This is a genomic window from Betaproteobacteria bacterium, from assembly GCA_016720925.1.
Lineage (GTDB): Bacteria > Pseudomonadota > Gammaproteobacteria > Burkholderiales > Usitatibacteraceae > UKL13-2.
Map to the genome: position 1 here is coordinate 57672 of JADKJR010000007.1, position 115343 is coordinate 173014.

At 58.4% G+C, this 115343-nt stretch carries 99 protein-coding genes and 5 pseudogenes (2 of these 104 cut by a window edge); 66 read left to right on the forward strand and 38 right to left on the reverse strand.

Features of this window, described 5'->3' with window-relative positions; translation table 11 throughout:
- From IPP88_12050 to IPP88_12110, 13 genes are all read left to right on the forward strand, one after another.
- Positions 1-1771 carry the 3' portion of a glycoside hydrolase family 3 C-terminal domain-containing protein gene (locus tag IPP88_12050; GenBank protein ID MBL0123422.1) on the forward strand. 797 nt of this gene lie to the left of the window's left edge, so 1771 of the gene's 2568 nt are visible here — the last part of the coding sequence; its start codon lies off the left edge, out of view; the stop codon is at positions 1769-1771.
- A gap of 175 nt (positions 1772-1946) precedes the next feature.
- The gene (locus IPP88_12055) at positions 1947-2957 is read left to right on the forward strand and encodes a LacI family DNA-binding transcriptional regulator (GenBank protein ID MBL0123423.1); all 1011 of its coding nucleotides are present in this window, start codon (positions 1947-1949) and stop codon (positions 2955-2957) included.
- Between the two features lie 145 nt (positions 2958-3102).
- Positions 3103-3255: a hypothetical protein gene (locus tag IPP88_12060; protein MBL0123424.1), complete on the forward strand. Its 153-nt coding sequence runs from the start codon at positions 3103-3105 to the stop codon at positions 3253-3255.
- Positions 3245-4669 (forward strand): beta-glucosidase, encoded by a 1425-nt coding sequence (locus IPP88_12065; protein ID MBL0123425.1) that lies wholly within the window; start codon positions 3245-3247, stop codon positions 4667-4669. The genes IPP88_12060 and IPP88_12065 overlap by 11 nt, the downstream gene beginning before the upstream one ends.
- 125 nt (positions 4670-4794) lie before the next feature.
- The gene (locus IPP88_12070) at positions 4795-6033 is read left to right on the forward strand and encodes a carbohydrate ABC transporter substrate-binding protein (protein MBL0123426.1); all 1239 of its coding nucleotides are present in this window, start codon (positions 4795-4797) and stop codon (positions 6031-6033) included.
- Between the two features lie 198 nt (positions 6034-6231).
- Positions 6232-7068: a sugar ABC transporter permease gene (locus IPP88_12075; protein ID MBL0123427.1), complete on the forward strand. Its 837-nt coding sequence runs from the start codon at positions 6232-6234 to the stop codon at positions 7066-7068.
- Positions 7065-7955 (forward strand): carbohydrate ABC transporter permease, encoded by an 891-nt coding sequence (locus IPP88_12080; protein MBL0123428.1) that lies wholly within the window; start codon positions 7065-7067, stop codon positions 7953-7955. Before IPP88_12075 ends, IPP88_12080 begins: the two co-directional genes overlap by 4 nt.
- Before the next feature lie 9 nt (positions 7956-7964).
- Entirely contained in the window at positions 7965-9038 is a 1074-nt protein-coding gene (locus IPP88_12085) for an ABC transporter ATP-binding protein (GenBank protein ID MBL0123429.1), read from the forward strand.
- A 78-nt stretch (positions 9039-9116) separates the two neighbouring features.
- Positions 9117-10628 carry a tryptophan 7-halogenase gene (locus IPP88_12090; protein ID MBL0123430.1) on the forward strand — a complete coding sequence of 504 codons (1512 nt, stop codon included), beginning with the start codon at positions 9117-9119 and terminating at the stop codon, positions 10626-10628.
- A 29-nt stretch (positions 10629-10657) separates the two neighbouring features.
- Positions 10658-11509 carry an endonuclease/exonuclease/phosphatase family protein gene (locus tag IPP88_12095; GenBank protein MBL0123431.1) on the forward strand — a complete coding sequence of 284 codons (852 nt, stop codon included), beginning with the start codon at positions 10658-10660 and terminating at the stop codon, positions 11507-11509.
- Positions 11510-11543: 34 nt separating this feature from the next.
- A complete protein-coding gene (locus IPP88_12100) occupies positions 11544-13016 on the forward strand; it encodes a glycosyl hydrolase (GenBank protein MBL0123432.1) in 1473 nt (490 codons plus the stop codon).
- Positions 13013-13963 carry a hypothetical protein gene (locus IPP88_12105; protein MBL0123433.1) on the forward strand — a complete coding sequence of 317 codons (951 nt, stop codon included), beginning with the start codon at positions 13013-13015 and terminating at the stop codon, positions 13961-13963. The genes IPP88_12100 and IPP88_12105 overlap by 4 nt, the downstream gene beginning before the upstream one ends.
- Before the next feature lie 2 nt (positions 13964-13965).
- Positions 13966-14988, forward strand: coding sequence for a hypothetical protein (locus tag IPP88_12110; protein MBL0123434.1), 1023 nt, complete (start codon positions 13966-13968; stop codon positions 14986-14988).
- Positions 14989-15260: 272 nt separating this feature from the next.
- Here the strand turns inward: IPP88_12110 and IPP88_12115 are convergent, their stop codons facing one another.
- On the reverse strand, positions 15261-18986 hold the full coding sequence (locus IPP88_12115; GenBank protein ID MBL0123435.1) for a fibronectin type III domain-containing protein: 3726 nt from the start codon (positions 18984-18986) through the stop codon (positions 15261-15263).
- Between the two features lie 162 nt (positions 18987-19148).
- Between IPP88_12115 and IPP88_12120 the strand changes: the two genes are divergently transcribed.
- From IPP88_12120 to IPP88_12135, 4 genes are all read left to right on the forward strand, one after another.
- The gene (locus tag IPP88_12120) at positions 19149-22427 is read left to right on the forward strand and encodes a PAS domain S-box protein (GenBank protein ID MBL0123436.1); all 3279 of its coding nucleotides are present in this window, start codon (positions 19149-19151) and stop codon (positions 22425-22427) included.
- 129 nt (positions 22428-22556) lie between these two features.
- Positions 22557-22880: a response regulator gene (locus tag IPP88_12125; protein ID MBL0123437.1), complete on the forward strand. Its 324-nt coding sequence runs from the start codon at positions 22557-22559 to the stop codon at positions 22878-22880.
- Between the two features lie 150 nt (positions 22881-23030).
- Positions 23031-23585, forward strand: a complete 555-nt coding sequence (locus IPP88_12130) for a c-type cytochrome (GenBank protein ID MBL0123438.1) — start codon at positions 23031-23033, stop codon at positions 23583-23585.
- Positions 23586-23857: 272 nt separating this feature from the next.
- Positions 23858-25717 carry a caspase family protein gene (locus tag IPP88_12135; protein ID MBL0123439.1) on the forward strand — a complete coding sequence of 620 codons (1860 nt, stop codon included), beginning with the start codon at positions 23858-23860 and terminating at the stop codon, positions 25715-25717.
- Between the two features lie 258 nt (positions 25718-25975).
- On the opposite strand, the pseudogene IPP88_12140 reads toward IPP88_12135, so the two are convergent.
- The 4 genes and pseudogenes from IPP88_12140 to IPP88_12155 form a co-directional block, all read right to left on the reverse strand.
- A pseudogene (locus tag IPP88_12140) lies at positions 25976-29336 on the reverse strand (transglutaminase family protein).
- Between the two features lie 58 nt (positions 29337-29394).
- A complete protein-coding gene (locus IPP88_12145) occupies positions 29395-30129 on the reverse strand; it encodes a peptidase (protein ID MBL0123440.1) in 735 nt (244 codons plus the stop codon).
- 1 nt (position 30130) lies between these two features.
- The gene (locus IPP88_12150) at positions 30131-31138 is read right to left on the reverse strand and encodes an alpha-E domain-containing protein (GenBank protein MBL0123441.1); all 1008 of its coding nucleotides are present in this window, start codon (positions 31136-31138) and stop codon (positions 30131-30133) included.
- 2 nt (positions 31139-31140) lie between these two features.
- A pseudogene (locus IPP88_12155) lies at positions 31141-32556 on the reverse strand (circularly permuted type 2 ATP-grasp protein).
- Between the two features lie 120 nt (positions 32557-32676).
- On the opposite strand from IPP88_12155, the gene IPP88_12160 reads away from it, so the two are divergent.
- From IPP88_12160 to sixA, 4 genes are all read left to right on the forward strand, one after another.
- The gene (locus IPP88_12160; protein MBL0123442.1) at positions 32677-34845 is read left to right on the forward strand and encodes a bifunctional (p)ppGpp synthetase/guanosine-3',5'-bis(diphosphate) 3'-pyrophosphohydrolase; all 2169 of its coding nucleotides are present in this window, start codon (positions 32677-32679) and stop codon (positions 34843-34845) included.
- A gap of 115 nt (positions 34846-34960) precedes the next feature.
- Entirely contained in the window at positions 34961-36334 is a 1374-nt protein-coding gene (locus tag IPP88_12165; GenBank protein ID MBL0123443.1) for a CoA transferase, read from the forward strand.
- A gap of 52 nt (positions 36335-36386) precedes the next feature.
- On the forward strand, positions 36387-37313 hold the full coding sequence (locus IPP88_12170; protein MBL0123444.1) for a DMT family transporter: 927 nt from the start codon (positions 36387-36389) through the stop codon (positions 37311-37313).
- Between the two features lie 34 nt (positions 37314-37347).
- Positions 37348-37815, forward strand: coding sequence for a phosphohistidine phosphatase SixA (gene sixA / locus IPP88_12175; GenBank protein ID MBL0123445.1), 468 nt, complete (start codon positions 37348-37350; stop codon positions 37813-37815).
- 13 nt (positions 37816-37828) lie between these two features.
- On the opposite strand, the gene ppx is transcribed toward sixA, so the two are convergent.
- Positions 37829-39316 carry an exopolyphosphatase gene (gene ppx, locus IPP88_12180; protein ID MBL0123446.1) on the reverse strand — a complete coding sequence of 496 codons (1488 nt, stop codon included), beginning with the start codon at positions 39314-39316 and terminating at the stop codon, positions 37829-37831.
- A gap of 136 nt (positions 39317-39452) precedes the next feature.
- On the opposite strand from ppx, the gene ppk1 reads away from it, so the two are divergent.
- On the forward strand, positions 39453-41675 hold the full coding sequence (gene ppk1 / locus IPP88_12185) for a polyphosphate kinase 1 (GenBank protein ID MBL0123447.1): 2223 nt from the start codon (positions 39453-39455) through the stop codon (positions 41673-41675).
- Between the two features lie 51 nt (positions 41676-41726).
- Here ppk1 and IPP88_12190 read toward each other — a convergent pair whose 3' ends face one another.
- Positions 41727-42521 (reverse strand): outer membrane protein assembly factor BamD, encoded by a 795-nt coding sequence (locus IPP88_12190; GenBank protein MBL0123448.1) that lies wholly within the window; start codon positions 42519-42521, stop codon positions 41727-41729.
- A 9-nt stretch (positions 42522-42530) separates the two neighbouring features.
- On the opposite strand from IPP88_12190, the gene rluD reads away from it, so the two are divergent.
- The 5 genes from rluD to phbB (IPP88_12215) all read left to right on the forward strand — a co-directional run bounded on the left by rluD (position 42531) and on the right by phbB (IPP88_12215) (position 48107).
- Complete coding sequence (gene rluD, locus IPP88_12195; protein MBL0123449.1) at positions 42531-43553, forward strand: 23S rRNA pseudouridine(1911/1915/1917) synthase RluD; 1023 nt, start codon at positions 42531-42533, stop codon at positions 43551-43553.
- Positions 43554-43563: 10 nt separating this feature from the next.
- On the forward strand, positions 43564-44328 hold the full coding sequence (pgeF, locus tag IPP88_12200) for a peptidoglycan editing factor PgeF (protein MBL0123450.1): 765 nt from the start codon (positions 43564-43566) through the stop codon (positions 44326-44328).
- A 155-nt stretch (positions 44329-44483) separates the two neighbouring features.
- The gene (locus tag IPP88_12205; protein MBL0123451.1) at positions 44484-45314 is read left to right on the forward strand and encodes a ZIP family metal transporter; all 831 of its coding nucleotides are present in this window, start codon (positions 44484-44486) and stop codon (positions 45312-45314) included.
- A 184-nt stretch (positions 45315-45498) separates the two neighbouring features.
- On the forward strand, positions 45499-47223 hold the full coding sequence (phaC, locus tag IPP88_12210; protein MBL0123452.1) for a class I poly(R)-hydroxyalkanoic acid synthase: 1725 nt from the start codon (positions 45499-45501) through the stop codon (positions 47221-47223).
- A gap of 140 nt (positions 47224-47363) precedes the next feature.
- Complete coding sequence (phbB, locus tag IPP88_12215) at positions 47364-48107, forward strand: acetoacetyl-CoA reductase (GenBank protein ID MBL0123453.1); 744 nt, start codon at positions 47364-47366, stop codon at positions 48105-48107.
- Positions 48108-48234: 127 nt separating this feature from the next.
- Here the strand turns inward: phbB (IPP88_12215) and phbB (IPP88_12220) are convergent, their stop codons facing one another.
- A complete protein-coding gene (gene phbB / locus IPP88_12220) occupies positions 48235-48984 on the reverse strand; it encodes an acetoacetyl-CoA reductase (protein MBL0123454.1) in 750 nt (249 codons plus the stop codon).
- A gap of 122 nt (positions 48985-49106) precedes the next feature.
- Positions 49107-49658 (reverse strand): phasin family protein, encoded by a 552-nt coding sequence (locus tag IPP88_12225; GenBank protein ID MBL0123455.1) that lies wholly within the window; start codon positions 49656-49658, stop codon positions 49107-49109.
- A gap of 324 nt (positions 49659-49982) precedes the next feature.
- Between IPP88_12225 and phaR the strand changes: the two genes are divergently transcribed.
- The 7 genes from phaR to IPP88_12260 all read left to right on the forward strand — a co-directional run bounded on the left by phaR (position 49983) and on the right by IPP88_12260 (position 55003).
- Complete coding sequence (gene phaR / locus IPP88_12230; protein ID MBL0123456.1) at positions 49983-50648, forward strand: polyhydroxyalkanoate synthesis repressor PhaR; 666 nt, start codon at positions 49983-49985, stop codon at positions 50646-50648.
- Between the two features lie 9 nt (positions 50649-50657).
- On the forward strand, positions 50658-52085 hold the full coding sequence (rimO, locus tag IPP88_12235) for a 30S ribosomal protein S12 methylthiotransferase RimO (protein ID MBL0123457.1): 1428 nt from the start codon (positions 50658-50660) through the stop codon (positions 52083-52085).
- 295 nt (positions 52086-52380) lie between these two features.
- Positions 52381-52611: a hypothetical protein gene (locus IPP88_12240; GenBank protein ID MBL0123458.1), complete on the forward strand. Its 231-nt coding sequence runs from the start codon at positions 52381-52383 to the stop codon at positions 52609-52611.
- Positions 52612-52975: 364 nt separating this feature from the next.
- Positions 52976-53431: a response regulator transcription factor gene (locus IPP88_12245; GenBank protein MBL0123459.1), complete on the forward strand. Its 456-nt coding sequence runs from the start codon at positions 52976-52978 to the stop codon at positions 53429-53431.
- A 158-nt stretch (positions 53432-53589) separates the two neighbouring features.
- On the forward strand, positions 53590-54132 hold the full coding sequence (locus tag IPP88_12250) for a DUF4199 domain-containing protein (protein MBL0123460.1): 543 nt from the start codon (positions 53590-53592) through the stop codon (positions 54130-54132).
- 69 nt (positions 54133-54201) lie between these two features.
- Positions 54202-54573, forward strand: coding sequence for a VOC family protein (locus IPP88_12255; protein MBL0123461.1), 372 nt, complete (start codon positions 54202-54204; stop codon positions 54571-54573).
- Between the two features lie 49 nt (positions 54574-54622).
- A complete protein-coding gene (locus IPP88_12260; GenBank protein ID MBL0123462.1) occupies positions 54623-55003 on the forward strand; it encodes a VOC family protein in 381 nt (126 codons plus the stop codon).
- 117 nt (positions 55004-55120) lie between these two features.
- Here IPP88_12260 and IPP88_12265 read toward each other — a convergent pair whose 3' ends face one another.
- The 7 genes from IPP88_12265 to IPP88_12295 form a co-directional block, all read right to left on the reverse strand.
- Entirely contained in the window at positions 55121-56467 is a 1347-nt protein-coding gene (locus IPP88_12265; GenBank protein MBL0123463.1) for a Gfo/Idh/MocA family oxidoreductase, read from the reverse strand.
- Between the two features lie 75 nt (positions 56468-56542).
- On the reverse strand, positions 56543-56941 hold the full coding sequence (locus IPP88_12270; protein MBL0123464.1) for a glycine zipper 2TM domain-containing protein: 399 nt from the start codon (positions 56939-56941) through the stop codon (positions 56543-56545).
- Positions 56942-57033: 92 nt separating this feature from the next.
- The gene (lysS, locus tag IPP88_12275; GenBank protein MBL0123465.1) at positions 57034-58587 is read right to left on the reverse strand and encodes a lysine--tRNA ligase; all 1554 of its coding nucleotides are present in this window, start codon (positions 58585-58587) and stop codon (positions 57034-57036) included.
- 35 nt (positions 58588-58622) lie between these two features.
- Positions 58623-59042, reverse strand: coding sequence for a hypothetical protein (locus IPP88_12280; GenBank protein ID MBL0123466.1), 420 nt, complete (start codon positions 59040-59042; stop codon positions 58623-58625).
- A 17-nt stretch (positions 59043-59059) separates the two neighbouring features.
- Positions 59060-60164 (reverse strand): peptide chain release factor 2 gene (prfB, locus tag IPP88_12285; protein ID MBL0123467.1). Its coding sequence is split into 2 segments (ribosomal slippage): positions 59060-60082 and positions 60084-60164, totalling 1104 coding nucleotides; the frame shifts between segments, so codons are not numbered across the junction.
- 51 nt (positions 60165-60215) lie between these two features.
- Positions 60216-61901: a single-stranded-DNA-specific exonuclease RecJ gene (gene recJ, locus IPP88_12290; GenBank protein ID MBL0123468.1), complete on the reverse strand. Its 1686-nt coding sequence runs from the start codon at positions 61899-61901 to the stop codon at positions 60216-60218.
- 99 nt (positions 61902-62000) lie between these two features.
- Positions 62001-62909, reverse strand: coding sequence for a hypothetical protein (locus IPP88_12295; GenBank protein MBL0123469.1), 909 nt, complete (start codon positions 62907-62909; stop codon positions 62001-62003).
- Between the two features lie 50 nt (positions 62910-62959).
- On the opposite strand from IPP88_12295, the gene IPP88_12300 reads away from it, so the two are divergent.
- The 3 genes from IPP88_12300 to IPP88_12310 all read left to right on the forward strand — a co-directional run bounded on the left by IPP88_12300 (position 62960) and on the right by IPP88_12310 (position 66050).
- The gene (locus IPP88_12300; protein MBL0123470.1) at positions 62960-64216 is read left to right on the forward strand and encodes a lipoprotein-releasing ABC transporter permease subunit; all 1257 of its coding nucleotides are present in this window, start codon (positions 62960-62962) and stop codon (positions 64214-64216) included.
- Positions 64216-64890, forward strand: coding sequence for a lipoprotein-releasing ABC transporter ATP-binding protein LolD (lolD, locus tag IPP88_12305; GenBank protein MBL0123471.1), 675 nt, complete (start codon positions 64216-64218; stop codon positions 64888-64890). Before IPP88_12300 ends, lolD begins: the two co-directional genes overlap by 1 nt.
- Positions 64891-65114: 224 nt before the next feature.
- Entirely contained in the window at positions 65115-66050 is a 936-nt protein-coding gene (locus IPP88_12310) for a DUF808 domain-containing protein (protein MBL0123472.1), read from the forward strand.
- On the opposite strand, the gene IPP88_12315 is transcribed toward IPP88_12310, so the two are convergent.
- From IPP88_12315 to IPP88_12325, 3 genes are read right to left on the reverse strand one after another with little or no spacing between them, the layout of a single operon-like run.
- Positions 66031-66366: an MGMT family protein gene (locus tag IPP88_12315; protein ID MBL0123473.1), complete on the reverse strand. Its 336-nt coding sequence runs from the start codon at positions 66364-66366 to the stop codon at positions 66031-66033. The genes IPP88_12310 and IPP88_12315 overlap by 20 nt on opposite strands.
- Entirely contained in the window at positions 66366-66983 is a 618-nt protein-coding gene (locus IPP88_12320; GenBank protein ID MBL0123474.1) for a DNA-3-methyladenine glycosylase 2 family protein, read from the reverse strand. The genes IPP88_12315 and IPP88_12320 overlap by 1 nt, the downstream gene beginning before the upstream one ends.
- A complete protein-coding gene (locus tag IPP88_12325; GenBank protein ID MBL0123475.1) occupies positions 66980-67540 on the reverse strand; it encodes a DUF2062 domain-containing protein in 561 nt (186 codons plus the stop codon). The genes IPP88_12320 and IPP88_12325 overlap by 4 nt, the downstream gene beginning before the upstream one ends.
- A gap of 188 nt (positions 67541-67728) precedes the next feature.
- On the opposite strand from IPP88_12325, the gene IPP88_12330 reads away from it, so the two are divergent.
- From IPP88_12330 to lpdA, 9 genes and pseudogenes are all read left to right on the forward strand, one after another.
- The gene (locus IPP88_12330) at positions 67729-67992 is read left to right on the forward strand and encodes a DUF4131 domain-containing protein (GenBank protein MBL0123476.1); all 264 of its coding nucleotides are present in this window, start codon (positions 67729-67731) and stop codon (positions 67990-67992) included.
- 110 nt (positions 67993-68102) lie between these two features.
- Positions 68103-70043: a DNA internalization-related competence protein ComEC/Rec2 gene (locus IPP88_12335; protein ID MBL0123477.1), complete on the forward strand. Its 1941-nt coding sequence runs from the start codon at positions 68103-68105 to the stop codon at positions 70041-70043.
- Between the two features lie 81 nt (positions 70044-70124).
- The gene (locus IPP88_12340; GenBank protein MBL0123478.1) at positions 70125-71093 is read left to right on the forward strand and encodes a tripartite tricarboxylate transporter substrate binding protein; all 969 of its coding nucleotides are present in this window, start codon (positions 70125-70127) and stop codon (positions 71091-71093) included.
- Between the two features lie 74 nt (positions 71094-71167).
- On the forward strand, positions 71168-72220 hold the full coding sequence (gene rsmH / locus IPP88_12345; protein ID MBL0123479.1) for a 16S rRNA (cytosine(1402)-N(4))-methyltransferase RsmH: 1053 nt from the start codon (positions 71168-71170) through the stop codon (positions 72218-72220).
- A gap of 273 nt (positions 72221-72493) precedes the next feature.
- Positions 72494-73502, forward strand: a pseudogene (locus tag IPP88_12350) (3-methyl-2-oxobutanoate dehydrogenase (2-methylpropanoyl-transferring) subunit alpha).
- A gap of 4 nt (positions 73503-73506) precedes the next feature.
- Entirely contained in the window at positions 73507-74520 is a 1014-nt protein-coding gene (locus IPP88_12355; GenBank protein ID MBL0123480.1) for an alpha-ketoacid dehydrogenase subunit beta, read from the forward strand.
- Positions 74520-74897, forward strand: a complete 378-nt coding sequence (locus IPP88_12360) for a hypothetical protein (GenBank protein ID MBL0123481.1) — start codon at positions 74520-74522, stop codon at positions 74895-74897. The genes IPP88_12355 and IPP88_12360 overlap by 1 nt, the downstream gene beginning before the upstream one ends.
- A complete protein-coding gene (locus tag IPP88_12365; protein ID MBL0123482.1) occupies positions 74848-75819 on the forward strand; it encodes a 2-oxo acid dehydrogenase subunit E2 in 972 nt (323 codons plus the stop codon). The genes IPP88_12360 and IPP88_12365 overlap by 50 nt, the downstream gene beginning before the upstream one ends.
- Positions 75820-75821: 2 nt before the next feature.
- Entirely contained in the window at positions 75822-77231 is a 1410-nt protein-coding gene (gene lpdA, locus IPP88_12370) for a dihydrolipoyl dehydrogenase (protein ID MBL0123483.1), read from the forward strand.
- A 19-nt stretch (positions 77232-77250) separates the two neighbouring features.
- Here lpdA and IPP88_12375 read toward each other — a convergent pair whose 3' ends face one another.
- Complete coding sequence (locus IPP88_12375; protein MBL0123484.1) at positions 77251-77796, reverse strand: carboxymuconolactone decarboxylase family protein; 546 nt, start codon at positions 77794-77796, stop codon at positions 77251-77253.
- Positions 77797-77906: 110 nt separating this feature from the next.
- Here IPP88_12375 and IPP88_12380 point away from each other — a divergent pair, with 110 nt between their 5' ends.
- Positions 77907-78356, forward strand: a complete 450-nt coding sequence (locus tag IPP88_12380) for a CopD family protein (protein MBL0123485.1) — start codon at positions 77907-77909, stop codon at positions 78354-78356.
- A gap of 103 nt (positions 78357-78459) precedes the next feature.
- Here the strand turns inward: IPP88_12380 and IPP88_12385 are convergent, their stop codons facing one another.
- The 3 genes from IPP88_12385 to IPP88_12395 form a co-directional block, all read right to left on the reverse strand.
- Positions 78460-80709 carry a patatin-like phospholipase family protein gene (locus IPP88_12385; GenBank protein MBL0123486.1) on the reverse strand — a complete coding sequence of 750 codons (2250 nt, stop codon included), beginning with the start codon at positions 80707-80709 and terminating at the stop codon, positions 78460-78462.
- 119 nt (positions 80710-80828) lie between these two features.
- Positions 80829-82151: a malonyl-CoA decarboxylase family protein gene (locus tag IPP88_12390; protein ID MBL0123487.1), complete on the reverse strand. Its 1323-nt coding sequence runs from the start codon at positions 82149-82151 to the stop codon at positions 80829-80831.
- A gap of 34 nt (positions 82152-82185) precedes the next feature.
- Positions 82186-84219 (reverse strand): site-specific recombinase, encoded by a 2034-nt coding sequence (locus IPP88_12395; protein MBL0123488.1) that lies wholly within the window; start codon positions 84217-84219, stop codon positions 82186-82188.
- Positions 84220-84396: 177 nt separating this feature from the next.
- Here IPP88_12395 and IPP88_12400 point away from each other — a divergent pair, with 177 nt between their 5' ends.
- From IPP88_12400 to IPP88_12420, 5 genes are all read left to right on the forward strand, one after another.
- Positions 84397-85305 (forward strand): hypothetical protein, encoded by a 909-nt coding sequence (locus IPP88_12400; GenBank protein ID MBL0123489.1) that lies wholly within the window; start codon positions 84397-84399, stop codon positions 85303-85305.
- Positions 85250-85624: a hypothetical protein gene (locus IPP88_12405; protein ID MBL0123490.1), complete on the forward strand. Its 375-nt coding sequence runs from the start codon at positions 85250-85252 to the stop codon at positions 85622-85624. The genes IPP88_12400 and IPP88_12405 overlap by 56 nt, the downstream gene beginning before the upstream one ends.
- A gap of 22 nt (positions 85625-85646) precedes the next feature.
- On the forward strand, positions 85647-87200 hold the full coding sequence (locus tag IPP88_12410) for a malonyl-CoA synthase (protein ID MBL0123491.1): 1554 nt from the start codon (positions 85647-85649) through the stop codon (positions 87198-87200).
- 190 nt (positions 87201-87390) lie between these two features.
- Positions 87391-87858: a DUF1178 family protein gene (locus tag IPP88_12415; GenBank protein MBL0123492.1), complete on the forward strand. Its 468-nt coding sequence runs from the start codon at positions 87391-87393 to the stop codon at positions 87856-87858.
- A gap of 69 nt (positions 87859-87927) precedes the next feature.
- Complete coding sequence (locus IPP88_12420; GenBank protein ID MBL0123493.1) at positions 87928-88902, forward strand: NADPH:quinone oxidoreductase family protein; 975 nt, start codon at positions 87928-87930, stop codon at positions 88900-88902.
- 29 nt (positions 88903-88931) lie between these two features.
- On the opposite strand, the gene IPP88_12425 is transcribed toward IPP88_12420, so the two are convergent.
- The 5 genes from IPP88_12425 to IPP88_12445 form a co-directional block, all read right to left on the reverse strand.
- Complete coding sequence (locus tag IPP88_12425) at positions 88932-90155, reverse strand: MFS transporter (protein ID MBL0123494.1); 1224 nt, start codon at positions 90153-90155, stop codon at positions 88932-88934.
- Positions 90156-90159: 4 nt separating this feature from the next.
- Positions 90160-90597 (reverse strand): hotdog fold thioesterase, encoded by a 438-nt coding sequence (locus IPP88_12430; protein MBL0123495.1) that lies wholly within the window; start codon positions 90595-90597, stop codon positions 90160-90162.
- Between the two features lie 20 nt (positions 90598-90617).
- Positions 90618-91814, reverse strand: a complete 1197-nt coding sequence (locus IPP88_12435) for an acyl-CoA dehydrogenase (protein ID MBL0123496.1) — start codon at positions 91812-91814, stop codon at positions 90618-90620.
- 269 nt (positions 91815-92083) lie between these two features.
- Positions 92084-92272 carry a DUF2892 domain-containing protein gene (locus tag IPP88_12440; protein ID MBL0123497.1) on the reverse strand — a complete coding sequence of 63 codons (189 nt, stop codon included), beginning with the start codon at positions 92270-92272 and terminating at the stop codon, positions 92084-92086.
- 35 nt (positions 92273-92307) lie between these two features.
- On the reverse strand, positions 92308-92706 hold the full coding sequence (locus tag IPP88_12445; protein ID MBL0123498.1) for a helix-turn-helix transcriptional regulator: 399 nt from the start codon (positions 92704-92706) through the stop codon (positions 92308-92310).
- Positions 92707-92854: 148 nt separating this feature from the next.
- On the opposite strand from IPP88_12445, the gene IPP88_12450 reads away from it, so the two are divergent.
- The 7 genes and pseudogenes from IPP88_12450 (at position 92855) to IPP88_12480 (ending at position 101345) form a co-directional block, all read left to right on the forward strand.
- Positions 92855-93892, forward strand: coding sequence for an efflux RND transporter periplasmic adaptor subunit (locus tag IPP88_12450; protein ID MBL0123499.1), 1038 nt, complete (start codon positions 92855-92857; stop codon positions 93890-93892).
- Positions 93893-93903: 11 nt separating this feature from the next.
- Positions 93904-97129, forward strand: a pseudogene (locus IPP88_12455) (efflux RND transporter permease subunit).
- On the forward strand, positions 97126-97335 hold the full coding sequence (locus IPP88_12460) for a DUF2892 domain-containing protein (protein ID MBL0123500.1): 210 nt from the start codon (positions 97126-97128) through the stop codon (positions 97333-97335). The pseudogene IPP88_12455 and the gene IPP88_12460 overlap by 4 nt, the downstream one beginning before the upstream one ends.
- Before the next feature lie 50 nt (positions 97336-97385).
- On the forward strand, positions 97386-97781 hold the full coding sequence (gene trxA, locus IPP88_12465) for a thioredoxin (protein MBL0123501.1): 396 nt from the start codon (positions 97386-97388) through the stop codon (positions 97779-97781).
- A gap of 60 nt (positions 97782-97841) precedes the next feature.
- Positions 97842-98225: a DUF302 domain-containing protein gene (locus tag IPP88_12470; GenBank protein MBL0123502.1), complete on the forward strand. Its 384-nt coding sequence runs from the start codon at positions 97842-97844 to the stop codon at positions 98223-98225.
- A 130-nt stretch (positions 98226-98355) separates the two neighbouring features.
- Entirely contained in the window at positions 98356-100398 is a 2043-nt protein-coding gene (locus tag IPP88_12475) for a S9 family peptidase (GenBank protein MBL0123503.1), read from the forward strand.
- 557 nt (positions 100399-100955) lie between these two features.
- Positions 100956-101345, forward strand: coding sequence for a diguanylate cyclase (locus IPP88_12480; GenBank protein MBL0123504.1), 390 nt, complete (start codon positions 100956-100958; stop codon positions 101343-101345).
- 95 nt (positions 101346-101440) lie between these two features.
- On the opposite strand, the gene pap is transcribed toward IPP88_12480, so the two are convergent.
- Positions 101441-102916 carry a polyphosphate:AMP phosphotransferase gene (gene pap / locus IPP88_12485; protein ID MBL0123505.1) on the reverse strand — a complete coding sequence of 492 codons (1476 nt, stop codon included), beginning with the start codon at positions 102914-102916 and terminating at the stop codon, positions 101441-101443.
- 262 nt (positions 102917-103178) lie between these two features.
- Between pap and IPP88_12490 the strand changes: the two genes are divergently transcribed.
- The 6 genes and pseudogenes from IPP88_12490 (at position 103179) to IPP88_12515 (ending at position 105899) form a co-directional block, all read left to right on the forward strand.
- A complete protein-coding gene (locus tag IPP88_12490) occupies positions 103179-103589 on the forward strand; it encodes a hypothetical protein (protein ID MBL0123506.1) in 411 nt (136 codons plus the stop codon).
- Between the two features lie 73 nt (positions 103590-103662).
- Positions 103663-104004 carry an acyltransferase gene (locus tag IPP88_12495; GenBank protein MBL0123507.1) on the forward strand — a complete coding sequence of 114 codons (342 nt, stop codon included), beginning with the start codon at positions 103663-103665 and terminating at the stop codon, positions 104002-104004.
- Positions 104005-104033: 29 nt separating this feature from the next.
- A complete protein-coding gene (locus IPP88_12500) occupies positions 104034-104234 on the forward strand; it encodes a hypothetical protein (protein MBL0123508.1) in 201 nt (66 codons plus the stop codon).
- Between the two features lie 9 nt (positions 104235-104243).
- Positions 104244-104879 carry a hypothetical protein gene (locus tag IPP88_12505; GenBank protein MBL0123509.1) on the forward strand — a complete coding sequence of 212 codons (636 nt, stop codon included), beginning with the start codon at positions 104244-104246 and terminating at the stop codon, positions 104877-104879.
- A gap of 72 nt (positions 104880-104951) precedes the next feature.
- On the forward strand, positions 104952-105368 hold the full coding sequence (locus IPP88_12510; GenBank protein ID MBL0123510.1) for a histidine phosphatase family protein: 417 nt from the start codon (positions 104952-104954) through the stop codon (positions 105366-105368).
- A gap of 22 nt (positions 105369-105390) precedes the next feature.
- Positions 105391-105899 (forward strand): annotated as a pseudogene (locus IPP88_12515) (GNAT family N-acetyltransferase).
- A gap of 1137 nt (positions 105900-107036) precedes the next feature.
- Here the strand turns inward: IPP88_12515 and IPP88_12520 are convergent.
- The gene (locus IPP88_12520; GenBank protein ID MBL0123511.1) at positions 107037-107366 is read right to left on the reverse strand and encodes a DUF418 domain-containing protein; all 330 of its coding nucleotides are present in this window, start codon (positions 107364-107366) and stop codon (positions 107037-107039) included.
- A gap of 148 nt (positions 107367-107514) precedes the next feature.
- Between IPP88_12520 and IPP88_12525 the strand changes: the two genes are divergently transcribed.
- Complete coding sequence (locus IPP88_12525) at positions 107515-107715, forward strand: hypothetical protein (GenBank protein MBL0123512.1); 201 nt, start codon at positions 107515-107517, stop codon at positions 107713-107715.
- A gap of 524 nt (positions 107716-108239) precedes the next feature.
- Here the strand turns inward: IPP88_12525 and IPP88_12530 are convergent.
- The 8 genes from IPP88_12530 to IPP88_12565 form a co-directional block, all read right to left on the reverse strand.
- On the reverse strand, positions 108240-108683 hold the full coding sequence (locus tag IPP88_12530; GenBank protein MBL0123513.1) for a DUF3429 domain-containing protein: 444 nt from the start codon (positions 108681-108683) through the stop codon (positions 108240-108242).
- Positions 108684-108797: 114 nt separating this feature from the next.
- Positions 108798-110762 (reverse strand): hypothetical protein, encoded by a 1965-nt coding sequence (locus IPP88_12535; GenBank protein MBL0123514.1) that lies wholly within the window; start codon positions 110760-110762, stop codon positions 108798-108800.
- 112 nt (positions 110763-110874) lie between these two features.
- The gene (locus IPP88_12540; GenBank protein ID MBL0123515.1) at positions 110875-111789 is read right to left on the reverse strand and encodes a hypothetical protein; all 915 of its coding nucleotides are present in this window, start codon (positions 111787-111789) and stop codon (positions 110875-110877) included.
- A gap of 28 nt (positions 111790-111817) precedes the next feature.
- Positions 111818-112354: a hypothetical protein gene (locus tag IPP88_12545; protein ID MBL0123516.1), complete on the reverse strand. Its 537-nt coding sequence runs from the start codon at positions 112352-112354 to the stop codon at positions 111818-111820.
- Positions 112351-112986: a hypothetical protein gene (locus IPP88_12550; GenBank protein ID MBL0123517.1), complete on the reverse strand. Its 636-nt coding sequence runs from the start codon at positions 112984-112986 to the stop codon at positions 112351-112353. The genes IPP88_12545 and IPP88_12550 overlap by 4 nt, the downstream gene beginning before the upstream one ends.
- Before the next feature lie 74 nt (positions 112987-113060).
- The gene (locus tag IPP88_12555; protein MBL0123518.1) at positions 113061-113702 is read right to left on the reverse strand and encodes a hypothetical protein; all 642 of its coding nucleotides are present in this window, start codon (positions 113700-113702) and stop codon (positions 113061-113063) included.
- A gap of 419 nt (positions 113703-114121) precedes the next feature.
- The gene (locus IPP88_12560) at positions 114122-114568 is read right to left on the reverse strand and encodes a disulfide bond formation protein B (protein ID MBL0123519.1); all 447 of its coding nucleotides are present in this window, start codon (positions 114566-114568) and stop codon (positions 114122-114124) included.
- 72 nt (positions 114569-114640) lie between these two features.
- A protein-coding gene (locus tag IPP88_12565; GenBank protein ID MBL0123520.1) for an NAD-glutamate dehydrogenase crosses the window boundary here: on the reverse strand, positions 114641-115343 show its final stretch. 4139 nt of this gene lie beyond the right edge of the window; 703 of the gene's 4842 nt are visible here — the last part of the coding sequence; its start codon lies off the right edge, out of view; it ends in the stop codon at positions 114641-114643.

Genomic DNA, 115343 nt, shown 5'->3' on the forward strand with positions numbered 1-115343 from the left:
AAAAATGATCAACGTCCATGGAATGGGCTACTACGGCGCGTTGTCGGCGGGGGCTCAGACGGTGATGGCCTCGTTTCATAGCTGGACCGATGCGGCATCCGGCATTGACCATGGAAAGATGCACGGCAGCAAGTTGCTCTTGACGGAAGTCTTGAAACACAAAATCGGATTCGACGGATTCGTTGTTTCCGACTGGAACGGGATCGCGCAAGTGCCTGGTTGCTCGGACGCCCAATGCCCGCAAGCGATCAATGCTGGCATTGACATGGTAATGGTGCCTGACGACTGGCGTAACTTCATCGCGAAAACGATTGCGCAAGTGCAAAGTGGTGAGATTCCGATGGCACGAATCGATGATGCCGTGACCCGCATTTTGCGCGTCAAGATGCGCGCGGGACTATTTGATCTCCGGCCCTCGAAAGGGAAGTTCGCCGGGCAGGCCGATGCGATCGTGTCAAGGGCACTGGCAAGACGCGCTGTGCAAAAGTCACTGGTGCTACTGAAGAATAACCATAGCGTGTTGCCGTTAAAGGCAAACCAAAAAATTCTGGTTGTCGGCAAGGGCGCCGATAGTCTGCAGGATCAAACGGGCGGCTGGTCACTGACCTGGCAGGGTACTGAAAATTCGAATGCTGATTTTCCATCTGGCGATTCGATCCTCGCGGGTATTCGCGAACAGGCGGGCCTGAAAAATGTGGTCTTCAGCGAATCCGCGGTGGGCGTCAATCCCCGCGAATTTGATGTCGTGATTGCCGTTGTCGGAGAGACGCCCTATGCGGAAGGAAAAGGAGATATTCCGCCGACAGAATCGCTGCGCCACAGTAGTCGATACCCCGAGGATCTGGCGGTATTGAAGGCGGTCCATGGGAAAGGCAAGCCGGTGATTACGGTACTGTTGTCCGGCCGCGTCGTGTATGCCAATGACCTGCTGAATGCGTCGGACGCCTTGGTGGCCGCATGGCTGCCGGGCACAGAAGGCAAGGGCGTTACCGATGTGCTCTTTCGAAACAAAGCGGGCCGGGTCAACCTGGACTTCCATGGTCGTCTCCCTTTCGCGTGGCCCAAGAATGAATGTCCTGCCGCGGCCGGATCGCTTGTCATGGGCGATGCTCATCTGTTCAAGCGAGGATATGGCCTGACATATCGAAACAAGAATACTGTCGGCGTATTGCCGATCAATGAAGGGCCGGGTTGCACGGAGCCCGGTGGCATGCAGATTTTCGGCCGGTCACTGCATTCCGCTGCCTCGCTATTTGTAACCAGCGTAACGGGAACGTCGTTCGATACGCAGGTAAGCAAGGAAGTCGTTGGCACACTAATCCTTCCCCCCGCCAATCCCGCCGTCCGGGTTGAAACCACCCAGATAAACACTCAACAAGATGCCCGGAAAGTAACTTGGCTAAGCGCAGCGCGATTTCTTGCCCGCTCGACGGACAAGATAAACCTGCAGTCCTATGCTTCCCGGGGTGGCGCGCTCAAGTTTGAAGTTGTGGTGCTTCAATCGCCAGAGCGGCCGGTGTCCATGTCAATCGGATGTGGATTGAATTGCGAGGGCAAGATTGACACCACTGAGTTGTTCAAGGGAGCCTTCGGCAAGGGCAAGCAAGTCGTGAAAATTCCGTTGTCCTGCTTCGCTGCGTACGGCGCGGATCTGTCAAAAGTTGATGTGCCATTTAGTGTGTTGACGGATGGGCCGTGGTCGGCGGCATTTACCAACATTGAGATTGTTGCTGACGCAGGCAAGGATGTGGACGCGATGATATGTCGTTGAAACCTTGAGGCCTTGAGACGACAAGTTAATTGGACGCGAAGACTTCGGTAAGACGCTACGGCAAAAAAGGGCCGAATTCGTGGAGATCGATTTCGGGGATTTTGGGCTTGCAGGCATTGTTCTCTATAATTTCCTCTTCCCGTACACTCAACCGTCAACTCTTGGATAGGGCGCTGTGGCGACAATAAAAGATGTGGCCCGTTTGGCGGGTGTGGGACTTGGTACGGCGTCGCGTGTCGTTAGCGGCAAAGGCGCGGTTTCCAAAGCGACAGCGGAGCGAGTCCGGAAAGCCATCGAAACCCTGGAATTTCGGCCGTCACACGCGGCGCGCTCCCTGTTGACTGGTTCAACGCAAATGATCGGGGTATACATTCCGCTTCTCAAGGGAACCTTCTATACACCGATACTGCAGGTCATTGACACGGAGCTGCGCGCAAACGGGCAGCACATGGTCGTTGCATTTGGAACCGGCGTCGGAGACGCGCGCCGTCAGGCGATCGAAGGCATCGAATTTTTGCTTGAAAGAGGCTGTGATGGCCTGATCGTCATGAGCAATGCGTTACATGAGCAGGACATCGCGGCATTAGGCCCCAAACAGGCGAAGCTCGTCATTTTGAATCACTACTACCGGAGCATTCGCGATCAGTGCTTTTCCGCAGACCATAAGCAGGGGGGAAAGCTTGCCGCGAAGACGCTGCTTGACTTGAAGCACAGAAAATTTGCAATCATTGCCGGCCCCTCGACGTCGCCTGATAACGTTGCACGCATTGCGGGCTTTTTGGGAGAACTCGAACGTTGCGGTGTTGACCCCGCCAAAGTACTTTCTTTCGAGAGTGACTTTTCGACGGAAGGGGGTTATTTGTCAGCGGCAAAATTGGTCGCATCCAAGCATAAATTTACCGCGCTTTTCTGTGCGAACGACGAGATGGCGGTGGGGGCGCTCTCATATTTCCAGGAGGCTGGTATTGCGGTTCCCGCGAAGGTTTCTGTTTTGGGATACGACGATACCCAAACCGCGGAATACTCTTCGCCGAGGCTTTCGACGGTCCATATTCCCTGGCGTGACGTGACGTTGAACGGACTCCACTGGCTGCTCAATCGCTGCTACGAATCGAACAAGCCGATTGAAAGAAAATTTGCGGTAAGCATCACGCCGCGCGCGTCTCTGGCAGCGCCATCGAGGTAGCTCGGCACTTTGAAAGTTTTGTGGCGCAGGCGCTTCAGGAGACGCTGGGTATTTGCCTTGTTTCCGGAAAATGCGCCGTCGGCTACCGTGGCATTCTGAAATGTACGCAACATATGGAAACCTTTCCACAAATGCGGTAACATCAATGCGCAAGTTGAAAATTCGCGCGGTTCAACGACATGGCGGCACGTCGCCAATCGCTTACGATGCCGTCGCTGAATACATCTTAAAAACGCGCCATCGCGAGCAACAACTCTGCCGCACGGCAATTCGAGTCGAAAGAACTCATGACAAGTGACAAGATTGTTGATGTGCCCAAGTTATTTCGACGCGAATTTCCCGCCGATTTTCGGTGGGGTTGCGCAACGTCTTCGTATCAGATCGAGGGGGCTGTCAGTGAGGATGGTCGTGGTGAGTCTATTTGGGACAGATTTTGCGCGCAATCTGGCCGAATTCGTGACGGATCCAGCGGCGCGGTAGCCTGCGATCATTATCATCGGTGGGCGGAGGATCTGGACCTGGCGAGGGAGATGGGCCTAAACGCGTATCGATTTTCCATTGCCTGGCCGCGAATCTTTCCAGATGGGGGTGGCGGGCAGCCAAATTCCAAGGGCCTCGATTTCTATTCGCGGCTCGTCGATGGCATTTTGGAGCGTGGGCTTGAACCATGGGCCACGACATATCACTGGGATCTGCCGCAGGCTCTTCAGGAGAAGGGGGGCTGGCGCAATCGCGATACAGTCGAGGCCTTCACAAAGTACACGGACGTATTGAGTCGCCACCTTGGCGGTCGCGTCAAGCGCTGGATTACCCACAATGAGCCTTGGTGTACAGCCTTTCTCGGGCATTTCGAAGGCGTACACGCGCCCGGTACCAAGGACTGGAGGACTGCACTGCAAGTTTGCCACCACGTTTTGCTATCGCACGGCCTTGCGGTGCCAATTATCAAAGCGAATGCGTGCGACGCACAGGTAGGCATCGCGCTCAGCCTCCACCCGCTGAGGCCGGCGACCGGTAGCGCGGAAGACCGTGCCGCAATGATTCGTCATGATGGCTTGCGAAATCGATGGTTCCTTGATCCTCTTTACGGCCGTGGGTACCCGGAAGATATTTGGGCGGTCTGTGGCAAGGATGCGCCATCGGTGCATGCGGGCGATCTGAAAGCGATCGCGGTGCCTACCGATTTTCTGGGAATCAACTATTACTTTCCCGAGACAGTGGCGAACGCGCCTGGGGAAAGCCCGATTTCAACGCGCGTCGTCACGCCGGAAAATGTGGAGCGAACCGCCTTTGGCTGGGAAGTTTCGCCGGTTGGCTTGGGAACTTTGCTTAGGCGCGTCACAAACGACTATGCACCCGCGCAGATATACGTAACCGAGAATGGATCAACGTACGATGATGTGGTTGCCGCCGATGGCAGTATTCAGGACGTTTCGCGCAGCCGATATCTGGCCCGGCATTTGAATGCCGTAAGAGACGCACTGGACAACGGGATTCCATTAAAGGGTTATTTTGCGTGGAGTCTTCTGGACAATTTCGAGTGGGCGGAAGGGTATATTCGACGCTTTGGTTTGATTCATGTTGATTTTCTTACACAGAAACGCAGGCTCAAACAAAGCGGCAAGTGGTTTCGCGCATTCCTGAAGGCCCCATCGAACCAGCAGGCGCAATTGCCGCCGCGTTCCGAGGGTGTCACGCATGCGCCGACGTAGTGTGAACCCCTTGTTTCCCACGGCAAATATGCTGAAAGTGAAGAGTTTTCAGCTGGCGGATGCATGATGTCATCCCGCTGCGCGTCCTTTGCGCGAATAACAGGATGGAAGAGGGGAGTGTCAATATGAATCAAGCGAAGGTTGCAGCCGTTGCGCTCATGGCCATTGCATTTTGTTCCGGCGTACATGCAGATGCCCCAAAAGCAGAAGTCATCCATTGGTGGACATCCGGTGGCGAGTCAGCGGCGGTCAAGACGATCGCCGAAGCCTATCGATCCGCAGGCGGTGTTTGGGTTGATACGGCGATCGCGGTAGGCGAACAGGCACGCTCGGTTACCGTCAATCGCATCGTAGGCGGCAATCCGCCGACCGCAGCCCAGTTCAATACCACGAAGCAATTTCTTGATATGGTCGAGCAGGGCGTTCTGAACAATGTCGATCAGGTAGCGATCAAAGACGGGTGGGAAAAATTTCTTCCGGAAACCGTGCTGAATGTGGTTCGGGTCAAAGGTCATTTTTACGCCGCACCAGTAAGCATTCATATGCCGACTTGGATCTGGTACTCCAAGGCCGCCTTCAAGAAAGCGGGCATCACGGGTGAACCCAAAACGGTCGATGAGCTTTTTGCGGCGCTGGATAAACTGAAAACCGCTGGAATCATTCCTCTCGCCCATGGAGGACAGGCCTGGCAAGAAAATATTCTCTTTACGGCAATTCTTGCCAATCTGGGTGGAAAGGAGTTGTACCTGAAAATCCTGCGAGACCGTGATCCGATTGCGGTGAAATCGGAGGCGTTCAAAAAGGTACTAGTCACGTTCAAACGCTTGCGCGGATACGTTGACAATGGCGCCCCCGGCCGCCACTGGAATGATGCGACCGCGCTGCTTATTACCGGGCGGGCAGGAATACAGATCATGGGAGACTGGGCGAAGGGTGAATTCTCCAATGCCAATCAAGTGCCGGGCCGGGATTTTGGCTGTATCGCGGGCTTCGGGGCGAATTCGCCATACATCATTCAGGGAGATGTCTTCGTCTTTCCGAAATCCAAGGATCCCAATGCCGCAAGAGCCCAAATGCTGATGGCGAGTGTCATTACGGCGCCTGCCACACAAGTGCAGTTCAGCATCAAGAAGGGATCACTCCCGATCCGGACGGACGTCGACTCGTCCAAAATGGATCTCTGCGCCAGACAAGGGCTCGAGATCATGAAAGACAAATCGCGGCAGCTTGGCAATGGTGAAATCTATTTGAGTCCCGACCAGAACGGCGCGCTTGCCGACATTCTGACCGCCTACTGGAACAAAGATATCGCCATTGAGAAAGTGCAGCGCGACATTCTGGCTGCGCTCAAGGATGGACAATAGCGGTGTCCGAAAGGTGAGGAGCCTGCCGATGGGTGGCGTCGATTGCGATTCTCGCTGTGCGTGCGTCGACATTTGCCATGCGCGGAGCCGGGGAAAGGCTCATCGATCTGGCTCGCCGGGGCATCTCGGGTGAATGCGGTGAGGCAAAGCTACGCGAACATCTTCAAGAAGAGCGTGCCGTGGACAGCGCTGGTACCGATGGCAATTACGGTCATCGTCGGTTACCTGGGCACGGCGATCTGGACCTTGAAGGTGTCTGTCAGCAGTTCCCGGACGTTTCCCGTCGATGATTTTGTTGGGCTGGCCCAGTACGTGCGACTGTTTGGCAATGATCGCTGGTTACTTTCGCTCGAGAATCTGGCGCTCTATGGCGTGATTTTCATCCTCGCGACAATGATTATTGGTCTGCTACTGGCGATCTTCATCGACCAAAAGGTTGCCGGGGAAGGCGTTTTGCGCACGGTTTTTCTCTATCCCTATGCGATGTCTTTCGTCGCGACCGGCCTCGTCTGGCAATGGGTCCTGAATCCAGGCAGCGGCATTCAGGATGCCGTCCGTCGCATGGGCTTTCCCGACTTCACATTTGACTGGATCGTCAATCAGGATATGGTCATATACACCATCGTCATCGCCACCGTGTGGCAGGCGGCAGGGCTGGTGATGGCCATGTTTCTCGCGGGCCTGCGTGGTATTGACGACGATATCTGGAAGGCTACCCGTATTGACGGGATTCCCGCGTGGCGCGTATACGTGTCAATTGTCCTGCCGATGCTGGGCCCGACGATCGCAACAGTGTTCGTGCTGCTTAGCACCGCTGTGATCAAGCTGTTTGATTCCGTTGTTTCCATGACGCAGGGCGGCCCGGGTACGGCCAGCGAAGTCCCCACAAAATTCATCATGGATCATTTGTTTGGACGGGCAAACATTGCTTTGGCCTCGGCAGCATCGATCGTTATGCTGTTGACCGTAATAGCCATTGTGGCGCCAATTCTGTATGCCCGCAGCCGGGCTTTGAAGCGCGCTGGCAGCCAATGAGTCAGGCACACCCTTTGCAAAGCCACGCCCGGCGCAGGTGGCTGCAGCCGGGAAAAATTGGCGTTTACGTGTTTCTCGTTTGCTCGGCACTGTTCTTTCTTGCCCCGCTTTACATCATGCTGGCAACCTCCTTCAAGCCAATGGAAGAAATTCGGCTGGGGAACATTTTTTCCCTGCCTGTGGAAGTGACATTTGAACCATGGCGCCTGGCCTGGAGTGATGCCTGTACGGGCGTTGCGTGCGAGGGCATTCGCGGGGGCTTCTGGAATTCCGTGATGATTGTCATCCCAAGTACGATCTTGCCTATCTTGGTGGGAGCGGTTAACGGTTATGCGCTCGCAATGTGGCGGCCGCGTGGCGGAAACATTCTATTTGGCGCGCTCATGTTGGGTGCATTCATTCCTGTGCAAGTAATGATGTTTCCCCTGGTGCGCGTGCTCGGCAGCGTGGGCCTGTTCGGCTCTTTGCCGGGTATCGTGTTGATCCATCTTATTTTTAGCATGCCGATCATGACGCTCTTGTTTCGCAACTATTACGCGTCGATCCCGGAAGAACTCTTCAAGGCGGCTCGCGTGGATGGTGGCGGGTTCTTCAGGATCTTTGTTGCAGTCATCCTGCCTATGTCGACGCCCATTATCGTTGTCGCGGCTATCATGCAGGTGACCGGCGTGTGGAACGACTACATTCTCGGGCTTGTCTTCGCGGGGCGCGAAAACATGCCGATGACGGTCCAGTTGAATAACGTGATCAACACCACGACGGGGGCGCGCCTCTACAACGTAAACATGGCGGCCACCATCCTGACCTCGCTCGTGCCACTGACCATTTACTTCCTGTCCGGGCGCTGGTTTGTACGCGGAATTACTGCTGGCGCGGTTAAGGGTTAAGGGATAGCCATGTCAAAAGTCTGTATCCGCAAGCTCACCGTTGCCATTGAAGGTGCCGAGATCATCACGGCGCTTGATCTCGATGTGGCCGAAAGTGAGTTTCTGGTATTGCTCGGGCCATCTGGATGCGGCAAGTCGACGTTGCTCCATGCCGTTGCCGGGTTGATCGACGCGCAGTCTGGAAGTATCGAAATCGGTGGCGTCGACGTGACGGAGGCCGATCCAAGCGAGCGGAATATCGGCATGGTGTTTCAGTCCTACGCGCTTTATCCGACAATGACCGTGGAGAGGAATCTTTCGTTCGGATTGAAAATAAAAGGTATGCCCAAGGTGGAGATAGAACGCCGCGTGAATCGGGCTGCGGAGATGCTTCAGCTCGGTAGCATGCTGAAACGCAAGCCATCGCAGCTATCCGGTGGGCAGCGCCAACGTGTCGCCATTGGGCGTGCCTTGGTGAAAGAAGCGGGGGTGTTTCTGTTTGATGAGCCCTTGTCGAATCTTGACGCCAAGCTTCGTGCCGAGTTGAGGCGTGAGATAAAACTTCTGCACAAGCAACTGCGGTCAACGATGATCTATGTAACCCATGACCAGGCCGAGGCGATGACGCTCGCGACTCGCATGGTCGTGATGCGCGGTGGCAAGGTGCTGCAAATTGGCGTTCCCGCCGATGTATATGAAAGGCCCGATAATTTGTTCGTCGCAGGTTTCCTGGGGGCACCGGGCATGAACTTCATCACCGGCACGCTTCAATCCGACGGGCAACAAATAAAGTTTGTATCCGCCAACTTAACCGTGGACGTTTCTGCCTACAAATTCAGAATGTCATCCCCGAGCGGCACGAAAGTTATTCTTGGAATTCGGCCCGAGCACATACGTGTCGGGACCCAGGTTGGCATGCGTGGTGTGGTCTCACTTATCGAGTCCATGGGCAATCATCACGTGGTCTGGATGGATTGCCTCGGGCAGACCATGGCGGGAATCGTTCAGGATCTGGAGGCAATCCGTCTGGAAGATAACGTATATTTTGAGATTGATGGTGGGCGAATATCCTTGTTTGACCAAATCACGGAGCAGCGGCTATGACCGGCAATATTGAGCGTTCCAACATGCAATCTTTTTGCAGGCCGGCTTTAAATACTTTTGGATAATTGTGGGGGGAGAATGAAAGCAAATCTGGTGAGAAATATTGTCATTGTGGGCGGCGGGACCGCGGGTTGGATGACCGCTGCGGCGTTTGCAAAGCTTTTAACGCCTGACTACAAGGTGCGCCTGATTGAATCCGACGAGATCGGCAGTATTGGCGTCGGCGAAGCTACCATCCCGAACATCAAAATGTTCAATGCCGCGCTCAGCATTGACGAAGATGAATTTCTGCGAATGACGCAGGGAACCTTCAAGCTCGGCATCGAGTTCGTGAATTGGGGCGCCATTGGTGATAGTTATATCCACGGCTTCGGCAGGCTCGGCCAGGATCTTGACGCGATAGCATTCCATCACTACTGGTTGCGCATGCGCAAAGAGGGCCGAGCGAAGGAGCTGGGCGCCTATTCGATCAATACCGCCGCGCCAACGCAAGCCAAGTTCATGCGCTCCCAGCCGGAGATGGCGGGATCGCCGCTGGCCGATATTGTCAACGCATTTCATTTCGATGCGAGTCTCTATGCGCGGTATTTGCGCGGCTATTCCGAAAAGCGTGGCGTGGTTCGAACGGAAGGCAAGGTCAAGCAGGTGCTGCAACGCGCCGAAGATGGATTCATCGAGGCGGTGGTCCTGGAGAGCGGCGAAAAGATCGCCGGGGATTTCTTTGTCGATTGTTCCGGTATTCGGGCGCTGCTGATCGGGAAGGCGCTGAATATTCCTTACGAGGACTGGTCGCACTGGTTGCCGTGTGACCGTGCCATCGCCGTACCCTGCGAGTCCGTGACACCATTGATTCCGTATACACGCTCGACCGCCCATTCAGCAGGCTGGCAGTGGCGCATTCCCCTGCAGCATCGCATCGGCAACGGGCACGTCTACTCGAGCCGCTTCATGAGTCAGGATGAAGCGACATCAATACTTCTGGGCAACCTGGATGGCAAGCAGCTGGCGGAGCCGCGCTACATCCCCTTTGTTCCCGGTCGGCGCAATCGGACATGGCACAAGAACTGTGTTGCAATCGGCCTGTCGAGCGGGTTCTTCGAGCCTATTGAATCCACCAACATCCATTTGATCCAGACCGCCATTGCGCGAACCGTCGCCATGTTCCCCAGCGCCGGGTTTGACCAGGCCGACATAGATGAATACAACACACAGACGCAGTTTGAATATGAACGCATCCGCGATTTCATCATCCTTCATTACAAGGCGACGCAGCGCGACGACTCACCGTTCTGGAATCATTGCCGGAACATGGACATTCCCGCGACACTTCAACACAAGATCGACCTGTACAGCAGCAATGGCCGGGTATTTCGCGAAGGCATTGAGCTGTTCGCCGAACTAAGCTGGGTACAGGTAATGCATGGTCAGCGTATCGAGACGAAGGGATATCATCCGTTTGCTGAACTGCGTTCCAGCGATGAGGTGGCGGAATTCGTGGACAACGTTGAACAAGTGATCGCGAAATGCGTGGCGGTCATGCCCACGCAAGCCGAGTTCATTGCTGCACATTGCGCCGCTGACCGGCCATGAGGCCAACCCCCGTGGGTGGGCTGGCATGGATGGCAAATGCCGCCGTGCGTGCGCTGGGGATCTTGCTTTGTGCGTTGGCGATGCAGTCTGCGCTGTCACAGCAGCAGCCAGCCTTCAATGTGGCCACCTACAATCTGCGGCTCAATGTTTCGGAAGATGGCGCCAACGCCTGGCCGCATCGGCGCGATGCGGTGAAGGCGCTCATCCGCTACCACGAATGGGATCTGTTCGGCACCCAGGAGGGCCTGCCCGATCAGATCGATGACCTAGCCGCGATGGAGGGGTTCGCCTATGTGGGCGTTGGGCGCGACGACGGCAAGCGCGGTGGCGAACATGCCGCGATCTTCTATCGAAAGGCGCGGTTCAGTGTTGAGCGGCATGGAGACTACTGGCTCAGCGAAACGCCCGACAAGCCGTCAAAAGGGTGGGATGCGCGCTGCTGTAATCGTCTCGCCACCTGGGCAATGATGCGCGACCGGCAATCCGGCAAAGTCTTCTACGTGTTTTCGGTGCATTTTGATCATGAGGGCACGGTGGCGCGACGTGAGTCGGCGCACTTGATGCTGCGAAAAATGCGTGAACTCGCCGGTAAGCATCCGCTGATCTGCCTGGGCGACTTCAATGCGACGCCCGAATCGGAGCCGATCGCCATCATGGCGGGCGGGCTCATCGACGCCTACCGTGTGTCCGAGTCGCCGCCGTATGGTCCGGCTGGCACATTTAACGATTTCAAACTCGATGCGGAATTGAAAGATCGCATCGACTACATCTTCATTAATTCGCGGGTGAAGGTGCTCAAGTATGGCGTGCTCACCGATTCCGCCGGTGCGCGTTTCCCCTCGGACCATTTGCCCGTCGTTGCAAGGGTGACGCTGCGCTGATTCACACGGCAAGCCGCGATATTGAAGATCACTTATGAATACTCTCATTCCCGCTACGCTGCTATTTCCACTGGTGCTGCTCACCAGTCTTATCGCAGGTTGTGGTTCTACCGCAGGTGCGCCCACCGCTAGCGGTCCTGTCGCGGCAACCGGGCCTTCCGTTGAAACGTGGGTTACCACGGGTGATAAAACGCGTCTCCTCGCGCACGAGGTGGGACTGGCATTCTCGGTGCGCACGGCGCAGACCGCCAGCATCGATGTGGACCCGGCCCAGCGTTTTCAGACCATGGCCGGCTTTGGTGCATCGATTACCGACTCGTCCGCCTGGTTGATCCAGAATCGCATGACCGATGCGCAGCGCAACGCACTGTTGCAGGAGTTGTTTGGTCGCGGTCCGGACGGAATCGGCTTCGATTTCACCCGGCTCAGTATTGGCGCGTCAGATTTTTCGCGTCAGCACTATTCGTTGGATGACCGTCCGGCCAGTGAAACGGATATGTCGCTGGCCCATTTTTCGATTGAGGCCAACCGATCTGATCTGCTTCCAGTCGTCAAGCAGGCGTTGGCGATCAATCCCAGGCTGCAAATAATGGCCTCGCCATGGAGTCCCCCGGCGTGGATGAAGACGACCGGGAGTTTGATCAAGGGGACTCTCCGTCCTGAAATGTACGACGTGTTTTCCTTGTACATGGTTCGCTATATCGAGGCGTACGCTGCGGAGGGTGTGCCGGTTTTCGCATTGACGCTGCAAAACGAACCGCATTTCGAGCCGCCTGACTACCCCGGCATGCGTCTGGATCCACCCGCTCGCGCCAAGCTGATCGGCCAGCACCTGGGGCCTTTGTTGGCCAAGCGCGGACTGAAGACCCAACTTATTGACTGGGACCACAATTGGGATGAGCCTGGTTCACCGTTGGCGGTACTTGCGGATCCCGTTGCGTATCCCTATGTCTCCGGCGTTGCGTGGCACTGCTATGCAGGGCAGGTTGCCGTGCAGGCAACCGTGCACGATGCTTTTCCCAACAAGGATGCCTGGTTTACCGAATGCTCGGGGGGGGAATGGAAACCGCAGTGGCCCGAGACGTTGCCATGGATTGTGCGTAATCTTGTTATCGGCTCGACACGCGGCTGGGCCAAGGGTGTTCTGATGTGGAATCTGGCGCTAGATGAAAATCATGGTCCGCACCTGGGCGGATGCACGGACTGCCGGGGCGTGGTTACGATCAACTCGGCGAATGGTGAAGTGACGCGCAATATCGAGTATTACGCGCTCGCTCATGCCAGCAAATTCGTGCGGCCGGGCGCGCAACGCATTTACTCCACCGCTGTCATTGACGGCATCGAGACGGTTGCTTTCCGCAATGCGGATGACGGATCGATTGCGCTGATTGTCTGCAATTCGACTTCGGCGTCGCGGCGTTTCTCGGTGAGCGCCGATGGGCGGGTATTTGACTATGAGTTGCCGCGAGAAAGCATTGCCACTTTCACGTGGACGCCGGCGCGGTGAGCAGCTATCGCTTTTCGAAAGATTTTTTTTCGCGCATGATCGCCGCACCGCTGTTTGGGTTGGTGGCGTTCTCCGCCATGGCGGACGTGCGATTGCATGGGATTTTTGGGGACCATATGGTTCTTCAGCGCGAGGTAAGCGTGCGCGTCTGGGGCTGGGCGTCCGCGGGTGAAGCCATTGAGGTGACCTTTCGCAAGCAGCAGAAACGTGTGGTGGCGGATCATCAAGGCGGTTGGGCCGTGCGCCTTGACCCGGAAGCCGCTGGCGGACCGCATGAACTTGTTGTCAGTGGTCACAATACCTTGCGGGTGCGGGACGTGTTGGTGGGCGAAGTCTGGTTATGTACCGGGCAGTCCAACATGGAATGGGCGCTGAAGGACTCGCAAGACGGGCCTGCTGAGGTAGCCGCCGCGAATCGCCCGCAAATCCGTCATGTGAAAATACCGCATCGAACCGCCATGCAACCGATGGACGACCTTGAAACGGTGGCATGGCAACCGAGTCATCCGGATACGGCAGGTGGATTCAGCGCCATTGGGTACTACTTCGCACAAAAACTGCATCAGGAGCTCGGTGTTCCGGTCGGATTGATAAATGTTTCATGGGGCGGCACAAACATCGAAACCTGGATGAGCCGGGAAGCAATTCAGGCGCATCGCGAGCTTCGTGTGGTGCTTCCCGGCCTGCCGGCAACGCCAGAAGCCTACGTGGCCCAACATCGCACGCGCGCGACGGCGCTGGTGCAGCGATGGCAAGCTGATTTCACTGGCAGCGAAAACACCATCGCGTGGAAAGACCGCGATTATCCGGATAGTGGCTGGGGCGAACTGAATGCACCCGGAATTTGGGAAACACAAGGCCTGGACGGTTTCGACGGCAAGCTCTGGTACCGTCGGGCCGTCGACCTGAGCGCAATTCAAACGGAAAAAGCGCAAGCCTGCACCTAGGCATGATCGACGATTGCGATGAGACCTACGTCAATGGTCAAAAGGTTGGCGGGCAGTGTGCCTGGGATACGCCGCGCCGGTACGATCTCGCGCCCGGGTTGTTGATCCCGGGTCGCAACGTCATTGCCGTGCGCGTCACCGACAATGGCGGTGGAGGCGGTTTTCATGGTGATGCAGCGAGCATGAAGTTGATATTGGGTCAGGAGGTCCTGAGGCTGGCCGGTCCCTGGAAAGCGCGCATTGAGGCGCCCATGGAAAAGGCGGCGCCCCACGTGAACGACCTGCCCTCGCTGGCATTCAATGCAATGCTCAACCCGCTTGTGGGCTTTGGTGTCCGCGGCGCGCTGTGGTATCAGGGTGAGAGCAATGTGTCGAGGGCCGCACAGTATGAGTCTTCGTTTCCGCTGTTGATTGCGGATACGCGCAAGCGCTGGGGGCAGGGTGACTTTCCTTTCCTTTACGTCCAGTTGGCGGCATTCTTGCCGCTGGAGAAAAATACGCTGGCCGGCAGTACATGGGCCGAGTTGCGTGAAGCACAGCGCAAGACGCTGGCGGTACGCAATACCGGCATGGCGGTCGCCACCGACATCGGTGATGCCTTTGATATCCATCCGCGAAACAAACGCGAAGTCGGCTTGCGCCTTGCGCGCATCGCGTTAAAGGATTCCTATGGTCGTCGATTGCAGGCGAGTGGCCCTGCGCTCATCAATACGCGTCGCGTTGGTAACCAGATGGAATTGCGTTTCTCCAATGTCGCCCAGGGCCTCCTCGTCAAAGGGGATCGTTTGCAGGGCTTCGCGATCGCCGATAGCGCACGGCAGTTCCGCCCGGCCGAGGCGCGTGTTGCCGGGCGCGACACGATTGTCGTTTCCAATGCTGACGTAAAGCGCCCGCGAGCCGTAAGATTTGGTTGGGTGGACAACCCGCAGGAGAACAATCTTTTCAATAGTGAAGGGCTGCCGGCGTCGCCGTTTCGTACCGATCGCTGGCCACGCCTCACGGATGGAAAGGTATACGGGTTCTAGCAGCCTGGCGGACTTAAAGGGAATCGGCTGCAAAGTGACCTGGCTGGTGCAGATTTTTCCGATTTTCTGCGCCAATGGAACAACCATTGGCTTGAAAGCCGGAAAAATCTTCCCTCGCCCTTCTCATTTTTTCGCTTCGATTCTTTGAGTCCGACAGGCTGCAAGCTTTGACTATCTGAAACATTGAAACTCTATATCTGGAGCACCTTCCAGACCGAAATGCCTCGGAAAACGCCGCCAGTGCTTGACTTTGGCTGGTTTGCCCGGGCTTCCTACGGCAGCATAAGCCCCACGCGGGCTTTCACGGTCGCGATGTCGGCAACATTGATTGCGCCCGAAGTATCAAGGTCAAACTTGTAGTTGGTTGAATTCGTGACTTGCCCGGATCGAACCTTTACGCCACTCAGGTCCGAGGCGTCGAGTATGCGCGAACCGTCTGTGTCCCCGACCAGGAAGCCGACTGTCGCGACGGTCGTCAGCGAGTCATTTACGCCGGTCAGTGTGACCGTGACGCGTTTGTTGTCGGCAACGCCAGTCAGAGTTACCGTGACTTCAGTTTCCGAAAGTGTTGGCGTGGCAGTTAGCGGATTATTCGCCGAGTCGGCAGCCGAGGCATTCCCTACGGATGTGATCACGCCATCGAACTGAAAAACGATCTGATGGCCCGGGCCAATGGTTCGGGATTCAACGGTGATCGCCGGTGCGGTGAGTTTGGTATCGATGGGCAGGTCGAAAGTACCGGCGGCGCCATGGTTTTTTCGCGATTGCACGCCAGTGAGTGCCAGTGTTGAAACGATGGAAAAGCTTTGCGTGACTTGCGGCGCGGCATTGAAGGTGGTATCGCCTGCCTGGTCGGCCGCAATGGTGCAGGTTCCTCCCGCAAACGCTGTAACGTAGTTTCCTTCAACGGTGCAGACGGTCGGTGTTTGCGAGGTCAATATCGTTGGGAGTTCCGACGATGCCATGGCGGATACCAACCCTGACCCGCCAATTGAAATGCTTGGCGCGGGGCCGAAGGAAATCGTCTGGCTCAACTTCGCGGTCATCGTATTGACTGAAGCGGAGGCCGGGCTGCTTCCAGCGGCATTGGTCGCCGTGACGGAGCAGCTGTAGCTGTCGCCGGCAAGGAGTCCCGTCACCGTAATCGGCGATGAAGCGGCGATTGCGGCATATGGCGTGGTACTCGTGCAGGTTGCGGTGTAGTAGGCGATTGCCGCGCCACCGTCCGACATGGGCGGCGTAAACGAGATCATCGCTTCGGTCACGCCCGATATCGCACCCCCAATCTCCGGCGCACCGGGCGGCTTGGCGACAAGAATATCGTCCAGATGGATGTCGTAGCCGAGCGAACTCGAACCATTGAACAGGAGGTAGTTTGACATTCCGCTGAACGTGACCGGCAGGTCGTAGACGTATTGATACCAGCCTGTTTCCGCCACAACCGGTGAATAGCCCTTGAAGCGATTGATCGTTCCCAGCAACGTGGCTCCTGACGTGCTCGAACTGGTGCTGATGTAGACATCGACCTTGTCGCTTTGCGCGCCAGTCGCGTCGCGGTACATCCAGAAGCTGACCTTGGCGCCGCTGATTCCGACCAGCGAAAACATCGGCGAAACGAGTCTTGCGCTGCCACCCATCGCGGCATCGTGGGAATTGAAGTACACGAGATTGCTGCCGCTATTGGCATTGGCGCCCGCCGGGAAGAGCGTCCCCGGATTGGTGCGCCAGACCGCGTCGGCATGAATGCCGATCAGGGACTGCCAGTTTGGAGGCAGTGCGGGTGTCGTGGTGACCTCGGTCCTCAGTGGAAGCATGAAGAGCGGCGGGGTGACGCTGTTGGTCGGGGCGGATGCCGGGCCGGTTCCGTTGATGTTGGTCGCTGTCACGGTAAACGTGTAAGTCATGCCTGCGATGAGGCCGGTGACCGTGAGAGGACTTGCCGGTCCACTCACGGTGAGATTGCCGGGTGCCGAGGTTGCCGTGTAAGTGGTGACCACGCTTCCCCCATTCGACAAAGGCGGTGAAAATGTGATGGTCGCTTGATTGGTTCCTGCAGTCGCTGTGCCGATGATGGGTGCGTCCGGTGCAGACTTCGGGATGACCATGTTGGTCGGTGCCGAAGGCGCGCCAGTTCCGTCTCCATTGGTCGCCGTCACAGTGAATGTGTAGGCGACCCCATTGGTCAGGCCGCTGACCGTGAGCGGGCTTGCCGCACCGGAAGCGGTCACGTTGCCCGGGTTCGAAATCGCGCTGTAGCTGATGATTGTGCTGGTCCCGTTGTATGTCGGCGGGGAAAAGGTGACGCTTGCCTGCGCATCGCCGGCTGTTGCGCTCGCCGCGTTTGGCATGCTTGGAACGACCGTTACACTTGCGGAACAACCCGCCGGTTCACCACCGTTGAGGCCTTGACAGCTCCAACTCCATGGACCACTGCCGGTCAGCGCGGACGGGCCACCTTGCAAGCAGAGTCCTTGCGTCGGCGCCGTCCAGTAGGATGCATCGTTGGCCCCGCCACAAGCGCCGTCAACGTAGCCGCTTGGCAGTGTGAAATCCCATACGTAGTCATCGTCGCAGTGCATGTAGCCTGGCTGTTGCGATGCGGTGCCATACACATCATTGCAACCGGCGTTGGTTCCCTGCGGCAGTGCCGTGTCGTACTCAAGCCCGGAAAAAACATTGGTCTTGAGCCAGTCGTACTTCCGCGAAACCATGGCGCTTTGCGCGGCGGCGGCGCGGAAATCGTGTCCGCTGGTCACGTACATCTGAAATGCTTCCGCCCATTCTTCGGCCGGGTTGTGCTTTGGCGCGACACAGCCTCCGTATCCCGGGTCATATCCGTACTTCGAGATCCAGTCTTTCGGGTCGTCGCTTTTACGCAGGGCACAGCCGTTTGCGAAGCTCGAGAGATCGTACGAAATATCATAGAAACCGGTGGTATCGATCAATCCCCAGTGCGGAAGCAGGGGGTTTTTCGGCGCTGGCGAATACGTACCGCCGAACGTACCGTCGAGATAATGCCCGTACTCATGGAGCAAGGTGTCGACATCAAGAGCGGCACTCGGCTGCCGCCCCATGTCTGTACGCGGATCGAAATATGCGGCGACAAACCGGTAGTCGCTGGCGAGGTCGATCCAGATGTTCTGGTAGAAGTAAGCGAAAAGCGGTGTGCCGTTTGCGTCCTGGATCGCGCCGACACATTGGCCCGAGATGCATTGCACCATTTCAAACGCGGACATCTGCAAATTGGCGGGAAGTGCATTCATCGGCAGCGCGTAGATGGCGGCGACAGTGTCCTTTGATACGTCGTTCGGATGCAGCGGCTGCATGTTTGCGTAAAGTGGAAAGGTCAGGGCAATGGGCGCCAGTACCAGCTCACGCTCGGCAAGAAACTGGTCCATCTGCGTGAGGCAGGCGCTGGTGACGAGGTCGGAAACAGGCAGGCCGGCGCGCGCCTGGAAGGCGTGAAGCACCCGCAAGTGTTCGTCGTCGAGTCCACGCAGTGAGCCCATCTCGGTCTGGTAGCCGAGCATCAGGAAACCCGAAAAGAGTTTGTAGGCGAAGCTGCCGCGATCGATGTTGCCGTTGCTTGCCCGCCAAACTGGGACATTCATGTTGTACGGCGTGCCATCCATGATCTGCAAGGCATTCGAATCGTTCTGCAGGAATTGGGAACTGAGCGCGGTGCACGGCGTGCTGATAAGCGCGGTCGCGACGAGCCACACGGTTACAAGTAACCGCACCAAGAGGTGGCGGGATGCGCTGTCTGGCGGCTTAGCATCATTTGCCGGGTCGCGTTGCATGTTGCCTGTATTGCGCATGGTGAGCGGTCTCCGAAAATGGACCTGCCGCACGTAAAAGGTCCGTACTTCCTTTTCGGCATCTCCGGCACCGATCTTTAGCGTCCCGTGAAAGCCATCTATCTGGCTGATGTCGATTTTTAAACTTCGGGGAGGAATTTTGACCTTTGGAAAGGTAACCAGCGCCGCATCTTGATGCACATCAATTTTTGTGCGGCACTGCTTTTGTCTCCGCAGTCCACCGACGAAATGCAGTTCACTTGCTACCGTTTCAGGCGGTTTGGCACGGCGCAAAATGTGCTCTAATCATTTCGTCCTACGTTAGCGAGCAAGCGCAATAGCGCCCGAGAAGAATGATGAACGGTGCATACCAGCACGGATAAGGATTTCGCGGAAAGGCCGGGCCACATGCTGGCGCGGCTAAGGACGGCTGTTGTCGTTCTGAACCTGATTGCCTTTGCCGTTCTGTGGTGGGCAATCACCGACCGCCGATCAGCTGCCTACGAGCGCGCGCAAACGTCGGTCCAGAATCTTTCGCTGATTCTCGCGAATGACATTACTTCTGTGCTGGACAAAGCCGATCATGCGATCCTGACGGTCGTCGATGGCGTGGGCGCGAATGGCATCGACGGTGCCTCGGCCGAGGCCGCCGTCGGCAGGACGGTCGCGATGGAGCTCGCGCGGCGCCCGGATGTCAACGCATTGCGGGTAACCAATGCATTGGGCGATGTTGTTGTGGGCGCGGGTCCGCCGCAAGTCAGTCGTGTCAACATCGCGGACCGCGAGTACTTCATGCGCCTTCAATCCAATCCCGACGCGGGTCTGGTGATTTCAGAGCCGATGGTGGGGCGCATTGGCGGAAAACCCGGGATTGTTCTTGCGCGCGCATTCAAGGATCGCGTGGGTGGCTTCGGCGGCGTGGTTTACGCGATGGTGTTGAGCGACAGTTTTGAGCGACTATTTTCCGCGCTGGATGTCGGGCCGAAAGGTGCAATCACATTGCGAATGGATAATCATGCGCTTGTTGCGCGCCATTCAAAGGAGTCCAATTCACCCAGGGAGGCAGGTAGCACAGAGGTTTCCGCCGCGCTTCGTGAAAGGATGGCGGCGAGCCCAACGGAAGGCGTGTATGTCGCGCAAGCGCTGCTTGACGGCATTGAGCGTTCCCATGCCTATCGCAAAGTCGCTAAGTATCCTTTCTATATTATTGTCGGCCTTGCCACGGGCGACTTCCTTTATGAGTGGAGGAGAGTCACGGCAATCGGTTTGACGCTATTTGCGCTGTACCTCGTTACGACGGTCTTGCTGTACGGGTTGGTGCGACGCTCATGGAAACGGCACGAAACGGCCGTTGCCACGCTTGCGCGCCGGGAGGCGGAATTCAGCAGGCTATCGGCGTTGGTGCCGGGAATGATTTCGCAATTCCAGGCTTTTTCCGAGAAACGCAATTGCATGCCGTACGTCAGCGACGCGATTCGCGACATTTATGAGCTTGAACCGGAGGACGTGCGAGAAAATGCGGCACCCATGCTCGACAGAGTTCACCCGGACGATGCGGAGCGCCGTCGCGCGGCCATCTTTGAATCGGCGCGCACGCTAAAACGCTACCAATGCGAATATCGCATCATCCTGCCCATCAAGGGCGAACGCTGGGTGCGATCCGACTCGCAACCCGAGAAACAGCCTGATGGCAGTATCGTATGGCACGGATACATTGCCGACATTACCGAGCAGAAGCGGATTGAGCAGGCATTGCGCGAGAGCCAAGCGCAGTTGACGGGGATTCTCGAGTCCACGGCTGACGGGATTCTGGCAGTTAATCGAGAAGGCAAAGTGCTTCGGGCAAATGCACGATTTGCCAGAATGTGGCGGATTCCGCAAGCGGTGCTCGAGGGAGGGGATGATTCGGCGTTGCTCAGTTGCATTCTGGATCAGCTGATTGATCCTGACGCGTTCATCGCCAAAGTGCGGGCGCTTTACCAATCCGACGCAATTGACATTGATACGCTGGCCTTCAAGGACGGGCGTTTCTTCGAACGCGTATCGACTTCTTTAATCCTGAATGGCGTCACGTTCGGCCGGGTGTGGTCATTTCGCGATATTACCGGGCGCAAGCGGGTGGAGGCCGAGTTTCAGGCAGCGCGGACCAAACTGGTCGCGACACTGGATGCGATACCGGATCTCCTTTTCGAGGTCGGACCTGACGGGCTCATTCACGACTACCATTCTCCGCGCATGGACTTGCTGGCGGCGCCGCCGGAAGTCTTTCTTGGCAAGACATTCGCCGAGGTGATTCCACCTGACGCGGCGGAAACATGCATGCTGGCGTTGCGGGAAGCGGAAGCCACTGGCGCATCGACAGGCAAACATTATGTGCTACCGCTTTCGCTGGGCAGGCGCTGGTTTGAGCTTTCGGTTTCGCGCAAGTCGGTGGCGGAAGGCGAGGATCCGCGTTTCATTTTCCTCGCACGTGACATCACTGAACGCAGGCAGGCAGAGGATAGCTTCAGGGAGGGCGAAGAAAGGCTGCGCGCGATCGTTGATGTGGCCAATGCAGGCATTTCCATCGTCGACAGGAGTGGCAAGTATTTGATGTTCAACAATCGGTGGTCGGAAATCCTTGGTTTTGCGGGCGACGAAATGAAGGGTTTGACCTACGAAGACGTTACACATGCTGATGATCTGCAAGTCGCCAGGGCCAGATTTCTCGAGCTGATCGAGGGAAAGGTTGATAAATACCGATTGGAAAAACGCTATATCCGGAAAGATAAATCGGTAGTGTGGACCGATCTGTCGGTCTCGGCACTGAAGGACAAGGACAACAAGGTGTTCAATGTCGTAGGAATGCTGGTTGACATCAGCGAACGCAAGCGCCTCGAAGAGTCGCTGCAACGGATCAACGAAGAACTGGAGATCATCGTCAGCGAACGCACCCGCAACCTGGTCGAGGCCAACGCCGAGCTGCAAACCATCACCTACACGCTCGCGCACGACCTGCGCGCGCCGGCACGCCTCGTAGCCGGCTTCGCCGTGCGGCTGACCGACGCCTACGGTGCCACCATCCCCGAACAAGGCAAACGCTGGCTCAGCCTGATGACCGCCTCGGCCAACCGCCAGGCACAACTGGTCGAAGACATGCTCTCGTACATGAAACTCGGCTTCAAACCGGTCGAGCGCGAACCGATCGACATGAACGCGCTGGTCGCAGAGTTGACGGAAGCCGCCTCCGCCGACGCCGCCCATCATGGCCCGATCGAATGGCGTCTCGGCCCACTCCCCGCCGTCGAAGGCGACCGCGCCCTGATCCGGGTAATACTCACCAACCTCATCAGCAACGCCATCAAATACAGCGCCCGAGCCGCCCATCCCGCCATCGAGATCGGCCGCCACGCCCGGGAAGACCAAGTCACCGCCTACTATATTCGCGACAACGGCGTCGGCTTCGACCAGGCCCGGGCCAGCAAACTCTTCGGACTATTCCAGCGCTTTCACGACCCCGGCGAATACCCCGGCACCGGCATCGGGCTCGCCATCGTCAAGCGCCTGGTGGAAAAGCACGGCGGCCGCGTCTGGGCCGAATCGACCCCGGGGGCCGGCGCCACGTTCACTTTCACCCCTGCAAGCGGAGGCCTCCAGCGATGAACACAATCCTGCCTGACAGCGCCATCCTCGTGGTCGACGACGACGAAGGCGAGGTCGAACTGATCTCGATGGCCATCGACGACCTGAAGCTGCCGTACCGCATCGACGTCGCCCGCCAGGGGCTTCGCGGTGCTCGATCACCTGCACCGGCGGGGCAAATATGCCGACCGGCCGGCGGGATTGCCGGCGCTGGTGATCCTCGACAACAAGATGCCGATGATGAGCGGCGTGGAGGCGATGCGCGAGATCGCCAAAGTGAAAGCCTTTCAGGCCGTCCCGATCGTCATGTTCTCGGCCTCGGCCAGCGACACCGACATGGCCGAGGCGTATGAGGCGGGCGTGAACTCGTATGTGATCAAGCCGATGGGGGCCAAGCAGTTCAAGGAGGCGGTCCATGCGATCGTCACCTACTGGACCAGGATCAATTCGGCAGGGAGTTCGCTGGATACATGAATGTCGAGTAATACATGCATATGACGGACCGGCACTTGCAGACGAGCGGGTCGATCGTTAACATGATTTTCTGAGTGGTTTGACCTTTCAATCCAATTTCGGCGGGAGTGATTTGTGAAACGTATCTGGCTGGCAATCGTGAGCATCAGCATGACCGGACAATGCTTTGCCGCAGGACTGACAATTGCGGAACTGGTGGGTGAACGATGTTCGACCTGCCACGGCGCCGAAGGACAGGCGACTTCGGCAATTTTCCCTTCCCTTGCAGCGCAAAACCCGGAATACCTGGTCAAACAACTCAAGGATTTCAAGTCAAAAAAGCGCGCCAGCGACATCATGGCGCCGCAGGTTGCGGACCTGTCAGACGAGAACATCATCGGGTTGGCGACGTTTTTTTCCGGCAAGCCGGCGAAAGTGAATCGCGTGTCGGATGTTGATCTGCTGCCCGTTGGCCGCTACATCTACACCAAGGGAAATAGCTGGTCTGGTTTACCAGCTTGCACCAATTGCCACGGTGAAAAAGCCTATGGCACGTCAGCCTTGCCGCGCCTCGCGGGACAGAGTGCGCGTTACCTGCTGAACCAGCTGAAGGAGTTCAACCAGCGAACGCGCACCAATGACAACGAAGCCATGCACTTGGTCGCTTCACGGTTGACGGAGATGGAAACCAAGGCCGTGGCCGACTATCTGTCGCAACTGCCTTGATGGCGCAAAATTGTTGTGAGTACCGTGGTCATTCCCCTATTGTTCTTCAGCCCCGGTCGAGGCCGGGGCTTTTTTTCGGGTGCCTCAACAAAAATTGGTTGCCCGAACAAATCGCAGGCACACTTCAACACATGCACCCAGAGGAGCCAGAACAACGTGTCAGCCACGGGACGATTTATCATACGCTCTACGCAACACGCTCTACGCCATGCCGCGTTGCGCCGTGAGTTTTGCGTGCCTGCGTGGAACGCGAGAAGGGTGATGGAATCGAAATGAGCCCTTACCGCCCTTTCCTTCACTACCTGCTGGCACTGATCCTGGCCGCATGGGCGCTAAGCGCTCCTGCGGCCGATTCCCCCAAGCGGCTCGCGCTGGTGGTGGGCAACGCGGCCTATCCCGGTTCGCCGCTGGCGAATGCGGTCAACGATGCCCGCGCCATTGCCGTCTCATTGAAAGAACTGGGATTTCACGTCACCGCGCTGGCCAATCTCTCACAGAGGGAATTCAACCATGCCATCACCCGTTTTGGCGAACAGCTCACGCCGAATACCGTCGCGCTGTTTTATTACGCCGGCCACGGCATGCAGGTACGCGGCAAGAACTATCTGATTCCGGTGGACGCACAAATCCACACGGAAGCGGGCGTCAAAAGCGAAGCCGTGGATGTCGATACACTGCTGGAACATTTCCAGTCCGCCGGCAGCCCGCTCAACATTGTCATCCTCGACGCCTGCCGCAACAATCCGTTCGAGCGGCGTTTCCGCAGCACTGCCGGAGCCGGGCTGGCGCAAATGGACGCACCCAAGGGTACCCTTGTCGCCTACGCCACGGCGCCTGGCAAGACCGCGCTCGACGGCGAGGGCGCAAACGGTGTCTATACCGCGGAACTGCTGAGGGCTGTCCGCCAGCCGGGACTCAAAGTGGAGGATGTGTTCAAGCAAGTGCGCATCCGGGTAGCGGCGCTCACCGCCGACCAGCAAATGCCCTGGGAAGCCTCTTCGCTGACCGGTGACTTTTATTTCACCCATCCCGCCAGCACCGCCATCACCGGCACGTCGCCGGCAGCCGGAGTCGAAACGCCTGCGGTGGCCCCGCTGGCGGAAAGAGGCGTGCTCACCAAATTGCGCGGCATCGTCAGCCCGGAAAAGGAAGCCTTTCTGTCCGACCCGCAGGTACAGGCCCGCCTGCGCCAACTGGGGATGGATATCGAGTTCGAGGTAGTTTCCTCGCGCGAAATCACCGCGCGCATCGACCCCAAAATCCACGACTTTGCCTTTGTCGCCAGCGCCACGCAGGCGACGCGGCTGAAGACCATCGGCGGCGCACGCGCCACCGTACACAGCCCTTTCCATTCGGTGTTGGCCATAGCATCCTGGCAACCGGTAGCAGAAGTGCTGGTCGCTAACGGCATGGCCTCGCGGCAACGTAGCGGCGCGTATTTCCTCGACCTGAAACGCCTTCTGGAAGCCATGCGCAACAGCGTGCGCTGGAAAGGCCTGAAAAACAACACCGCGCTGCACCTCAACCACCGCATTCAGGTGCATAGCGCCGACGCGCGCGTGTCCAGTTCGGCGGCCTTGTATCTTGCCCTGCTGGGTTACGTGAGCAACAATTTCCGGGAAATCGGCAGCGAGGCGGAAATTGGCGCGGTCTTGCCCGGTCTGCTCAAGCTCTTTGCCGAACAGGGCGTACAGGAAGGATCGAGCGTCGGCGTATTCAACGACTATCTGCAGATGGGCATGGGCGCCTACCCGCTGGTCGCGCTGGAGGAAGCGCAGTTTGTCGGCCACTTTGCCCAAGGCGCCCCACCCGGCGAGAAGCTGTTGCTCTACCCCTTTCCCACCCTGTTCACCAAACATAGCTGGGTTGCCTTCAACGGACAAAGCGAAAAGCTGGGCAAGCTGCTGCGCGATGATGGCGAACTGCAACGGCTGGCCGCACACCACGGATTCCGCACCGCACAAGGCGATGTGGCGACGCAATGGCAAGAAAGGGGAATCACGGCTCCCGCGCAGATACTGGATGTTGCCAACCCACCGGCCTGGGAAATACTTGAACGCATGCTCACCCTGATGGAACAGCGGCTGGGCTGTGCCCCATCTGACAAGAGATGCAAGAAGCGCGCGGAATAACGTAGCGCCTTGCGCGTTACGTGTATTTGGACCTGTATTGAGGGACAGACCACGGATAAATTCCGGGGAGACACAAAATCATGTGGTCTATCGTGATCACATCCAGAATTGACTGGATATCGCGGGTATTCGGGGGCAAACCTCCATCGCAGAAGCTAAAAAAACAAGCGTTGGCGCGGCTTCCGGACGGAAAATGCCCGGAATAGCCCGCCAGTGCTTGACTTTCAATCTTGCGCGCTGGGCGATTGCGACTTGCGGTTACTGATCAGCGCCGGGCCGCACCGGCATGTATTGCGCGCTATCAAAGTCCGGTTTCTTGCGCAGGTCGAGCGTGAAGGGGAAAGCCGGATTGCGGCCCTCGGGCTTGAAGTCCATCGGCCCGGGCGTGTGACCGAGTTTCTGGAATCTTGCGACCCGGCGGGCTTCGGCTTCGAAGGCGTTCACCGGGAATGTGTCGTAACTGCGGCCACCGGGATGGATGACGTGATAGGTGCAGCCGCCGACCGAGCGCGATGCCCAGCCGTCGACGATATCGAACACCAGCGGCGATTGCACACCGATGGTGGGATGCAATGCCGACGGTGGCGCCCATGCGCGGTAGCGCACCCCGGCAACAAATTCACCTTGCACGCCCGTGGGCGAGAGTGGCACCACGCGGCCATTACAGGTGACGAGGTGGCGATGTTGGGTCATGCCGGTGACCTTGACCTGCATGCGCTCGATCGATGAATCCACATAGCGCGAGGTGCCGCCAACGGCCATTTCCTCGCCGAGCACGTGCCACGGCTCAATGGCTTGCCGCAATTCAAGTTCCACGCCCTGATACGCGACCGAGCCGAAACGCGGGAAGCGGAATTCCAGGAACGGCGCAAACCATTCGAACTTCAATGGATAGCCATGGGACGCCAGATCATCGCACACCGCGCGCATATCCTGCGCAACGAAGTAGGGCAGCATGAAACGGTCGTGCAGCTCGGTGCCCCAGCGGATCAGCTTGTGGCTGTAGGGTGTCTTCCAGAAGCGCGCGATGAGTGCGCGCAGCAGCAGCATTTGCGTGAGCGACATCTGTGGATGCGGCGGCATCTCGAAGGCGCGGAACTCGAGCAAGCCGAGGCGCCCGGTGGGGCCGTCGGGCGAATAGAGCTTGTCGATGGAGAATTCAGCGCGGTGGGTGTTGCCGGTGAGGTCGACGAGAAAATTTCGCAGCAAGCGATCGACCAGCCATGGCTTGTCGGTTTCACTGCCGGCGGCTAGATGTTCGTCCATCTGCTCGAAAGCGATTTCGAGTTCGTAGAGCGCGTCGCTACGCGCTTCGTCGACGCGCGGACTCTGCGAGGTTGGACCGATGAAGGTGCCGGAGAAAAGATATGAAAGCGCAGGATGGTTCTGCCAGTAGGTAATGAGACTCTTCAACAAATCCGGGCGGCGCAGCAGCGGACTTTCCGCCGGCGTGATGCCGCCAACGGTGACGTGATTGCCGCCACCGGTGCCGGTATGCTTGCCATCGAGCATAAATTTTTCGGTGCCGAGCCGCGCCAGCCGCGCTTCTTCATATAGCGTGGTCGTATTGGCAACCAGATCTTTCCACGTCGACGCCGGATGAATGTTGACTTCGATGACGCCGGGATCGGGCGTGATGCCGAATTTGCTGATGCGTTTGTCTGACGGCGGGGTGTAACCTTCGAGGCGCAGCGGATGCTTCAATGCCTTTGCAGTTTCTTCTATGGCGGCCACCAGTGCAAGATAGTCTTCAAGCCGTTCAACTGGAGGCAGGAATACATGCAGGATGCCGTCGCGCACTTCCACGCACAAAGCGGTGTGAATGATCTCAGGCGCGGATTTGCCTTTCTTGAGATTGGCCGCTGCTGGCTTGGGCGATTCCTTCGTTGATTTCTTTGCGGTCTTCGCGGGCAGGGCGTCCTGTTCGTCAAACGGATCGATTGCGTTGATGGTTTCGGCGTCTTCCGGTGCGACCCAAGGCAAGCTGCTCAACGGCAGCCGGAAGCCCATGGGCGAATCGCCTTCGAGCAGGAAGATGTGTTTGGTCTGCAGCGGCCAGGGGCTGGATGCCCACACGGTAGCGGTCTTGGTCGACGCCTTGGCGGGTTTAAGTGGTAACACGTAGCCGACGGCGTCACCGATTCGTCCGGCAAGTTGGTCCAGCAGCTTGCCACGCGCGGCAGGCTTCCTAAGGTCGGGGTCGAGCGGATCGATGTTGGCAGGCAGGTCAGCTTCGCTTTTAATGGTGCGCCACACACTTTCATAGGCAGGCATGACGAAATCAGGATGCAGGCCCAGGTGTGACGCAAGTTCGCGGGTGAAAGCGCGTGCGTCGACCGCGGCGGCCTTCTTGTCAGGTGCCTCGAATGCAATTAACGCATCGTCGTTCCATACTGGTGTGCCGTCGCGCCGCCAATAGCACGACAGTGCCCAGCGCGGTAGTGGTTCGCCCGGGTACCACTTGCCTTGGCCGAAATGCAGCATCGCGCCCGCCGTAAAGCGCGGTTTCAGGCGGCGCAGCAGGTCGGTCGAGAGCTCGAGTTTTTTTGGAGAGTGCGCGGTGATATTCCACTCCGGCCCTTCCATGTCGTCGATGGACACGAAGGTCGGTTCGCCACCCATGGTGAGGCGCACGTCGGATTTCTTCAGATCCTTGTCGACGGCTTCTCCCAGTTTCTGGATGCTGGCCCACTGCGCGTCGTTGTACGGCTTGGTAACGCGCGGGTCCTCATGGATGCGCGTACCGTCATCTGGAAATCGAGCACGGTTTCGCACACGTCGGTGAATCCCGAGACCGGTGCGGCGGAAGAAGGAATCGCCGTGCACGCCAGCGGGATGTGTCCTTCCCCGGCCAGCAAGCCCGATGTGGGATCGAGCCCAATCCAGCCCGCGCCCGGCAGGTAGGCTTCGGCCCAGGCGTGCAGATCGGTGAAATCCTTGTCGGTGCCGCTGGGGCCATCGAGAGACTTTTGATCGGCGGTCAATTGAATCAGGTAGCCCGACGCAAAGCGCGCTGCGATGCCGAAATGGCGAAGAATCTGCACGAGCAACCAGCCGGTGTCGCGGCAGGAACCAACACCGCGTTCAAGTGTTTCTTCCGGCGTCTGCACGCCGGCTTCCATGCGAATCAGGTATTTGATGTCGTGTTGCACCCGCGTATTTAGCGCCACGATGAAATCGATGGTGTGAATGGGCTTGGCGAGCAACGCCAACTTTTTGCCGCGTCAATCCACGTCGCCAGTCGCTGACTGGACGGACCCGTTTCCAGATAAGCCGTCAGTTCGCGCTGGTTATCCGGGGTGTAGGCAAACGGAAATGACTCGGCATAGGCTTCGATGAAGAAATCGAACGGATTGATGACCGTCATCTCGGCCACCAGATCGACCGTGATCGACAGCTCGGTCGTCTTCTCCGGGAACACCAGCCGTGCCAGCCAGTTGCCGTACGGGTCCTGCTGCCAGTTGATGAAGTGCTTTTCCGGCTTGACGGTGAGCGAGTAGCTTTCGATCGGCGTGCGGCAGTGCGCTGCCGGCCGCAGGCGCACCTCGTGCGGCGAGAGATTCACCGGGCGGCCGAAGATGTATCGGGTCTGGTGGTGCAGGGCAACGCGGATGGTCATTTGGAATTCGCTGTTACCGCACCGGCAGCCAGGGGGATGCGACAATTTCGCAACCCGGTCATTCCAGCCAATCAGGGTCCGGCAACTCACCGAATACCCGTCGCAGGCCGCCGCCCCAGCGTTGCCGCAACATCGAAAAATACGGATCACCCTCGCGTATGCGCTGCTGCACGCCGACCCGTAGCGCGTCCTTCGGGTACCACAGCATGTCGATCGGCAAGCCGACCGAAATGTTGGACTTGATGGTGGAATCGAACGAGATCAGCACGCATTTGGCGGCTTCCTTCTGCGGCGTGCCGGGTGTCAGCACGCGATCGAGGATCGGCTTGCCGTATTTCGCTTCGCCCAGTTGAAAGTACGGCGTTTCGTCAGAGGCCTCGATGAAATTGCCCTGCGAATAGAGGTGAAACAGGCGTTCCTGCTCGCCTTTGATCTGGCCGCCGATAATGAGGTTAGCGGTCGCCTCGATGCCGCTTTGCATCAGCATCTGGCCGTCGCGTTTTTGCATTTCGCGCAATGCGTCGCCCGCCAATGTGGCGACATCGAACATCGATTCGGCATTCCAGATGGTTGGCACGCCTTCCGCCGCGTGCTGGTGGCGATCGAGCAGGTTGGTGACGCCCTGGGTCATCGACAGATTGCCGCTCGACAGTACGACGATGACGCGATCATCCGCTTTTTCATATACCCGCATTTTGCAGAAAGTGGCGATATGGTCCACACCCGCGTTGGTACGCGAGTCGGATGCGAAAATCATCCCTGAATCCAGACGCAGGGCCACGCAGTAGGTCATTTCAACTTCTCCGGGACATTTTGCTTGCAGTTTCTATTGCTGTTGGTGTGCCGCGGGGGCCGCGCCGCAGCTCCGGCGCGAAGAAAGAATCGTTGATTTCCTCGCCCAGCTTCGCCGTCGAAGCGAGGAAATCGGTCAGGTATTCATGCAGGCCGGTCGCGAAAATATTATTGATACGTCCGAACTGCATCGCCGCGTAGATTTCGCCGGCCAGGCGGGTTGCTTCCGCGGATGATCGGTTCTGCACGGCCGCGAGTATTCCATAAACCTCGTGCATGCAAAAATGCAGTGAACGCGGAATATCCTTCCGCAGGATCAGCAATTCGGCAATTCGCACCGGCGTAACGGTATCACGGTAGACTTTTCGATAGGACTCGAATGCCGAAACCGAGCGCAGGACTGCGGACCATTGGTAGAAATCGACGGCACCACCAACATCGGTAATACTCGGCAGTAGCACGTGATATTTTACGTCGAGCATGCGCGCTGTATTGTCCGCCCGTTCCATATAGGTGCCGAGGCGGTGAAACTGGAATGCTTCATCGCGGAGAATGGTGCCGAAAGTGACGCCGCGAAACAGGTGAGACCGCTCTTTCACCCAGTCGAAGAACGTCGATATTCCGCGTGCGTACAAGCGGTCCTCATCCATGTTCTGCATTTCCAGCCAGGTGGCATTGAGCACTTCCCACATTTCGCTGGTAATGGTGCCGCGCACGGCGCGCGCGTTTTCGCGCGCCTGCCTGGAGCAGTTGTAGATCGACGAGGGGTTGTCCGGATCGAGCGCCAGGAAATGCAGCACTTCCTTGGCGCAGACGATCGAATGGCGGCCGCTGAACGGAAACAGGGTGCCGGTGATGTTGAGCGGTGCGAACCACTCCTGATCCTGCAAATCCGGGTCCTTGGTCAGCAGCGACATGCGATAGGCAACGTCGAGGATGCGCGCGGTGTTTTCGGCACGCTCAACGTAGCGCGACATCCAGTAGAGGGTGGAGGCGGTTCGGCTCAGCATGGTCAGTCCACAATCCAGGTATCTTTGACCCCGCCGCCCTGGCTGGAATTGACCACCAGCGAGCCTTCGCGCAGGGCAACCCGGGTCAGTCCGCCGGGCACAAAATTGACGTTCTTGCCAGACAGCACATAAGGCCGCAGGTCGATATGGCGCGGCGCCAGGCCTTTGTCGGTGAAGGTCGGGCAAGTCGACAAGCGAAAGCGTCGGCTGGGCGATGAAGCGCTCCGGCGCGTCGAGCACGCGCTGACGGTAGCGCTCGCGCTCGTCCTTGGTCGAGGTCGGGCCGACCAGCATGCCGTAGCCGCCGGAGCCCTGCGCTTCCTTGATCACCAGGTCCTGCATGTTGGCCAGGACGTAATCGAGATCCTTCTTGTTGCCCAGCATCCAGGTGTGGACGTTATTCAATATCGGCTCTTCGCCCAGGGTAAAAGCGAATCATCTCCGGCACGTACGGGTAGAGCGACTTGTCATCCGCGATGCCGGTGCCGACGGCGTTGGCCAGCGTGACGCGGCCGGCGCGGTAGGCTTTCATCAGGCCGGGCACGCCCAGCATCGAATCGGCGCGAAACGCCAGCGGATCGATGAAATCGTCGTCGATGCGCCGGTAGATCACGTCCACCTTTTGCGGACCCTGGGTGGTGCGCATGAAGACGGTGTCTTCCTGCACGAACAGATCGATGCCTTCGACGAGCTCGATCCCCATCTGCTGCGCGAGGAACGCGTGTTCGAAGTAGGCGGAATTGAAATGCCCGGGCGTCATCAGCACAATGGTCGGGTTGTCGATCCCGACGGGCGCGGCATTGCGCAGGGTTTCCAGCAGCATGTCGGGGTAGTGATCGACCGGGCGGATATGCTGCGCGCTGAATAATTCCGGCAGCAGGCGCATCATCATCTTGCGGTTTTCCAGCAGGTACGACACGCCGGACGGGGTACGCAGGTTGTCTTCGAGCACATAATACTCGCCGTCGGCATCCTTGACCAGGTCGATGCCCGCAACATGTGCATAAATGCCGCCCGGAACGTCAACGTGCATCATTTCGGGGCGGAACTGGGAATTCTCAAGCACTTTATCGGCAGGCACCTTGCCCGCCTTGAGGATGTTCTGCTGGTGATAAACGTCGTGCAAAGAAATTGAGTGCCGCGATTCGCTGTTTCAGTCCGCGCGACACCTCATCCCATTTCGGGCCGGCAATGATATGCGGCACCAGGTCGAACGGAATCAGCCGCTCGGCGCCGGTGGTTTCGCCATAGACCGCGAAGGTGATGCCGACGCGGTGGAACAGGAGATCCGCCGCCTGCCGATTCTGGGCAATCTTTTCCGGCGGAGTGTTGTTCAACCAATCGGCAAAGGCCAGGTATTGCGGTCGCACGCTGCCATCGGCGGCGTACATTTCATTGTAAAAGGGCTTGAGCGGCATGAATACGGGTGTCTTTTTCTTGGGAGTTGCCATGGAATGCTTAAAGCAATCGCCATGCCCAAATATACCCGCTTTCATGCCTGTTTTCGTCGGGCACACGCATCCCGGTAAAATCAACGCATGCTGACCGCCCACATATCACCGCAAGTCCGCACCGAACAAATCAGCCAGAGCATGTCGGGACGCGATTTGCCGTGTCGCGCGCTGGCGTTCGTGGCGGCGGCCGCGCAGGCAAGCGATCGAACGGAAGGCCTGTCGATTGCGCTGGAGATTGTGGACCTTCTTTTGCAGATCGACGCGGATGACGAAGCGCTGGCGGCTGCGCTGATTGTTTGTTCGTTGCAAAAAAGCGAGATTGATACGGCAATGATCGCGGACGCGTTTGGCGAGGAAGTGACCGCGTTGATCAGCGGCGTCTGGCGCGCCGGTCGCATTGAAAACTTGCGCACCGGCGCCGACGCCAAATCCGGCCCAAGCATCGAGACCCTTCGCAAAATGTTGCTGGCGATGGCGGACGACGTACGGGTGGTCCTGATCAAACTCGCCGAGCGCGTGGTGATGATGCGCGCCATCACCAAGGCGGACGAAGCGGTTCGGCGCGCTGCCGCCGTTCAGACGCGTGACCTGTTCGCGCCGCTGGCCAATCGACTCGGTGTGTTTCAGATCAAGTGGGAACTTGAGGATTTTTCGTTCCGCTATCTGGAACCCGACCTCTACAAACGCGTCGCGGCACTACTTGACGGCAAGCGAGGCGAGCGTGAAGCGTTTATTCAGCGGGTGCTCGACACGCTGCGGGTGGAATTGGGCACGCTCGGTGTGAAGGCGGAAGTTGCCGGCCGGCCCAAACACATATTTTCGATCCACCGCAAGATGCAGTCGAAGAATCTGCCGTTCGAGAGACTCTACGATGTGCGCGCGGTGCGGGTGCTGGTCGACAGCGTGGCCGATTGCTACGCCGTGCTGGGCCTGGTACATGATTTCTGGGAGCCGATTCCGGGCGAGTTCGATGACTACATCGCGCAGCCGAAGGCAAACAACTATCAATCGCTTCACACGGCCGTTGTCGGCCCCGAAGGCAAGACACTGGAAGTGCAAATCCGTACGCATGAAATGCACATCGCGTCTGAGCACGGCGTGGCCGCGCACTGGCGCTACAAAGAAGGCACAAAAAACAAAACCGCCGCGGACAAGAAATTTGAGTCCAAGATCGCGTGGCTCCGGCAGGTGCTGGAGTGGAATCGCGAACTGGTCGATCAAGGCGGTTTCTCCGAACAGGTCAAGCAGGGCCTGTTCAACGACACCATTTACGTTTTCACGCCGCAGGGCAAAGTCATCGACTTGACCGCCGGCTCAACGCCGGTGGACTTTGCCTACCACGTGCATACCGATCTCGGTCACCGTTGCCGTGGCGCCAAAGTCGATGGCCATATCGTGCCACTCAGTACCAAATTGCAAAATGCGCAGCGCGTGGAAATCCTCGCCGCCAAGCAGGGTGGACCGTCACGCGACTGGCTGAATCCGCAACTGGGTTTCCTGTGCAGCCCGCGCGCGCAGGCCAAGGTGCGAAACTGGTTCCGCCAGGAGTATTTCGAAGTCGATGTCGCGCATGGCCGGCAGGCGATGGAAAAGGAACTGGCACGCGCCGGTGCGACGGCCATCGCGCTGGAAAAGGTCGCGGTGGCGCTGGGGCACAAGGAACTCGACGAATGCCTGGCCGCCATTGGCCGCAATGAAATCACCGTGCACCAGATTGAAGTTGCACTTCGTGAATTGACCGCACCAAAGGTTGATGCGCCGCTGGTCAATGTGCCTTTAGTGCTGGCTGAGTCGCGGCAGACGTCGAAGTCCTCTGGCGGGGTGCTGGTGCTGGGCCTGAATAACATCGCGACCATGGTGGCGAAGTGTTGCAAACCGGTGCCCCCCGATCCCATTGTCGGTTTCGTCACGAAGGCACGCGGCGTGACGGTGCATCGGCTGGACTGCGTGAATATCACCTCGCTCACGGCGGATCAGCGCGAACGCCTGATGACTGCGGAGTGGGGCAATACCGGCGACCAGCCATTTTCGGCGGACATGGAGGTGATCGCGGCGGATCGCCAAGGGTTGCTGCGCGATATTTCCGAGGCGCTCTCGCACGAGCGAATCAATGTCACTGCCGTGAATACGCTTTCGCGGAACAATGTGGCGTCGATGCGATTCACGGTTGAGATTCTGCGTTCGGAGCAGTTGCAGCGGGTGTTGCGAGCGGTGGGTGAGGTGGCGGGCGTGGAGAGCGTACGCAGGAGATAGGATATTTCAAACTCAAACATTGGCGCGCCTTTCCGGCCAAAAAATGCTTGAGGAAGCGCGCCAGTCATTGACTTTCGGTTGTCGCAAAGAACGTCCAACCAATACCAAGAACAACATGACAACTCTTTCAGCTGAAAATCGCGGCCCCCTCGCTGGCATCAAGATCCTCGACCTCACCACGGTGGTCATGGGCCCGTTCGCCACCCAGATCCTCGGCGACATGGGCGCGGACATCATCAAGGTTGAAGCGCCGACCGGCGATAACATGCGCTGGGTCGGGCCGATGAAGAATCCCGGCATGGGTCACATTCACATGCACCTGAATCGCAACAAGCGTTCCCTCGTGCTCGACCTCAAGCAGCCGGAAGGGCTTGAAGCCGTCAAGCGTCTGGTCGCGCAATCCGACGTGCTGATCTACAACGTGCGGCCGCAGGCGATGGCACGCCTCGGCCTCGGCTATGAGGCGGTGAAGGCGATTAATCCGAGGCTGGTGTACGTTGGCGCATATGGCTTTTCCGAACGCGGCACCTATGCCGGCAAGCCTGCCTACGATGATTTGATTCAGGGTGCGGCAGGCGTGCCATCACTCACGCTGGAGCAGGGCAGCGAGGTACCGCGTTATGCACCGGTCACGCTCGGCGATCGCAGCGTTGGGCTGCAAACTGTCATTGCCACGGTCGGTGCACTGTTTCATGCCCAGCGCACGGGGCACGGCCAGTCGGTGGATGTCACCATGTTCGAGAGCCTATCGCAATTCGTGCTCGGCGATCACATGGGCGGCAAGACCTTTGTGCCGCCGATCGGTGACGCCGGTTACGCGCGCCTGATCGCGCCCCACCGGCGACCGTACGCGACCAGCGATGGCTACTTGTGCGTACTGATTTACAACGACAAACACTGGAGCAATTTCTTCGAAGCAATAGATCGTAACGATCTCAAGATCGATCCGCGGTTTTGCGATCACACCTCCCGCGCCGCCAATATCCGCGAGGTCTATTCTTTCGTCGCCGACATCATGCGTACGCGTACCACCGTCGAATGGAAAGCATTACTTGAAAAAGCGGACATCCCCAACACGCCCATGCACACCATGGACACACTGATTGACGATCCACATTTGAATTCGTCGGGCTTTTTCCCGTTGTACGAACATCCTACCGAGGGCACGGTGCGCACGACCGCACCAGTGGGTGAATGGAGCGAGACGCCTCTGTCGATACGCCGGCTGGCGCCGCGACTGGGCGAGCACAGTCGGGAAATTTTGCTTGAGCTCGGTTATGAAGAAGGCAAGATTGCGGATGATGGTGGCGGCGGGGGTTACCCGCGTGCCGGACGCGAAACACTAGCATTGGTGCGCCGGTCGGGCCAGTATTGCCCGGAAACCCGCATGGATAGGCGATCTTCGCTTTTTCATATGCTGGACGGGAAAGTGCGGTCTCCTTTGCGCGTGCGTGGCGAGCGCGAGGTGGCGGCGATTCGCTCCTTATAATGCCTGCATGTCTCGCGATGCCGTTTTATCCTCCTGTCCCGCCCAAACGACTGTGCCCGCGCAACACCCATGGTGGTCTTCCCCCTACCTCCTGCTGACCCTCACCACTCTGTTCTGGTCCCTGAACTGGGTGATTGGCCGCGCCATGGTTGGACAGGTACCGCCGGTGGCACTGGCTTACGGGCGCTGGGTGATGGCCGTGCTGTTCATGCTGCCGTTTGCGTTCCCGCAAATCCGCGGCTCATGGCGCGTCATCTGGAAACACCGCGGAATACTCGTGCTGCTCGGACTGATCGGCACTGGTTTTCACAACCTGATTTCCTACGTGGGACTCAACTACACGACGGCGACCAATGGCGTGCTGCTGAATTCTTCGATCCCCGTCATGATCATCGTGCTCGGCGCACTTTTCTTTGGACAGCGAATCGGTGCGCGGCAAGTTGCCGGCGTGGCGATATCGCTTTGTGGGGTATTCGCGATACTGAGCAAAGGTCATCCGGAAACGCTGGCCACATTCCGCTTCAACATTGGCGACCTGATCGTGCTGTCTTCGATGCTGCTATGGGCGCTCTACACACTCGCGTTGAAATGGCGGCCAGCGGAAATTCCACCGATCGCCTTCCTGTGGGTGTGCGGGGTTGTTGGCGTGGCAGGCATGACGCCGTTGTATGCGTGGGAGCTTTCAACCGGCGCGGCCATTCACTGGTCGCCGCAAGTGGCAGGCGCATTTTTTTATCTGGGCCTGTTTCCTTCGTTCATCGGTTATATTTTCTGGAACAAGGGCGTGGCACAGGTGGGGCCAAACGTGTCGGGAATGTTCGTGCACTTGATGCCGGTTTTCGGAAGCGTGCTCGCCTGGTTGTTCCTGGATGAGCGGCTGTACTGGTTTCACTTTGCGGGAATGTCGCTGATTCTCACGGGCATTTTTCTGAGTACACGATCATCGAAGCAGGTTTTGCTCCCTGCGGGAGAGGAGTGAAATGAGGAGTGATAGGAGTGATATGGGAAGTGATATGCAAATTATTTTGTGGCGCCATGCGGAAGCGGAAGATGACGCACCGTCGGATATGGCGCGGAAACTGACGAACAAGGGCCAAAAACAAGCCGGGAAAATGGCGGCTTGGCTGATGGCGCAGGTGGGCAATGACATCAAGCACTGGCGCGTCATTGCCAGCCCGGCGGTACGGGCACAACAGACTGCGGAAGCGCTGCAACGGCCGTTCGAGACCGTCGATGAGATTGCGCCTGATGCATCGGCTGATGCCGTGCTTCGTTCCGCGCACTGGCCGCGCGGAAGCCACAACGTCATTGTTGTCGGACATCAGCCTACATTGGGGATGGTGGCCGCGTATCTGATTAATGGTGTCGAAGGTTACGTGCCCGTAAAAAAGGGCGCGATGTGGTGGTTCGAGGTGCGCGAACATGACGGCATTTCGAAATCCGTCCTGAAAGCGATGGCCACGCCGGATACGATTCTATAAGTCCGACAGACTGCTAGGCGGATACGATTTCCAGTTTCATCCCCGCGCCTTTCCACTCGACCGTCTCCTGTTCAAGCTCGTATTGCGTCAGGCTATGGCTGGCGAGCCAGTCGCCTTTCACGGAGAGCCGAAATACGCCGTTGACGCGTGCCAGCGAAAAAAGCTGACTGTCGACGTTTCTGCGGCTGCGCGACAGCAATACCGCAAGACGCAGGCACATGACCTTGGTCGCGAATGATTCATCACTTGGCAAATCGATCGATAGCTTGGTGAGTCGCCCACGTTGCGCGAGCACCAGCGCGGCCAGCGCCGCCTGTTCGCGCTTGGAGAAACCCGGCATGTCGGCATTGGCGATAACGTAGGCTGAATGCTTGTGAAAGTTAGCCTGGGCAATGTCGACGCCGATTTCATGCAGGCGCGCAGCCCACGCCAATTTCTGGCGCAACTGGAACTGGCGCTCAGCATCGGTGGATTCGTCGGTGCGCTCGAAGAATGCCAACGCCAGTTGCCGCACCCGGTTGGCCTGCGCATGATCGACTTGATAGCGTCTCGCCATTGCCTCGACCGTGGCATCGCGAATATCTTCATGATGGGTGCGGCCAAGCAGGTCGTACAGGACGCCATCGCGGAGTGCCGTGTCTGCCACCGACATGTGACTGATGCCCAGCACTTCGAAGATGGTCAGCATGATGGCAAGGCCGCCCGGCAGCACCGGCACCCGATCGCCCTTCACGCCCGGCAGCGTGAGTGCAGCGAATCCCCCTGCCTTGATGGCTTTGTCGCGCAGCCATTCAAGTCCTTCACGGGAAATTCCTTCACGTGTCTGGCCGTTCTCCTGGAGGATAATGCCCAGCGCCTTGGCCGTTCCACTTGAGCCGATGGCTTCCTTCCAGCCTTCCTTCCTGAATCTGCTGGTGATTTGTTCGAGCTCCTTGCTGGCGGCGAGCTGTGCGTTCTTGAACGAGCGTTTGTCCATCAGACCTTCCGGAAAATAGCGCTCGGCATAACTCACGCATCCCATGTACAAACTGTCGAGTATCTTTGGCTTCAGACGGTGACCGATGATAAATTCCGTGGAACCTCCACCTATGTCCACCACCAGGCGATCATGTTGCGAAGGCGGCAGGCTGTGCGCAACGCCGATGTATATGAGACGGGCTTCTTCACGACCGGCAATCACTTCGATCGGATAGCCGAGAATAGCCTCGGCCTCCTTCATGAAGGCATCTGCATTCTTCGCGACGCGCAAGGCGTTGGTGCCGACCACGCGTACAGCTTCCGTGGGCAAGCCAGTCAATCGTTCGGCAAACTGCCGCAATGCATTGAATGCGCGTTCAGCTGTTTTGGCATCGATTTTCCGGTCCGCGGTCACCCCCGCGCCCAGCCGTACCGTTTCCTTCAGCGAATCGAGCGGGTAAAGCTGGTGATTGACGACACGCGCGATCTGCAGGTGAAAGCTGTTGGAGCCCAGATCGACAGCGGCAAGGGTTTGTTGGGGCATTTTTTTCACTTGGTGTTTTTTGGAAGTATGTCACATGCAATGTGATCGCGGCCCCCGAGCAATTGTCACGAAAAAGTAATACGCTATCGCTATCATGTCAAAACAACCCCCGAAAAAAAACAGGCAGCCTCCACGTATGTCGACAAAGAAGCCCGTCGTGCCAGCCCGCGCGCCGGTCGCGGCACTTTCCGCACCCAATGTAATTGTCTCGGCCAACACACCGCGCGGACGGACCCTCAATCGGGAACTGCAGTTGATGGCGTTCAACCGGCGCGTATTTGCGCAGGCCGAGGATGCATCTGTGCCGTTGCTGGAGCGGCTCAAGTTCCTGACGATCCTGTCGTCCAATCTCGACGAGTTTTTCGAAATTCGCATGGCCGGGCTGAAAGAGCAATTGAAGGTCAACGCCACCGCGCGCAGCCCTGACGGCTTGACGCCAAGGGAGACGTTCGACCTCGTGTCGCAGGGAATGCACGAACTGGTGACACGCCAATATGCGCTCCTGAATGACCAGCTATTTCCCGCACTTGCCGCCGAGGGCATTCACTTCCTGCGGCGCGCGCAATGGACGGCCAGGCAGCAAGCATGGGTCAAGGAATATTTTTTTCGCGAGATGATGCCGGTGTTGACGCCGATCTGGCTGGATCCGTCGCATCCATTCCCGCGCGTGTTTAACAAGAGTCTTAATTTTGCCGTGGAATTGACCGGTCGCGATGCCTTCGGACGCGATTCGCAGCGCGCCATCGTTCAGGCGCCGCGTGTGCTGCCACGTGTGATCAAGCTGCCGCCGGATATCGCCGGGGGAGATAACAGCTTTATTTTTCTGACCTCCATCCTTCACCAGCATGTCGGGGAACTGTTCGCCGGCATGGAGGTTTTGGGCTGCTATCAATTTCGCGCCACGCGCAATTCGGATCTGTTCGTCGATGAAGAGGAGGTCAAGAACCTTCGCCTCGCGTTGCAGGGCGAACTGCCGCTCAGGCATCTCGGCGATGCCGTGCGGCTGGAAGTGGCGGACAACTGTTCAGCGGAAATGCTGCAATTCCTCGCCGCGCAATTTGAACTCGGTGAGGCGGATGTCTATCGGGTCAATGGACCGGTGAACCTGGTGCGCCTGATGAGCGTGCCCGATCAGGTGGCGCGGGCAGATCTGAAATATCCGGTGTTCGTTCCCGGACTGCCCAAACCCCTGGTCAAGGTGGCAAAGGGCAAGGATTTTTTTGAGGTACTGAAAAAGCAGGACATCCTGCTGCATCACCCGTTTGAGAGTTTTATGCCGGTGATCGAATTTATCCAGCAGGCAGCGCGTGATCCGCAAGTGGTCGCGATCAAGCAGACGGTATACCGCACCGGTACTGACTCGATCATCATGGAGACGCTGATCGAAGCCGCCAAGCGGGGCAAGGAAGTCACCGTGGTGGTGGAATTGATGGCGCGTTTCGATGAGGAGGCCAATCTTAATTGGGCGGCACGCCTGGAAGAGGTTGGGGCACACGTCGTATACGGCGTCGTCGGCCACAAGACCCACGCAAAAATGGCGCTGGTGGTGCGACGTGAGATTGAAGACACCAAAGACGCGTATGAGAAAAATTCCCGCGTGCCTCGCGTGCACCTGCGCCGCTATGTTCATCTGGGTACCGGTAACTACCATCCGCGTACCGCCCGGCTTTATACCGATTTTGGACTGATGACGGCGAACGAAGGCATCTGCGCGGATGTGAATGCTGTATTCGTGCAGCTTACCGGACTAGGCAAGGCGACTCGCCTCGCGAACGTGTGGCAGGCGCCGTTCACGTTGCATGCGGGCGTGCTGACGTCGATCGAGCAGGAGATCAAGATTGCCAAGAGTGGAAAGCGCGCGCACATCATTGCCAAGATGAATTCGCTTCTTGAGCAACAGGTGATTGAAGCTTTGTATCGCGCGTCGAAAGCGGGCGTCAGGATCGACTTGATTATTCGCGGCGTTTGCGCCTTGAGACCTGGGGTGGCGGGACTCTCTGAGAATATCCGCGTTCGTTCCATTGTTGGCCGGTTTCTTGAGCACTCACGGATCTTCTATTTCCGCAATGGCGGCGGAGGAAACGAGCAGGTGATGCTGTCGAGCGCGGACTGGATGGAGCGGAACTTCTTCCGCCGGATAGAACTGTGTTTTCCGGTCAACGATTCACGTCTCAAGAAACGGGTAATCGGCGAGGGGCTGACGCCCTATTTGCAAGACAACACGCAGGCGTGGGAGATGGATGGTGACGGGGGCTACACGCGCAAGCAACCCGTCGGGAGCGCGCGCAGCGCCACCAAGACCAAACCGGTGCGCAAGACGGCGCAGGAAGAATTGTTGAAATTACTTGCGGGCGAATAATCGCGCAGTGAGGCGAACTTGCTCAAGCGTGTCAGGACGTATCCGCGTGGACTACCAGAGCTTCCACCACGATTTCTCGCCACTGCCACCTTTGGCGATCATGTCGTTTTTCGGGAAATTCTTTTCAAGCACCCGGCGTGCGGCACCAGATAGATCCTTCATTCCCATTTTTTCATAGGCCAGTACCGTGACCACCAGCGCATCTTCGTTGGCAGGCGCCTGTGGGTAACGTTGCATCACGTTTTCAGCGCGATTGACGGCGGCCAGGTAGCCGCCACGGCTGTAGTAATACTTTGCGACGGCGACATCATGTTTGGCGAGGGAATTCACCAGATACGCCATGCGCCACCGCGAATCTTCTGCATACTTGCTTTCGGGAAAACGAATCGCCAGATCCTTGAATACTTCGAAGGATTCGCGCAAGGCTTTCGGGTCGCGTTCAGACGGATCCAGATTCAGTAAATCACCAAAAATGCCCAGATCCGGCTTGAAATAGGCCAAGCCCTTGATATACAGCGCATAGTCGACATTGGCGTGATTGGGATGCAGTTTCATGAAGCGATCCGCCGCGGCAACGCATTCGGCGGTCTCGCCATCTTTGTAGCGTGCGTAGGCAATATCCAATTGCGCCTGTTGCGCATACTTGCCAAAGGGATACTTGGCTTCAAGTGCCTCGTATGCTTTGACCGCGCCGGCGTAATTGCCCGAATCCAGTTCTTCCCTGGCGTTCTTGTAAAATTGCTCGACGGTCCAGTTTTTCTGTTGATCGAGTTTGTCGCCAAACATCCCGCAACCGGCAAGCATCGTGCTGGCCAATGCCAGAACTGCAAATAATGATCGTGTCATACTGAAAACATGCTGCCCGTTGATTTAGAAGAAGAAGATTATAGCCCAGGCGACATTGAATCCCCTGTGCCGGCCCAAGCCAGAAGTGCGCCTGTTGCTCAGACCCTGAAAGTGCCGATAAGTTTGGCAGGACTTCGGTTTGACCAGGCGCTGGCCGAGTTGCTGCCCGACTATTCGCGAAGCCGGCTCGCTGCGATGGTAAAGGAAGGCGCCATTACGCTCGATCAGCGGACAGTGGTACCGAAGACCAAGCTGCTGGGTGGCGAAACCATCGAGGCAAAGCTGACCGCGCGTGAGGAAGAGTGCGCATTCCGGCCGGAAGATGTTGCGTTGAATGTTATTCATGAAGACGACGCCGTGATTGTTCTTGATAAGCCAGCGGGCCTGGTGGTTCATCCCGCCGCCGGCAATTGGAGCGGGACACTGCTCAATGGCCTCTTGTATCGCAATCCGGCGGTATCCAACCTGCCACGGGCGGGAATTGTGCATCGGCTCGACAAGGACACGAGCGGCGTGATGGTCGCGGCCAAGACCGAGGCATCGCAGACATCGCTGGTTCGCCAGTTGCAGGCGCGGACCATGAAGCGTATTTACGTGGCGCTGGTGCGGGGAAAACTCAACAAGGATGGAGTCGTCGATGCGCCCATCGGCCGGCACCCGCACCACCGCACCCGAATGGCGGTCGTGAAGGAATATGAAGCGGGCAAGCCTGCCGTGACCCACTATCGCGTGCTGGAGCGTTTTGCGTTCCACACATTGGTGGAATGCCGGCTTGAAACCGGGCGCACCCACCAGATCCGCGTGCACATGCAATCCATCGGCTATCCACTGGAAGGCGACACGGTCTACGGCCCCACCATGACCGGGATTGACGATGATGTACGGGCGGTCATTCGCGACTTTGGCCGCCAGGCATTGCATGCGCGCAGGCTCAGTTTCGAGCATCCGATGGAAGGCGTTGAGCGAACCTTCGAGGCACCGATTCCAGACGACATGCGTGAATTCATCGATTTCGCGGCCGGGCTCGGTTAGCAGGGCAACAATGCTGCAGAGTGCCGATACCATTGTTCCTGAATGGCCAGTTCCCCGGAATGTAAAGGCGCTGATTACCACACGCCGAGGCGGTGTAAGCGTCGGTGCGTATGCAAGCCTGAATTTGGGACGACATGTCGGCGATGACCTCTTGTCTGTCGAGGAAAATCGCCGTCGGATCTGCGCACACTTGCCGGCCGAACCCATGTGGCTGGATCAAGTGCATGGAACACGGGTAGTCAACATCACTGCCGAGGTTTTCGCGCACGGCAAAGACCAATCAATGCCGCCCCGGGCGGACGCGGCGACAACTCGATTGACCAATCGTCCGTGCGCGGTCTTGGTGGCCGATTGCCTGTCAATCCTGTTCTGCGATACGGGTGGTTCCTGCGTGGCGGCGGCGCATGCGGGCTGGCGCGGGCTCGCGGCTGGCGTCATCGAGCGCACGGTTGAAGCCATGCAGGTTGCCCCGCAGGATGTAATGGCGTATCTCGGGCCGGCGATCGGTCCGACGGCTTTTGAGGTCGGGCAGGATGTTGCTGACGCTTTTGCTTCGAAGCGTCCGGACTCGCGTCGCGCGTTTCGATCGCTGGCGGACAAGCCGGGCAAGTACGTGGCGGACATATATGAACTTGGCCGGCAGCGACTGTGCGCGGCCGGTGTTGCGCACGTGTACGGCGGCGGGCTGTGCACGGTATCGGCTCCGGATCGTTTTTTTTCATACCGGCGCGACGGTCAAACTGGTCGGATGGCGGCATTTATCTGGCTGGAATAGCACCCCGCGCGTTCGGGTTGGTGAGAGCCTGCCCGGTGGTTGTGCCATGGTTGAGGCGTGCGTGCGTGCTAAAATTCGTCAATCAAGTCGCACACGAAAATTTCACCAGGCGACTGCAAGTTTGCCAGTCGGCAACCACCGGTAATGAACACTCCATGACCCTGTTTTACATCATGCTCGCCAGCCTGGCGGGCGGCGTGGTATCGGTGCTGCTTGCCGCAATGGTTGCTTGGCGCATTCAGCCGCGCCTGATTCCGCTGTTTGTGAGCTATGCGGTGGGCGCTTTGCTGGGAGTGGTGTTCCTGGATTTGCTGCCGCATATCTTTGAAAAAGCCGAGCACGCCCACGATGCGGCAACTTGGATACTGGTCGGAATCCTCGCGTTTTTTGTGCTGGAAAAATTTGTATTGTGGCGGCACGACCACGATCATGCCGGCCAGGCGGAAGCGGTTATCGCCGCGGCAACGAAGCCGCATGCGCATCAACACACCGCACCTGACGATCATTCGCATGGGCACACGTACGAAGGTGGTCGCCGTTCCAGCGCCTGGATGATCATCATCGGCGATGGATTTCATAACTTCACGGACGGTTTTGCCATAGCCGCCGCATTCATGGCTGATGTGAAGTTGGGAATCGTGACGGCAGTCGCCATCGTCGCGCATGAATTGCCACAGGAACTTGGAAATTTTCTGGTATTGATTCATTCCGGCTTCAGTAAAACGCGCGCACTGTTCTGGAACATTGTGTCGAGTTTTGCGACGCTGGTGGGCGCGCTGATCGCCTACTTCGCCATCAGGAATCTTGAGCAGTACTCACTGGTTTTCCTGTGTTTCGCGGCCTCAAGCATGATCTATGTCGCCATCGCCGATCTCATTCCCGGGCTGCACAAGCGCACGTCCATGAGGGAATCGCTATTGCAAATCGCACTCATCGGACTTGGCGTGGCCTCGATCTGGGGGTTTCACCTGTTCATGGTTCACTGATGTACCTGCTTCGTACGCACTCCGTTTTTTGAGTCATCGCTATTCTCGTGATCGCCATCATCAAGGTATCAAGCCGCCATGCGATTGCAATGATGTTCACCTACGATCCCTGCACCCGCGGTGGAAAGCCACTGCGGGTTGCCGCATAATTGTAAAAGTCGATTTTCTTGAAGGGCCTCAAATCATGTCATCGCAAAACAATGCATTCGATTTTCAGAAAATTCTCTCCAGCGCGCAGGAATCCGGCGAGCGCTGGATTCAGGGGCTCGGGTCCATTCCGACCCCGGCCAATGCCAACGAAGCCTGGCAACAAGTGCTAAATAACATGAATCATGAACCGGCAAAACTGGCGGCGCTGCAAAAGCGTTTCGTCGATGAGCAGCAACGATTGATGAGGAGTTTTTCCGAGCCGCAATCCGCGGACGCAGCGGACTTCGCGAGCCTGCAGGACAAGCGGTTCTCCAGCGAGGCGTGGCAGGCCTCTCCCCAGTTCCGTTATCTGGCGGAATCGTATCTGGCGGCATCGCGGCTGTTGCTGGAAAGCATCGACGATGCCGATGTCAAGCCGGACATGAAGCAGAAAATGCGCTTTTTCGCCAAGCAGTATCTGGATGCGATGTCGCCCTCGAATTTTTTGATGACCAATCCCGATGCGCTGAAGTCGGCGATTGAGTCCAAAGGTGAGACGCTGCGTGCGGGTCTCGAAAATCTCAAGCAGGACATGGACAAGGGGCACATTTCCATGACCGACGAGGAGGCCTTCGCGATCGGCGAGAATATCGCGCTTTCGCCCGGAAGCGTGGTATTTGAAAACGAGATCTTGCAGCTGATTCAATACTCTCCGGCGACGGCGCAAGTGCATATGCGGCCGTTGTTAATGGTGACGCCGTGCATCAACAAGTTTTACATTCTAGATCTGCGGCCAGACAACTCCTATATCAGATACGCGGTGGAACAAGGGTTCACCGTTTTCGTCACCTCGTGGCGTAACGTGACGGAAGCACAAGGCCATCTCACCTGGGACGATTACCTCGCCAACGGTGTCATCAAAGCCATTGATGTCGTGCGGCAGATTACCAATGTGGAAAAAATCAACACCCTCGGGTTTTGCGTGGGAGGCACCATGCTGGCGAGCGCTTTGGCCGTATTGCGCCGCATGGGACACGATGTCGTCGAGAGTGTCACGTTTCTTGCCACGTTTCTCGATTTCGCGAATGTCGGCGACATTTCGGCCTATATCGATGACGCCTTTATCGCCAGACGCGAACGCGAGATTGGCCAGGGCGGCATTATCAGCGGCAGCGAACTTGCCTTTGCGTTTACATCGCTCCGCGCCAATGAACTGGTGTGGAATTACGTCGTCAACAATTACCTCAAAGGTACCAAGCCACCTGCGTTCGATCTCTTGTACTGGAACTCGGACAGCACCAATCTGCCAGGCCCGTGGTACACCTACTACCTGCGCAACACTTATTCCGAAAACAACCTCATCAAACCGGACAAGCTCACGATGTGCGGCGTGCCGGTGGATCTTTCATACGTCGACATGCCGGCATTTGTATTCGCCGCCAAGGAAGATCACATTGTCCCGTGGAGCGGTGCGTATTCGAGCGCATCTTATCTGGGGGGTGATACCGAATTCGTGCTGGGTGCGTCAGGGCATATCGCTGGTGTGGTCAATCCGGCATCGAAAAACAAACGCAGCTATTGGACCAATGGCCATCTCGATCAGTCGCAAAGCAAGTGGTTGGGTCGCGCCGTGGAAACCGAAGGCAGCTGGTGGCCGCATTGGATCGACTGGCTGGAACAGTTCGGCGGCAAGATGATTCCCGCGCGCAAAACGCTGGGCAATGCGGACTTCCGGCCCATCGAGCCGGCGCCCGGACGCTATGTGAAGGAAAAGGCTTAGCCACGTCCCGGCATTCGATGTGCGCGGACTGACTTGGCGCGAGAATGTAGCAAGTGGTATTGTTGGTGAAAGCAAATCGAATCTGAACCATCGCCCGCAAGGCGATTGGTCAATAACCTGAAAAAACCGAGGAGAGAACGATGGCACAACGCATTGCGGTGGTAACCGGCGGCATGGGTGGTCTGGGCGAGGCAATCTGCATGAAGCTCTCCAGAATGGGCATCAAGGTTGTCGTGACATATTCGCCGTCGAATACGAAATCCGAAGCGTGGCTGAAGGACATGGCCGCAAAGGATTTCCATTTCCATGCGTATCCCGTCGACGTCGCCGACTACGATTCCTGCGCGGTGGCCGTTGCCAAGATCCAGAAAGAGATCGGGCCGATCGATATCCTGATCAATAACGCCGGCATTACTCGCGATACGACCTTCAAGAAAATGACCAAGGTCGACTGGACAGCGGTGGTCAGCACCAACCTGGATAGCGTATTCAACATGTGCAAGCCAGTGGTTGATGGCATGGTTGAGCGCGGCTGGGGACGAGTGATCAATGTATCGTCAGTCAACGGCCAGAAGGGCGCGTTCGGCCAGACCAACTATTCCGCGGCGAAGGCCGGCATGCACGGATTCACCAAGGCGCTCGCGCTGGAAGTGGCTAAGAAGGGCGTCACGGTAAACACCATTTCGCCGGGCTATATCGGGACCGCGATGGTGACGGCGATTCCGGAAGACGTGCTGAACTCGAAGATCATTCCGCAGATTCCGGTGGGACGTTTGGGCAAACCCGAAGAAGTTGCCGGGCTTTGCGCATATCTGGCCTCAGAAGAAGCCGCATTCCTGACGGGCGCGAACATTGCCATCAATGGCGGACAGCACATGTTTTGATGCTGCGGTTGTGCAGGACGTGAAAAAGGGCGCCGACGGCGCCCTTTTTTTGTCAAACGCAAGTACTGGTGCGGCCTTCAGGCCATTTTCGTGCCGCGAAGCGCACCAGTGCTGGAGTTTGCCGTGCCTATGCGTACATATGCAGTCCGCCATTCACCGACAAATTCGTACCGGTGATGTAGTTCGATTCTTCCGACGCCAGAAACGCGATCGCGTTTGCGATATCGTCGGGAAAACCCATCCGGCCGGCAGGAATGCTGGCGACGATTTCGTCACGCACATCGTCGCGAATCGCGCGCGTCATGTCGGTATCGATGTAGCCGGGCGATACCGCATTGACCGTCACACCTTTCTTGATCACTTCCTGTGCAAGCGACTTGGTAAAGCCGAGTACGCCGGCCTTGGCGGCGGCGTAATTGGTCTGGCCGAATTGGCCTTTGACGCCATTGACGGACGAGATGTTGATGATGCGGCCCCAGCCGCGCTCAACCATGCCTTCGATCACGTGCTTGCTGGTATTGAATACGCTGGTCAGGTTGGTGGTCAGGACCGCGTTCCAATTCTCGGGCGTCATCTTGCGCAGTGTTGCGTCGCGCGTAATACCGGCGCAATTCACCAGTACGCTGATCGGGCCATGTTTCGCCTCGATTTCGCGGACCATTTTCCCGGTGGCTTCATAGTCACTGACGTCGCCAAACGCGACGTCGCTGCAGCCGCCGTTGAAACCGACGCTGGCCATTTCAGTTTGCCAGCGGGTTTCCGAACCCGGAACAACGTAATTGGCGATAACGAAATAGCCTTTTGCCGCGAGTGCTTTGCTGATTCCGGTGCCGATTCCGCCGACACCGCCGGTAATGAGTGCGATTTTCTTGGTCATATGTGTTTACTTGCGGGCTACGCGAGTCCTGTTAGAAATTTCACTGTAAAAAAGCCCCGAAAACATGGTTTCCGGGGCTAAGCCTAATCATGTTGATTAGGAGGAGGAGACTTACAAATTGATTACTTGCGCTTGCTGGAAGCGGTTGCCTTGGTGGCGGTTTCCGTCGCGGCTTTGAACGCGGTGTCGGCAAATGTCGACACTTGCTTCGATGCCTTGGACATCGTGTCCATGGCAGCGGTCGATGCAGCAACGCTGGACTTCAGCGCGGCGAAAGCAACGTCGCTACCGGCGGGTGCGTTCTTGGCGGCTTTATCAAGGCCGTCGACAACTGATTTCTGGAAAGCCGAGACGCGCTCTTCGATCAGTGACGAGTATTGTGCTTGGGCGAAGTTGCTGATGTCATACAAATTCTTCGAATAGCCCATCAGGAATTCCAGACCGGTTTCAGCGGCTTTGGTACGCAGGCCGTTGAACTCTTGTACGTCCTTGACGGAGGTTGCGGCTTTGGAGCTCTTGGCGGTTTCGTCGAGGCCAACTTTGGCGGCTTCGAGGTTCAAGGCAAAGAAACGCTCTGCGCTGTCAAACGAGACGCGGGCAAATTTGGTGGCGGCATCAACAGCGGACTTCGAGAATTCGCCGATTTGTTCGTTGCTCATATTCAGGTTGGACATGGTATTACTCCGTAGGAAAAAAGTTTCGGGGAAATAGCGCCACATCAGTCCTTCTGAAACAAATGGTGCGCTGCACAATTGATATATTAGGGGCGGGAAGATCGAATGTCAAGCATTATTTGTGCAGCGCAGCATAAATATCTTTTGCCGCTGCAACAAACAAAAAATGCTAAGATAATCAAATAGCTACTTGCGTGTGCCGGTAGAATGCATTGCGCCGCGATGGACTTTTCGCGATGGATATTATGCTTGCGCAACATTGAATACAAATGACTGATCGCGGTTACCTGGCGTCAGGTGCCTGCAACCCGAAGAAAAGGATCAATCGTGACTCGAATCATCAAGAAATATCCCAATCGCCGTCTCTATGACACCGAAACCAGTGCCTACATCACGCTTTCGGATGTCAAACAATTCGTGCTGGAGAATCAGGTATTCGAGGTGCAAGACGCGCGCAGCAGCGAGAATCTCACGCGCAGCATTCTGCTGCAGATCATCCTCGAAGAAGAAAGTGGCGGCGTGCCGATGTTTTCCGCCGACATGCTCGCCAACATCATTCGCTATTACGGGCACTCCATGCAGGGCCTGATGGGAAGCTATCTTGAGCGCAGCATCGGCGCCTTCCACGAAGCGCAACGCAAGTTCCAGGAACAGACTCAAACGCTGTACGGCACGCTGGGTAACGTCGCTCCCGTGCTCGCGCCGCTCAGCAAAGCGGTGCCTGCGCTCGATCCGGAAGCTTGGACAAAGCTCATTCCCGGCGCAGCAACCGGCGTGCCCAACATGATGGGCGACTATCTGGAGAAAAGTGCCTCCAACGTGATCGGCATGCAGGAGGAATTGCGCAAGCAGGCCATGCAAATGTTTTCGACCTTTCCTTACAACCCGCTGGCCGCCAATGCCGGTGATGAAAAGCCGGCTGCCACGTCCGCCAGCGAAAGCAAAACCACCCGCGCCAAACCCAAGGCCAAGAAAACCGGCCGAGGCTAACCGGCGCGCATGAAGTTGAGCATGAAGCCATCAAATACCAGCAATCCCGGCAGTCCCATCAAGATCAGCAAACGAAAATCAAAGCCGCCGAAAGTCGGCTTTGTTTCGTTGGGCTGCCCCAAGGCGCTGGTCGATTCCGAGCAGATCATCACGCAACTGCGTGCCGAGGGCTACGAGATCGCCCCCAACTACGCCGGCGCCGATCTGGTGGTGGTGAACACCTGCGGATTCATCGACTCTGCCGTGGAAGAATCGCTCGACGCCATCGGTGAAGCGCTCGCGGAAAATGGCAAGGTGATCGTCACCGGCTGCCTCGGCGCGAAGGCAGGCGCGGGCGGCGGCAATCTCATCAAGCAAGTCCATCCGAAAGTGCTGGCCGTTACCGGCCCGCACGCGAAGGATGAAGTGATGCACCATGTGCACGCGCATCTGCCGCAGCCGCACGACCCGTTTATCGATCTCGTGCCGGCGGCCGGCATCAAGCTCACGCCAAAACACTACGCTTACCTGAAGATTTCCGAAGGCTGCAATCACCGCTGCACGTTTTGCATTATTCCGTCGATGCGCGGTGACCTCGTCAGCCGCCCGGTGGGCAGCGTGATGCAGGAAGCGGAGAACCTGATCAAATCCGGCGTGAAGGAATTGCTGGTGATTTCGCAGGACACCAGCGCCTATGGTGTCGACGTGAAATACCGCACCGGTTTCTGGAACGGCCGCCCGCTGAAGACACGCATGACGGAGCTGTGCGAGGCGCTAGGCAATATCGGTGGAACCGAAAAACCGTGGGTACGCTTGCACTATGTGTATCCGTATCCGCACGTAGACGAAGTCATTCCCCTGATGGCCGAAGGCAAAATCCTGCCGTATCTGGATATCCCGTTCCAGCACGCCAACCCGCGCATTCTGAAATTAATGAAGCGCCCCGCCGCAGCGGAAAAAACCCTCGAGCGCATCCAGGCGTGGCGCAAGATTTGTCCTGACCTGACGATTCGCTCGACCTTCATCGCCGGCTTCCCGGGCGAGACCGAAGCCGAATTTCAGGAGCTTTTGGATTTCCTGACCGACGCGCAACTCGATCGCGTCGGCTGCTTCGCATACTCACCGGTGGAAGGCGCCAAAGCAAATGACCTGCCGGACGCGGTTCCGGCTGAAGTGCGCGAAGAACGCCAGGCACGCTTCATGGCGCATCAGGAAAAAATCAGCAAGAAACGACTGAAAGCAAAAGTCGGTCGCGAAATCGATGTGCTGGTCGATCGCCTCGCCGAAGACGACAAGGGCAATCGCATTGCCATCGGGCGTTCAAAGGCGGACGCGCCGGAGATTGATGGTGTTGTTTACGTCACCGGTGCGAGCAAGAAATTGCAGCCCGGTGAGTTCCTGCGCGCGCAGGTCGTCGCGGCGCAGGCGCATGATCTGACGGCGGAATTTGTTCCATAGGTAGAAATGAAACTCAAGCACTGGTGCGGCTTTCTTGGCATTATTGCTCGGAACGCCGCGCCAGTTCTTGTGTCTGCAACCTTGCGCAGCCCGACAAGTTTCCGCGCGGCAATGACTTTGATCGCTGAATGCCGATACGGCGACAGGTGTGTTTGTTGAATTCGTTTAGGGTGTGATAATTGGTACCACGCCGTTGATTTCAAAGGCTTCGCCTTTGCGCGAGGCTTGTAAGCGCGCAGAACTTTTTTCACCGTTTATGGACACCTCGACGGGTGTCCATTTCTAGTTGGGCGTCATGAACTCACCGGTTCTTCCAGTCGAGGCTAACGACATACTGCGCCGGCTGTTTGTAGGCGCAGTCGTGAACGGCGTGCGATTCGGGTTGCTGCAGTTGCTGTTCGACAATCAGTCTGCCGTTGGAGAGCCATATCTGAACCTTGCCTCACAGTGGCGGGTGTTCGACCTGATGGAAACATTGACCAGTTCGTTTCCCGGAGCTGGAGCTTTGTCCAAAAGGAGCTCCTGAACCAAGTTGGATTGCTCGCGCTTGTCGCTACTTCACAAGCAGTGTCCAGCAAGTTGAAAGGTCTTCGGGTTTCCGTCGGCCAGCACTTGGTCTTGACCTTCACTGACGAAGCACGGTCCTCTTCCTGAACGGCAAGGACACAGAGCTTTTGGTACGAACCGTGGACTGCTGGCCGCCCATGCACCTCCTGAGCAACATACCGAGGTAATCGCTTGCCCAGGCGGAGAACTCGCCTTCATCCTTCCAACACGGGCGAACGACGCATGACGCCCAACCCCTCGTTGCACCCGACCTGCATCAGCCGGCTTCGCCGGTTGCCCACAGGCGGGTGAACTCAAACGCTAGACGCTTTTGTAAGTCACGTATGCGCAAGCACGTCCTTCTCTACGGCCTCATCGGCGGCGTCCTCATCGCCGTGCTCAAACTCATTGAGTACCGTTGGCTCGTGGTGGAGTATTCGGTGGAAATCTACGGCGCGCTGGTGGCGGCGGTGTTTGCCGGTTTTGGCATCTGGCTCGGCCGCAGGCTCACGCGGCCCGCGCATCACACCGAGACGGTGGTGGTGCGCGAAGTCGTGGTGCCGGCGCCGGCCAACTTTGTGCGTGATCAGAACAAGGTTGAGTCGCTCGGCATCACGCCCCGTGAACTGGAGATTCTGGAGCTCATCGCCGCAGGGCTTTCCAACAAGGAGATCGCCGCGCGAGTGTTCGTCAGCGAAAACACGGTCAAAACGCATTCGAGCCGGGTGTTCGACAAGCTCGGCGCGCGGCGGCGGACCCAGGCGGTACAGTTGGGAAAAGAGTTGCGATTGATCCCTTAGTCGCGCAGTTCAACGGGCGCCCGGCTGGCAAACGGAATCCCGGCCTCCCACTTTCGAGTGATTTCGCGCAAAATTGTTGAAAATCATCCTTTCGGGTGACGCGCAGGAGATGGCGTGGCGGCCAGAATCGGCCCTCCTCAACAAACCTGGGAGTTGCGATGCAAAAAATTGTGCTGACCTTCGGGCTCATTTCGGGCGCCATCCTGTCGGCGATGATGCTCCTCACGCTGCCCTTCATGGACAAGATCGGCTTCGACAAGGGCGAAGTCATCGGCTACACGACGATGGTGCTCGCCTTCCTGATGGTGTTTTTCGGCGTCAAGTCGTACCGCGATAACGTGGCGGGCGGCAGCGTGACGTTCGGCCGCGCCTTCCTCGTGGGCCTGATGATCACGGCCGTCGCCAGCGTCTGCTACGTCGCTACCTGGCAAGTGGTCTACTACAAAGTGGCGCCCGACTTTGGCGAGAAATACACCGCGTACGCCGTGGAGAAGGCGAGAAAAGCCGGCGCCACGGACGCGAAAATCGAGGCGACGAAAAAGGAGATGACGGAATTCATGGAGATGTACAAGAATCCGCTCGTGAACATCGCCATCACTTTTCTCGAGCCGTTGCCGGTCGGGCTACTTTTTACACTCGTGTCGGCGGGTGTGCTGAGCCGGAGGCGGCGGGCAGAAGGGGCGGCAGTCGCGTCAATTTAATTTGTGCTGGCGGGGCGGTTGTCCTTTGCCAGCCGTCATTCAAAACATCGCACCACACAGGAGGAAATTATGGAACTGGGCGCTTTCTCTGTCAGCTTGGCCGTAAAAGATATCGAGGCATCGAAGGTCTTTTACAAGAAACTCGGCTTTACCGTTTTTGGCGGGAATCAATCGCAGAATTGGTTGATCATGAAAAATGGCGACCACGCAATCGGGCTGTTCCAGGGCATGTTCGACAAGAACATCCTCACCTTCAATCCGGGCTGGAATAGCGATGCCCAGCCAATCGGAAAATTCACCGACGTTCGCGCGTTGCAGCGTCAGCTCAAGGATCGCGGCGTAAGCATGATTTCCGAAGCGGACGAAGGCACCACGGGTCCGGCCAGCTTCATGATTGCGGATCCGGATGGAAACGCGATTCTGGTTGATCAGCACGTGTAGGCAGCGGCGCCGCTGTCTTAACCATCAATCATCACCCAAACGGCAAAATATGCTGCATCACCTTTCTCTTCCCGTTAGCGACATCGCACGTTCGGACGCTTTCTATAGCGCGGTTCTCTCGCCGCTTGGTTACGTTCGTGTCTGGGTGTATGACGATGCGGTGGGCTATGGCCCGCCCGGTGGTGGTGACAAGTTTGCCATCAAGCTCAGCAGACGCGCCGTAATACCACCCGTCACCGGATTCCATGTCGCATTCGCCGCGCCGACGCGTGAATGCGTCGTGCGCTTTCATGCGGAAGCACTGTCGCATGGCGGCAAAGACAATGGTCCGGCCGGCTTGCGTCCGCATTATGGCGAGCATTATTTTGCCGCGTTCGTGTTTGATCCGGATGGGTATCAGCTTGAAGCGGTAATCAACGCACCGGTGTGATCAAGCCGGCGAAATGTTGTGAAACACTAGCACTGGCGCGGCGTTCAGGCCACAAATGCTCTGAAATGCGCGCCAGTGCTTGTATTTGTACTGACGAAAGAAGAAAATCACCAACGCCTAATAGCGATCATCCATCGCAAAAATCGGTGTGCGTGTCGCCCATTTCCCGGCGGTAAAGTCGGGAAACTCAAGCGTGCGATTGCCTTCGCGAATCGACTGTTCGGAGAGCGGGGCAATTGCGCTCCAGGCGACGGCATCAAAGATGTCGATGGGCATCGGCGTGTCGGCCTTCAGCGCTTCGACGAAGGCATGAATGACGAAAAAATCCATGCCGCCGTGTCCCGCGCTTTCGGCCTTGCCGGCGTGGCGCTTCCACAGCGGGTGATCGTACATATCGAGCCACGCCTGCGCGGGTTCCCAGCGATGGGGCGTCGGGCTTTTGCCTTCGAAGTAGAGACTTTTGTTGACGTCCATCCAGATGCCGCGCGTGCCCTGCACGCGAAAGCCGAGGGAATAGGGGCGCGGCAGGTTGGTGTCGTGTTGCAACAGGATGGTCTCGCCGTTGGCGCAGGCGATTTGCGTGGTGACCACGTCGCCCAGCGCGAAATCGACCTTCGCGCTCGGATGATCCTTGCCGCCGACCGCGGCGGCATATTCCTTGAGGCCGCGTGCCTTGGTGGCAAAACTGCCGATGCGCGTGAAGCGATTGCCACGATGGATATTGAGCCACATCGCGGCGGGACCGATGCCGTGGCTGGGGTAAAGATCACCGTTGCGGGTAACCGAATGCGGCGTGCGCCAGCGGGACTCCGACCAGCCTTTCGCGCCGAACTCGGCGCCGCGCTCGTAAGGCAGTGCCGGATTGCCGGAATTGAACTTGACGCCGCGCAGATCGTGCTGGTAGCCGGCCTGCACGTGTATCAGCTCACCGAACAGATCCTGCCGCACCATATTGAGAACGGCCATCACGTCGCGCCGGTAGCAGACGTTTTCCAGCAGCATGTATGGCGTGCCGGTGCGCAACTGGGTGCGCAACACCTGCCAGTGGTCGTCGAGCGTGACTCCGGCTACCACTTCGCAACCTACCGCCACCTTGGCCTCCATTGCCGCAATCGCCATGGGCGCGTGCCATTCCCAGGGGGTGACAATCAGCACCGCGTCGAGCGATGCCTTGGCCAGCATCTCCTCCCACGCGCGGTCATCGCCGGTGAACACGCGCGGCTTGGCGCGGCCGGCCTTTTCGCATTGCTTCAGCGCGGCGTCAATCATCGGCGGCTCGATATCGCAGATGGCGGTGATGTCGACATCGCTGCGTTTGAGCAGTTCTTCAAGGTGAACTTGACCCCGCAGGCCGGTGCCGATGATGCCCACGCGCAAGCGTTCCCGGGTTTTCGCGAAGGACGGAAAGGTAAGTGAGGATGCCAGCGCGCCAATCGTGGTGGCAATGAAATGACGTCGATTCATCCGGGACCTCGATGCGCATGGGTAGTGTGGAATGAAAAAGCCCGCGTCATGCGGGCTTGGCTTGCGGCGACTTGATTATTGCCGCGTCAATTTGTTATCGACGATCCTGATCTGGTCGCCGACTTTGTAGGCGGTCGCGGCGTTGTAGGTAAAGGTACGCGACTCACCGGTGTCCAGTTTGACGATAACCTGATACTGGGTTCGGGATTTCGAGCCTTTCTCGACTTGATGGCCCGCATATGCACCACCGGCAGCGCCTGCGACCGTCGCCACATCTTTGCCACGACCGCTCCCCACTTGGTGGCCCAGCACGCCGCCCAGTACGCCGCCAGCAATGGCGCCCACACCGGATGCTTGCCCTTTAAACTGAACGATCTTCATGTCGGTGACGATGCCACAGGTGTTGCATGCAGCGAACGCGCCATTGGCCATCAACAGGGCGGCTGCCAAAAAGAGTGCCTTTGTCATTTTCATCAGGTTACTTTCAAAGAATGATAGCGGCCAACGATATTGTTGCCGACGAAAAGTTTTCTCACCGAAAAGTAACGACTCAGCGCTTGGCCGGTTTACCGCTCCACGTCACTCGCGCGCAGTTGCGGGAACAGGATGACATCGCGAATCGACGGGCTGTTGGTCAGCAACATGACGAGGCGATCAATGCCGATACCTTCGCCGGCGGTCGGCGGCAGTCCGTATTCCAATGCGCGCACGTAGTCGGCGTCGTAGTGCATGGCCTCGGCGTCGCCCGCGTCTTTCTGCCGCACCTGATCCATGAATCGTTCGGCCTGGTCTTCGGGATCATTCAACTCCGAGAATCCATTGGCGATTTCGCGCCCGGCGATGAAGAGTTCGAAGCGATCGCAGACGGCCGGGTTCTGGTCGTTGCGGCGCGACAGCGGTGAGGTTTCCGCCGGGTACGAAACCAGAAACGTTGGCTGGATCAGCTTCGATTCAGCGGCCGCTTCGAATAATTTCAGTTGCAGCGTGCCGATGGTGTCGGTTTCTTTCGCATTCTCGCCGTTGGCGCGGATATGTTTCAGCAATGTCGGGCCGTCGTTGAAATCAATGCCGGCCAGATCCGGCGCGTACTTCTTCACCGCGTCCACCATCGTCAGGCGATCGAACGGCTTGCCGAAATCGATTTCCATGCCTTGGTAATCAATGAGCGTCTTGCCCAGCACTTTGGTGGCGATGTCGCGGAACATGTCCTCAGTGAACTGCATCAGGTGTTCGTAGTCGCGCCACGCGATGTAGAACTCCATCATCGTGAATTCCGGGTTGTGACGTACCGAGATGCCCTCGTTGCGGAAATTGCGGTTGATCTCGAACACGCGCTCGAAACCGCCCACCACCAGGCGCTTCAAATAGAGTTCCGGCGCGATGCGCAGGTACAGTTCCATATCCAGCGCGTTGTGATGGGTCTTGAACGGACGTGCCGCGGCGCCGCCGGGGATCGGATGCATCATCGGCGTTTCCACTTCAAGGTAGCCGTGTTGCACCATGAATTCGCGCATCGATTGAACGATCTTCGAGCGCACCACGAAAGTCTCACGTACTTCGGGGCTCATGATCAGATCGACATAGCGCATGCGATAGCGCTGTTCGGTATCGGTCAGGCCGTGGAATTTTTCCGGAAGCGGTCGAATCGATTTGGTGATGAGGCGAATCGATTTGACGTGAATCGACAATTCGTTGGAGTTGGTACGGAACAAATAGCCTTCGGCACCGACAATGTCACCCAGATCGAAGCGCTTGAACGCCTCCATGGCCTCTTCGCCGATGTCATCGCGTTTCACATATAACTGGATGCGGCCCGAAGCATCCTGGATGGTGGCAAACGCAGCCTTGCCCATCAAGCGTTTCAGCATGATGCGGCCGGCGACTTTGACGTCGATGTGCGCGTTGGCCTCGAACTCTTCCTTCGATTTCGTGCCGTGTGCGGCGTGCAGTTCCTGCGCGGCGTGCTCGGGGCGATAGTCGTTCGGGAACGCGTTACCGTTCGGGCTGGCGGCGCGCAGGGCCTTCAGCTTTTCGCGGCGGTCGGCGATGACATGATTCTCGTCGGGCGGCTCTGAGTGTTGGGGCGGTTGGCTTGATGGATCTTTATCTTTATCGGACATGATGTTGCCTGATGAAATGGAATGGGTAACGCGGGTCAAGCTGTTTTGAAGCTGGTGAGGGCAATGCCTGCGAGGCACAAAGCGACGCCACCAACCTTTGTCACGGAAATGGATTCTCCGAAAAATAATGAACCGATGGTGAGCGTGGAGATCGTGACCACCGCTGCCGTGGTCACGAACGCAGTTGAGAGTTCCCCGCCCGCGCGGTAAGCGAGAAGGAAGCCGATCTCAATCAGCACAATGCTGATAGCGACCCCCAATACGGCCCAGTTGAGCTTACCCACCTCGACGGCCAGCGAATCCGCCATCGGAAAAAGAGAGAACAACGGCAAAGTCGCAAGGGCAGCGAAAAGATAAAATACCACCAGCGACACGATGGGATGTGCGTCAGGCGCCACACTTTTCTGCGTAACGTGATAGAGCACCTGACCGATGACGGCGATGACCAGCGCCAATATGAGTCCCACTTTCATTACACGCCTTGTTTCAAGCTGGCCTCGATGAATTCATCCAGGTGGCCATCAAGCACCTTCTGCGTATTGCCGGTTTCGTAATTGGTGCGCAGATCCTTGATGCGTGACTGGTCCAGCACATACGAGCGGATCTGGTGGCCCCAGCCAATATCGGTCTTGGAGTCTTCCAGTTTCTGCTGGTCGCTTTGGCGTTTGCGCAGTTCCAGCTCGTACAGCTTGGCTTTCAGCATTGACATTGCTTCCGCGCGATTGCGGTGCTGCGAGCGATCATTCTGGCATTGCACCACTACGCCCGTCGGTGCATGGGTGATACGCACGGCGGAGTCGGTTTTGTTGATGTGCTGGCCGCCCGCGCCGGAGGCACGATAGGTATCGACGCGCAGGTCCGCTGGATTGATGTCGATTTCGATGGAATCATCCACTTCCGGATAGACGAATACGCTCGCGAAAGACGTATGGCGCCCACCGGCCGAATCGAACGGTGACTTGCGCACCAGGCGATGCACGCCGACTTCGGTGCGCAAAAAGCCGTAGGCGTATTCGCCGATGACCTTGATCGAGCAGGATTTGATGCCTGCCACGTCGCCCGCGGACTCTTCGAGCAATTCGGTCTTGAAACCTTTCCGTTCGCAGTAGCGAAGGTACTGCCGCATCAGCATGTTCGCCCAGTCCTGGGCTTCGGTGCCGCCCGCGCCGGACTGGATGTCGATGAAGCAGTTGTTCGGATCCATCGGGTTATTGAACATCCGCCGGAATTCCAGATCCAGCACTTTCTTTTCCAGCTCTTTGGAATCGCTGCTGACAGCGAGCATGGTGTCGTCGTCGCCTTCGCCTTTGGCGAGATCGAACAGTTCGCGCGCATCCTTCAGGCTGCTGGTGAGCAGTGTCAGCGTCGCGACCACTTCATCGAGCGACTTTTTTTCCTTACCCAGCTCCTGGGCACGCTTGCTGTCGTTCCAGACCGTCGGGTCTTCGCTCAGCCGGTTGACTTCCTCGAGACGCTCGGACTTAGCGTCAAAGTCAAAGATACCTCCGCAACTCGACCGTGCGATTGGTCAAGTCGGAAAGGGAATTGGAGATGGCGTTTAGCTGATCGGCTTCCATGATGCTTTTCATAGGTGAATTCAGCGGCCATTATACGCGACGACGCCCTGCTCAGGCCACGTAATCCAGAACCAGTTGCAACGTTTTGCTGCCGCGAAACTCGTTGATCGATGGGCGGAACACCGCGTCAATGCTGGAGTTCAGGGCATCGGCCGAGCCGAAGCGCATGGCCTCGAAGGTGGTTCCGTCCATTGCTATTTTCAGTTTCAGGTGTTTTTCACCCACCACGCGTTGGTCAACGACCTTGAATGCGCCGGTAAAACTGGGCGAAACAAAACCCTGGCCCCACACCTGCGCGTCGATTGTGCTGACAAATTCAAAGTCGAGCTCGCCGGCGCCGAGCGTGCCATCGGTTTCCATGCGCTCGGCAAGATCAGTGGGCGTAAGCATTCCGCGTGCAACGGCTTCAAATGCATCGGCGAAGCGGGCGATGGCGGATTCGGGAATGGTCAGCCCGGCGGCCATGGCATGCCCGCCGAATTTTGCAATCAGGTCGGGCGCGTGTTTGGTGACAAGGTCCAGTGCATCGCGCAGGTGAAAACCCTTGATCGAGCGCCCGGAACCCTTTAGATTGCCGTGGCCGTCGCGGGCAAATGCGATGACCGGACGATGGTATTTCTCACGGATTCGCGAGGCGAGAATGCCCACCACGCCCTGATGCCACGCGGGATCAAACATCGCCAGCGAGTAGCGATTGCCGACATCCACATCCGCGAGCGAAATCATCGCCGCATCTTTCATGTCCGACTCGATTGCGCGGCGTTCACGATTCAATTGGTCCAGCCTGGTTGCCAGTTCCAGCGCTGTGCGGTCGTTGTCCGCCAGCAGGCATTCAATGCCGAGGGACATGTCGTCCAGCCGGCCGGCAGCATTCAGGCGCGGGCCGACCATGAATCCGAGATCGTAGGTGGACGCCCGAGACGGATCTCGCCCGGCCACCTGCATCAGCGCGCGCATGCCGGGACACACACGGCCGGTGCGAATGCGCTGCAACCCCTGCTCGACGAGTACGCGATTGTTGTGATCCAGTCGCACCACGTCAGCGACCGTGCCGAGTGCGACCAGATCGAGCAGGTCGGCCAGATTGGGCTCTGCTTTTCCGGCGAAGTACTGTCGGCGGCGCAACTCTGCGCGCAATGCCAGCATTGTGTAGAAAATGACGCCGACCCCTGCGAGGTTCTTGCTTGCAAAGTTGTCGCCCGCCTGATTGGGATTGACGATCACCGACGCGGCAGGCAGGGACTGGCCCGGAAGATGATGATCCGTGACCAGCACTTCAATGCCGCGCCGGTTGGCTTCCGCGACGCCTTCGACACTGGCGATGCCGTTGTCGACGGTGATGATGATGTGCGGATCGCGCTCCGCGGCCAGCGCGACGATCTCCGGCGTCAGGCCATAGCCGTATTCGAAACGATTGGGGACGATGAATTCGACTTTTCCGCCCATCGCCGAAAGCGCGCGCATGCCGACCGCGCAGGCGGTCGCGCCGTCGGCGTCGTAGTCCGCCACGATCAGCAGCCGTTTGCCGGCGGCGATTGCATCGGCCAGCAGCGTCGCGGCTTTTTCGACATGCGCGAGTTGCGTGGGCGGAAGCAGGGCGGTCAATTCGTGGTTCAGATCGGCGGCGCCTGCAATGCCGCGTGCCGCATACAGCCGCGCCATGCGCGGATCGATGTTCGCGCTGACCAGCGCCTCGAAAGCGGCAGGGTCGCGTTCGCGGGTGACGATCTCAGGCATAGGTGGAGAGTGGTCTTGTGGCGCGCCAGAATCGAAGTAACTGGTTGCGGTGGGTGATGTGATACGACTGCGTACATTTACTATCGGGCGCGTGAATGCTCAGGCGTCGGATGGCGCCCTTGGCGAGGGCTTGGGAAATAGGCAGAAACCATTCGCGATCGAGTCGTTCCAGTTCGCGCGTCCATTCGGGAAAATCTGCATTGCCCGCACATTCGCCACAGGATTCAATGACCGCGAGCACGTTTCCCTCTGCAGACTGAACAGCGTCCCACGACAGGGGCAGCACGCCGATGCCAGTTTTTTTGCAAGTGCCATTGCAAGAGCCGAATTGGCAACCACGCTTTCAAACGATGGCTTGCGAATTGTTGGCCGCGCCCCGCCACCCCAGAACCAGACGCCGCTGATCGTGGGCTTGCCGGCCTCTTCTCGCGCTTCATTGACCGGGTGCCCGAAAAAAAGCATCTGCGCTTCATTTTGCAGTGAACGCCAATTCAAGGTTCCAGTCGACGTTGGCTGGAAATCGGCAAGTGAACCACTTCGGGCGGCCTCAGGCGAAGTCGTCGCCGGAATTTCTGACGGGGGACAGCGGACGTACCAACGCCGTGGCAAGGAAGCAGGTACCGGCGCATGAAACTCCAGTCCCCGATCCGCAAAGTGGACATTGAGCGTTGAGATGAGTTCGGCGGTTTCGGCTGCGCTTACCTCAAGAAATCCCGCCGGGAACATCTTTAGCCGATGACGGTCGGCGATGAGGTGAACAGGTTCGGCAAACATCCAGCCATCATTCGACGCATCCAGCCCGTCGTGCTCGGCAAGCAACGGGGCAATGGCATAAGGCGCCCCGACCCCCCAGCGCTGGAAAAGCCACGATGACGCGCCGGTGGCGCCTTCAACTTGCCGGTCCGCGCGGGCCAGCAATCGCTCCAGCGCCGGGACAGCCGGCGGCGGAAACTGCGTATGTATTTGCGCGGGGAGAAACAGCGAAGGAATGAGTACATCGAGATTCATGCGGTGGGTAGTTTATCATTCGGGTACTTCCTTCCCCTCAAGACGCTCACTTGCAACCCCTTCCGCTATTCATTGGCCTGCGCTACACCCGCGCGAAACGCCAGAATCACTTTATTTCGTTCATCTCCATGGTGTCGATGGCCGGCATAGCGTTGGGCATTGCCGCGCTGATCACGGTGATGTCGGTGATGAATGGGTTCCAGAAAGAGGTGAGGGCGCGCATTCTCGGCGTGTCCGCGCATATCCAGATCATGGGGTTCGATGCCGGTCCGGTTCGCGGCCTCGATGGATGGCGGCAGGTGATGGACGACGTGCGCAAGAACCCGGATGTCACCGGCGCGGCGCCGTTTGTCGATGGCCAGGGTTTGCTCTCTTATTCGGGCAAGGTGCGCGGCACGATGGTGCGTGGCATTCTGCCGGATGAAGAAGATGCCGTTTCCACGCTCGGCAAGGACACGGGGTACGGGCAGATCGGCTCATTGGTGCCCGGCGAATACAACATCATCCTCGGCAGCGCGCTCGCGCGCGCAATGGGCGTGACCCTTGGCACCAAGGTTCAACTCATCACGCCGCAAGGCAACATGACGCCGGCCGGGATGGTGCCGCGATATCGTAGCTTCACTGTCGCCGGCGTTTTCAGTTCCGGACACTACGAATACGACGCCAATCTGGCGCTGATCCATCTGAAAGATGCGCAGGTGCTGTACCAGTTTGGAGAGAACGTCAGCGGTATTCGCGTCAAGCTGAAAGATACCGATCGCGCGCAGCTCGTCAGCCGGCAATTGGGCGAAACCCTGAAAATCGACGGCTACGTCACCGACTGGACCAGACAAAACGCGACTTACTTCCAGGCGGTGGAAATCGAAAAACGCATGATGTTCGTGATCCTGATGCTCATCATCGCGGTCGCGGCGTTCAATCTGGTGTCCACGCTGGTGATGGTGGTCACGGACAAGCATCCCGATATCGCGATTCTGCGTACGCTCGGCGCATCGCCCGGAATGATCATGCGCATATTTTTCGTGCAGGGTGCGGTAGTCGGCTCGCTGGGCACGCTGATCGGTGTCGTCGCCGGCGTGTTACTGGCAATGAATGTCGGGGCCGCTATGGGAGCGGTGGAGCATCTGTTCGGATTCCAGGCGCTGAAACCCGAGGTGTATATCCTCACGTCGTTGCCGTCGGATTTGCGCTGGAGCGATGTCTGGTCGACGGCGCTCATCTCACTGGTGCTGGCATTCGCGGCGACCTTGTACCCGAGCTGGCGTGCCTCGCGCGTGAATCCGGCCGAAGCGCTGAGGTATGAGTAATGAGTAATATCGTCATCGCCTGCCGAGATCTCACCAAGACTTTTCATCAGGGCAATGTGCCGGTCGAAGTCTTGAAGCGCGTCAATCTTGAAGTGGCCGCCGGAGAGACCATCGCCATCGTTGGCGCTTCCGGTTCCGGCAAGAGCACGCTGCTGCATCTGCTCGGCGGCCTTGATGCGCCGACTTCCGGCGAAGTGACCTTGCAGGGCCAGCGCATGGACAAGCTCTCTCCACTCGCGCAGGGCCAGTTGCGAAACAAGGCGCTTGGTTTTGTGTACCAGTTTCATCATCTGTTGCCGGAATTCACGGCGCTGGAAAACGTAGCGATTCCGCTGGCGATTCGTGGTGAGTCCACTGCGCTGGCGAAAGAACGTGCCGCGATAATGCTGGCGGAGGTCGGCCTCTCGCACCGCCTTACTCACAAGCCGGGCGAACTTTCGGGCGGGGAGCGTCAGCGCGTGGCGGTCGCACGCGCGCTGGTCACGCAACCCGCCTGCGTGCTGGCCGATGAACCGACTGGCAATCTGGATCGTGGCACGGCGGATCAGGTGTTCGAACTGATCATGACCTTGAACGCGAAATACAACACCGCGCTGGTGATGGTCACGCACGATCCATCGCTGGCGGCAAAGATGCGGCGAAAGCTGACGCTGACTGATGGCGTATTGGCGTAATTGGGAAGAAATGCTTGAACCACGGAGACCACAGAGAACACGGAGGAAGAGCGAAATTACAAGGCTTTTCTCCGTGGTCTCCGTGGTCAAGTAGTTTTTCGTTGATTAATATTGAAACACTAGCACTGTGGCGGCTTTACAGCCATTTATGCTCCAAGAGGCCCACCAGTGCTAGAGTTTGTCAATTCAAGTAGCATTAGCGGCCGGATGGCCGCAGCGAGCCAATGGCCTCCAGTCTCCTGACTCTTCTTGACGATATCGCCACCATCCTCGACGACGTCGCGGTGATGACCAAGGTCGCGACGCAAAAGACCGCCGGCGTGCTGGGCGACGATCTTGCGCTGAATGCGCAGCAGGTGACGGGCGTCAGTGCCGATCGCGAATTGCCGGTGGTGTGGGCCGTGGCAAAAGGCTCACTCAAGAACAAGGCGATCCTGGTACCCGCCGCGCTGGCGATCAGCGCCTTCGCGCCACGGGCGATCACGCCTTTACTGATGCTTGGCGGCGCGTTCCTGTGTTTTGAGGGATTCGAGAAACTCGCCCACAAGTTCCTGCACAGCAAGCAGGAGGATGAGGCCCATCACCGCGAATTGGTGAAGGCGCTCGCGGATCCCGCTGTCGATCTGGTCGCTCTCGAAAAAGAAAAAATCAAGGGTGCGGTGCGCACCGATTTCATCCTCTCGGCGGAGATCATCGTCATCGCGCTGGGTACCGTTGCCGCGGCGACCTTTGCCCAACAGGTTTCCGTGCTGGTTGGTATCGCCGTCCTGATGACGGTTGGTGTGTATGGGCTGGTGGCCGGTATCGTCAAGCTTGATGATGCCGGCATCTACCTTGGCCGTATTGACGGGAGTGGGGCCGTAGCGCGCATCCTGCGGGCGTCAGGCCGAGGCATATTGTTTGCGGCGCCATACCTGATGAAGTCGCTGTCGATTGCCGGAACTGCCGCGATGTTTCTGGTGGGTGGCGGCATTCTCACCCATGGCATTGCGCCGCTGCATCACGCCATCGAGCAGGCTTCACAGGTGGCGGGCGTTCTGGCAGGCACGATGGCTGTGTTGGCGGATGGCGTTTTCGGTGTTGCGGCCGGTGCGCTGGTGCTGGGTGCAATCACCATCGGGAAGAAATTGCGCGGCCAATCTACGGGCGAGGCGACTTAGGTTGCCACTGAAACTGCTTCAGATTGACCTTGCCGGTACCATCGAAAACCACGCCTTCGGCTTCCAGCAGAATCTTCTGCAAATCGTCGCTGCCACTGTCCCAATGACGCAGCCGCAGGCTGATCCGGCCTTGCGCGTTGATCACGCGATGCCAGGGAATTTTCACGTCTACCGGCGTGCCCGCCAAGGCGTAACCGGCCTGGCGCGCGCATCGAGGCATGCCGGCGAGGGCGGCGATCTGCCCATAAGTGGCGACTTTCCCCTTGGGGATTCTCTTCACAACGGCATAAAAAAACTGGTGCGGTGTTGGTGCCATCAATACTCGACCGGGATCGGATCCAGACTGCGCCACAAATACCACGTCGCCACCGTATTCCACGGTGCCCAGCGCTCGGCGTAGGCCAATACTTCCGACTTGGTCAGGCGATCGCCGTCGTGAAAATGCCTTTCAATTGCACGGATCAAGCCGATGTCGTCCACTGGAAATACATTCGGGCGCATCAGGTAAAAAATCAGGAACATCTCCGCCGTCCAGCGGCCAATGCCCTTGACCTCCACCAGTTCGCCGATCACGTCTTCGTCCTCCATCTTGTGCCATCGACGCGGTTTGATGCGACCGTCGGCGAAGTGGCCGGCCAGATCCTGCATATAAGCAATCTTTTGCCGTGAATTGCCCGCGCTTCTCAACTCCTCGGGCGTGACGGCGAGCATGTTCTTCGGCGTGATCTTGCCGACAACACTGACTGTCTTGTTCCACACTGATTGCGCGGCCTTGACGGAAATCTGCTGGCCGACGATTGCGCGCGCCAGTGTCTGGAAGGGATCACCGCGTGTTCGCAACTGCGCTTCCGGATAACTCTTGATGAGTTTCTTCATCACCTTGCAGCGCTTGCCGAGGTGGGTGCAGGCGTCGTCCCAGTAGTCAGGTTTCATGGTTGTGCGGGCGGCAATGGTGATTTGGGATGGCGACCGCGCCAGCGGCGCGTCACCACGATGCGCCAGACTATCAGCGTCAGGAAATAACCACAAATGGCCGTGACGCTGGCCTGGATGGCGAGGCCGATCAATAGCGTATCGCCCAGTGACACAAACCAGTGAAAGAGTTCCGGGATTGCATTCCACAGGCCGCTTGGGCTGAAGCCAATGTCCGGAGGTAGCACCACCGGGCCGTGATGCCCCGTCACGAGACCGCCGACCTGATATGCGAGCAGGTAGAGTGGGACGAACGTCAGCGGATTGGTGTAGAGCGTCGCGAACATGGCGGCAGGAATGTTCGCCCGCAGTGGAATAGCGATGAGTGCCGCAAGCAACATTTGGATCGGTCCCGGGATGAGGCCGGTCATGAGTCCGATGGCGATGCCGAGCGCGACCGCGCGCCGGTGCATATGCCACAGCCGCGGATGCGCGATCCATGGGCCCAGGAACCGCAGATAGCGGCTGCTGGTGATACCTTCTGGGCGGGGTAGCCTATTTTTGAGAAATTTTTTCAACGGGCTTGTCGGCGTTGTCAGCGAATTGTGGGATCGTTCGTTATTCTGCCGGTAAACGGCGCACGGCGTCGCTTTTAGAAGAACAATAACGTGCGTATCGCGATCCTCGGATTTCTGTCAGGCATTTTCTGGTTGCAGCAGCAAGCGGCATTGCCGGCCATCTGTGCGGTGGGCTGCCTTTCGCCGCATTGCTGTCCCTCGTTTTGCTGAGACAGGTGCCCGCACGCATCGGTAAGGCTGGACGATTTACAATTGTCGCGATCGCTTTTGCGGCGCTCGGGGTGGCTTGGGCCACCTGGCGTGCCGAAATTCGTCTCGCAGGCCCGCTGCCACGCGACTGGGAATCGCGCGACATTGAAGTTATGGGCGCCATTGCCAGCATGCCGCAGGTGAATGACCGCGGCGCCCGCTTCGAATTCGAGGTCGAGAAAATCTCACCGCTGACGCAATAGTCCCGCGGCATCTATCGCTTGCATGGTATGCCGAAACCAATCGCAAGACCGATGAGATCACAGCGCCTCCAACACTGATTCCTGGCGAGCGCTGGCATTTCACGACTCGATTGCGCCGCCCGCATGGCACGATGAATCCGCACGGATTCGACTTTGAAGCGTGGGCGCTTGAGCGCAATATTCGCGCCACCGGCTACATCCGCATCAAGGGAATCAACGAAAAGCAGGCCACGCTGGCGCAAGGTTTCATGTATCGCATCGATCGCATGCGTATGGCGATCCGCGATCAGATGCAGGCGGCATTGGCCGATCAGCCATATGGCGGCGTGCTGGTGGCGCTGGCAATCGGCGAACAGAGCGCCATTCCACCCGACCAATGGAAAGTGTTCTGGCGCACCGGCACCGGGCATTTGATGTCGATCTCCGGATTGCATATCACGATGGTCGCGAGCCTGATCTACTGGCTGGCTTTTCGGTTGTGGGCACGGGTGCCCGCGCTGGCGTTGCGCCTGCCTGCACAGCGCGCGGCGGCGGTGGCCGGAGCACTGGCAGCATTGAGCTACGCACTGGTTGCGGGTTTCTCGGTGCCCACGCAGCGCACTTTCTTCATGCTGGCGGCGATCGCGGTCGCGCTATGGTTTGGTCGTGGCATCTCCGGTTCGCGAATACTGGCGTGGGCACTGCTGGCGGTGCTGCTGATGGACCCATGGGCCGTGCTCGCACCGGGTTTCTGGCTGTCGTTCGGTGCGGTGGCGATGATTTTCTACGTGACCGCGGCGCGCACTGGCATGCCGAGCGCATTGTCGGGCGCGGTGAAAACGCAGATCGCCGTCACGCTGGGTTTGCTGCCGATGACCTTGGCGCTGTTCCAGGAAGTATCGGTGATCTCCCCCATCGCCAATGCGTTCGCCATTCCGGTGGTGAGTCTGATGGTGGTGCCGATCACGCTGCTCGGTGCGCTGATCGGCCAATTCATGCCCTCCGATTGGGTCCTGCAACTCGCGCATCTGGGGATGCAGTTATGCTATTTCGCGCTGGCGTGGCTGTCCGAACTTCCCAATGCCGTCTGGCAGTCGCACGCGCCGCCGCTGTGGGCAGCGGGGTTGGCGCTGGCTGGAGTCATGTGGCTGCTCGCGCCACGCGGTGCGCCGTTGCGCACCGCCGGCGCGGTGCTGACACTGCCGATGTTTCTGGTGCGACCGCCCGCCCCCGGCGAGGGTGAACTCTGGATTCATCTTCTCGACGTCGGACAGGGACTTGCCACGGTGGTACGAACCGCACACCACAGCCTGGTTTACGACACCGGCCCAAAATGGAATCTGGATGCCGACTCAGGGAATCGAATTGTGGTGCCTTTCCTGCGCGGCGAGGGGGTTCGCGAACTCGATGCGCTGATCATTACTCACGCTGACGATGACCATAGCGGGGGCGCCAAATCTGTAATAGACGCCAGGAAACCCAAGCGGGTCATGACATCGATGGACGCCGACAGTGACGGCCTGGAAGGTGCGACCGGGCTCAGGAAATGTAGTGTTGGTGATACCTGGCGCTGGGACGATATTGCCTTCGACATCATTCACCCGGCGGCGGAAGCATATGATATGGCTGGAATCAAGACCAACAATCTCAGTTGCACACTCAAGATCACTTCATTGGGCGGTACCATCCTGATGACCGCCGACATCGAAAAGCTGTCGGAACTACAACTGCTGACGCGCTATAAGAACGATGCCGCAGTCTTGAAGGCCGACGTGCTGGTGGTCCCGCATCATGGCAGTCGAACTTCTTCCGTGGATGCATTCATCGACGCAGTGGCGCCGAATGTCGCCTTGGTGCCAGTGGGCTACCGCAGCCGGTTCCGCCACCCCAACGGCGCGGTAATGGAACGCTATGCAGCGAGAAAGATTCCGGTGCATCGCACAGATTACCTGGGTGCGATCACCGTCAAGTTTGTGCCCGGAAAAGCTGCCGCAGTCAGTGCTTTCCGCGACGAGCGGCAACGTTATTGGCTCGATCGACCGCTGCGCGACGCGGAGCCGGGCGAGCCATGAATCGCTTTTCCGCCCAGGTTTGAAATTGCGCAGGCGACCACGTGCTAGCATGGCCGCAACAACAATGATGAGGAGCAAGCCATGAAATCAATTTTTCGGATGATGCTGGTGTGTGTGGCGTCGGTCGTCACGATGGCGGTACATGCGCAGGGATGGCCAACCAAGCCAGTAAAGGTGGTCGCTGTATTTCCACCGGGCGGATCGGTCGATACCGTCGCGCGCATTCTTTCGCACCAACTCACCAAACAACTCGGCCAGCAATTCATGGTCGACAACAAAGGTGGTGCGTCGGGCTCGATCGGCACGGCTTTTGTCGCCAAGGCGCCGCCTGACGGTTACACCTTTGCGGTGGTCTTCGATACCCACGGTGTGAATTCCAGCATTATTCCCAATCTGTCCTACGACACGTTGAAAGACCTGGCGCCCGTCATGATGGTCGGAACCTCGCCGATGGTCATCGCCAGGCATCCCGCTGTGGCGTATACGGACTTCAAGCAAGTCATCGCCGCCGGCAAGCAAAAGGCCGATGCGGTTTCTTTCGGCAGCATTGGATCCGGCAGCCTCGGGCACCTGGCCATGACACAGATCGCCAACCTGGCGAACACCACGTTCAACCACATCCCGTATAAAGGCGGCGGACCGCTGGTGCAGGATGCCATCGCCGGACATGTGCCGCTGATGATTGGCACCATCTTCCTCGCCAAGCCGCAAATCGATGCGAAGATGTTGGTACCGCTGGCGGTGACCTCGGCCAAACGCTCAGCGAAATTGCCGGATGTGCCGACGGTTGCCGAGCAGGGCGTGCCGGGATTTGAATCGGTCGCCTGGTGGGGTGTGGTGGCGCCGGCCGGCACGCCACCGGCGATCATCGCGCGCCTGAATGAAGAGCTGGTGAAAGCACTGAAGACACCGGAAGTGGCCGAAAAGCTGTCCGCGCAAGGCATGGATATCGTCGGATCGAAGCCGGAAGTTTTGCAGAGTTTCCTTCAGGCGGAAATTTCGCGATGGGCGAAAGTGGTTAAGGACAACAAGATCAAGGCGGGAGAGTAGCCCAACTCGCGGCACCAATTTTCCGAGATCATCTTCACGGCAATGTTTCGTTTTTTGTTACTCAGGCCGAGAGCATGTCGATAGAAGAACCACCTCCGCATACACGCCGCAAACGCTACCGCGGCTCGCACCCGCGCCGGTTCGAAGAGAAATACAAGGAACTGGACCCGCAAAAATTTGCGGCCGATGTGGAGAAAGTGATTGCCCGCGGCCAAACGCCCGCTGGCATGCATCGCTCGATCTGTGTGGATGAAATCCTCACCATTCTTGATCCCAAACCCGGCGAGACCGCCCTTGATGCCACGCTGGGTTTCGGCGGACACACGCAGGCGATTCTGCCGCGATTATTGCCAGGCGGCAGGCTCTTTGCCGTCGATGTGGACGCCATTGAACTGCCGCGCACGGAGGCCCGCCTGCGCGCGCTTGGCTGTCCGGAAGAAGTACTTATCATTCACAAAATGAATTTTGCCGGTATCGCGCAACTGTTGCCGGAAGCCGATGGCGGGTTTGATTGCATCCTTGCTGATCTCGGCGTTTCCTCGATGCAGCTTGACGATCCGGCGCGCGGCTTTTCGTACAAGAACGACGGGCCGCTCGACCTGCGGCTGAATCCAACGCGCGGAACACCTGCGTCGGCGCTGTTGCAGTCGCTTAGTCCTGCGGTGCTCGCGCAGATGCTCACAGAGAATGCGGATGAGCCTCATGCCGAGCTTATTTCCCACCACATCAAGAACTGCACTTCCGCGATCGTGACCACACGGCAACTGGCTGATATCGTTCGTTCCGCAATCGGCGGAATTGCTGAAATCAAGGAACACAAGAAAGTACTGGCGCGCACCTTTCAGGCGTTGCGTATCGCGGTCAATGATGAGTTCGGCGTATTGGATCGCTTTCTGGATGTGCTGCCGTGGTGCGCGAAATCTGGCGCACGAATCGCAATCCTTACCTTTCACTCCGGCGAAGACCGGCGTGTCGAACAGGCATTAGAAAAATCTCTCCGTTCGGGAATCTATTCGAGTATTTCCTCTGAACCCATTCGTCCAGCGCCCGAAGAACAGCGAAGCAATCCGCGTTCAACGTCCGCGAAATTACGATGGGCGATTCGGTCTGATCTTCCGGTTTCTTGATGTCAGGCCAATTTGCCGCCACAGCTATTTGCAGCGAGGCGTGGCATTGCGGCAGAGTCGGCTTCCGGCTGCAAGCTATTGCCATTAAGGTGTGAAGCTCCCGAAGGCAGATTCAAAATACGTTATCCTTCACACTGCAAGCAATGTTCGCGGCGATCCTGCGGCCATTGCCGCATTGTCCGGTCAGCGCGGGCCACGCACCTCGCGCGCCACACGCTGAACCGAGCCCAAGAAGTTCTGATGCAGGACACAACCTTGCAAGGAGCAATGCAGATGTCAACGCACGAAGCCCTCCATCTTCACGTGCCCGAGCCAACCGGGCGACCTGGCCACGACACCGACTTTTCCTATCTTCCCTATTTCCGCCGCCGGAGCGGTGCGGCGCCCGCCTGTGGATTCCCTGCCCGCGGAGACCAGTGATCTCGCCTTTACCCTGATACGCGTCCTTGACGATGCCGGAAAGGCGGTCGGGCCGTGGGCGCCGCAGGTCGATGTGGCGCTGCTGCGCCGCGGGCTGCGCGCGATGATGAAGACGCGGGCGTTCGACGCGCGCATGCTGATTGCGCAGCGGCAGAAGAAGATGTCTTTCTACATGCAGTGTCTGGGCGAAGAGGCGATTGCCGTCGGCCATGCACTCGCGCTGAGCGAAGGTGACATGTGTTTTCCCACCTACCGGCAGCAAGGCCTGCTGCTGGCGCGCGAAGACGTGTCGATGGTGGAGATGATCTGCCAGCTGTTTTCCAACGAGCACGACCCGCTCAAGGGGCGGCAATTGCCGGTGATGTATTCATATCGCAAAGCGGGTTTCTTCTCGATTTCCGGCAATCTCGCCACGCAGGTTATTCAGGCGGTGGGCTGGGCGATGGCCTCGGCGATCAAGGGCGACACCAAGGTGGCGTCGAGCTGGATAGGTGACGGCGCCACGGCAGAGGCCGACTTTCACACCGGGCTGACCTTCGCTCACGTATATCGTGCGCCGGTCATTCTCAATGTCGTCAACAACCAGTGGGCCATCTCTACCTTCCAGGCGATTGCCGGCGGCGAAGGTACCACCTTTGCGGCGCGGGGCGTGGGCTGCGGGATTGCTTCATTGCGGGTCGATGGCAATGACTTTCTCGCGGTTTATGCGGCGTCGCAATGGGCACTGGAGCGCGCGCGCAGCAATCTCGGCCCGACATTGATTGAGTGGGTCACCTACCGCGCTGGCGCACACTCCACCTCGGACGATCCCAGCAAGTACCGGCCCGCCAACGACGTGTCACGCTTTCCGCTGGGAGATCCGAAGCATGACGCCGATGACGATGATCCAGGCGCTGCGTTCTGCCATGGATGTCATGCTGGAACGCGACAGCAACGTAGTCGTGTATGGCCAGGATGTCGGCTATTTCGGTGGGGTGTTTCGTTGCACCGAAGGGTTACAGAAAAAGTACGGCACGTCGCGCGTATTCGATGCGCCGATCTCGGAAGGTGGCATTGTCGGCACCGCCGTGGGCATGGCGGCCTACGGGTTACGGCCAGTGGTAGAAATCCAGTTTGCCGATTATGTTTACCCTGCCACTGACCAGATCGTGTCGGAAGCAGCGCGTTTGCGTTTTCGTTCGGTCGGTGACTTTACCGCACCGATTACCATTCGCATGCCTTGTGGCGGGGGCATTTTTGGCGGGCAAACGCACAGCCAGAGCCCGGAGGCCATGTTCACGCAGGTCTGCGGCTTGCGCACGGTGATGCCTTCCAATCCCTATGACGCCAAGGGCCTGTTGATTGCTTCCATCGAGAACGATGACCCGGTCATTTTTCTCGAACCCAAGCGACTGTACAACGGGCCGTTTGATGGGCACCACGACAAGCCGGTCGTGCCATGGTCCAAACACGCGATGGGGATGGTTCCCGAAGGCTACTACACCGTGCCGCTGGAGTCGGCGGCGGTATTCCGATCCGGCGGCGCGCTGACCGTGATCACCTACGGCACGATGGTGTTCGTCGCCGAGGCGGCGGCCAACGAAAGCGGTATCGATGCAGAGATCATCGACCTGCGCAGTATATGGCCGCTGGATCTGGACACCATTGTCACCTCGGTCAAGAAGACCGGCCGCTGTGTGGTTGTGCACGAGGCGACGCGCACCAGCGGCTTTGGCGCCGAACTGGTGGCGCTGGTTCAGGAGCATTGTTTCTATCACCTCGAAGCGCCGATCGAGCGTGTGGCAGGCTGGGACACACCGTATCCGCACGCGCAGGAATGGGCGTATTTTCCCGGCCCGGCGCGGGTCGCGGCGGCATTCAAACGCACCATGGAGTCATGATGGGCATTCACGCTATCAAGATGCCGGATATCGGCGAAGGTATTGCCGAGGTGGAATTGGTCGCTTGGCATGTAAAGGTGGGCGATGTCGTGGCGGAGGACCAGATCCTGGCCGATGTGATGACTGACAAGGCCACGGTTGAGATCCCGTCATCCGCCGCGGGCAAGGTACTGGCGCTGGGCGGCGTGGTCGGCCAGGTGCTGGCGGTTGGAGCGGAGGTGATCCGGATTGAAGTGGACGGGGCGGGTAACGTCAAGAGTGGTGCCGCTGCGACGGCGGCTAGTGGGCGCCCGACAAGAAACATGAACCGTTGCAACGTCCAAGGGGGTGGTGCCGCCCCAACATGCCGCCGCGGTGAGCGCACCTCAGCGACGTGAAGCACTGGCGTCGAACATAAGGCCAACACCACGCAAACCTGGCGACAAGCCTATCGCTTCGCCTGCCGTTCGCCGCCGCGCTTGGGAGGCGGGCATTGAATTGCAGTTTGTGCCGGGTACCGGCTCCGCCGGACGCGTCATGCAAGAAGACCTCGACGCATATGTCGCGCAAGGCGGGCGCTCACAATCCGCCAGCCGCACGGACCAAAGCTATGCCGAGCGGCACGACGAAAAAACGATTCCCGTGATCGGTCTGCGCCGCAAGATTGCACAGAAGATGCAGGAATCCAAACGCCACATTCCACACTTCACGTATGTCGAGGAAGTGGACGTGACAGAGCTGGAAGTGCTGCGCGCCCGCCTCAACGCAAGTTGGGCGAAAGACCGTGGCCGCTTGACGGTGCTTCCATTCCTGATGCGCGCCATGGTATTGGGATTGCACGAGTTCCCGCAGATCAACGCGCGCTACGACGACGAGGCCGATGTGGTGACGCAGTATGGAGCGGTACACATGGGGATGGCAACACAGACTGAAGCTGGACTGATGGTACCCGTGGTGCGGCATGCCGAGGCGCGCGACCTGTGGGCGTGTGCCACCGAAGTCGCCCGTCTGGCGGACGCCGCACGAACGGGGAGGGCCACGCGCGAAGAGTTATCGGGTTCCACCATCACCATCACCAGCCTGGGCGCATTGGGCGGAATCGTCTCGACACCCGTGATCAACCACCCCGAGGTCGCGATTGTCGGCATCAATCGCATCGTCGAGCGGCCGATGATTCGTGGTGGCGCGGTGGTGGTACGTCAAATGATGAATTTGTCTTCTTCCTTCGATCACCGTGTGGTCGATGGGCTACATGCGGCCGAGTTCATTCAAGCACTACGCGGTTACCTCGAGTGTCCGGCGATGCTATTCGTGGAATAGAAATGGACATACAACAAACAACCCTGCTCATCATCGGCGGCGGTCCCGGTGGTTACGTGGCCGCGATTCGCGCCGCGCAGCTCGGTGTGGCGACGACCCTGGTGGAAGCCGAGCACTTGGGCGGAACCTGCCTGAACATCGGCTGCATTCCATCGAAAGCGTTGATTCACGCCAGCAGCGCGTTTCATGATGCTTGCGCCTTCGCGGGTGATTCGCCAATTGGCATTCACGTTGATTCACCGCGCATCGACGTCGCACAAACCGTTCGATGGAAAGATGGCATTGTTGATCGGCTGACGCACGGTGTGGCGGCCTTGCTCAAAAAGCATGGCGTCAAGGTCATCATGGGCTGGGCACGCATTGTCGACGGCAAGACGGTTGAGGTGGTTCAAAAAGGTCAGGTGGCAGACACCGCCAACGTGCGTATTTCGTGTGACCACCTGCTGCTCGCGACGGGTTCGCAGGAAATTGCCCTGCCCGGCATGCCGTTTGGCAGTCGTATTGTCTCTTCGACGCAAGCCTTATCGCCCACGGTGCTGCCAAAGCGATTGGTGGTGGTAGGTGCAGGCTACATCGGTCTTGAACTCGGTATTGCCTACCGCAAGCTCGGCGCGGAAGTGGCGGTAGTGGAGGCGCTGGATCGCATTTTGCCCGCGTACGACGACGAGTTGGCCAAGCCGGTTGCCGCTTCAATGCGCCGGCTCGGGCTGCAACTCCACCTTGGCTGCAAGGTGGCGGGTTTCAATGCAGCGGGAGATGCCGTTCGGATAACAAATTCAAAAGGGGAAGAGTCCGACCTGCCAGCCGACCAGTTGCTGGTGGCCATCGGTCGCGCGCCGCGCACGCAAGGCTTCGGGCTGGAAAGCCTGATGCTGGACATGAAAGGTCGCGCGTTGGGCATCGACGATCAATGCCGGACGTCCATGCGCAATGTCTGGGCCATTGGTGACCTGACGGGCGAACCCATGCTCGCGCACCGCGCCATGGCGCAGGGCGAGATGGTTGCGGAGATTATTTCCGGCGAGCGGCGGCACTTTACACCGGTTGCCATCGCGGCGGTCTGCTTTACGGATCCCGAGCTGGTGGTGGTCGGGCTGATGCCGCAGCAGGCTGTGGTAGCAGGGCTTGACTGTATCCACGCCAGCTTCCCCTTTGCCGCAAACGGACGTGCCATGACGCTCGAATCAAGCGACGGATTTGTGCGCGTGGTGGCCCGGCGTGACAATCACCTCATTGTCGGCTGGCAGGCGGTTGGCAAGGGCGTGTCGGAGCTGAGCACGGCGTTTTCACACTCGATGGAGATGGGCGCCTGCCTGGAGGACGTCGCAGGTACCATTCACGCCCATCCAACGCTCGGCGAGGCCGTGCAGGAAGCCGCGATGCGCGCGCTGGGCCACGCGGTGCATATTTAAGGCGCACGCATCCATAACTTCATTCCGGGCCTATATCCAGCGCCACCAGAAACCGCGACACCATGTTATAGGCGGCGATCGTGCCGACAATCTCCACCACCTGCTCGTTGGGCAATAGCGCGCGTAACTCATCCAGTGTCGCCGCGCTGACTTCAATATTCAGCGACATCTCGCGGGCAAGTTTCAGCGTTGTGATTTCTGCCTGGCTAAAGACGGATGTATTGAGATGCGCGGTATCGATCGCGTCCAGCGCATCGAGTTGCGATTGCGTGCCACCCGCCGCCAGGAATTCCGGTGCATGCTGCAGTAGTTCGTAGTCCGCGCGATTCAATCGCGCGATGGCGCAAATGGCGAGTTCGCGCAGGATCGGCGACACTTTCAGCTCGCGCCGGATCGACCCCATGAAGGTATTCCAGCCGCGCGCAATCGGCGGGCTGTTCAATAACATGCGATCGAGGTTCAGCAGCTTGCCGCCGGCGCGACGCGCACGAATGGCCGCCATCAGCTCGGCGGGAACTTTCTGGTTGTCGATGTCTTGATCGGTGATGTAAGGAACGGTTGGCATTTGAGAATCTTCATTGTGGAAGGGAACAATTAGCGTAGCATGCCGGGAATTGTGCGTGGTGATACAACGCATACGCGAATGAAATCAGTGCAATTGAGGAATGCCGCCAAATGACCTACAAGATCATGCTGATGTTGCACACTGCCGCCATCGTTATCTGGCTCGGCGGCATGGTGTTTGCACATTTCTGCCTGCGGCCCGCCGCCATTGAACTGCTTGCGATACCGCAGCGCATTCCGCTGATGCATGCGGCATTGACGCGATTCTTCAATATCGTTGTGATCGCGGTGGTGGTTGTACTCGTCTCGGGCCTCACGATGATGCTGATGGTCGGCATGAAATTCGCTCCATTCGTGTGGCACATCATGTTCGGACTGGGTGTGTTGATGATGGCGATTTTCGGACATATTCGCTTTGGGCCATACAAGCGCCTGTCGAGGTGCGTGGCGGTGGCCGATTGGCCGGGAGCAGCCAAGCAGCTGGACCAGATTCGACTGCTGGTGGTCGTCAACATGGGTATCGGCTTCGGCATCGTGGCGATGCTGTTCCTCGGTCGATAAATTGCCAAAACACCAGGACTGGCGAGGCTTTACGAGCATTATTGGCTTGTAAGCCGCGCCAGTGCTAGGTTTTAATGTTTTCAGCGATCATTGTTACATGGCGCTAGAACGGCTTGCCCAGATAGAAATAGAAACTGTTGGCACCATCCTGTGCGCGCCCGTAGCCGAGGTACGCGGGACCGATTGGACTGTCCGCGGCGACGAAGATGCTGGCGGATTTCAGCAGTCCATCCGGGCTTCCTGTCACCAGCGGATTACCGACCTTGCCGAGTTCAAGCGACATGCCGCCATATGCACCTTCGAAAAAGCCACCGCGAAAAATCCGCTGGTAATACAGTGCACGCCCGAACACCAGCTTTTCTCCATAGAGCTGGCCAGTGCGATAGCCGGATTGCTGCAGGAAACCGCCCCACTGGAATTGATCATGACGTGGCAAGGGATTGGCGCCAACTTTGCCGCCGATTTTGGCGCTCAGGTTGAGCGTATGTTCGCCGAACGAAAACGATGCACTCCCATCGGTATCCCACTTCGTATATCCATTGTCCGCGCCGAGCCGCGTATTGGAATGAAACAGGCTCAGGCCTCCTCGCCAGCCCGAGCGGGGGAAATAGGCGCTGTCGACCTGATCGAACACGAGCCGGGCCGTTAGTGCGCCTTGTGAAATATGGGATGGGCCGGGAGACAGATTTTCCGTCCCGGTGACAAGCTTTGGCTTGAATACGCCTCGTACCAAGCCGATCCGCATCTCGCCATAGCGTTTGAACTGGCTGCCAATGTCCACGCCAACAAGGTCGGATGTCGTATCGTAGCGGGCAACAACCTGATCCCCCTGATAGAGATTGGCGCCTCGACGCTCAAGCGCCACGTGTGGCGCAACGAAAAAGATACCCTCAGCATTGAGCGGCTGGTAGAACTCGCTCAAAAGGCTGGACGTGCGGCCGAACTGGAGGTCGGTTCGCCACTCCGCACCGAGCGAATTAATCCACGATTTTCGATAGCTGCCGATGATGTTGAAGTAGGCATCGGGCGTGAAGTCGGTGGACAGTCCCAGGCCTAGTCGTATGGTGTCGGGCCCCCACGTTTTCTCGATTGCATTGACCGTCAGCACGCGTTTGCCCGCTTCTTCAATGAATCGATAATTCACATGCTCAAAATACCCTGTGCCATAGAGATGGCGCATATCGCGATTGAGCGTTTGCTGGTCGATCGGCTGGCCCGCTTGGGTCAGCATGAGCGCCTTTGCTGTTTGAGGGTTCACGCGCTGCATTTTTTCAAACCGGATTTCATCGGCAGGCCGCAAGTCGGTCGCAATGGCATTCGTCTGGCTCGCGCGCAGCGCGGCATACTCGCCGGGTGGGAGCGAGAGTTGGGCGAGTCGTTCCCCCAGCTGGCGGGCCGCCGCCTCGCCGAAAGGGGCAATCTTCTCCAGGTGATCGAAATCCGCCGTGGAGATGTCCTCCATTTCAGGTGAGATCAGGATATCGGTGGGTTTCAGCAGGGCAAGCGAAGCCTGGACATTCTGCTCGGTCAGGATGTTGAACATTTGCCCGGCCACGCCGAGAATGCCGGTCAGCTGTTCGCGTTTCAGCAGCGGCGTGCCCGCGTTGACGGCGATGATGATGTCGGCGCCCATCGCGCGCGCGGTTTCCACCGGCAAATTGCTGGTGAGCATGCCGTCAACCAGCATCATTCCGCCGTATTCCGCCGGCGCGATCGCCCCTGGCACCGACATGCTGGCGCGCATGACATTGGCAAGTTCTCCCGCGCTGAAAACGACGGGCTTGCCCGTCACCAGGTTGGTCGCGACGGCGCGAAACGGAATGGGCAGTGCATCGAAGTGGTGGAAGCCATGCGCCTTCGAAAGTCCGCGCAAGACCGTCTCAAGCTGTACACCGGTCACGAGGCCCTTGCCGATGGTCAGTTCGCCCTGACCCACGCCTATCTCGGGGCCAATGAAAAAGTTGTAGTCATCCTGTTTGCGACGCATGGACAATTCAGCACGCGGGGGCCTCTCCTTGAACAGCACCTCGGTATTGAGTGCGCCTATGATTTTCTGCATTTCCGGGACGGTCATACCCGTCGCGTAGGCAGCACCAAACAGCGCGCCCATGCTGGTGCCGGCGATGCAGCTTATTGGCACGCGGTATTCCTCCAATACCTTGATTACGCCGAGATGCGCCGCGCCACGCGCACCGCCACCGGAGAGTACCAGGCAGATTTTCGGCCGTTTCGCGCCGCCAGCTGAGCCGGAGGATTCGTTAGCGCCGGCCGAGATAGCGGCTTCAGGGAGCATGGCAGCAGTGGCCAGCCACGCGACGGCAATGGCCGGGACAAAACGGAATCGAAAGTTCATTTCACGTCTCTCATCGTTGATGCAACCGTGTTAGGCGCCGCAAGGCACCGATGTTGCCGAATTCGCGTTTTCCTTTGCCCTGAAACGAATTATGGGCGCGGTACTTTCTGTATCTCTGCCTAGGCAATCAGTCCACGCACCTGCTTCGACGCTTCCGTCTTCCCGGTGACAAACCGCTCGTGGTTGTGATCAATGGTCTTCAGGTCGTAGATGTAATTAACCATCATGCCGAGCGATTGTTTCAGGCCGTTATCGGAGAGGTCACCGGCGAAATTAATCCGGTCCATACGCGCGCCGTTGTTCAGGTGAAAGCGCGCAACGCTGTCTCGCGTCACGCCATCGGGTTCGCCGACGCCGAGCAGATAAGCCGCACACAGTCGCTCGAGGTCCTTGGCGCATTTTTCGCGGGGACGTGTCGCCGCGCGCAGCTCCGTGATGCCTCTATCCAGCAGTGGGCCCATCGTGCGCTGCACGCATTCGAGGCTTTGCCGCAGGCTTTCGGGCATTGCGCCCAAATGTTCAGGCGTTGCCAGCGTGCGGCGCAGCCAGTCGCGAAAGCCGGGAATCGGCGATAGCGTGCAAAATCGTTTCACGCGCGGGAACTCGGCGGCCAGCATGCCCGCCACCTGTTTGATCAGGAAATTTCCAAGGGACACGCCGCGGAGTCCCGGCTGGCAATTGCTGATGCTATAGAACGCCGCGAGCTGAAAATCTTTCGACCCCTTCGGTTCGCTGTCAATGCTGATTAGCGGCTCGATAGCGGCTGGCATCTCGGCCAAAAGCGCCACCTCGACAAAAATCAGCGGCTCATCCGGCAGGGCAGGATGAAAGAATGCGAAGCAGCGCCGATCATCCTGCAGACGGCGGCGCAGATCGTTCCAGCCGCGGATTTCATGAACAGCCTCGTGGCGGATGAGTTGTTCAAGCAACGTTGCTCGTGTATTCCAGTCCACGCGGACGATATGCAGGAAACCTGGATTGAACCAGGATTGCAGCAGATGGTGGAAATCGTCATCGACTTGCCGGAGTTCGGGGTCCTTCGGCAGTGCATCGAGCAGCCGCTCGCGCATGTTGACGATGGCGCGCGTTCCACCGGGTGCGCGATTCAGCCGACGCAGCAATTCCTGTCGCGGCGGCTCGGCCGCGCGGGTGAGGGCGGCGAGATGCCGGCTGTCGGGTGACTCCGCATAGGACCGGGCTGCATCCAATACCTCGTGCGGGTCGGGCGAAAATTCGGCTTTCAACGACTGAAAGAAAGCTACCTGATCCTCCTTGGACAGTTCCAGATACAAAGCCAGTGTGTCCTGCGCCAGCGATACGCCGGAGGCTTCGCCGCGTTCTGACAACAATTGCTCGCACGCCTGCACCAGCCTGCGGATTTTCAGGCCGTCGCGCCTCAGGCGAAGCGCCTTGTCGCGTATGCCCTTGATGGAGTTCAGCATGGAGGTCATGGTGGCACCTTGCTCGCGTGATTCGTTAGTTTGCCCGAGGCCAGAAGAATTGTCGCCAATCGGTCCGCAGCCGGGTAAACAATATTGAAGCCAGCATTCCCGTCTGCCCAAACCCGACTCCGCGCGCTCGCAATGCGACCCACAAGGCCAGTGAAAAACTGATGGTGAGGTTGATGAAGCCGACAAGCGCGATGCCGATAATGCTCTTCGCGAGAACCGCGCCATCGACAGTGAAATCGAGTGATGCCATCGCCAGTCCGAAATTGGCGGACGACAGAGTTACGTGCATGACGTCGATCGGCAAGCCGGTCAGGAAACCGATCGTACCAACCATGGCGAGCATGACGCCGAGAAAAAAATTGCCCGCAAGCGCCCCAAGGTTGTCATCCATATACGCGGCGAAGCGTTTGAGTCGCGTCACACCTAGCATGGCACGCAGCCACTTTGTATGTTCGATGCGTTCGCGAATACGTTCATAAGCCGCAAGATTGTCGTAATAGCCGGAAATCAACCCACCGAGGAACAGGCACAGGCCGGCAATGGCCGCGTGGAACAGGCCGAGGCTATCGATGGGGGATAGCTGGTGCAGTAGATGATGGGCCTTTTCCGGACTCATGATCGGCTCACCGGTCATCTTGCCGATAGTGAACGAAAGCAGCATCGCTGTGGGTATCGCCACGAGGACATTGCCGGCAATGGCGGCAAACTGGCTGCGCAGCACGTCAACGATGAGCGTGGCGAGTTTTTCCACGTCTCGCATGCGACCGCGTATTTCACTGATGACGCCCGCAATGGTGGACGCGGTCATGGCGGGCTGCTTGGTGGCAAGCGTCCAGTGCAATACATGGATCAGCATGAAGCCGAGCGAGTAATTCATGCTGTACGCCAGCGCATAGCCCAACGGTGGCAGCGTCGCCTGGGAAGAGTAGATTTTGATCAGCGCCATGAAACCGACGACGAATCCGGCACACATGGCCGAGCGCCACATCCAGAAATATTCGTCGCGACCTGCGACGATATAGTGCTCACCCGCGCGACTGGCGTTGTCGGTCACACGCAGTGCCAGCATGCCGATGGTACGGCTGATGTGTCCGCGGATCCCCTGACGCAACCCTTCGCCATGGATCGCGTGCCCTAGAAACTCCACCCAAAGCGCCACTAGCGCCGCATCGGCATGATCGACAACAGGCGAGTGCGAAGACTCGTGACGGGCAGCCAGAATACTGACAAGCAGTTCGAGCCGGCGCAGACTCTGCTCAAGCCGGCGCAATAGAAACGTGAGGGCGAGGCTGGTACCGACGCTTGCGGCACGGCTGCGAATCCGCACAATCACGTCACGGCATTGATCGATCAGGACGTGAAGCTGACGCTCATCTTCGGCGGGTGTTTCGCCGCCGCCCAGATAATGCCGATAGGCGGACGCAAATTGCTGTGCCTCCGCGGCGAGTGCCAGAAATGGTGAATCGCGCTCCTCGATGCGTGGATATAGCCGTACCAGTTCCGGTTCCAGTCCCATTGCGCCGATGCGGATCGCGAGGATATCACCGGCGTCGAGCATTTGCGAAAACGACTCCAGCAGCACTTTTTCATCGTGGCCTTCGGTCATATGCAGCGCATGCCAGAAGCGTTGCTTCAATTCCGTGGGAACGCCGTCGAGCCAGACGTGATCATCGAGGCGGTGAAAAATAAGGTTGACGCAATCCCTGAGATAGGCAGGATCGGTGATGGCGGGAAATACACGCTGCACGATACGGCGCCACAATTCTGAAAAGAATCCGGTGTTGGGAAGGATGCCGGCGTCGGCGAAAAAACTGGCGTGCTTGCGTCCGGAAAACAACGCGAGCAGGCGGTTGCGCAGGGCAGTGCGGAGCGATTCATCGAGTTCGATCAGTTCGCAAAGTGCGGTAAAACGGGCGGTGGCCAGTAGCGTGTTTTCAGCATTGGCCGGGCGCAACGCATCGACAAGGTCAATGCATTGGGCGAGCGGGTCGGCGTTTTCATCCGACATGGCACGGAGCGCCGCAATGATGGCGAGGTGGGAAGCGTTGTTTGAAGTCACGTGGTCAGACGATAGAAGTGCCGGTATTCATTGTATCGGGCATGAATGAACCCTTTGACCGGCGTTTCAAACTTATTTTTTGTCGGCTATTGGAGACACTTGGCAGCAGTGCTTTGACGCGCGCCGGATATAATTGTTCCCATATACAACACCCGCAATTTTTCATTGTCGCTACCGATGCTTGCCCAGGAATCGCTCGCTCAGCTAAAAGCTCAACTCGATTTTCAGGCCGCCGCCGAGCCGGTCGGCAATTTGACGCTCGGACGAGGCCGGCTGCGCGGCAATCCTCTGCACGTTGCCATCGTTGAAAACAAAATCGCCAGCGGCGCAATCGGTGCGAAAGAGTGCAGCAAGCTCGCGAGCCTGTTCAGGGTGGTTGCGGCGAATAAAATTCCGATGGTGATGTATCTGGATTCCGCGGGTGTGAAAGTATCGGAAGGATTGCCGGTACTGGGCGCATTCAGGCAATTGTTTCGCGCGGCGCTCGCGTTGGCTGAGTCAGGTGCGCCGACGGCGGCTGTTTGTGGGGCCCACTGCTATGGCGCGGCAAGCTTGTTGGCCAGTCTCGCAGGAACGCGCTATTACTCGCGCAATTCCCGTCTCGCGATGTCCGGCCCCGCAATACTTGCGCAGACGGCCGGCGCGTCAGTGCTCGATGAGGCGTTCCAGGCGATGTCGCACGCGAGTATTGGCGCGCAGGCGCGAGCGAAGTTGTCGCTTGGTAACGTGGCGCTCTCGCCAACATCCGCCATTGAAATCTCGCCAGTCGCCATGTCGAGCGCCGAGCGCCATGTGGAACTTGGTGTTCGTCTCGCTCAAGCAGGTAAAGGTGTTGGCATCGCGGCACCGGAAAAAATTGTACGCAAGGATCTGGACAAGCTGTATCCGCAAGGTTATGCGATACATGAACAAGCCGGCGTACTGGTGGGTGAAGCACTCCAAGCGGGGTTACCGGTGTCAGTCGTCGGGTTGACCGGCGGAAAATTGCTCGGTGCGGCGCGCGTGGACACTCGCCAGCCTGATCTGGAAAATGTATCGCTCGCCGCCGCGAGTGCCGCAAACACTGCATTTTCTGGTCGATTGTGAATCGCATGCAACCACGCTCGACGATGAACGCATCATGCTCTCCATGTATCTTGCCGATCTTGCCACCGCGCTCTACGCGCTTGGCCAAGCCGGGACGCGAATTGAGACCACGGTGCTGGGAAAAATCGGCGGTGGCGTGTACGTTGCTTTGTGCGCGCCCGCTGCACAGGTGAATCTCCTTTACGGCGCGGAAATCCAGCTATTGCCGGGCAAGGCGATTGCCAGCATTCTGGGTGGTGGCGAAACGCAAAAGTATGATTTCAAGGAATATCAGGCCGCGCACGTTGCCGAGCAGGAAATAAAACTGGGGCTTGCATAGTCACGCTGTTGTACAGGAAACCATGAACGAAAATCTCTACGCGCTGTTTCAGTCGCGATTCCCCTCGGATCGTTCCCAGTCCGCCATTGAGACTGCTGGCGGTCGAATCTATTCGTACGCTGAGCTCGAAAGCATCACGGCGAGCTATGCCGGGCTTATCAAATTGCTCGGGGTCGTGCCGGGCGATCGGGTTGCCGTGCAGGTCGAAAAATCTCCCGAAGCCCTGTTCCTGTATCTGGCCTGCCTGAAGGCCGGTGCGGTCTATTTACCGCTCAACAGCGCATACCAGGAAGGTGAGGTCGACTATTTCTTGGGTGATGCCGAACCGAAAATTTTTGTGCATCAGCCGAAGTCATCAGCATGGGCGACGGCTATTTGCGACAAGCGCGGTATTGCGCATCAATTCATATTGCCGGCAGAGGATGAAAATACGCAGAGTGGCTCTGGTAGCCGATTTTGGAGCAAAAGTGCCTCGGGAACCGCGCCGATGCTTGAGATTGCCGCGCGCGACGCGGGTGATCTGGCAGCGATTCTATATACGTCGGGCACGACCGGGCGCAGTAAGGGCGCCATGATTACGCACAAGAATCTGTCATCCAACGCGATCACGCTGCATCAGTTCTGGGGCTTTCGGCCTGGCGACGTGCTACTGCATGCACTCCCGCTATTCCATGTCCACGGCTTGTTTGTCGCTTGCCATACCGCGTTGCTCAACGGCAGCAAGATGATATTTCACGCGAAGTTCGATGCCAAGGCAGCGACGGACGCATTGCCGCGCGCAACGGTTTTCATGGGCGTGCCGACGATGTATGTGCGCTTGCTGGCAGAGCCGTCATTTACGAAAGAAATCTGCCAAAAAATTCGCCTGTTCATTTCCGGCTCCGCACCACTGCTGGCGGAAACCTTTCACGAGTTCCGGGAACGTACCGGCCACACCATTCTTGAGCGTTACGGCATGACGGAAACCGGCATGATCACGTCCAACCCGCTATTGGGTCATGAGGAAGCTCGGCGGGGCGGCACCGTCGGCTTGCCGCTTCCAGGTGTGGCGGTGCGGGTGGTCGACGATGAGGGCAGGGCATGCGTGGCGGATGCCATTGGCCATTTGCAGGTGAAGGGCGATAACGTGCTGCCGGGCTACTGGCGCCTGCCGGAGAAGAATCAGGAAGAATTCACGACCGATGGCTACTTCAAAACCGGTGATGTCGGCAAGATCGACGCCGACGGTTACGTGACGATTGTTGGCCGTTCGAAGGACCTGGTGATTTCGGGCGGTTACAACGTTTATCCAAAAGAAATTGAGCTGCTGATTGATGAAATGAGTGGCGTGGCCGAAAGTGCGGTCATTGGGCTGCCGCACGCAGATTTCGGCGAGGCGGTCGCAGCGGTGGTCGTGAGAACTCCTGCAGGTGCCGATTTGAGCGAAGCGGGGCTTATCGCCGCATTGAAGGGCAAATTGGCGGCATTCAAGGTGCCCAAGCGTGTGTTTTTTGTGGAGGACCTGCCACGCAATGCCATGGGAAAGGTGCAGAAAAACGAACTGCGAAAGCGTTACGTGTCCACGTTTTCCGCGTAAGGGCGTTACATGGGCGTGGGATAGATTTGACCCAAGGGCGTGAACGAAATATTTTCGCAAGCCTTGTTTTTCCCGGCAAAGTGCCGATTTACTTGGAAACATGAGGCATTTCGGCAAGAAACGCGATATTTTTCGCCGCGACGTGATTTTTCTCATAGAAGTTTCATCCGCAACCTGACAGAATAAATTCATGATTGTTTTCAATCTCTCCTGCGAACAGGAACACACATTTGACGGCTGGTTCCGTTCGGCGGAGGATTTTGACCGCCAGGCCAAGGCCGGGCTGGTCGAGTGTCCTTTCTGCGGCGATGCGCATATCGTCAAGCAGCTTTCCGCGCCGCGCATTAATACCGGCGCCACGGAAATTGCGCTGAACCATAGCCGCTTGCCTGCAGGCCCAAAGGAAGTCATGGCCGCCTCCGTGATGCCTGGCTTGCAGGAACACATGCTGCAGCAGTTCAAGTCGTTCGTGCGCGCCAATACCGAGAATGTCGGCGGTGCTTTTGCCGAGACCGCGCGCAAGATGCATTACGGCGAAGAATCTCATCGCAATATTCGCGGTCGCGTATCGCGCGATGAAGCGATCGAATTGCATGAAGAAGGTATTGAAACCGTGCAATTGCCGCCGGGGATATTACTCGACGAAGGACTGCAGTAACGGCGGTAACGATTGCGCGCGTCCATGTGTTAACGTTTCGCGGTAAACATCAATGCGGGGCACAAACACATGAGAGCAGTCGTATGCAGCCAATGGGGCGGGCCGGAAACGCTGGCCATTGAAGATATCGCCTCGCCGGAGCCCGGGCCCGGCGAAGTCAAAATTCGGGTGCACGCCGCCGGCGTCAATTTCCCCGACGTGCTGATCATCCAGAAGAAGTACCAGCTGCAACCGCCGCTGCCGTTTTCTCCCGGCGCGGAGATTGCGGGCGAAGTCATTTCCGTCGGTGAGGGCGTTAACCACCTCAAGGCAGGCGATCGCGTCGTCAGCCTTTGCGGTATTGGTGGATTTGCCGAGGAGGCCATTGCGCCGGCGGCAGCAACGATGCCTATGCCACCAGGCGTTCCTTACGAGCGCGCGGCGGTATTCTCGCTTGCCTACGGCACCTCATGGCATGCCGTGAGGGACCGTGCCGCGTTGCAGGCGGGTGAGACCATGCTCGTGCTAGGCGCCGCCGGTGGCGTTGGCCTGGCGGCGGTAGAGATTGGCAAAGCGCTGGGTGCCCGCGTCGTGGCCTGCGCGTCGACCGACGAGAAACTCGACATCTGCAAACAGCATGGCGCGGATGCGTTGATCAACTACGCGAGTGGTGACATTCGCGAAGCGATCAAACGTGAATGCGGCAAGAATGGCCCGGATGTCATTTACGATCCGGTTGGCGGAAAATTTGCCGAGCCCTGTTTTCGTTCCATTGCCTGGCGTGGGCGCTATCTGGTCGTGGGCTTCGCCGATGGCGAAATTCCGGCCTTGCCGCTGAATCTGGCGCTACTTAAAGGGGCGTCATTGGTCGGTGTATTCTGGGGCGAATTCGCCAAGCGCGAACCGGCGAATAATCAAAAGGGCATGGCGGAAATGTTTGGCTGGATTCGCGAGGGCACGCTGAAGCCGCTAATCTCTCGAACTTACCGGTTGGACGAAGCGCCACATGCGCTGATGGATATTGCCGCGCGCAAGGTGGTCGGCAAGGTGGTGGTGGTTCCCTAGTCGCTTGGATGCACACAGATGGAAGGCGGCTACGCTACTCCCTTCCCGCGGTCGCGCCATTCTGAAGGCTTCATCATTAGCGATAGCAACGACATCAATGCAATCGCGCCGCCGGCAAGCAGAAACGGTGCCTTGATGTAATAGCTCTCCGCGATCGCGCCACCGGTTGCCATGCCGACACCAATACCCGTGACAATGAATGTTGACGACCAGGTGAATGCTTCGGTGGCATATTTCATTGGCGCAATTTGCGTGATCAACAATGTCTGCGCGGTGAGAGCCGGGGCAATGCAGACGCCGGCGAAAAAAGCCACAATCGCGAACAGCACATGTTGATCAACGACGCCGTGCAGGAATAGCGGAATCGACATGATCGCCAGCGAAATCGTGAACTGCCGTTCAAGGGATATCGACAAATGCAGCGCGCCGTAGATGAATCCGCCCACTGCGCTGCCAGTCGCATTGAGCGCCAGCAGAATGCCGCCAAATGCGACCCATTGCAGGGACGTCGCGTAGGCTGGATAGCCAACTTCCAGTAATCCAAAGCAGAAGGTCAGGCCAAAAGTCAGGCCGAGCAGCGCCACGAGACGGAAGTCGGTGAGCGGCCCCAGCAGGTGACGTTCTGCCGGTGGTTCCTGCTTCCAATACTTGAGGATGGGCGAGGCGAAAAAGATCAAAACCGCACAGACAGAAATGCTGATGACAGTGGCCAATGCGACACGCGCATTTGACGCGGCAACGATGGTTGCCACCACCAGCGGCCCAACGGTGAAGTTAATCTCGATCATGATGGAATCGATCGAATAGGCCATCTTCCGGTCATGGTCTTCTTTGAAGCGATGGCGCCATGTTGTGCGGGTAAGAATGGTGACCGGTGGCGCAAAGATTCCGCAGGCGCCCGCGGCGGCGACCAATACCGGCACACTCGCGCCATTGGTCGTCGCCAGGAAGAGGCCGATCATCGCCAGGGGATGGAGAATTCCCGTGATCACGAGTGGCGCGCGCGGGCCGATACGGTCGATGAGCCGGCCCAGGATCGGTGCCGCCACGGCCATTGCCACGAAGAACGTGCCGACAATCGAGCCGGCAACCTTGAAATTCCCCAGGATTTCGCGCAGAAACAAAAGCATGGCGAGACCATTCATGGCGACCGGCATGCGCGACAGCCATGCGGTTGCGATCATCGCGGGAATATCAGGCTGTCGCAGGAAAGTGCGGTAAGGCGCAAACAGCGCCACCACGGTCTGCTTCATGGATTCAAGCAGCGGGCTTCTTCTCAAGTATCGCCATCGTGATGCGCGATACGCAGACCAGTTTGCCGGCGTCGTCGATGATCTTGATTTCCCAGAGTTGCGTAGTCTTGCCGCGATGCAGCGGACGCGCCGTACCGGTTACCCATCCCTCGCGAACACCACGCACATGGTTCGCGTTGATCTCGAGGCCGACCACGAGAAATCGCTCGGGATCGACGCACAGGTAGGCGCCGGTGCTGCCGAGGGTCTCTGCCAGGGTCACCGAAGCCCCGCCGTGCAGCAAACCGTAAGGCTGGTGCGTGCGGTGATCGACCGGCATGCGGGCAGTGACGTAATCGTTTCCGATCTCGGTGAACTCGATGCCAAGCCGGCTGAGCATCGTGTCGGCGGTTTGATTGAGCTGTTCAAGCGGCGGGCGAAAAAACCAGATGGTGTCATTCATGTGAAGTGTTGTTCCTGTGCCTAGGATCCGAATGCATTGAGGCCGGTTTGCGCACGTCCAAGAATAAGCGCGTGCACGTCATGCGTTCCTTCGTAAGTGTTCACCGCCTCAAGGTTCATCATGTGGCGAATCACGTGATACTCGTCAGCGACGCCGTTGCCACCGTGCATGTCCCGCGCCATGCGGGCAATGTCCAGGGATTTGCCGCAGGAATTGCGCTTAATCAGCGAAATCATTTCGGGCGTGGCGCGGCCTTCGTCGAGCAATCGTCCGACGCGTAACGCGCCTTGCAAAGCCAAAGTGATTTCGGTCTGCATATCGGCCAGCTTCTTCTGGATCAATTGCGTGGCCGCCAGCGGCTTGCCGAACATGGTGCGATCGAGCGTGTACTGCCGCGCGGCGTGCCAGCAGAACTCTGCCGCGCCGAGTGCGCCCCAGGATATTCCGTAGCGCGCCTTGTTCAGGCAGCCAAACGGGCCTTTGAGACCCTTCACATTCGGCAGCAGATTTTCTTCCGGCACAAACACCTCATCCATCACGATTTCACCTGTGATCGACGCGCGTAGCGAGAACTTGCCTTCGATCTTGGGTGCCGATAAGCCTTTCATGCCTTTTTCCAGCACGAATCCGCGGATGGCATCGCCGTCCGAAGTGTCTTTTGCCCACACGACGAAAATGTCAGAAACCGGTGAGTTGGTGATCCACATTTTGGCGCCGTGCAACTGATATCCGCCCGGCACTTTCTTTGCGTGTGTCGTCATCGAGCCTGGATCGGAGCCGGCGTTGGGTTCGGTCAGGCCAAAGCAGCCGACGAGTTCACCGGTCGCCAGTTTTGGTAGCCATTTTTCGCGTTGCGCATCATTGCCATACGCATGGATCGGATGCATCACGAGCGAGGATTGCACGCTCATTGCTGATCGATATCCCGAATCGACGCGTTCCACTTCGCGTGCGATGAGCCCGTAGCAGACGTGGTTCACCCCCGCGCAGCCATAACCATCGATGGTCGAGCCAAGAAACCCCAACGCGCCCATTTCGTTCATGATCTCGCGATCGAATTTTTCCTCGCGATTGGCCTTCAGCACGCGGGGCATCAGTTTTCCCTGGCAATAGGACTGCGCGGAATCGCGCACCATGCGCTCCTCGTCAGTCAATTGGTCATCGAGGAGGAAGGCGTCTTCCCATTTGAATTGGGGCTTGAGATCGTTGGGTTTCATGGCGGGGCTGAGTGAACGGGAGGAACGCTCATTTTACGCCGTTGAAAGCGGCGGCCATGGCCCCGCCGAAATTCGTTACGGTGGGCCTGGATGCCCGCGCCGCGCGGAAACCTGGCGCTGCGAATTGATCGCTGATTCAGCGGTTGTCATCTCTGGCGAATGCGCTGCAGACCAAAAAACACAAGCACTGGCGAGCGTCCCAGGCCGAAAAGCCCTGAAACACCGCGCCAGTCAATGAGTTTGCTTGCTAGATCAATCCAAGTACGTACTTATTGTTTCTTGCAGGTATTCATGCCGAGCAGCGGATAGGCCGGGCAGTAGCCAAATAGCGACGTTGCGAGCGGCACGACGCCGATCCATCCCCACATGCCGATCGTTCCGGTCAAGGTCAGGCCAATCAGCACGACGCCCGCGGTGAGGCGAATAACACGGTCAATGGTTCCTACGTTGGTTTTCATCATCGTTTCCTTCGGGTTGAAAAATCTGGCTTGCGCTACTTGGTGCGCGTCGTTTTTGCGCGCGTGGCCCCGGAGCCGCAAAATTGGTCGTAGAGGACTTGCATCACCGCCAGCGCTTCCTTGCTTGCCATGGAGTAGTAGATTCGTTTGCCGTCACGCCGGGTGGTGACGAGCCCTTCATCGCGCAGCACGCATAGTTGCTGGGAAAGCGTAGGCTGGTGAATGTCCAGCGCCGCCTCAAGCTCGCCCACGCAGCGTTCGCCCTGCGAGATCTGGCAGAGCAATAGCAGGCGGTCCGGATTCGACAGGGTTTTCAGCATCCCGCATGTGCGCGAGGCGGAGGCGCGCATGGATTCCAGATCTATATTGATGGTGGAAAAGGTCACGGTTTTGGCTCCAATAGGACCAGCTGCAAATAATATATTGAAAAACATATGCATTGTCAATATAATATGAAAAAGCATAATGATTATTCATTGGCATAGCTCAATAAGACGTGCTCAAACATTGCTTAGTATTTTCCAAGGAACCACCATGCCGAAAAAACCGCTGTTTGCACTGATTCTCGTGGCGCTTGGCCAAATGAGTGCCCCTGCTCAAGCGCAGTCGCAGCCGATCGCCCAGCCTTCTGCCAGTGAAACGCAAGCCAAGCTGTCCAGCATCGAAGCGCGTGCCGCCACCAGGGCCGACGTCAGCGGCCACGATGGCGTCGTGGAAGCCGTGCGCCAGACGGTTCTGGCTGCACAGGTAGCAGGCGCCATCGTTGAGTTACGGGTAAAGGCTGGCGATATTGTCAAGGCCGGGCAATTGCTGGCGCGGGTCGATGCACGCGCCGCTGAACAGTCAGCATCGGCCAGCCAGGCCCAAGTGCAGGCCGCGCGCGCGACACTTGATGTCGCATCAAAGGACTTCGAACGGCAGAAACAGCTGCTGCAGAAAGGCTTCATCAGCCAGGCTGCACTCGACCAAGCGGAGGCCGTTTACAAGGCAGCCGCCTCCCAGGTGACCGCACAAATTGCCCAAGCGGGTGCGGCGCGTTCGCAATCGGATTTCTTCATCCTGCGTGCGCCCTATGGCGGCATCATCGCCGATGTTCCAGTCGTGTTAGGTGACATGGCCCTGCCAGGACGTCCAATACTGACCCTCTATGATCCTTCATCGTTGCGAGTCACCGCGACGATTCCACAAACGGCAAATTTGTCACACGCAGCACCGCAAGGTGCCAGGATTGAATTGCCGAGTGCGACCGGCGCGCCAAACTGGATCACGCCAACGCGCGTTACGGTGCTGCCGACCGCGGACCCTAACACCCATACCTTGCAGATTCGACTCGACCTGCCGGCAGAAACCTCCAACGTGGCCCCCGGTATGTTTGCCCGCGCATGGCTGCCATCGCAATCCGCTGCCAGCGTCCAGGCTGGGCGCGTATTCGTGCCGACGACAGCCATTGTCCGCCGCGCCGAAATGACCGGAGTTTATGTCCTCGACGCCGCCGGAAAACCGATGCTGCGTCAGGTTCGCCTGGGCCGCGTTGCCGAAGAGTCGGTGGAAGTATTGAGCGGGATTTCCGCCGGTGAACGCCTGGCGACGGATCCGCAGGCTGCGGCACGCGTACGTTGATGTTGAATGCCATGAAAACCCCGCTTGGTTTGTCCGGACGTACCGCCGCCGCGTTTCTCAGGGCGCAAATCACGCCGCTCCTTGCGCTGACAGCGCTGCTGCTTGGCGCCTTTGCCGTATTTGTTACGCCCCGCGAAGAAGAGCCGCAAATCAATGTGACCATGGCAAACGTGCTCATCCCGTTTCCCGGCGCCTCGGTTCGTGACGTCGAGCAGATGGTTGCCGCGCCGGCCGAACAGGTGCTCTCGCAAATATCTGGTACCGAACATGTGATGTCAGTTTCGCGCCCGGGAATGGCCATTATCACCGTGCAGTACAAAGTCGGCGTGCCACGCATCGATGCGCTGGTGCGCCTGTACGACACGGTCAATGGCAACGCCGACTGGTTGCCGAAAGGGCTTGGCGTGCTCGATCCGCTGATCAAGCCGAAAGGCATTGACGACGTGCCTATCGTCGCGTTGACGCTGTTCAGCAAAACCGCGAGCGCGTTCGACATCGAGCGGGTGGCGCACAGCGTCGAGATCGATCTGAAGCGCGTCGCCGGCACGCGGGAGGTGCATACCATTGGCGGGCCTGGCCGCGCCATCATGATCGAGATCGACCCTGCCCGCATGTCGGGCAGCGGCGTTACCGTTGCCGACCTGCGAGGCGCATTGCAATCCGCCAATGCCGGCACGCCAGTTGGCGACCTGCTGTCGGGCAATCGCGCCGTGGCCATCGAATCCGGACCATTCTTCGAAAAAGCGGAAGATCTCGCCGATCTGGTGATTGGGGTACGCGGCGGCAAGCCGGTTTTCCTGCGCGATGTCGCGGCTGTGCGCGATGGCGCGCCACCGGCGAGTCACCATGTCTGGCATGGCACTGCGGGCAAGGACAGCGCCGAATATCCCGCGATCACGATCGCCGTCACCAAGAAGCCGGGTGAGAATGCAATCGACGTTTCCGATGCCGTGATGCGCCGCGTGGAGTTGCTGAAGAATACCGTCATCCCGGCCGACGTCCAGGTTTCGGAGACGCGGAACTACGGCACCACCGCCAACGACAAGGCAAAAAAACTGATCCAGAAACTACTGTTCGCCACCGCCTCGGTGGTGGCACTGGTGTTCATCGCGCTCGGCCGCCGCGAGGCCGCGATTGTCGGTACGGCGGTGATCCTCACGCTCGCGGCAACGCTTTTTGCGTCGTGGGCGTGGGGCTTCACACTGAATCGCGTATCGCTGTTCGCCCTGATTTTTTCGATTGGTATCCTGGTCGATGACGCCATCGTCGTGGTGGAGAATATTCATCGCCACCAGCAATTGTTTCCGGAGAAATCATTGGCGGCGCTCATACCGGGTGCGGTCGATGAAGTGGGCGGTCCGACTATCCTCGCGACGTTCACGGTGATCGCCGCGTTGCTGCCGATGGCGTTTGTGTCCGGGTTGATGGGACCATACATGAGCCCGATCCCAATCAATGCCAGCATGGGTATGCTGTTGTCGCTCATCATTGCATTTGTGGTGACGCCATGGCTCTCGCGCCTGTGGATGAAGGCCGTAGATTCTCATGCCGGCGCCGGTCAACTGCACCCGGTTTCACCATTGACTCGCAAACTCACGCCCATTTTCAAGCGTGTTTTCACGCCGCTGCTCGACGATGAACGCGGCCCGCGTGCGCGTCGCCTGTTGGGTTTCGGCGTACTGGCGCTGATTGCGCTCTCGCTGCTCTTGCCCGCGGTCGGCCTGGTGCGCTTGAAAATGCTGCCACTCGACAACAAATCTGAATTTTCCGTGATGGTGGACATGCCTGCCGGCACGCCGCTGGAAAAAACGGCTGCGGTATTGCGCGAACTGTACCGTGCCGGAAGTGGTGAATTACCAGGCGTATGCAGGCACGGCCGCACCGATCAATTTCAACGGACTGGTGCGCCAATATTATTTGCGTGCCGGGGGCGAAGTCGGTGAAATGCAAGTCAACCTCGTCGACAAGCACGATCGCAGCGAGCAGAGCCACGCTATCGCCACGCGGGTGCGTCCGGCGTTGCAGGAAATTGGCAAGCGTTTTGGCGCAAATGTAAAAGTCGTGGAAGTCCCACCCGGCCCGCCAGTGTTGGCGCCGATCGTGGCGGAAGTTTATGGCCCGGAAGCGGAAGGCCGTCGCGCCGTCGCCAAGCAGGTGCGTGCCATTTTCGAAAAGACCACGGGTGTGGTCGATGTGGACGACAGCAGTATTGCCGTTGCCCCGCGTACCATGTTGCTGGTGGATCGTCGAAAGGCCGGGCTACTTGGCGTAACGCAACAACAGGTTGTGGAAACACTTCGCGCCGGACTGGCGGGCGACGCGACCACCTACCTGCACGACGGCAGCAAGTACCCGGTAGCCGCGACCATCCAGTTGCCGCCTGAACGGCACGGCGAATTGGCGTCGCTGCTGCAACTCTCGGTGCGGACGGCCGCCGGCAAGCTGGTGCCGATTCGCGAGCTGGTCACCGTCAGTGACACATTGCGCGAACAGCCGGTTTATCACAAGGACCTGCATCCGGTGAATTACGTCGTCGGCGACATGGCCGGCAAGGTGGATAGCCCGCTTTATGGCATGTTCGCGATGCGATCCGAGATCAGTGCGCTCACCACGCCCGGCGGCGGCGCGATGACTGAGTACTTCATCCGCCAGCCGGACGATGCTTATCGCGACTACGCGGTGAAGTGGGATGGCGAATGGCAGATCACCTATGAAACGTTTCGCGACATGGGTGCCGCCTATGCGGTAGGCCTGATCCTGATCTATCTGCTGGTGGTTGCGCAATTTGGCTCGTATCTCACGCCGCTCATCATCATGGCGCCGATACCGCTGACGATTGTCGGTGTGATGCCCGGACATGCCTTGCTCGGCGCACCATACACGGCGACCAGCATGATCGGCATGATCGCGCTCGCGGGCATCATCGTCCGCAATTCCATCCTGCTGGTGGACTTCATCAACCTGCAGGTGCGTGATGGCATGCCGTTCAAGGAGGCCGTGGTGCAGTCCGCCATCACCCGCGCGCAGCCGATCCTGCTGACCGGCGTTGCCGCGATGCTGGGTGCTTTTTTCATCCTTGACGATCCCATATTCAACGGGCTCGCGATCTCCTTGATATTCGGCATATTCGTCTCCACCATACTGACATTGGTGGTGATTCCATTGTTGTACTTCATTGCTTACCGGAAACGGTTGGGCGCGCTCGCAATCATCAATCCTGAAGGAGAAACATCATGACCACTTGGCGAATTGTTCGCGTTGTTGCCGGCCTCTTCATCCTGCTGTCGCTGGCGCTGGGCATTCCTGGCAGCCCGATCTTTTTGAACCAATGGTGGCTCGCGTTTACCGCCTTCGTCGGCGCCAACCTGTTGCAGAGTGGGCTCACCAAGTGGTGCCTGATGGAAACCATTCTGCGCAAAGCCGGCGTCGAGCCTGGCTGCTAAGGGAGTCAATCACGCATCTCGTTTGCCCTGGATGCGGCACCACCAACCGCGTGCCCGATGAACGCCTGATGGGCGGCCCGGTCTGTGGCCGCTGCAAATTGCCGCTGATGGCACCGGAACCGGTGGCGCTGAACGATGCAAGCTTGCCCGGATTTATTGCCAACACCGAATTGCCCGTGCTGGTGGATTTCTGGGCGGCGTGGTGCGGCCCCTGCAAAACGATGGCGCCGCAATTTGCGAGTGCGGCTTCGCAGTTGCCCGAGGTGCGCTTCGTCAAAGTCGATTCCGATGCATCACCGGTCGCGAGTGGACAATACGGCATTCGCAGCATACCCACGCTGGTCCTGTTCCAGAATGGCCGGGAAGTCGACCGGCTATCGGGCGTAGTGGCCGCACGCGACTTGGTTGCGTGGGTCAAGCGTCACACTCAGCAACGAGTCGCCTAGGCTGCTTTCCGGCGTGAGTCCCGCCGCGCAAAAAAAATTTCTTCCTCGAAAGGTTGCCCCATGTATTACACCGTTGAAACCAATAAACCGTTTGAACAAGCCGCGACAGACCTGGATGCCGCCGTAAAGAAGCATGGTTTTGGCGTCATGCATATCCACGATCTGGGCAACACCTTGCGCAGCAAGGGCATGGCCTTCGATGAACAGTGCCGCGTCTTTGAAGTCTGCAATCCCGCGCAGGCGGCGAAAGTGCTGGCTTCGGATATGCGCCTTAACATGGCATTGCCTTGCCGCATTTCCGTATTCACGCAGAAAGGCAAAACCATGATCGGCCTCATCAAGCCGGTCGAAATGCTGGCCGCGCTGTCGACGGATCCAGTCCTGCTGCAAGTGGCGAAAGAAGTCGAGGCATCCACCATTCGGATGGTTGACGAGGCGAAGTAAACCAGGCTGCACATTATAAACGCCAGCACTGGCGCGCCTCGCAGCGGCAAAATGCCCGGAACGCCTCGCCGGTGCTGGTGTTTGCGTTTGAAACGCAGGGAACGCGTAGAATCCACTTTTCCCTCAACGCGTGACCGCCACCATGTCGAAGAAAAACAAACGCCTCACCGCAGACGATCTGTGGAAAGTCCAGCGCCCGTCGTCGCCGACGCTTTCGCCCGATGGCTCACAGGTCTGCGTGGCCGTCACGAAATACGACATGGAGGAGAACAAGGGCAGCGCGCACTTGTGGCTGCTCTCGACTTTCGGCGGCGAGGCGCGGGAACTCACCCAATGCGGCGAGAAAGATGGCCAGCCACAGTGGTCGCCGGATGGTTCATCAATCGCCTTCGTGGCCAAGCGCGGTGAAGGACCAGCGACCGACGAAGAGCCGCAGATTTACCTGATCGCACCCGATGGCGGCGAAGCGCGCCGGCTCACCCATATCGCCGCCGGCGTCTCAGCAATAAAATGGTTCGCGGATGGCAGCAAGCTCGCGTTTGTCTCAAACGTGTGGCCAGATCTGAAAAGCGAGAAGGAACAGGCGAAACGGCTCAAGGAAAAGAAGGACGACAAGGTCAAGGCGCACGTGGTCGATCACACGGCGTTTCGCTACTGGGATCACTGGGTTTCCGATGGACGTGTGCCGCAGTTGCATGTGGTGGATGTGAAAACCGGTAAATGCCGCAACCTGTTTGCCGGCGGCCAATACGAGTTGCCGGTATTTGACACCAGCGCCGCGGACTACGATATTTCGCCCGATGGCAGACACATTGCCTTTTGCTTCAATCCGAATCCGGATCGGCGCGGCGATCAGGATCACCACATCGTCGAAATGGACATCAGATCCGGCAAGGCGAAATCCTTGACCGGTGCGTCGAAATTTTCGCACTACAACCCGGCATATTCGCCGGACGGGAAATCGATTGCGCTGCTGATGTGCAACTACCGGCGCTCGGTGGATGACGACGCCAAGGTTGCACGCATCGACCGCAAGAGCGGAAAACTCACGCGCTGGTCCGACTGGGATCGATACGTGAATGCCCCGCTGAAATGGGCGCCCGATGGCGGCAGCATTTACTTCACGGCCGACGAACATGCCCGCCTCAGTGTCTGGCAGCTCGCCGCCGATGCGAAGAAACCCACCAACGTCGCACAAGGCGGTACCGTCAGTGAGTTCGACATCAAGGCCGGCACGCTGACGTTCGTGCGCAACAACATGTCATCCGCGCCGAAAGTTTTCGCCGCCCATGCGGACGGAACCCATGCGCGCGGCATCGAAACATTCAACGATCACTTGATGGCAAAGTTCAAGCTCGGCGAGGTCAGGGAATTCACGATCAGGGGATGGAACAACGAACCAGTGCAAATGTGGGCTATCTATCCGCCGGATTTCGACGCGAAGAAGAAATGGCCGCTGGTGCACAACATCCACGGCGGGCCGCACGCCAACTGGGGCGACAACTTCCATTTCCGCTGGAACAACCACGTCTTCGCCGCGGCAGGCCAGGTGGTGGTATGCGTGAATTACCACGGCTCGCAAGGCTGGGGAAACCAGTTCACCGAAGCCAACAACGGCACCTGGGGCACCAAGGAACACGCCGACATCGAAGCCGGCACCGATTTCATGCTGACTCAGGGTTACATTGATGCCGACCGCATGGCCGCGACCGGCGGCAGCTACGGCGGCAAGATGGTGGCGTGGATGAACGGCAGGAACGGGGCGAAGAAGGGTGGCGATCGCTACAAAGCGTATGTCTGTCACGCCGGCTGTTTCGACTGGGCATCGATGTACGCGGGCGACGCCGGCTACTGGTTCAAGCACGCGCTGAAATCGACGTACTGGGATGATCCGGTCAAGTACGGCTCTCAGAATCCGCTGACGTTCACCAAATATATGAAGACGCCAACGCTTGTGATCCACGGCGCGCTTGATTATCGCGTGCCGGATGCGCAGGGGCTGATGTATTACAGCACGCTAAAGACGCTGAATGTGCCGGCACGCTTGGTGTTTTTTCCGGATGAAAACCACTGGATACTGAAGCCGCAGAATTCGCGGCTTTGGTACAGGGAGTATTTTGCGTGGTTGGAGAGGTACATTGGAATTGGCGCGACGAAGAAGAAACCGTCCTGACCGCGAGCAATTCTCACATCACATTGCCTAACCCTAAGATATCAAATGCCTAGGTGGGCGCGAAAAAGTCCTGGGCCGACTGTTCAGATGCCTTAAGGTCAGCAATGTATTTTGGATCAGGGAAATAACTTCAATGGATTGCGATAGGAATTGTCTTTACCTCGCGGGTTCGGTGCTGTGCGCCATGCTGTTCAGCGCTCTGTTCCACTATCGTCTCGATATTTGCCATACTGCATTTCCGCTGACATTTCTGCTTTTTGGCTTGCCGATGCTAGGAATGATTCTTGGTGGACGAGCACTTTTTGTACCTAGATCGTCGTGGTTGATGATTCTCATGAAGGTCGGAGCGATATGCGCGAATCTTGCGCAATTGGCTATGGCGTTTTTATCAATAGTCGGCCTGGGACTTGCACAATGCAGTTGATTGCAAGCGTAGCCCGGCTGAAATGAAATGCAATCAGGGTCGGACCTTCGCAATTAGAAAATTCCCGGAATACGCTTCGCTGCTTCCGGGCTACCAATGCGGCAACAATGTTGACAATGACTACTTAATCACCATGCCCGTCACCTCCCTGAACCACTACAACCTCCGCGCCCCGCGCGATTTACTTGACGCCTTGCGCGCGTTTTATTGTGATGTTGTCGGCCTGAAAGAGGGCACTCGTCCGCCGTTTAATTCCTTTGGCTACTGGCTCTATGCGGGTGACCAGGCCATCTTGCATTTATCCGAGACCCGACCGGGCGAAAACCGCGCGTCCGGTGTAACGAATACCTTCGACCACGCCGCGTTCAGCTGCACCGGGCGACGGGAGACGGAAGCGCATCTTGCGCATTGCGGGGTGGCATTCAAGACAGCGGTGGTGCCGATGACAGGACAGGTGCAATTATTCCTGCTGGATCCGGCAGGCAACGGGATCGAGCTGAATTTCGCCGGGCACGAGGCCTGATTGCGGCTGAAATTTGCCAAGATCGCCATTTGGCGCGGTTTTCCGGCCAATAATGCCCCGAGACCCGCGCCAGTGCATGGGTTTGCAATGAGCCGCTAAAGCTTCTCTTCAATCGTCTCAACCAGTCGCTTCAACGTCTCCACCCGCGCCCACGGCTTATCGTCTGAGGCGATGACGTTCCACTTCGCGATGTCCGTGGACGTGCGATCGATCATGTCAGCCACGGCGCGTTCGTAGGCGGGCCATTTCTTGCGGTTGCGCCAATCCTCTTCGGTGATCTTGAATTGCTTGTGGGGCGTCTTGGCGCGCTCCTTGAAGCGCTTGAGCTGCTCGGCCTGGCTGATGGCCAGCCAGAATTTGGCGACGATGGCGCCGCCGTCGGCGAGCTGCTCTTCAAATTCGTTGATCTCGTGATAGGCGCGCTGCCAGTCTTCATCGCGGCAGAATTTCTCAACCCGCTCCACCAGCACCCGGCCATACCATGAACGATCAAAGATGACCGCGTGGCCATGTGGCGGAACGTGCCGCCAGAATCGCCACAGATACGGCTGTACGCGCTCTTCGTCGCTCGGCGCCGCGATTGGCACGATGTGATAAAAGCGCGCATCCATCGCCCGTGTGATGCGGCGAATGGTACTGCCTTTGCCGGCTGCGTCCATGCCTTCAAACACCATGACGATGGAGCGGTCGCGCATTTTTTTGTGGCGGGTGAGGAGGTTCAGCTCGCCCTGCAGTTTGTCGAGCTGTTTTTGATAATTGGCGTGTTCGAGCTTGCGCGAGTAATCGGCGGTATTGAGCACGTCGAGTCTGTCGATGCTCGGTTGCGGCAGCGGTTCGGTCGCTGCAATCACCTTGGCGGGCCCCTTCAGTCTGCCTTCCATCGCATCCAGCAGCATGCGTCCGGCGGTCAGTGAACGATACGCGTGATTGGTGCCTTCGATGATGTTCCATGGCGCTCCGCCCGTGGAGGTTTCGCGCAGCGCCAGTTCGCAGACCTTGACGAATTCGTCGTAGTGTTTGAAATGTTGCCAGTCATCCCTGGTCACGCGCCAGGCGGTTTTCTTTTTTTCCGACAGCAACTTGAGGCGTGCCTTTTGCGCATTCTGGGATAGATGAAACCACAGCTTCACGATCAACGCGCCTTCCGCCACCAGCATGCGCTCGTGATCGCGAATCCGCGCCAGGCGCTGCTGGAATTCCGCGCGGCCTTCGCTTTCCATGACACGCTGCAGAATGGGGTCCGTGTACCACGAACCGAACAAAATGCCGATGCGCCCCTTCGGCGGCAGCGATGTCCAGAAGCGCCACATCTCGGGGCGGGCGAGCTCAGCGTCGGTGGAAGCGCCAAACGCATGGGTATGAATGTGCCGAGGGTCCATCCACTCGTTGAACAGATTGACGGTCTCGCCCTTGCCCGCGCCGTCCACGCCGTTGACCAGGATGATCACGGGGAATTTGCTTTTATCGAGCAAGCGGTATTGCGCATCGAGCAGGGCGCGGCGGAGCTTGGGCTCCTCCTTCTCGAACTCGGATTTCTTCAGCTTGTGGCCGATTTCGGCGGATTCAAACACGCGGCACCTCCTAGTTGTACGAATTGGGAAAACGGCATCAGATAATTTTCGAGTGTCCCGCGGATTTCGCGCAGCAACGTTGATTTGTGTCAGCGATTGCGCATTCCGTGCACGTCAACGGCCACTGTCCAAATCGTGATGAAGTCGTCATGCTGCGACACGTCGATGATATCCACTACAATCTGCACGTGGTTGTCGTTCTAGACTGGTAAAGCCGGTCGAGATCAAAACGCGCGGTCAGAATAAGTGGATTAATAGGCATATGGCACTGTTTGGATTGTTTGGCGGCAACAAGAAGGGATACCCCTCGCCGTGGCTGCAATTGACGGTCGTCTACGCGACAGCCAGGGAAGGGTTGCAGCCCGATGACGCATTTGCACTTCGAGGCAAGATTGTCTCCGCGCATCCGATCGGTTTTGAGTTCATGAATGCTGACTCATTTGTGGCTTTCTACCCGGGAAACGCATCGGGCCTTGAAGCAGGGACACAGCTCGCGGAAACGCTTCGTGGCGTCGCACGCGACAAATCACTGCCGGCCTTTGGCGTGGCCGTGTTGCAAGGAGAGTGTCTCGCACAGGTGCGCGGTTCCGGGCGTTTTGTCGCCAAACCAGTGGGCACCGTTATCTCCCAGGCGATGAAACTGGCTATTGAGCAAGCGGAAAGCGATGCGTAAATATTGCGCGCACAGGAATGCATAGCGCATTGCGCCAAGCAACCGGCGCGCACGCTTTACTGACGGCGCAATCGTGACTTCGCCAGCCGCGGACGCGCCGCAGCAACCGGCGGCATCGGTTCCTCCGACGTTGCCGACGCATTTTCCCGCGCTGGACGGATTGCGCGGACTGGCCATTCTGCTGGTATTGGTCCACATGTTGAACTTGTTTGAGCCGCAGCCGGGTCTGGCTGCCTATGTCGTTGGCCGCATCAGTAACGTCGGCTGGACTGGCTTACAGCTATTTTTTGTGTTGAGTGGATTCCTGATCACCGGCATCCTGCTCGATACGCAGCGTGCGAAGAATTATTATTCCGGCTTCTACGCGCGGCGTGCGCTACGTATTTTCCGCTCTACTTCACCGTGTTGGCGGTAGCTTTTATTATCCTGCCTTCGATAGGAGCCGTGCCGCCAAAGATCGCGCATGATCAACCCAATCAGTTCTGGCTGTGGACATATCTTTCAAACTGGTCGGCAATATTCGGATTGGACAGCAAGGCATTCCCGCACTTCTGGTCGCTGGCGGTTGAAGAGCAGTTCTATTTTGTGTGGCCATTCCTGTTTCGTTCGCGCAGCCCCGAACAATGTTTTCGATTCTGCTTGTAGGTTGCGGTGATGAGGCTTCTATTGCGCTACGTCCTTGCGTGGACCCGGACATCGGACGATGCGATTTATCTGAATGCGTTTTGCCGGATGGATGCACTGGCGCTCGGGGGAGCAGCGGCAGCGGCCTTTCGCATACCGGCATGGAAAGACCGGCTCATTGCGATGCACAAACGATTCCTGCTTTGGACCATCATGATGACGCTGTTCGGACTGGGCGTGACGCGAGGCTTCTGGAACGGCACGCTAGTGGGCGAGACGATCGGTTATACGATCGTGTCGCTGATATTTGTGCTGTTTCTCGTCGCGGCTGCGGGCGCCGATGCGGCGGGCGCGTCCGGGTGGAGTGCCGGACTGCGCCTTCGACCGCTGCGGGCCATCGGGAAATACAGTTACGCGATGTACGTCTTCCATAAGCCGCTGCACGACTACGTCGGCAGACCGCTAGTGGTTGCGCTTAATTTCGATGCGTCGCATTCAATATTGTTGAACACGGTATATGTGACCGCTGGCATTATTGTGACGTTTACCGCTGCACTCATTTCATGGCACCTGTTTGAAAAACATTTCCTGCGGATGAAACGTTTTTGTGCCGGCGCATTGAGACAGATTTTGAGCGCCAAGTCATCACACTTACGGAGGCAATAGAAGCGCACAGGGATTGTTTGCCTGGCAATTTTTCTTGGCATTGCGCTTGGCGCTGTCGCGTATGCCCAACCAGTGGTTTACGTCGTGCGCCACGGCGAAAAACTTGACGACAGCAAGGATCCGCCGTTGTCTGTCGCTGGCCAAGAGCGCGCAGCCCGGTTGGCGAGGATGCTGGCCGCGTCTGGCGTGAGGGGAATCTACACAACCCAGTATCAGCGCACGATCCTGCATGCCGCGCCGGTCGCACGTGCCCTGAACGTTACGCCGATCGTCCATCCCGCCGCTGACACGCCGGGCTTGGCGAAAAAAATTGCGGCGTATGGCGCTGATGAGGTTGTGCTGGTGGTCGGTCACGGCAATACCGTGCCGGAAATCTTGAAGGCTTTGGGGCACAGCAATCCGGTAAAGATTGATGAGACGGAATTCGACAACTTGTTTGTGTTGGTCCCGGGGATAAAGGCTCCCGTTGTCGTGCGTCTCAAATATTGAATTCAATCGTATACGTCACCGCATGAAAGTGCTCGAGACCGACCGGTTGCTGATTCGCTGGCTTACTATTGACGATGCGCCATTCATACTTAAATTGGTGAATGAGCCTGCATGGTTGCGATTCATCGGTGATCGCGGCGTGAAAATATCGAGGACGCGCGCGACTATTTGCTGAAAGGGCCGCTCGCAATGTACGCGCGACTGGGCTTTGGACTTTATCTGACAGCATTAAAAGAGAGCGGCATGCCAATCGGCATGTGTGGACTAATCAAGCGCGGCACGTTGCCGGATGTGGATATCGGCTTCGCGCTGCTGCCTGAATTCTGGGGATACGGATACGGTCTGGAAGCGGCGAGGGCCGTGCTCAACCACGGAAAAAACCAGTTTGGGCTGACGCGCATCGTGGCGATTACGTCGCCAGACAATGTGGATTCCATCAGGCTGCTGGGGAAAGCCGGATTCTTATTCGAAAAAGTGGTCAGCTTGACGGATGGGGAACCAGCGGTGAATTTATACGCATGCAGAATGTGAAATACAAGCACTGGAGCGGCTTCCGAGGTCATCCGCCACAAGCACGAGCCCCGGCGCGGGTGGGGGGTGGATGCCACCCCATAAGGGGGAGGGGACCCCGGGGGGCGGGGGGGGAGGGGGTTGGACCTTTTTTTGGAGGCGCCGTTTTTTTGGGTGCCGATGTTGTCCGCGCTGGCCCCTGGGAGGACCGGGGCGCGGCCCGCGGTTTGGGTTTGTTTGGCGCCGGGCGGGTGGGGGGGGGGGGGGGCGGGGGGGGGCCCCCCGCCCCTGGGGGGGGGGCGGGGGGGGGGGGGCCCGCGCCGCGGGGGGGGGGGGCGGGGGGGGGGGGGGGGCCTTCAAGCCCGCCGGTGGCCCTGCTGGCCGGTGGGGCCGCTTTCCCCGCCCGGAGGGGCGGGCCACTCCAAGCCCGGGCCCGGCCCCCTGGGGCGGGGGGGGGGGCCGGCCCCGCCTCTTGCCGCTGGTCGTGGCGGCCGCCGGGGGGCGGCGGCCGGCCCGGCAGGGTGGCGCCCGCGGGCCGGGGGTCGCTCGACCGCCCCCGGCCCGGCCCCCGGGCGCCCGGGGGGCGCGGGGGGGGGCCCGGGGGTGGGGGCGGGGGGGGGGGGCGCCGGCCCGGCGGCGGCGCGGCGGGGCCCCGCGGCGGGGCGGGGAGCCGGGATGCGGGCGCGCTCCCCGCGCGCCGCCCCCCGGCCCGCCCCCGGCCCCCCGGCCCCCCCCCCGCCCCCCGCCCCTCCCACCCCGGCCCCCACCCCGGCCGGCCTCCCCCCCCGCCGCGCCGCGCGGCGCCGCGGGGGGCCGGGGGGCCCGGGGAACGCGGGGGCAATCGGGCCCCCCTGCCCCGCGCCCGCGGGGCGCGCGGGCCGGCAATGAATGGACGGCCGCGCCCGCCCCGCGCGCCGGGCGGGCCGCGCCGGCCTCCCCCCACCGCGCCGCGGGGGGGGCCGCGGGGGGTTCACGCGCGGGGGGGGGGGCCCGAAGCCCGGTCTCCGGTCGCCTCAGGAACAAAGGGACAGGGGGGCCGCGCCCCCCCAAGCACGGGGGTGGTGGGTCGCGGACGGGCCTCCAAGCGCCGCACCAGTGCTTGTGTTTCATCTGCGCATTGGTAATTGTGCGCGCTGATTGGCGCGCGAGTTTCCGCACTTACAGACGTGGCAGTCGATGCGGAGCGGGCGCATAGGTGTAACGGCGCCAAAGCGTTTCCAGAGGCCCGGGAATGTCGTAGCGCTGCATCATGTGGCTGGCCGCGAGTAGCGATGCATAGATGGCGATTGCGATCGCGAGCAAGTCGGCGGGACCGGAAGTGGCGCCTAACCCGAATCCGAATCCGCTTAACAGTACCGCCATCGCAATTGATTGGCTGATGTAAAGCGTCAACGCCACGCGTCCAGCAGGAGCGAGCAGCAGCACGATCTTCCGGCCGGCGCCGTCGCCACCGTGCAGTGCAAAGGCGGCGATGAAGCTGATCGACATTATTGGCGCAAGCTCTCCCGTACCATGACATGGCCGCGTATGTAGGCGATGTCCAGGGTTGCTGCGACGCATGCCACTGTAGCATCGCGTAAACAACATTGACCGGAATGCCGATCCACAGGCCGAACCGCATCATCTTTTGCCAGAAATGCCGGTGCCGCCCGGGCCTTCGCAACAAACCGAGTTGGGCGGTGATCGCACCAAGCAGAAAGATCACCATGAAATGCGGCACCAGCATGACGAATCCCGCCGTCACGATGGCGAAATCCTTTATGCGCCGAATTGTCGCGTCGACATAGCCGCCCTGGGCGAAGGCCGCGAAGGCGCGCGCCACGTCGGTCTGGAGTGACTGTTTCCTGGCAAGCAATTCGCCCGGTTCGGCGACAAATGCGCCCGCAGCCGTCAAACCGCCCATCACCACGATGAGCACTATCGCAATGATGAACCAGAATTTTGCGGCGGTAAGCAACTTCCGTGGACCGCGCCCCGCGTAGCGCCGCAAGATGTAGCCGGCAAGCGCATACCGGGTCAGGATATCGCCGAACCACAACAGCGCGCTGTGCAGAATACCCATGAACAGCATGGCATTCATGCGCCGCAGGAATCGTGTGCCCACCGGTTCACCGCCGGCGATCCAGCGCCGCGTTTGCACGGCGAAGCCATAGCCGAAACAGAAACTGAAGATCGGATAGAACTTGAATTCGAACAGGAACGCGGTCAGCAAAACGGTGAGATGATCGGCGCGTGTACTTTGTGACGAGAGAATGCCCAGCGACGGCGCGCTGAGCCCGGTGACGTAGCCCTGGATATTCACCGCCAGAATGCCGAACAGCGCGAAGCCGCGCAGCGCGTCGATGAGTGGATCGCGCGGCATCAGGTGCGCATCAGCGCGGCGGTCAGGGAAGCGATAACGACGGGAGTGATTATGCTTCGCAGGCGGAAAAACCAGTGGGGAATCAGTTTCTGAAGGTGTAGCAACGCGTCGATGAGCCAGACGAAACCGAATAGAAAGATCGCCACGATCAGTCTGGCGGCGGGCGTGTCGAGGAACAGCATCGCCCAGGACAGCAGCGATGGTACGACCGACAGCAGGAACAGGGTTCGCGCGCTTTTCGGCGCGGTTTCACTGACGGATACGCCGGTGCCCCATTGGATTCCACCGAGGAATGACAGGATGATCGCGGCATAAGTGATGATGGCCTGCAGCGCGGGAGCGGCATAGGCCGAAGGGCCAAACCAGAGGGTCGCGGCACCGGCGATGAAAGGAAATGTGCCCGCCAAGCCAAGCAAATGGGGGAGGCGCAATGATTGGGACATGGATATTGAACACAGGCCGGGAAATAGGGGAAGAAACGCACGCCATGATACCTTGCACCGGGTCGAACTTCGCGATCGCGGCGGCAGACCGCGCGCTTGAATCGCGGTTGCCGGTCAGCGCATGCGTTTGGCGCCAATATCAATACGGGTTACGTCACGTGTTGAAACGGATGCGTTGATCTTCTGCTCCGTGTCCACGGACCAGGGCAAAGGCAAATCATCCTGAATGACACTCAGTGTATGCGGGCCGGATACAACGGTGGGGAATTCGAAACCACCAAACGCATTGGTTCGGGTGCTGTATTTTCCATCAAGCAAGACCGTGACATTGGCGGCGCCGCTTTCGTTGCCGTCACGCAGGCCATTGCCGTTGGTGTCCAGGTATACGGTGCCTTCGATCCGGCCCGCGCCGCTGCCCGGCGGGCCGCCGAGCGGAGTGGTGGGCGATCCTGCGCTTGCGCTGTAGCGGAGCATCAGGAAGAAACCTCGATCGCTGGGCCGCGTGCGGATGATGTCAGGAACCACCAGCGGACTTTGCACCGCAACTGTGTCGGTGAGGATGCCGCGATTTTCATACAAGGAACCGCCGAAAGACCATTCGCGGTTGATTTGCCAGTCCAGTCCGATATTCGTTGCCAGTGTCGTGCCGTGGTTGATGCTGTCTCCCGTGACATTGCGCGCGCGCAGGCTACCTTGCAGGGACAGTCGAGTCATCAACGGTACTCGTCCGTTCAGTCCGATCGCCACGGCATTTTCGCGCGGACGTGGCGTGTCAATCGATGCTGCGACGGTTCGCAATTGCTCAAGACTGAGTGACGTCGACACGGAATAGCCATTCTCGGCAAATATCGAATGATCGAAGGTCACTGCCCGGCTACTTTGGCCGCGTTGTGTCGACGCGGCGTCGAGCTGAACGCGCGAGATTCCCAGCGTGTTTTGCCATTGCGCGTAGCCAAATATCGAAGCGCTGGTGGCGCCATAGTCGCGGAAGGCAAATCCGCCGCCAGTCGACACGCCCGCGCTCAACAGGCGCCGTGCGCTGGCACTTGCATACCAACCGCTCGGGCTCAATCCCGACACGCTTGCGAATGATTCAATGTTGGCGGACAGATCCCAACGCAAGGAATGGTAGTCATAGCGATAACTGGCGCCTTGCAGATCGGCCGCAAGCGGCCGGTCAATCCAGGTCAGTCCCTCGGTAAAACGGAAAACCGATGCTTGATGATGTTGTCCACCATCTCGCCAGATGGCGTCGGCCCATATTCCTGTGGCATTGGCGCCGGAGGCGCTGGAGCCGATGGCGCTGGCCTGCCAACTCGCGCCCGTCGTCCGTTCATTTTGCGCGACGCTGAAATAGAACCCGCGCGGGCTGATACGCGATGCCTCATTCGCGCTGTCGCGCGCAGTTGGTGCAATTTCAGGCAGGATGTCGCTGCCCTGCGCGATGGCCGCGGCGGCAGTCAATTCACCGAGCGATGCCTGGGCAAACAAGCTGCTTGTCTGTCCGCCCAGCCGCACAAAACGTGACTGTGGAAAGCCCTCGAATCGACCCGGCTCGCCGGCACTGGCACCGAGCACCAGCGCGTTGCTGCCCTGATTACGCCAAATCGTCGATGCGCCCAATACCTGTGTTGCGGGCAGTGCGAGCCGGCTGTTTCGCCGCGCCAGTTCCGGCACCAGCAGGTTGGTGGTTCCAAGCGCATTGTCGGTGCGCCAGCCGCCGTCGAACGGCAAACCGGTTTGCCGCAGGCTCCAGCTGGTCAAGCCGTTTACGTTACGGCCACCGAGAGCCAGCGCATGGACCGACAAAGCGCCGAGATTCGGTGTCTCAAGAAAGACATCGATCTGGATGCCCTGCGTGTCCGTCCGGGAGTTGCCAGATGCGGCTGAGACATTCTGCGTAGATTGTAAATTGCGCGTAAGTTGCAGCGAAATACCGCGCGGCCAACCCTTTGCATCATATTCGGCAGGGGTCGTTTCAGAATCGTCTTGTGGCGATACACCTTCCATCACCCGGTCTACATAGGGTTGGTGCCCGGCGATTACCTGCTTTGAGTCCGCTACGGCGGACGGGTTCAATGCTGCGCTTTGCTGCGCATGAGCAGGTCGCGCAATGAGAACGGCTGTGTATGCGGTGGCGGCTAACGGCAAGAACAGATGCAGCCATTCTCGCCCACGCCCGCCTCGCCGGCTACTTCGTCGCGGCGCCAGGAGCAAGGATTTTCGCTTTCGCTGTGGAGTCCGCCTTGTTCGCGATCGGTGCGGGCTTGGCGACTGGCGCATCGAAACGCATGTCGATGGCGGTCTTCTGGCCGCCCCATTCCACGTCCCCCTTGACAGTTACAGGATACATCAGCTTGACCGCCTGGGCACCGGGCACATTGGGAACGAGTGTGACTAAACGAGTTTGTCCCGGCAATATCGGCAACCCCTCCGGGATAAAATCGATTTGCCGGCCTTGCGGGCCTTGTGAATCCTTTCCGGTCAGGTATCCGGCAAGTCGTCCATGGGCGTTTCCGGTGTTGCTCACCTTCAACTGGGGGACAACAACACCGTCATTTGTCCCGGTTCCGGCTTGAATGATCTCCAGCTGTGGCCGGGCATCGCCGACCATTGCGTAGACGATAACGCCGACTCGTCCACTGACCGGGAAGCTGACCGGGCCTTCCGTTTTGATCACTTGCTCGAGACCTTCGATCATGATCGCAAAGCGGCATTCGGTAGCGGGTGTATTGGCCGGCGGCAAAATCTCGAAGCGGAAGCGAATCTTGGCGTTTCCGGCCAGGGTCAGCTCGCGCCGTTCCAGGGCCACCCAAGGGCGGCAGCTGTTCGGCACCAGCTCTTCGATGAACACAGCGTTGCCATCGGGTGCGATCGACCAATCGTTGGTGTAAACGCGGTACTGGCCTGGCTGGTTCGCGACGTGCGTGATCTCGATAATTTGTCGCGTGGTCTTGCCGGGCTGAACGTTGACTTCAAATCGCGGCGGCGAAATAACGGCCGAGAAGCCTTGGGCGCGCGATGCCACCGGCGCGGCCAGTGCGGTGACTGCGCAAACAAACGCACCCACGAATTTCGCTTGCGACACGCCTGCACCGAAATTCAATTTAATCTCCCGAATCGACATGCGTGCGTTACTCCACATCAATTTCAAAATGAAACCTGAGTTGCTGGGCACTGCTCAATCGCATGCCATCCGCCTCGATCTGCACGTCCAGTACATCCTCCATGCGGCGTTCACGAATGGGTCCGTTGTACATCAGGGCCCGGCCTCCTGCCAGCAGTTGTCCATCCAGCAACACGCCATGACTGCGCCAGATGATTTTTACCGTGCCGGTCGATTCAGTTGGCAGAACCATATAAATCCTGCCGGATTTTCCCAGCCATGGAGCGGTCGCCAGCCGCACGTTTACGCGCGTACGGCCAACAATGGCGTTGTCGCGATTCTTCGGTGTCACGGACCGCCAGGTCATTGCGGGCGTGCCGTCGAGTACCACGGTGGCGGAATCGTCGATCACGGCGGTTCCCGCGCGTTGAACGGGAAGCCCTGGCGCGGGGCTGGGACTGGCCGAATGCGACGAAACCACGGTAAATGCCGATACAAGCGAAATGAATAGCGTGGATCGCAGCGTGCTCAGTGAACGAGAAAAAACTTCAGGCGCAAAGTTCACGGCGAGGCCAATGTATAGGTTGCCCGCCCGTTATACACGCCTGCCGCGACGAGGTTGGCATTGGCGTAGGTGAACGTGTGGCAATTTTCGACGAAAGTGTTGGAGGTGATATTCCTCAAGAATAACGTCGCTCCGTTGAAAGTTCCCGCTGGAATATCCGCCGTCGCATTTCCGAGTGCGGTGCTGGTCCAGCTTATCTGCGTGAAGGGAAGCGTGTCCGTGCCGCTGGTCAGCGTCGCGGGCGTATTGACCTGGAGTCTTGCCACATTCGCCGTGGTGGCAGGTTCCCTGAAGTAGCCGCCGATGTAAACCTGATTCGGTGGTACGCAGACAGTGAAATTGTCAAACGGGCTATTTGCTTGCGTGCTATTGCTGGTCATTGCCTGGGCAGCGCCCGTACCGACCACCGCTGCAGGTACCGTGACACTTACCAGATTGATCGTGGCGTTCGCGGCATTAGTCGTCGAGTTGCCGACGCCGAGATAGACCGTGCGCGCTCCCGGTGTAACCGTGAGTACCCAGGCTTCGCCGGCAATCGGATGGCAATATAGGAGTCCCGCGACCGACGCCCGCAGGATGTGGATGGCGTGGTTCCTCTGCTTTTTGTTGATCGTGCCGTCGCAATCAATCATCCCTGTTCCAATGACAAATGCCAGCGCAGGGCTGGCATTTGTGTGTGATGAATATTAAGAGCCCTGCAGCGATTCTACAAGACTGACGCCGTGTAGGTTACCCGTCCATTCGCCGTCGGGCCGTAGATGCCTGCCGGGTATGTGCCGGTGTTCAAGTAACTGAAGGTCCACGTCGAACCCACGTTTGTCACCTTGGCCACTGGGGCGGGCGCGAAGTTCGCGCTGGCGCCTGTGAGGGGCAAGGCAGCAATATGCGGGAATGTGTTGGCGAACGCCGGTGCCACCAGGGCCGAGTTAGCGATACCGATTTCAGACCACGGAATCGTATCGGTTGTGGCGTTCGTCAACGCTCCTGTCGTATTGGCGGTAAGTGTTACCACCCCCGCGTTGCTTCGCAGCAATGCCGTGACCGCGCCGCTGCCCAGATTGCCGCTGGCGAGTGTTGCCGCAATCGGCGTTCCATCACCGAGGTTCGCAACGGGAACGGTGAAGTCGATCAAATCGATGGTTGCATTCGCCGCCGCACCAAACAGGCCACCGGTGCCGACGCGCAGAAACAATACTTTCGGGATGGTGATCCTGAAATCCAGCCGTGCGTTCGCAGTCAGTGCGCCCGCGCCGGTCTGGGTGGATGATTCGGCATTGGCGAGTATCGGCGTGGTAATCGCGGCGATTACCGATAAAGCGATAAGTGACTTGGAGACAGCGGTTTTCATGAGGCGTCCTTTCGGGGATGAAATTATTTCTGACAGAACGGAGTGTTGCATGCGTTCCGGAAAACTTTAGTGAGGGAATTCACTATTTGGTGTCAAACATTGTGAATTCATCCCCCCGCTAATTACGATTCATGTGCCAGTGGACCATGATTGGCCGCAGTTACATAATGTAGAATATCACAAAAGGCGTGCAAGTTTATGATAATTAATATTAATTGATCTTAATCAAAAGCTGACTTCGGACATGGTTTGTGCACGTGTTTCAAGGACCGCTGTACGCAAGCGATCGACGAGGCCACTAGTTCCCGGTAAGGGTTTGGCCTAGTAACAGGCAGTTGTCTTCGGGGCTGTCGCGAAAACTAGGTCTAACAGGCGATTCGTACGGGGTCAATTCGTGCATCATTGCCAAGCACAAATAGTCAGGCGTTGGACTTCTGTCGAATGGAGGCGAGCATTGCCAAAGTAATCAGTGCCAGGAAGGTCGCAAAGGAGACAAGCGCCCATTGCGGCGCGTGAAGTCCAAAAATCGGTGGGTATTTATCAGCGCAGCCACCATTGGCAAAGAAGTATTCGGGCCACCAGTTCGCGAATGGCAATCCGTTGACGAATTCACCAATCGGATCTGCGAGGCACGAGGTCATCGATGGCCCTTTGGTGACCTGCCAGACAGCAAGGCCGATTCCGGCGCTGGCGATAAGATCGGCGATCGCGGCGTATACGAGCGTCCCCATACGCTGGGGGCCGTGCACGGCTGCCAGGAGGCAAACAAACGCCAACGCCATGAACGCGTATCTTTGCAGGATGCAAAGCGGGCAGGGCTGTTGCCGACCAGGCCCATATTGCATATACCAGCCCGTGACAAGCATTCCAACGCATACGATGCCGATGATCGCGAAAACGAAGCGCGGCGTGAGTATTTTTGGCATGTAGTGTGGACGTTATGCGAGCATCCGAAGTTCCCGCAACAGGACGGAAAGCATCGCAAGATCGCATGTACGCGCCGATTTCAGGTCGGCCATTACTTCACGCATGTGAGCCAGGGCTTTTTCGTGATGGGCTTCCCAGGTGGCGATGAGTTTCAGCGGATCCTCGACCGAAGGCGACAACTTCAGAACGCAAGAAGTCAGTTGGCCCTGCAAGTTGGCCAAATCATCGCGCATCGCCGCGCGCGCCATGGCACGCCAATGTGTGTCAGACGGCAGGGCGGTAACTTGCCCGGCAATCCAGCGCATGTCGAGTTTCCCTGCCAGCGCAAAATAGACCTGTGCCGCCAGTTCCACGGCGCGATTGAGTTTCTTTGCGTTCTCGACGATGTCGAGTACGGAATACATCGCATCAAGACGCGCGACTTCACTGGCAAGTGTCGCGGGAACGCCTTGCGCGGCAACCTGTGATTCCCGCGCCTTGAGCGCGGCAAGATCCTGTGGCGCAAGAAACTCGGGAAGGCGCTTGCTGATCGTGGCCACCCCCGGCGCAAAGTACTGCAATACGTCCGCGATGGGCATGCGCTCGGCGCGGCGGCGCAAGAACCAAAGCGTGGCGCGCAAGACTAGCCTGCCGGCGTCAATCAGCATTTCGGATTGCGCGGCAGCGGATACCTTGTTATCGAGTGCGTCAACGGCGTCCCAAAGGTCACCGACG

Excerpts from the sequence above, each read along its gene's own strand:
- IPP88_12060 (MBL0123424.1), top strand. The coding sequence starts at position 3,103 with ATGCGCAAGTTGAAAATTCGCGCGGTTCAACGACATGGCGGCACGTCG.
- IPP88_12065 (MBL0123425.1), top strand. The coding sequence starts at position 3,245 with ATGACAAGTGACAAGATTGTTGATGTGCCCAAGTTATTTCGACGCGAA.
- IPP88_12070 (MBL0123426.1), top strand. The coding sequence starts at position 4,795 with ATGAATCAAGCGAAGGTTGCAGCCGTTGCGCTCATGGCCATTGCATTT.
- IPP88_12075 (MBL0123427.1), top strand. The coding sequence starts at position 6,232 with ATGGCAATTACGGTCATCGTCGGTTACCTGGGCACGGCGATCTGGACC.
- IPP88_12080 (MBL0123428.1), top strand. The coding sequence starts at position 7,065 with ATGAGTCAGGCACACCCTTTGCAAAGCCACGCCCGGCGCAGGTGGCTG.
- IPP88_12085 (MBL0123429.1), top strand. The coding sequence starts at position 7,965 with ATGTCAAAAGTCTGTATCCGCAAGCTCACCGTTGCCATTGAAGGTGCC.
- IPP88_12090 (MBL0123430.1), top strand. The coding sequence starts at position 9,117 with ATGAAAGCAAATCTGGTGAGAAATATTGTCATTGTGGGCGGCGGGACC.
- IPP88_12095 (MBL0123431.1), top strand. The coding sequence starts at position 10,658 with ATGGCAAATGCCGCCGTGCGTGCGCTGGGGATCTTGCTTTGTGCGTTG.
- IPP88_12100 (MBL0123432.1), top strand. The coding sequence starts at position 11,544 with ATGAATACTCTCATTCCCGCTACGCTGCTATTTCCACTGGTGCTGCTC.
- IPP88_12110 (MBL0123434.1), top strand. The coding sequence starts at position 13,966 with ATGATCGACGATTGCGATGAGACCTACGTCAATGGTCAAAAGGTTGGC.
- IPP88_12130 (MBL0123438.1), top strand. The coding sequence starts at position 23,031 with ATGACCGGACAATGCTTTGCCGCAGGACTGACAATTGCGGAACTGGTG.
- IPP88_12135 (MBL0123439.1), top strand. The coding sequence starts at position 23,858 with ATGAGCCCTTACCGCCCTTTCCTTCACTACCTGCTGGCACTGATCCTG.
- IPP88_12145 (MBL0123440.1), bottom strand. The coding sequence starts at position 30,129 with ATGACCTACTGCGTGGCCCTGCGTCTGGATTCAGGGATGATTTTCGCA.
- IPP88_12150 (MBL0123441.1), bottom strand. The coding sequence starts at position 31,138 with ATGCTGAGCCGAACCGCCTCCACCCTCTACTGGATGTCGCGCTACGTT.
- IPP88_12160 (MBL0123442.1), top strand. The coding sequence starts at position 32,677 with ATGCTGACCGCCCACATATCACCGCAAGTCCGCACCGAACAAATCAGC.
- IPP88_12165 (MBL0123443.1), top strand. The coding sequence starts at position 34,961 with ATGACAACTCTTTCAGCTGAAAATCGCGGCCCCCTCGCTGGCATCAAG.
- sixA (MBL0123445.1), top strand. The coding sequence starts at position 37,348 with ATGCAAATTATTTTGTGGCGCCATGCGGAAGCGGAAGATGACGCACCG.
- ppx (MBL0123446.1), bottom strand. The coding sequence starts at position 39,316 with ATGCCCCAACAAACCCTTGCCGCTGTCGATCTGGGCTCCAACAGCTTT.
- ppk1 (MBL0123447.1), top strand. The coding sequence starts at position 39,453 with ATGTCGACAAAGAAGCCCGTCGTGCCAGCCCGCGCGCCGGTCGCGGCA.
- IPP88_12190 (MBL0123448.1), bottom strand. The coding sequence starts at position 42,521 with ATGACACGATCATTATTTGCAGTTCTGGCATTGGCCAGCACGATGCTT.
- rluD (MBL0123449.1), top strand. The coding sequence starts at position 42,531 with ATGCTGCCCGTTGATTTAGAAGAAGAAGATTATAGCCCAGGCGACATT.
- pgeF (MBL0123450.1), top strand. The coding sequence starts at position 43,564 with ATGCTGCAGAGTGCCGATACCATTGTTCCTGAATGGCCAGTTCCCCGG.
- IPP88_12205 (MBL0123451.1), top strand. The coding sequence starts at position 44,484 with ATGACCCTGTTTTACATCATGCTCGCCAGCCTGGCGGGCGGCGTGGTA.
- phaC (MBL0123452.1), top strand. The coding sequence starts at position 45,499 with ATGTCATCGCAAAACAATGCATTCGATTTTCAGAAAATTCTCTCCAGC.
- phbB (MBL0123453.1), top strand. The coding sequence starts at position 47,364 with ATGGCACAACGCATTGCGGTGGTAACCGGCGGCATGGGTGGTCTGGGC.
- phbB (MBL0123454.1), bottom strand. The coding sequence starts at position 48,984 with ATGACCAAGAAAATCGCACTCATTACCGGCGGTGTCGGCGGAATCGGC.
- IPP88_12225 (MBL0123455.1), bottom strand. The coding sequence starts at position 49,658 with ATGTCCAACCTGAATATGAGCAACGAACAAATCGGCGAATTCTCGAAG.
- rimO (MBL0123457.1), top strand. The coding sequence starts at position 50,658 with ATGAAGTTGAGCATGAAGCCATCAAATACCAGCAATCCCGGCAGTCCC.
- IPP88_12240 (MBL0123458.1), top strand. The coding sequence starts at position 52,381 with ATGAACTCACCGGTTCTTCCAGTCGAGGCTAACGACATACTGCGCCGG.
- IPP88_12245 (MBL0123459.1), top strand. The coding sequence starts at position 52,976 with ATGCGCAAGCACGTCCTTCTCTACGGCCTCATCGGCGGCGTCCTCATC.
- IPP88_12250 (MBL0123460.1), top strand. The coding sequence starts at position 53,590 with ATGCAAAAAATTGTGCTGACCTTCGGGCTCATTTCGGGCGCCATCCTG.
- IPP88_12255 (MBL0123461.1), top strand. The coding sequence starts at position 54,202 with ATGGAACTGGGCGCTTTCTCTGTCAGCTTGGCCGTAAAAGATATCGAG.
- IPP88_12260 (MBL0123462.1), top strand. The coding sequence starts at position 54,623 with ATGCTGCATCACCTTTCTCTTCCCGTTAGCGACATCGCACGTTCGGAC.
- IPP88_12265 (MBL0123463.1), bottom strand. The coding sequence starts at position 56,467 with ATGAATCGACGTCATTTCATTGCCACCACGATTGGCGCGCTGGCATCC.
- IPP88_12270 (MBL0123464.1), bottom strand. The coding sequence starts at position 56,941 with ATGAAAATGACAAAGGCACTCTTTTTGGCAGCCGCCCTGTTGATGGCC.
- lysS (MBL0123465.1), bottom strand. The coding sequence starts at position 58,587 with ATGTCCGATAAAGATAAAGATCCATCAAGCCAACCGCCCCAACACTCA.
- recJ (MBL0123468.1), bottom strand. The coding sequence starts at position 61,901 with ATGCCTGAGATCGTCACCCGCGAACGCGACCCTGCCGCTTTCGAGGCG.
- IPP88_12295 (MBL0123469.1), bottom strand. The coding sequence starts at position 62,909 with ATGAATCTCGATGTACTCATTCCTTCGCTGTTTCTCCCCGCGCAAATA.
- lolD (MBL0123471.1), top strand. The coding sequence starts at position 64,216 with ATGAGTAATATCGTCATCGCCTGCCGAGATCTCACCAAGACTTTTCAT.
- IPP88_12310 (MBL0123472.1), top strand. The coding sequence starts at position 65,115 with ATGGCCTCCAGTCTCCTGACTCTTCTTGACGATATCGCCACCATCCTC.
- IPP88_12315 (MBL0123473.1), bottom strand. The coding sequence starts at position 66,366 with ATGGCACCAACACCGCACCAGTTTTTTTATGCCGTTGTGAAGAGAATC.
- IPP88_12320 (MBL0123474.1), bottom strand. The coding sequence starts at position 66,983 with ATGAAACCTGACTACTGGGACGACGCCTGCACCCACCTCGGCAAGCGC.
- IPP88_12340 (MBL0123478.1), top strand. The coding sequence starts at position 70,125 with ATGAAATCAATTTTTCGGATGATGCTGGTGTGTGTGGCGTCGGTCGTC.
- rsmH (MBL0123479.1), top strand. The coding sequence starts at position 71,168 with ATGTCGATAGAAGAACCACCTCCGCATACACGCCGCAAACGCTACCGC.
- IPP88_12355 (MBL0123480.1), top strand. The coding sequence starts at position 73,507 with ATGACGCCGATGACGATGATCCAGGCGCTGCGTTCTGCCATGGATGTC.
- IPP88_12360 (MBL0123481.1), top strand. The coding sequence starts at position 74,520 with ATGGGCATTCACGCTATCAAGATGCCGGATATCGGCGAAGGTATTGCC.
- lpdA (MBL0123483.1), top strand. The coding sequence starts at position 75,822 with ATGGACATACAACAAACAACCCTGCTCATCATCGGCGGCGGTCCCGGT.
- IPP88_12375 (MBL0123484.1), bottom strand. The coding sequence starts at position 77,796 with ATGCCAACCGTTCCTTACATCACCGATCAAGACATCGACAACCAGAAA.
- IPP88_12380 (MBL0123485.1), top strand. The coding sequence starts at position 77,907 with ATGACCTACAAGATCATGCTGATGTTGCACACTGCCGCCATCGTTATC.
- IPP88_12385 (MBL0123486.1), bottom strand. The coding sequence starts at position 80,709 with ATGAACTTTCGATTCCGTTTTGTCCCGGCCATTGCCGTCGCGTGGCTG.
- IPP88_12390 (MBL0123487.1), bottom strand. The coding sequence starts at position 82,151 with ATGCTGAACTCCATCAAGGGCATACGCGACAAGGCGCTTCGCCTGAGG.
- IPP88_12400 (MBL0123489.1), top strand. The coding sequence starts at position 84,397 with ATGCTTGCCCAGGAATCGCTCGCTCAGCTAAAAGCTCAACTCGATTTT.
- IPP88_12405 (MBL0123490.1), top strand. The coding sequence starts at position 85,250 with ATGTATCGCTCGCCGCCGCGAGTGCCGCAAACACTGCATTTTCTGGTC.
- IPP88_12410 (MBL0123491.1), top strand. The coding sequence starts at position 85,647 with ATGAACGAAAATCTCTACGCGCTGTTTCAGTCGCGATTCCCCTCGGAT.
- IPP88_12415 (MBL0123492.1), top strand. The coding sequence starts at position 87,391 with ATGATTGTTTTCAATCTCTCCTGCGAACAGGAACACACATTTGACGGC.
- IPP88_12420 (MBL0123493.1), top strand. The coding sequence starts at position 87,928 with ATGAGAGCAGTCGTATGCAGCCAATGGGGCGGGCCGGAAACGCTGGCC.
- IPP88_12425 (MBL0123494.1), bottom strand. The coding sequence starts at position 90,155 with ATGAAGCAGACCGTGGTGGCGCTGTTTGCGCCTTACCGCACTTTCCTG.
- IPP88_12430 (MBL0123495.1), bottom strand. The coding sequence starts at position 90,597 with ATGAATGACACCATCTGGTTTTTTCGCCCGCCGCTTGAACAGCTCAAT.
- IPP88_12435 (MBL0123496.1), bottom strand. The coding sequence starts at position 91,814 with ATGAAACCCAACGATCTCAAGCCCCAATTCAAATGGGAAGACGCCTTC.
- IPP88_12440 (MBL0123497.1), bottom strand. The coding sequence starts at position 92,272 with ATGAAAACCAACGTAGGAACCATTGACCGTGTTATTCGCCTCACCGCG.
- IPP88_12445 (MBL0123498.1), bottom strand. The coding sequence starts at position 92,706 with ATGTTTTTCAATATATTATTTGCAGCTGGTCCTATTGGAGCCAAAACC.
- IPP88_12450 (MBL0123499.1), top strand. The coding sequence starts at position 92,855 with ATGAGTGCCCCTGCTCAAGCGCAGTCGCAGCCGATCGCCCAGCCTTCT.
- IPP88_12460 (MBL0123500.1), top strand. The coding sequence starts at position 97,126 with ATGACCACTTGGCGAATTGTTCGCGTTGTTGCCGGCCTCTTCATCCTG.
- IPP88_12470 (MBL0123502.1), top strand. The coding sequence starts at position 97,842 with ATGTATTACACCGTTGAAACCAATAAACCGTTTGAACAAGCCGCGACA.
- IPP88_12480 (MBL0123504.1), top strand. The coding sequence starts at position 100,956 with ATGCCCGTCACCTCCCTGAACCACTACAACCTCCGCGCCCCGCGCGAT.
- IPP88_12490 (MBL0123506.1), top strand. The coding sequence starts at position 103,179 with ATGGCACTGTTTGGATTGTTTGGCGGCAACAAGAAGGGATACCCCTCG.
- IPP88_12505 (MBL0123509.1), top strand. The coding sequence starts at position 104,244 with ATGAGGCTTCTATTGCGCTACGTCCTTGCGTGGACCCGGACATCGGAC.
- IPP88_12520 (MBL0123511.1), bottom strand. The coding sequence starts at position 107,366 with ATGTCGATCAGCTTCATCGCCGCCTTTGCACTGCACGGTGGCGACGGC.
- IPP88_12525 (MBL0123512.1), top strand. The coding sequence starts at position 107,515 with ATGCCGGTGCCGCCCGGGCCTTCGCAACAAACCGAGTTGGGCGGTGAT.
- IPP88_12530 (MBL0123513.1), bottom strand. The coding sequence starts at position 108,683 with ATGTCCCAATCATTGCGCCTCCCCCATTTGCTTGGCTTGGCGGGCACA.
- IPP88_12550 (MBL0123517.1), bottom strand. The coding sequence starts at position 112,986 with ATGATTGATTGCGACGGCACGATCAACAAAAAGCAGAGGAACCACGCC.
- IPP88_12555 (MBL0123518.1), bottom strand. The coding sequence starts at position 113,702 with ATGAAAACCGCTGTCTCCAAGTCACTTATCGCTTTATCGGTAATCGCC.
- IPP88_12560 (MBL0123519.1), bottom strand. The coding sequence starts at position 114,568 with ATGCTTGTCACGGGCTGGTATATGCAATATGGGCCTGGTCGGCAACAG.